The 115,343-nt window shown below is 33.6% G+C and carries 94 protein-coding genes and 4 pseudogenes (2 of these 98 cut by a window edge); 63 read left to right on the forward strand and 35 right to left on the reverse strand.

Going from position 1 to position 115,343, the window contains the following annotated elements:
- The 3 genes from fucP to A9D35_RS04670 form a co-directional block, all read right to left on the reverse strand.
- On the reverse strand, positions 1-795 hold the 5' portion of the coding sequence (gene fucP, locus A9D35_RS04660; protein ID WP_066219678.1) for an L-fucose:H+ symporter permease. The gene continues 507 nt to the left of window position 1, outside the view; only the first 795 of its 1,302 coding nucleotides appear in the window; the start codon lies at positions 793-795; its stop codon lies beyond the left edge, outside the window.
- Positions 796-915: 120 nt separating this feature from the next.
- On the reverse strand, positions 916-2,358 hold the full coding sequence (gene aldA / locus A9D35_RS04665) for an aldehyde dehydrogenase (protein ID WP_066219681.1): 1,443 nt from the start codon (positions 2,356-2,358) through the stop codon (positions 916-918).
- Positions 2,359-2,595: 237 nt separating this feature from the next.
- Positions 2,596-3,501, reverse strand: coding sequence for an AraC family transcriptional regulator (locus A9D35_RS04670; protein ID WP_066219683.1), 906 nt, complete (start codon positions 3,499-3,501; stop codon positions 2,596-2,598).
- Between the two features lie 174 nt (positions 3,502-3,675).
- Here A9D35_RS04670 and rhaD point away from each other — a divergent pair, with 174 nt between their 5' ends.
- The 3 genes from rhaD to A9D35_RS04685 all read left to right on the forward strand — a co-directional run bounded on the left by rhaD (position 3,676) and on the right by A9D35_RS04685 (position 7,668).
- Positions 3,676-4,407, forward strand: coding sequence for a rhamnulose-1-phosphate aldolase (rhaD, locus tag A9D35_RS04675; protein ID WP_083191609.1), 732 nt, complete (start codon positions 3,676-3,678; stop codon positions 4,405-4,407).
- Between the two features lie 18 nt (positions 4,408-4,425).
- Positions 4,426-6,213 (forward strand): L-fucose isomerase, encoded by a 1,788-nt coding sequence (locus A9D35_RS04680; RefSeq protein ID WP_066219686.1) that lies wholly within the window; start codon positions 4,426-4,428, stop codon positions 6,211-6,213.
- A gap of 135 nt (positions 6,214-6,348) precedes the next feature.
- Positions 6,349-7,668 carry an FGGY family carbohydrate kinase gene (locus A9D35_RS04685; protein ID WP_066219688.1) on the forward strand — a complete coding sequence of 440 codons (1,320 nt, stop codon included), beginning with the start codon at positions 6,349-6,351 and terminating at the stop codon, positions 7,666-7,668.
- Between the two features lie 245 nt (positions 7,669-7,913).
- Here A9D35_RS04685 and A9D35_RS04690 read toward each other — a convergent pair whose 3' ends face one another.
- From A9D35_RS04690 to A9D35_RS19815, 4 genes are all read right to left on the reverse strand, one after another.
- Positions 7,914-9,149 carry a DUF6786 family protein gene (locus tag A9D35_RS04690; protein WP_218017722.1) on the reverse strand — a complete coding sequence of 412 codons (1,236 nt, stop codon included), beginning with the start codon at positions 9,147-9,149 and terminating at the stop codon, positions 7,914-7,916.
- A gap of 235 nt (positions 9,150-9,384) precedes the next feature.
- Entirely contained in the window at positions 9,385-10,989 is a 1,605-nt protein-coding gene (locus tag A9D35_RS04695; protein WP_066219690.1) for a sulfatase, read from the reverse strand.
- A 54-nt stretch (positions 10,990-11,043) separates the two neighbouring features.
- Positions 11,044-11,994 (reverse strand): glycoside hydrolase family 97 C-terminal domain-containing protein, encoded by a 951-nt coding sequence (locus A9D35_RS19810; RefSeq protein WP_218017723.1) that lies wholly within the window; start codon positions 11,992-11,994, stop codon positions 11,044-11,046.
- Positions 11,991-12,929 (reverse strand): glycoside hydrolase family 97 N-terminal domain-containing protein, encoded by a 939-nt coding sequence (locus tag A9D35_RS19815; RefSeq protein ID WP_218017724.1) that lies wholly within the window; start codon positions 12,927-12,929, stop codon positions 11,991-11,993. Before A9D35_RS19815 ends, A9D35_RS19810 begins: the two co-directional genes overlap by 4 nt.
- 355 nt (positions 12,930-13,284) lie before the next feature.
- Here A9D35_RS19815 and xerA point away from each other — a divergent pair, with 355 nt between their 5' ends.
- The 32 genes and pseudogenes from xerA to A9D35_RS04875 all read left to right on the forward strand — a co-directional run bounded on the left by xerA (position 13,285) and on the right by A9D35_RS04875 (position 47,403).
- Complete coding sequence (gene xerA, locus A9D35_RS04705) at positions 13,285-14,490, forward strand: site-specific tyrosine recombinase/integron integrase (RefSeq protein WP_066219693.1); 1,206 nt, start codon at positions 13,285-13,287, stop codon at positions 14,488-14,490.
- Between the two features lie 55 nt (positions 14,491-14,545).
- A complete protein-coding gene (locus A9D35_RS04710; RefSeq protein WP_066219696.1) occupies positions 14,546-16,189 on the forward strand; it encodes a hypothetical protein in 1,644 nt (547 codons plus the stop codon).
- A 9-nt stretch (positions 16,190-16,198) separates the two neighbouring features.
- Complete coding sequence (locus A9D35_RS04715) at positions 16,199-16,972, forward strand: hypothetical protein (RefSeq protein WP_066219698.1); 774 nt, start codon at positions 16,199-16,201, stop codon at positions 16,970-16,972.
- A gap of 805 nt (positions 16,973-17,777) precedes the next feature.
- Positions 17,778-18,437, forward strand: coding sequence for an AbiU2 domain-containing protein (locus A9D35_RS04720; RefSeq protein WP_066219701.1), 660 nt, complete (start codon positions 17,778-17,780; stop codon positions 18,435-18,437).
- A gap of 132 nt (positions 18,438-18,569) precedes the next feature.
- A complete protein-coding gene (locus A9D35_RS04725) occupies positions 18,570-19,220 on the forward strand; it encodes an LA_2272 family surface repeat-containing protein (protein WP_066219704.1) in 651 nt (216 codons plus the stop codon).
- A 171-nt stretch (positions 19,221-19,391) separates the two neighbouring features.
- The gene (locus tag A9D35_RS04730; protein WP_066219701.1) at positions 19,392-20,051 is read left to right on the forward strand and encodes an AbiU2 domain-containing protein; all 660 of its coding nucleotides are present in this window, start codon (positions 19,392-19,394) and stop codon (positions 20,049-20,051) included.
- Between the two features lie 790 nt (positions 20,052-20,841).
- Entirely contained in the window at positions 20,842-22,173 is a 1,332-nt protein-coding gene (locus A9D35_RS04735) for a hypothetical protein (RefSeq protein WP_066219709.1), read from the forward strand.
- A 291-nt stretch (positions 22,174-22,464) separates the two neighbouring features.
- Positions 22,465-23,976 (forward strand): 3'-5' exonuclease, encoded by a 1,512-nt coding sequence (locus tag A9D35_RS04740; protein WP_066219711.1) that lies wholly within the window; start codon positions 22,465-22,467, stop codon positions 23,974-23,976.
- A gap of 9 nt (positions 23,977-23,985) precedes the next feature.
- Entirely contained in the window at positions 23,986-24,669 is a 684-nt protein-coding gene (locus tag A9D35_RS04745; RefSeq protein WP_066219713.1) for a DarT ssDNA thymidine ADP-ribosyltransferase family protein, read from the forward strand.
- On the forward strand, positions 24,666-26,201 hold the full coding sequence (locus A9D35_RS04750) for an ADP-ribosylglycohydrolase family protein (RefSeq protein WP_066219715.1): 1,536 nt from the start codon (positions 24,666-24,668) through the stop codon (positions 26,199-26,201). Before A9D35_RS04745 ends, A9D35_RS04750 begins: the two co-directional genes overlap by 4 nt.
- 351 nt (positions 26,202-26,552) lie before the next feature.
- Positions 26,553-27,203, forward strand: coding sequence for a hypothetical protein (locus A9D35_RS04755; protein ID WP_141675473.1), 651 nt, complete (start codon positions 26,553-26,555; stop codon positions 27,201-27,203).
- 132 nt (positions 27,204-27,335) lie between these two features.
- Complete coding sequence (locus A9D35_RS18665) at positions 27,336-28,178, forward strand: Abi-alpha family protein (protein ID WP_066219719.1); 843 nt, start codon at positions 27,336-27,338, stop codon at positions 28,176-28,178.
- Positions 28,179-28,338: 160 nt separating this feature from the next.
- Complete coding sequence (locus A9D35_RS04765) at positions 28,339-28,767, forward strand: hypothetical protein (protein WP_066219722.1); 429 nt, start codon at positions 28,339-28,341, stop codon at positions 28,765-28,767.
- An 871-nt stretch (positions 28,768-29,638) separates the two neighbouring features.
- Positions 29,639-30,094: a TPM domain-containing protein gene (locus A9D35_RS04770; protein ID WP_159427040.1), complete on the forward strand. Its 456-nt coding sequence runs from the start codon at positions 29,639-29,641 to the stop codon at positions 30,092-30,094.
- A gap of 172 nt (positions 30,095-30,266) precedes the next feature.
- Positions 30,267-30,518: a hypothetical protein gene (locus A9D35_RS04775; RefSeq protein ID WP_066219727.1), complete on the forward strand. Its 252-nt coding sequence runs from the start codon at positions 30,267-30,269 to the stop codon at positions 30,516-30,518.
- 627 nt (positions 30,519-31,145) lie between these two features.
- Positions 31,146-32,658: pseudogene (locus A9D35_RS19770) on the forward strand (IS1182 family transposase).
- A gap of 222 nt (positions 32,659-32,880) precedes the next feature.
- The gene (locus A9D35_RS04800) at positions 32,881-33,279 is read left to right on the forward strand and encodes a cbb3-type cytochrome c oxidase subunit I (protein ID WP_066219740.1); all 399 of its coding nucleotides are present in this window, start codon (positions 32,881-32,883) and stop codon (positions 33,277-33,279) included.
- 512 nt (positions 33,280-33,791) lie between these two features.
- On the forward strand, positions 33,792-34,430 hold the full coding sequence (locus A9D35_RS04805; protein ID WP_066219743.1) for a hypothetical protein: 639 nt from the start codon (positions 33,792-33,794) through the stop codon (positions 34,428-34,430).
- A gap of 311 nt (positions 34,431-34,741) precedes the next feature.
- The gene (locus tag A9D35_RS04810) at positions 34,742-35,380 is read left to right on the forward strand and encodes a suppressor of fused domain protein (protein WP_159427041.1); all 639 of its coding nucleotides are present in this window, start codon (positions 34,742-34,744) and stop codon (positions 35,378-35,380) included.
- 221 nt (positions 35,381-35,601) lie between these two features.
- A pseudogene (locus tag A9D35_RS04820) lies at positions 35,602-37,115 on the forward strand (IS1182 family transposase).
- 111 nt (positions 37,116-37,226) lie between these two features.
- The gene (locus A9D35_RS04825) at positions 37,227-37,604 is read left to right on the forward strand and encodes a nuclear transport factor 2 family protein (RefSeq protein ID WP_066219753.1); all 378 of its coding nucleotides are present in this window, start codon (positions 37,227-37,229) and stop codon (positions 37,602-37,604) included.
- Between the two features lie 27 nt (positions 37,605-37,631).
- Positions 37,632-38,024 (forward strand): DUF1801 domain-containing protein, encoded by a 393-nt coding sequence (locus A9D35_RS04830; protein ID WP_066219756.1) that lies wholly within the window; start codon positions 37,632-37,634, stop codon positions 38,022-38,024.
- Between the two features lie 147 nt (positions 38,025-38,171).
- Positions 38,172-38,741, forward strand: coding sequence for a hypothetical protein (locus A9D35_RS04835; RefSeq protein WP_066219759.1), 570 nt, complete (start codon positions 38,172-38,174; stop codon positions 38,739-38,741).
- Between the two features lie 139 nt (positions 38,742-38,880).
- The gene (locus A9D35_RS04840) at positions 38,881-39,837 is read left to right on the forward strand and encodes an APC family permease (protein ID WP_066219762.1); all 957 of its coding nucleotides are present in this window, start codon (positions 38,881-38,883) and stop codon (positions 39,835-39,837) included.
- 173 nt (positions 39,838-40,010) lie between these two features.
- Positions 40,011-40,376, forward strand: a complete 366-nt coding sequence (locus tag A9D35_RS04845) for a hypothetical protein (RefSeq protein ID WP_066219765.1) — start codon at positions 40,011-40,013, stop codon at positions 40,374-40,376.
- Complete coding sequence (locus tag A9D35_RS04850) at positions 40,369-41,013, forward strand: hypothetical protein (RefSeq protein WP_066219768.1); 645 nt, start codon at positions 40,369-40,371, stop codon at positions 41,011-41,013. Before A9D35_RS04845 ends, A9D35_RS04850 begins: the two co-directional genes overlap by 8 nt.
- 153 nt (positions 41,014-41,166) lie before the next feature.
- The gene (locus A9D35_RS04855) at positions 41,167-42,132 is read left to right on the forward strand and encodes a hypothetical protein (RefSeq protein ID WP_066219771.1); all 966 of its coding nucleotides are present in this window, start codon (positions 41,167-41,169) and stop codon (positions 42,130-42,132) included.
- A 937-nt stretch (positions 42,133-43,069) separates the two neighbouring features.
- Positions 43,070-43,750: an Abi family protein gene (locus tag A9D35_RS04860; protein WP_066219774.1), complete on the forward strand. Its 681-nt coding sequence runs from the start codon at positions 43,070-43,072 to the stop codon at positions 43,748-43,750.
- Between the two features lie 162 nt (positions 43,751-43,912).
- Complete coding sequence (locus A9D35_RS18325) at positions 43,913-44,131, forward strand: hypothetical protein (protein ID WP_083191612.1); 219 nt, start codon at positions 43,913-43,915, stop codon at positions 44,129-44,131.
- Positions 44,132-44,135: 4 nt separating this feature from the next.
- On the forward strand, positions 44,136-45,116 hold the full coding sequence (locus tag A9D35_RS04865; RefSeq protein ID WP_083191613.1) for a hypothetical protein: 981 nt from the start codon (positions 44,136-44,138) through the stop codon (positions 45,114-45,116).
- The gene (locus A9D35_RS04870) at positions 45,113-45,556 is read left to right on the forward strand and encodes a three component ABC system middle component (protein ID WP_066219777.1); all 444 of its coding nucleotides are present in this window, start codon (positions 45,113-45,115) and stop codon (positions 45,554-45,556) included. The genes A9D35_RS04865 and A9D35_RS04870 overlap by 4 nt, the downstream gene beginning before the upstream one ends.
- Complete coding sequence (locus A9D35_RS04875; protein ID WP_066219780.1) at positions 45,553-47,403, forward strand: DUF3732 domain-containing protein; 1,851 nt, start codon at positions 45,553-45,555, stop codon at positions 47,401-47,403. The genes A9D35_RS04870 and A9D35_RS04875 overlap by 4 nt, the downstream gene beginning before the upstream one ends.
- 1,130 nt (positions 47,404-48,533) lie before the next feature.
- Here A9D35_RS04875 and ltrA read toward each other — a convergent pair.
- Positions 48,534-49,814, reverse strand: coding sequence for a group II intron reverse transcriptase/maturase (gene ltrA, locus A9D35_RS04885; RefSeq protein ID WP_066219785.1), 1,281 nt, complete (start codon positions 49,812-49,814; stop codon positions 48,534-48,536).
- Positions 49,815-50,473: 659 nt separating this feature from the next.
- Here ltrA and A9D35_RS04890 point away from each other — a divergent pair.
- The 21 genes from A9D35_RS04890 to A9D35_RS04995 all read left to right on the forward strand — a co-directional run bounded on the left by A9D35_RS04890 (position 50,474) and on the right by A9D35_RS04995 (position 72,078).
- A complete protein-coding gene (locus tag A9D35_RS04890; RefSeq protein WP_141675475.1) occupies positions 50,474-51,883 on the forward strand; it encodes a hypothetical protein in 1,410 nt (469 codons plus the stop codon).
- Positions 51,884-52,066: 183 nt separating this feature from the next.
- On the forward strand, positions 52,067-52,582 hold the full coding sequence (locus A9D35_RS04895) for a hypothetical protein (RefSeq protein WP_066219793.1): 516 nt from the start codon (positions 52,067-52,069) through the stop codon (positions 52,580-52,582).
- Between the two features lie 183 nt (positions 52,583-52,765).
- Positions 52,766-53,143 (forward strand): nuclear transport factor 2 family protein, encoded by a 378-nt coding sequence (locus tag A9D35_RS04900; protein WP_066219753.1) that lies wholly within the window; start codon positions 52,766-52,768, stop codon positions 53,141-53,143.
- Between the two features lie 27 nt (positions 53,144-53,170).
- Positions 53,171-53,563 carry a DUF1801 domain-containing protein gene (locus tag A9D35_RS04905; protein WP_066219756.1) on the forward strand — a complete coding sequence of 131 codons (393 nt, stop codon included), beginning with the start codon at positions 53,171-53,173 and terminating at the stop codon, positions 53,561-53,563.
- A gap of 152 nt (positions 53,564-53,715) precedes the next feature.
- Positions 53,716-54,198, forward strand: a complete 483-nt coding sequence (locus A9D35_RS04910; RefSeq protein ID WP_066219795.1) for a DUF4265 domain-containing protein — start codon at positions 53,716-53,718, stop codon at positions 54,196-54,198.
- 305 nt (positions 54,199-54,503) lie between these two features.
- Positions 54,504-56,711, forward strand: coding sequence for a DNA cytosine methyltransferase (locus A9D35_RS04915; protein ID WP_066219800.1), 2,208 nt, complete (start codon positions 54,504-54,506; stop codon positions 56,709-56,711).
- Positions 56,708-57,889 (forward strand): MvaI/BcnI restriction endonuclease family protein, encoded by a 1,182-nt coding sequence (locus A9D35_RS04920; RefSeq protein ID WP_066219802.1) that lies wholly within the window; start codon positions 56,708-56,710, stop codon positions 57,887-57,889. The genes A9D35_RS04915 and A9D35_RS04920 overlap by 4 nt, the downstream gene beginning before the upstream one ends.
- Positions 57,890-58,219: 330 nt before the next feature.
- The gene (locus A9D35_RS04925) at positions 58,220-59,734 is read left to right on the forward strand and encodes an IS1182 family transposase (RefSeq protein ID WP_066219804.1); all 1,515 of its coding nucleotides are present in this window, start codon (positions 58,220-58,222) and stop codon (positions 59,732-59,734) included.
- Between the two features lie 1,314 nt (positions 59,735-61,048).
- The gene (locus A9D35_RS04935) at positions 61,049-62,350 is read left to right on the forward strand and encodes a tetratricopeptide repeat protein (protein ID WP_066219807.1); all 1,302 of its coding nucleotides are present in this window, start codon (positions 61,049-61,051) and stop codon (positions 62,348-62,350) included.
- 805 nt (positions 62,351-63,155) lie between these two features.
- On the forward strand, positions 63,156-63,680 hold the full coding sequence (locus A9D35_RS04940) for a hypothetical protein (RefSeq protein ID WP_141675476.1): 525 nt from the start codon (positions 63,156-63,158) through the stop codon (positions 63,678-63,680).
- A gap of 80 nt (positions 63,681-63,760) precedes the next feature.
- Positions 63,761-64,120: a hypothetical protein gene (locus A9D35_RS04945; RefSeq protein ID WP_066219813.1), complete on the forward strand. Its 360-nt coding sequence runs from the start codon at positions 63,761-63,763 to the stop codon at positions 64,118-64,120.
- Between the two features lie 169 nt (positions 64,121-64,289).
- Positions 64,290-64,883 carry a DNA-binding transcriptional response regulator gene (locus A9D35_RS04950; RefSeq protein WP_066219816.1) on the forward strand — a complete coding sequence of 198 codons (594 nt, stop codon included), beginning with the start codon at positions 64,290-64,292 and terminating at the stop codon, positions 64,881-64,883.
- Positions 64,880-65,923, forward strand: coding sequence for an ATP-binding protein (locus A9D35_RS04955; RefSeq protein WP_066219819.1), 1,044 nt, complete (start codon positions 64,880-64,882; stop codon positions 65,921-65,923). Before A9D35_RS04950 ends, A9D35_RS04955 begins: the two co-directional genes overlap by 4 nt.
- A 133-nt stretch (positions 65,924-66,056) precedes the next feature.
- The gene (locus A9D35_RS04960; protein ID WP_066219823.1) at positions 66,057-66,722 is read left to right on the forward strand and encodes a hypothetical protein; all 666 of its coding nucleotides are present in this window, start codon (positions 66,057-66,059) and stop codon (positions 66,720-66,722) included.
- Positions 66,723-66,901: 179 nt separating this feature from the next.
- A complete protein-coding gene (locus tag A9D35_RS04965) occupies positions 66,902-67,312 on the forward strand; it encodes an SRPBCC family protein (RefSeq protein WP_066225779.1) in 411 nt (136 codons plus the stop codon).
- Between the two features lie 10 nt (positions 67,313-67,322).
- Positions 67,323-67,694, forward strand: coding sequence for an iron chaperone (locus tag A9D35_RS04970; protein WP_066219826.1), 372 nt, complete (start codon positions 67,323-67,325; stop codon positions 67,692-67,694).
- A 146-nt stretch (positions 67,695-67,840) separates the two neighbouring features.
- Positions 67,841-68,374, forward strand: a complete 534-nt coding sequence (locus tag A9D35_RS04975) for a hypothetical protein (protein WP_141675477.1) — start codon at positions 67,841-67,843, stop codon at positions 68,372-68,374.
- A gap of 144 nt (positions 68,375-68,518) precedes the next feature.
- The gene (locus A9D35_RS04980; RefSeq protein ID WP_066219833.1) at positions 68,519-69,211 is read left to right on the forward strand and encodes a hypothetical protein; all 693 of its coding nucleotides are present in this window, start codon (positions 68,519-68,521) and stop codon (positions 69,209-69,211) included.
- An 816-nt stretch (positions 69,212-70,027) separates the two neighbouring features.
- Entirely contained in the window at positions 70,028-70,414 is a 387-nt protein-coding gene (locus A9D35_RS04985; RefSeq protein WP_066219835.1) for a hypothetical protein, read from the forward strand.
- A gap of 77 nt (positions 70,415-70,491) precedes the next feature.
- Entirely contained in the window at positions 70,492-71,043 is a 552-nt protein-coding gene (locus tag A9D35_RS04990) for an STM3941 family protein (protein WP_066219837.1), read from the forward strand.
- A 138-nt stretch (positions 71,044-71,181) separates the two neighbouring features.
- Positions 71,182-72,078: a hypothetical protein gene (locus A9D35_RS04995; protein WP_066219840.1), complete on the forward strand. Its 897-nt coding sequence runs from the start codon at positions 71,182-71,184 to the stop codon at positions 72,076-72,078.
- Positions 72,079-72,243: 165 nt separating this feature from the next.
- On the opposite strand, the gene A9D35_RS19415 is transcribed toward A9D35_RS04995, so the two are convergent.
- The 3 genes and pseudogenes from A9D35_RS19415 to A9D35_RS19130 all read right to left on the reverse strand — a co-directional run bounded on the left by A9D35_RS19415 (position 72,244) and on the right by A9D35_RS19130 (position 73,236).
- A complete protein-coding gene (locus A9D35_RS19415) occupies positions 72,244-72,780 on the reverse strand; it encodes a transposase (protein WP_369692199.1) in 537 nt (178 codons plus the stop codon).
- A 15-nt stretch (positions 72,781-72,795) separates the two neighbouring features.
- Positions 72,796-73,053: pseudogene (locus tag A9D35_RS19420) on the reverse strand (IS110 family transposase); the annotation flags it as partial.
- A 15-nt stretch (positions 73,054-73,068) separates the two neighbouring features.
- Positions 73,069-73,236, reverse strand: a complete 168-nt coding sequence (locus A9D35_RS19130) for a hypothetical protein (protein ID WP_235817853.1) — start codon at positions 73,234-73,236, stop codon at positions 73,069-73,071.
- 240 nt (positions 73,237-73,476) lie between these two features.
- On the opposite strand from A9D35_RS19130, the gene A9D35_RS05005 reads away from it, so the two are divergent.
- Positions 73,477-73,674, forward strand: coding sequence for a hypothetical protein (locus A9D35_RS05005; protein ID WP_066219842.1), 198 nt, complete (start codon positions 73,477-73,479; stop codon positions 73,672-73,674).
- Positions 73,675-73,945: 271 nt separating this feature from the next.
- The gene (locus A9D35_RS05010) at positions 73,946-74,725 is read left to right on the forward strand and encodes a hypothetical protein (protein WP_066219844.1); all 780 of its coding nucleotides are present in this window, start codon (positions 73,946-73,948) and stop codon (positions 74,723-74,725) included.
- A gap of 53 nt (positions 74,726-74,778) precedes the next feature.
- Here the strand turns inward: A9D35_RS05010 and A9D35_RS05015 are convergent, their stop codons facing one another.
- Entirely contained in the window at positions 74,779-75,975 is a 1,197-nt protein-coding gene (locus A9D35_RS05015) for an IS256 family transposase (RefSeq protein WP_038527458.1), read from the reverse strand.
- Positions 75,976-76,480: 505 nt separating this feature from the next.
- On the opposite strand from A9D35_RS05015, the gene A9D35_RS05020 reads away from it, so the two are divergent.
- Complete coding sequence (locus A9D35_RS05020) at positions 76,481-77,236, forward strand: YqjF family protein (protein WP_066219847.1); 756 nt, start codon at positions 76,481-76,483, stop codon at positions 77,234-77,236.
- Positions 77,233-77,876 (forward strand): annotated as a pseudogene (locus A9D35_RS05025) (alpha/beta hydrolase). Before A9D35_RS05020 ends, A9D35_RS05025 begins: the two are co-directional and overlap by 4 nt.
- 264 nt (positions 77,877-78,140) lie before the next feature.
- Here A9D35_RS05025 and A9D35_RS05030 read toward each other — a convergent pair.
- From A9D35_RS05030 to A9D35_RS05100, 16 genes are all read right to left on the reverse strand, one after another.
- Positions 78,141-78,620, reverse strand: a complete 480-nt coding sequence (locus A9D35_RS05030) for a DUF4625 domain-containing protein (RefSeq protein ID WP_066219850.1) — start codon at positions 78,618-78,620, stop codon at positions 78,141-78,143.
- Positions 78,621-78,673: 53 nt separating this feature from the next.
- Positions 78,674-79,444: a DUF4625 domain-containing protein gene (locus A9D35_RS05035; protein WP_066225781.1), complete on the reverse strand. Its 771-nt coding sequence runs from the start codon at positions 79,442-79,444 to the stop codon at positions 78,674-78,676.
- Between the two features lie 34 nt (positions 79,445-79,478).
- On the reverse strand, positions 79,479-81,494 hold the full coding sequence (locus A9D35_RS05040; RefSeq protein WP_235817854.1) for a TonB-dependent receptor: 2,016 nt from the start codon (positions 81,492-81,494) through the stop codon (positions 79,479-79,481).
- A complete protein-coding gene (locus tag A9D35_RS19135) occupies positions 81,449-81,850 on the reverse strand; it encodes a carboxypeptidase-like regulatory domain-containing protein (protein ID WP_235817855.1) in 402 nt (133 codons plus the stop codon). The genes A9D35_RS05040 and A9D35_RS19135 overlap by 46 nt, the downstream gene beginning before the upstream one ends.
- Positions 81,851-82,080: 230 nt before the next feature.
- Entirely contained in the window at positions 82,081-82,398 is a 318-nt protein-coding gene (locus A9D35_RS05045; protein ID WP_066219853.1) for a hypothetical protein, read from the reverse strand.
- Between the two features lie 186 nt (positions 82,399-82,584).
- Positions 82,585-83,556: a type I phosphomannose isomerase catalytic subunit gene (locus A9D35_RS05050; RefSeq protein ID WP_066219856.1), complete on the reverse strand. Its 972-nt coding sequence runs from the start codon at positions 83,554-83,556 to the stop codon at positions 82,585-82,587.
- A 75-nt stretch (positions 83,557-83,631) separates the two neighbouring features.
- Positions 83,632-84,822 (reverse strand): BT3233 family polysaccharide utilization protein, encoded by a 1,191-nt coding sequence (locus tag A9D35_RS05055; RefSeq protein WP_066219859.1) that lies wholly within the window; start codon positions 84,820-84,822, stop codon positions 83,632-83,634.
- A 1-nt stretch (position 84,823) separates the two neighbouring features.
- Positions 84,824-85,618 carry a gluconate 5-dehydrogenase gene (locus tag A9D35_RS05060; RefSeq protein ID WP_066219863.1) on the reverse strand — a complete coding sequence of 265 codons (795 nt, stop codon included), beginning with the start codon at positions 85,616-85,618 and terminating at the stop codon, positions 84,824-84,826.
- 4 nt (positions 85,619-85,622) lie between these two features.
- The gene (gene kduI, locus A9D35_RS05065) at positions 85,623-86,465 is read right to left on the reverse strand and encodes a 5-dehydro-4-deoxy-D-glucuronate isomerase (protein ID WP_066219866.1); all 843 of its coding nucleotides are present in this window, start codon (positions 86,463-86,465) and stop codon (positions 85,623-85,625) included.
- Between the two features lie 81 nt (positions 86,466-86,546).
- Positions 86,547-87,326 carry a DUF6250 domain-containing protein gene (locus A9D35_RS05070; protein WP_066219868.1) on the reverse strand — a complete coding sequence of 260 codons (780 nt, stop codon included), beginning with the start codon at positions 87,324-87,326 and terminating at the stop codon, positions 86,547-86,549.
- A gap of 2 nt (positions 87,327-87,328) precedes the next feature.
- A complete protein-coding gene (locus tag A9D35_RS05075) occupies positions 87,329-88,963 on the reverse strand; it encodes a GH39 family glycosyl hydrolase (RefSeq protein ID WP_083191615.1) in 1,635 nt (544 codons plus the stop codon).
- A gap of 270 nt (positions 88,964-89,233) precedes the next feature.
- On the reverse strand, positions 89,234-90,685 hold the full coding sequence (locus A9D35_RS05080; protein WP_066219871.1) for a glycoside hydrolase family 30 protein: 1,452 nt from the start codon (positions 90,683-90,685) through the stop codon (positions 89,234-89,236).
- Between the two features lie 19 nt (positions 90,686-90,704).
- On the reverse strand, positions 90,705-92,309 hold the full coding sequence (locus A9D35_RS05085) for a sialate O-acetylesterase (protein ID WP_066219874.1): 1,605 nt from the start codon (positions 92,307-92,309) through the stop codon (positions 90,705-90,707).
- A 206-nt stretch (positions 92,310-92,515) separates the two neighbouring features.
- Positions 92,516-93,511 (reverse strand): Kelch repeat-containing protein, encoded by a 996-nt coding sequence (locus A9D35_RS05090; RefSeq protein ID WP_066219877.1) that lies wholly within the window; start codon positions 93,509-93,511, stop codon positions 92,516-92,518.
- 42 nt (positions 93,512-93,553) lie between these two features.
- Entirely contained in the window at positions 93,554-94,159 is a 606-nt protein-coding gene (locus A9D35_RS05095; protein ID WP_066219879.1) for a helix-turn-helix domain-containing protein, read from the reverse strand.
- Positions 94,160-94,369: 210 nt separating this feature from the next.
- Complete coding sequence (locus tag A9D35_RS05100) at positions 94,370-95,080, reverse strand: DUF4488 domain-containing protein (RefSeq protein WP_066219882.1); 711 nt, start codon at positions 95,078-95,080, stop codon at positions 94,370-94,372.
- A 239-nt stretch (positions 95,081-95,319) separates the two neighbouring features.
- On the opposite strand from A9D35_RS05100, the gene A9D35_RS05105 reads away from it, so the two are divergent.
- Positions 95,320-95,772 carry a ferritin-like domain-containing protein gene (locus tag A9D35_RS05105; protein ID WP_066219885.1) on the forward strand — a complete coding sequence of 151 codons (453 nt, stop codon included), beginning with the start codon at positions 95,320-95,322 and terminating at the stop codon, positions 95,770-95,772.
- Positions 95,773-95,890: 118 nt separating this feature from the next.
- On the opposite strand, the gene A9D35_RS05110 is transcribed toward A9D35_RS05105, so the two are convergent.
- The 4 genes from A9D35_RS05110 to A9D35_RS19430 form a co-directional block, all read right to left on the reverse strand.
- Positions 95,891-98,743 carry a CBM96 family carbohydrate-binding protein gene (locus tag A9D35_RS05110; protein WP_066219888.1) on the reverse strand — a complete coding sequence of 951 codons (2,853 nt, stop codon included), beginning with the start codon at positions 98,741-98,743 and terminating at the stop codon, positions 95,891-95,893.
- Positions 98,744-99,104: 361 nt separating this feature from the next.
- Positions 99,105-101,405: a T9SS type A sorting domain-containing protein gene (locus tag A9D35_RS05115; protein ID WP_066219891.1), complete on the reverse strand. Its 2,301-nt coding sequence runs from the start codon at positions 101,403-101,405 to the stop codon at positions 99,105-99,107.
- 356 nt (positions 101,406-101,761) lie between these two features.
- Positions 101,762-102,481 (reverse strand): sulfatase-like hydrolase/transferase, encoded by a 720-nt coding sequence (locus A9D35_RS19425; RefSeq protein ID WP_218017725.1) that lies wholly within the window; start codon positions 102,479-102,481, stop codon positions 101,762-101,764.
- A complete protein-coding gene (locus A9D35_RS19430; RefSeq protein WP_218017726.1) occupies positions 102,433-103,224 on the reverse strand; it encodes a sulfatase-like hydrolase/transferase in 792 nt (263 codons plus the stop codon). Before A9D35_RS19430 ends, A9D35_RS19425 begins: the two co-directional genes overlap by 49 nt.
- 645 nt (positions 103,225-103,869) lie before the next feature.
- Between A9D35_RS19430 and A9D35_RS05125 the strand changes: the two genes are divergently transcribed.
- Together A9D35_RS05125 and A9D35_RS05130 are read left to right on the forward strand one after the other, a co-directional pair.
- The gene (locus A9D35_RS05125) at positions 103,870-109,782 is read left to right on the forward strand and encodes a carbohydrate-binding protein (RefSeq protein WP_083191617.1); all 5,913 of its coding nucleotides are present in this window, start codon (positions 103,870-103,872) and stop codon (positions 109,780-109,782) included.
- 240 nt (positions 109,783-110,022) lie between these two features.
- Positions 110,023-110,961 (forward strand): family 43 glycosylhydrolase, encoded by a 939-nt coding sequence (locus tag A9D35_RS05130; RefSeq protein WP_066219897.1) that lies wholly within the window; start codon positions 110,023-110,025, stop codon positions 110,959-110,961.
- 313 nt (positions 110,962-111,274) lie between these two features.
- On the opposite strand, the gene A9D35_RS05135 is transcribed toward A9D35_RS05130, so the two are convergent.
- From A9D35_RS05135 to A9D35_RS05145, 3 genes are all read right to left on the reverse strand, one after another.
- Complete coding sequence (locus A9D35_RS05135; protein ID WP_066219900.1) at positions 111,275-112,834, reverse strand: sulfatase family protein; 1,560 nt, start codon at positions 112,832-112,834, stop codon at positions 111,275-111,277.
- 1 nt (position 112,835) lies between these two features.
- Positions 112,836-114,566, reverse strand: a complete 1,731-nt coding sequence (locus A9D35_RS05140; RefSeq protein WP_066219903.1) for an arylsulfatase — start codon at positions 114,564-114,566, stop codon at positions 112,836-112,838.
- A gap of 254 nt (positions 114,567-114,820) precedes the next feature.
- Positions 114,821-115,343: the 3' end of a sulfatase family protein gene (locus A9D35_RS05145; RefSeq protein ID WP_083191619.1), read on the reverse strand. The gene runs 848 nt beyond the window's last position; 523 of the gene's 1,371 nt are visible here — the last part of the coding sequence; its start codon lies beyond the right edge, outside the window; it ends in the stop codon at positions 114,821-114,823.

Genomic DNA, 115,343 nt, shown 5'->3' on the forward strand with positions numbered 1-115,343 from the left:
TTGTGCGGCCACATAAAATAATTGGGCGATAACACCTTCTCTGTATTTTCCGTTTTTAAACAATCTTTTAAACGATTCTTTCGCCGGACCATGAGCCTCCTGGTTACCGATGTTAGGCATTTTTGCTAGCGAGATAATGATCAACATAATAATAACCACCACGCCCAAAATAACATAAGGATTTCTAATGATTGCGAGATCGTGCGTTCGAATGACAGCTTTTTGAGCTTCATCTAAAGTGGTGAAAATTAATTCCCCCATTTCGTTACGTTTATCAGAATCTAAAACAGTTAAAATAAATTTTGAAGCGACAAACATACCAAACAACGACCCGATTGGATTGAAGGCTTGTGCCAAGTTTAAACGTTGGGTAGACGTACGCTCATCGCCCATCGCTAAAATATAGGGATTGGCCGTAGTTTCTAAAAAAGCTAATCCGAAGGTTAGTATATAAAGTGATCCTAAGAAAAACCCAAACACCTCGTATTTGGCGGCCGGAAAAAACAATAATGCTCCAAAAGCATAAAGCGAGAGCCCCAATAAAATACCCTTTTTATAACTATATTTTCTAACAAATAAAGCTGCAGGAATGGCCATGGTAGCATAACCACCATAAAATGCAAATTGCACTAAAGCGGCTTTGGCCGTAGATATTTCCATAACGGTTCCAAATGCTGCCACCATAGGGTTTGTAATGTCGTTCGCAAATCCCCACAACGCAAACAATGAGGTAATTAAAATAAAGGGTATTAAAACCTCTTTTGATACCACTGGAACTTTTTCTGTATTTTTCATTTTGATATGTTAGTTAGTACTCGAACCCGCTTCTAGCGTTGTACAAAAAAAGCATACTATAATAGTCTAAGAACCTCTTATTTTATAGTACGCTTTTTAATAGTAATGGATTTGATTTTATTACGATCTATACTGTGCGTAAATCACTTTTGTTTGTAAATATTCTTCCATTCCGTGTTTTCCATCTGCTCCACCTATACCCGATTTTTTCCAACCGGCATGGAAACCTTGAATGGCTTCAAAATGTTCTCTATTAATATAGGTTTCACCATACTGTAATTCTTCTGCAGCATGCATTACTTTATTGAAATTTTCTGAGAATATAGAAGATGTTAATCCAAATTCACAATCATTTGCTAAAGCGATAGCCTCGTCTAAAGTACTAAATTTCATCACAGGTAAAACAGGCCCGAAGACTTCTTCTTGAATAATTTGCATGTTTTGAGTTACATTTGTTAGTAAGGTTGGCTGATAGAAATAACCTTTATCAAATCCTGGTGTTCTATTACCTCCAACAATAACTTCGGCTCCTTCTTTTTTAGCATACTCAACCATTTCGGTTACTTTATCTAATTGATCTTTAGACACTAAAGCACTCATATCTGGATTGTTCTTAGAAAATGCATCTTCTACTTTTAAAGATTTTAATTTCTTAGCGACCATATCTAAAAATTGATCGTGAATAGATTCTTCTACATAAAGACGCTCTGCACAGTTACATACTTGTCCGCTAAACGTTACTCGAGAGGTTACAACTGCATTAACGGCTAATTCTAAATTGGCATCAGCACAAACTATAGCTGGTGCTTTACCTCCTAATTCTAGAGATACTTTTGTAATGTTTTTTGCGGCTGCTTCCATAACCATTTGGCCAGCACCAACACTACCTGTTAAACTAATAATTCCTGTTATCGGACTAGAAGAAAGGGCATTACCAACAATACTACCTTTACCACAAACATAATTTAAAACTCCAGCAGGAAGACCTATTTCTGAAGCTAATTTAGCAAATTCCATAACCGTATTTGGTGCGATAGAACTTGGGTTTATCACACAGGTATTCCCTGTAATTAAAGATCCTGCAACTTTTCTAGCCATTACAAACAATGGGAAGTTCCAAGGTAAAATTCCAACCGCTACACCAATTGGTGCTTTGTGTAAAAAGATATGTTCTTTACTTCTATCACTCTGTATAATTTCGCCTTCAATACGTCTCGCAAATCCAGCATAATAATCAAAATATTCTGCAGTAACATCAATTTCAACCTGTGCTAAACCCATAACCTTCGCTTGTTCTGCTGCTAAAGTTTCAGCTAAAAACACACGATTTTCACGAATAACATCGGCCATTTTATTTAAATATCGACCTCGTTCTACTGCTGGAAGCGATTTCCAAGCGTGTTGCGATGCTTGTGCAGCGTCTAATGCAAGTTGTGCATCTTTAACACTACCAACAGGCATTAATGATAAAACTTCTTCGGTGCACGGGTTTAAAATTTCAATGACATCTGTAGACGTCGATTCTACAAACTTTCCATTTATGTACTGCTTAAATGTTTTCATAATACGGTATAATTTAATTAATTAGTTTACTGAATTTGTATACTCTCACTTCATAATATAATAGCTAGAAATCGAATTCAAATTTAAAATCGCATCTCTAAAATTTAATAAAGTTGAATAGTAGAGTTACAAATATGACAATTATCATTATAAAAATATTTATCTATAACAAACTACTTTATGTATAATTTAAACATTAACGTTTACCAACTGCAATTTTAAACCACAAACCAAAACCTAAGAGGTGTACCTTCCAGATTTATATAAAGCAGGAGAAAGTCCAGTTATAGCCTTAAAAACTCTAGAAAAATGATAGCGATCTGAGAAGCCTAATTTAAACGAAATTCCTTCAATCGTTTCGTTGGTATGTTCAAATATTTCGCAAGCTTTAGCAATTTTACGATTCTGAATAAAGCTATGCAGCGTTACATGCATTTCTTCTTTAAACAATCTAGAAAACGAATTAGGGGCCATATTTACTAGCTCTGCCAACTCAGAATTACTCAGCTTCTCCTCGATATTAGCTTCTATAAAACGCAACACAACCAAAACACGTTCGTCTATATTAATGGTCTTCCACAGCTCGACTCCTATATTAGATATAGCCTCTTTTATAAACGCTTGTAATTTCAAATTAAAGGTCAATTTAAAATCATGATTTTCAACCTTTAACCGCTCCGTTAAATAGATTAAACGCTCTTTTAAATGATCGGATAATTCCACTTTAAAAATCCCAGGAAACACATTATCGAAAGGCGTTCCCAAATTAAAATGCGTAAAAAAATGAATTAAATATTTACGCTCGTAATAGGCTTCATTATGGCGTTCGGACAAGTTTTTTCCAGACACATGAATCCCCGAATCAAATTCATGACGCTTTAAATAACGTGTAGAAAAAGAGGTAAATGGTGAAATAATATACAGGAAATCGGGCTCCATCTTATATACTTTGTCCTGTAGCGTAAGCTCGCCGCCTTCGTTTTTATTCCAATATATTCTCCAAAACGGATACACCATATCGTGACAGTCCCACAAATCGAGATACCAATACCTACAACACAGAAGCTTTAAATTAACATCTATAAAATTTTGCTTTTTAGTTGACGGGTCTCCTAACTCTACTTTATTTATCAATTTTGCCATAGCGATGTTTAAATTATACACAAATATAAGCGTTTTAAATATTTTAAAACTTTATAAGTTCTCCTAATTTTACAATTCAAGAAAATTTAAAAAATCATCTTTTATGAGCGATATAAAACTTCCAAAAAAAGTAAAGAAAGAGCTAAAAAAAATATCTAAGGTAGCAGGATATTTATGGCAACGCGAATGGGCAGAACGAAATGCAGGAAACATTTCTATGAACTTAACTTCTTTTTTGACAAAGAAGACATCCTAAAAAAAACCAAAGGTAAAACCTTTACTCCTTTCGATTTTCCTAAAGGCACTGCTGGTTATGTCTTGTTTATTACGGGTACAGGATGCTACTTAAGAAGCTTAATTGATGAGATTGAGGAAGCAGCATGTATCCTTTATATAAACGATGATGCTACAGGATACACCATTATTTGGGGTGGTAAACGCGAAGGTTTCGGCCCAACTTGCGAGCTGATCTCCCACTCTAGTATTCACCTGTTTAACACAGAGCACAACCCGACGCATTTAGCTATAGTACATACACATCCGTTAGAGTTAATAGTAATGAGTCACCACCCATTATTCGACAACGAAGAAGAATTAAACAGACAAATCTGGATGATGTGTCCGGAGGTTCGTGTATTTGTTCCAAAAGGTATTCACTGTACACCTTACGCACTTTCTAGTACAGCAGCTTTAGCTAAAGTAACTATAGAAGCCTTTAAAACTAGAAATGTATCGCTATGGGAAAAACACGGTGCCACTGCAACAGGAGAAGATGTTGAAAAAGCGTGGGACTATTTGGATGTAGCCAATAAAGGTGCCAAATTATTATTAATGAGTTGGGCTGCAGGTTTTGAACCAGCAGGTTTGTCTAATGACCAATTAACGGAATTAGAACAATTCACCTAAAATATAAAACCATATACAATGAGTAGATTAATAGGTAGATTACCAAAAATCGGAATTCGTCCTACCATTGACGGACGTGAACTTGGGGTTAGAGAATCTTTAGAAGATCAATGTATGGATATGGCAAAAGCTGCCGCCAAGTTAATTGAAGACAATTTAAGATTTCCTAGCGGAGAACAAGTAGAATGTGTTATTGCAGACACCACTATTGGAGGTGTTGCAGATGCCGCTGCTTGCGCCGATAAATTTAAAAGAGAAGGCGTAGAAGTCTCTATTACCGTTACACCGTGCTGGTGCTATGGTACCGAAGTTATGGATACCGATCCTTTAAGACCAAAAGCAGTTTGGGGGTTTAATGGTACAGAACGCCCTGGAGCGGTATATTTAGCTGCAGCATTAGCAGGTTATGCTCAAAAAGGATTTCCAGCCTTCGGAATTTACGGTCGTGAAGTTCAAGATGCTGGCGATTTAAGCATTCCTAAAGATGTAGAAGAAAAACTGTTGCGTTTTGCTAAAGCTGGTTTAGCTGTAGCACAAATGAACGGAAAATCATACCTATCTATAGGTTATAGTTCTATGGGGATTTCAGGGTCTATGGTCGATGTTAATTTCTTACAAGACTATTTTGGAGTTCGTGCCGAGTTCGTGGAATCTGTTGAATTATTACGCAGAATGGATGAGGGCATTTACGATAAAGAAGAATACGAAAAAGCATTAGCTTGGACCAAAGCGAATTGTAAAGAAGGCGCCGATAGGAATAATCCTGAAGCCCAAAAGTCTGCCGAAGTCAAAGCTAAAGAATGGGAAAAAGTCGTAAAAATGACCTTAATTTGTCGCGACATAATGAACGGAAACCCTAAACTAAAAGAATTAGGCTTTGGGGAAGAATCTAAAGGTCGAAACGCTATTATGGGTGGTTTCCAGGGGCAACGCCAATGGACCGATTACCAACCTAATGCCGATTTTACAGAGTCTATCTTAAACTCCTCTTTCGATTGGAACGGGATTCGTCAAGCCTACGTTTTCGCCACAGAAAACGACTGTTTAAACGCCGTTTCTATGTTATTTGGACATTTATTAACCAATACAGCGCAAATATTCTCGGATGTAAGAACCTATTGGAGTCCAGAATCTGTAGAACGTGTTACCGGAAAAAAACTAGAAGGTCTTGCCAAAGACGGTATTATTCACCTAATTAACTCGGGTTCTACCACACTAGATGCAACAGGGCAACAACGCGATGCCGATGGCAATCCTACAATGAAACCATTTTGGGAAATTACCGAAGATGAAGTTCAAAAATGCTTAGACAAAACACAATGGCCACCAGCCACTGTAGAATATTTTAGAGGCGGCGGATTCTCTTCTAACTTTAAAACCGAAGGTGTTATGCCTTTAACCATGTGCCGTATAAACCTTGTAAAAGGTATCGGTCCTGTTTTACAAATTGTAGAAGGTTGGAGCGTTGATTTACCAGATGATATTCACAATGTATTAAATAACAGAACAGACCCAACGTGGCCAACCACTTGGTTTGTACCTAGAGTTACCGGAGAAGGATTCTTTAAAGACACGTATACCGTTATGGCGAAATGGGGAGCAAACCATGGTGCTATTTCTTACGGACACATAGGTGCCGACTTAATTTCATTAGCTGCACTATTAAGAATACCTGTAAACATGCACAATGTTGCAGATGAAGATGTTTTCCGCCCAGCCTCTTGGAGTGCTTTTGGAGAAAATCTAGAATCTGCAGATTATAGAGCTTGTGCTACTTACGGCCCTTTATACGGATTTAAATCTTAAAACACACAATACTAAAAAGTACTTATAGGATGGGCCTAAATCCTTCTTATAAGTGCTTTTTTTAATTTTAAAAAACGTCCTTTTTGCAAGTTTTACAACAAAGCAGAACGTTTTTCCTTTCTAAATTTATTAAATATGACACAGGTTATAGCGGTTTTCGATATTGGTAAAACCAATAAAAAGATATTCTTATTCGACAAAGATTTTAATGTGGTTTACACCAATTCTATTCGTTTTGAAGAAAGTGTAGACGACGATCAATATCCGTGCGATGACATAGACGCTATTGAAACTTGGATCTGGAAAGAAATTAAAGCAATTCAAGATCAAAAAGACTTCGATATTAAAGCCATTAATTTCTCTACCCATGGTGCTACTTTAATGTATCTAGACCAAGACGGCAACCGAATTACACCGTTATATAATTATTTAAAACCTTTAGATTTCGACTTCACACCATTTTACAATACCTACGGTGGTGTAGCAGAGTTTTCCAGAAAAACAGCATCGCCGGCTTATGGTATGCTTAACTCTGGCTTACAAATGTATTGGTTGAAGCACTGTAAACCCAATTTTTACAAGCAAGCGCAAACCATTTTACATTATCCGCAATATTTAAGTTATTTGTTTTCTAACAAAATCACAGCCGACTTTACCTCTGTAGGTGCCCATACCGCTATTTGGGATTTCGACACCATGCAATATCACGATTGGTTAGCAAAAGAAAATATCTCGCTTCCCCAGCCAACACCTGGAAAGAAGGCAACACGAGCTTTAGTTAACGGGCAAGACATTGCTATTGGAAGTGGTTTACACGACAGCTCCTCTTCTATTATTCCCTTATTGGAAGAGCATGCAAATTCTAATCGCGAATTCATTTTATTATCTACCGGAACTTGGATTATTTGTATGAATCCGTTTAGTAAAGAAACTTTAACTGCCAAACAATTAAAGAACGATTGCTTGTGCTTTATGACGCCCGACAAAAAGCAAATTAAATCTTCCATGCAATTTTTAGGGCGCGTGCACGAAGTGAATGCCATGGCATTAAGCGACCATTTTGGCGTAGATAAAAGTCATTTTCTAAAATTAACACTGAACAAAGCCCTGTGTACCGACATCTTAGAAAAAGGGAAAGCCAAATTTTTCCCCGGCACGATCGCAGACGATTTTATAGGCGATTTAAATCAGTTGCACACTTTCGAAACTTACGAATTGGCCTACTATCAACTTATTTATGAAATAGCCCAACGGGTACACCAGGGCATTAACAACATTTTAGACGCGAAGCACAACCTTAAAGATGTTTATATTTCTGGCGGATTTAATAGAAATGATATATTTGTTGAATATTTACAACAAATGATGCCTGAACAACACATACAATTCCCGAACGGCAAAAATGCAAGTGCTTTAGGCGCGGCCATGCTTATGAAAGATTATATCACAGCATAAACATCCTTTATAAATCTATTTAAATAGTTGAAGCCATAAGCTGATGGTAGAGGCATATGCTTCGTCTTTTACTAAGCAATAATCCTGTCCTTTCTTAATATATTTCTGAAAGGTTTTTTGTTTGCTTATCAGTCTGTTTTAAGATAAACGCCACATATCACCAGTTAAAAACTGAATGAGTTATCAATCTCTCTTACTAATGATGAAACGTGGCGGATTTTTATAGATGAAATTTTTAAAAAGCTCTATTTAAAAGCATGTTTTATAGTTTCTATATCAACGCCAAAAAGTTGTTGAACCATAGGGTTTAAAGTCGATTCATCGCCTTCAATATGAAACGTTGACTGGATATGTGTGGCACGCTCACCCGCTTGTAATGCTAATGCTGGCGAAGACGTTTCCAACTCATAAAACGGCCCTAAAGGTTTAGCTCCCGGCTCTGGCGCACCATCATTATAAGCATTAATAACATCTCCACTAAAAGGTTCGTCTTGCATTTCCCACATCGAGTTTACATAAGCTGTTTCACGCTGCGGTTTGTTATATTTTACAATCGTAAGTATTCCTTCTTTAGAATCGTAAGACCCTGCAATATCTTTTGCTCTTAGAGGAGACAAACCTATTTTACTGCGGTATTCGCCATCACCCTTAAAAAATAAAGCATGGTCTTTTACTACCAAGCGGTCGGAAGGTACTTTACCAAAATAAGCATCATTAACCACTGGGCCAAGTTCGGTTTCATCGCCCTGAACATACGGAATCACAATGGTTGTATTTGGAGAATGATTATACATACCAAGCATCCAAATAGACAATAATCCTGTTTCCTTTTCCCAAGCAATTTCGCTCACATTCGTAATACTATTCGTTGTTTTATAGGCTACCATTTTCACATTTTCTGGAAGTACGGCCAATCCTAATTGCTCTTGAGTGTCTGCTTTTGAAAGCAATGCCACCTCCCGCTCTATGGCCATTTCAAATTCAAATCCGGAGTAATTTTTTAAAGCCGCTTTTTTTGTAAAAGTAGCAGAAGTTGACGTTATATTTTTTACTTCAAAAGGTTCTAAATCGATTAATTTTGGCGTGTACCAATCTTCTAAAGTAAATTCGGCACCCTTCTTAAAAAAGATCGAAAATTGTCCGCCCTCGGGCCCCAACCAAAATCGTTCTTCCCCACCAAAAACATTAATATGTTCTTGAATTATTTCAGATTTAAACAGGTCTTTATTAATCCACCCGTAGCTACGCCCATCATTACCAAAAGCACTACTCGTCATAACACGACCTTGCAATGACGCCGACACAGCTACTTTTGCCTGATTGGCATCATCTGTAAGTTCAATAATTTCGATGTAATGTTTCATAAAACGCACATCATCACCATAAGTAGCGCCATGTAGCTGTGTATTTTGTTCTGGAGTAGAATCTGAAGCCTTGTTTTCTTGTTCAGACTTTTTGTTGTTATTGCAGGATGTTGTCATAATCATTAAAAATGTTAGGGTTATAGCTATGGGAATTTTAAATATCATATTTAGATGGATTCATTTTAATTTAAAGGTGCCGTGTTTTGCTTTATTTACTAGTACACTATCTGGGTATTTATAATAAAATATATTTGTCTTTAAACAGGTCTCATGTTATTTGTTTTATAATTGCATTGAACATGTTTAAGGCATCGTTATTCCTTGAATTCAATACTTTCATACAACTAAAACTTTAATTTGTTTGGTTTGGGCTAACTGCACTACCCCACCAATCGTTATTAGGACGCCAATCTGGACGCAACATATCTTTTCTTTGTGCTTCTAATTTTGGCATCAGTTTCGTTCTATTTTGTTCCAATCGTTGTTGCCTTGCTTGCTCGTCCCAATCAGGATCTTCTACGGCATACTGTGTGTTCATTTTGTGTAACCAATCTAGTAATTCCGTTTGCATATCGTTTGCTCTCTTGCTATATTTTGAAGCGAGATCTTGGGTTTCACCTAAATCAGCATCAAGATTATAAAGTTCGGCATGGTTGTCTTCCCAATAATAAATCAGTTTCCAAGAATCCTGTCTTATAACCGAAACTGGCTCCCCGCCTTGATTGCCATAATGCGGATAATGCCAATACAAGGACCGATCTGCAATAATTCCTCCTTCAAATAAGGGTTTTAAACTTAGCCCATCTTTATGGTTTTGAGGCCTAAGCGGAATATTGGCTAAATCTAACAGCGTTGGATATAAATCGGCTCCAGTAACAGGAACCTCAATAACTTGGTGCGAATGCTTTTGCCAAGGCAGATAAATAAATAGGGGAACACGTGTACCGCCTTCCCACTGATAGCCTTTTCCCCCTCGAAGGTTTAGTTGGTTAGTTGAATAATTATCGCCCGAAGTCACGCCGCCATTGTCAGAGGTAAATACCACGATGGTATTTTGATCTAAACCATTATTTTTTAAAGTTTTTAAAACACTTCCCACCGCTTCATCTACTTGTTCTATTAACCCTGCATACACCGGATTATCTTGGTATTTTCTTGCGGGCAACACACGCTCCATCTCAAATCCCTTTTCTGCAATTCCCAAGCTATCCGCTTTATCTCTATATTTTTTCCATTTGCTTTGTGTGGTCTGAATTGGAGCATGAACGGCATAAAAAGATAGGTAGGCCAAGAAAGTAGTATCTTTATTTTTTTCGATAAATTTTGATGTTTCTTTTGCTAATTTCATGGAAAGCGACATTCCTTTTTCGTCTTCATAATCTGTCATGTAAGGATTATTAAATGGCGAAAAATAACCTCCTGAATATGGTCCGCCTTTTTCGTAACCTCCTTGATTGACATCGAACCCATGATTTGTTGGCAAGGACTGATTTTCTGCACTCCCTAAATGCCATTTGCCTGCAAAAAAAGTGGTATAACCATACGCCTTTAGCACTTCGGGTAACGTGATATCGTCTTGACTTAAATGATGCTTATATTCTGGTGGCAACAATTTAGTATATCGGTTTCTTTTTTTCCATTTTAAACCCGATGGGGCTCCCTCATATTGTGTAAGCCCATGCCTAGCCGTGAATTGTCCGTTTAACAAACTTGCCCGTGACGGGCTGCAAACGGCACTAGTAGCATACCCGTTAGTAAAGATATGTCCTGCTTTAGCCAAGGCATCTATATTGGGAGTTTCATAAAACTTACTTCCCATAATACTTAGGTCGGCATAACCTAAATCATCCACAACAATAAACAGAATATTAGGTTTAGTCTCTTCTGGTTCTACTGTTTTTGACTTACAAGAATGCAGTGTAATTAACACCGAAAGCAGGCAAAATATTTTATTCATACGTTAATTATATTGTTTCTCTGTATTGCATTCAAATCATTTTAAGAGTCTACCCTATTCCTTCCTAATCCACATGCAATGGCCGCTGCCTGCAACTATTTTAGCGTTTACCACATCGCCTTTTTTAACCGATTCTGTTCGTACGCGATACGCTTCCGGATTCGTTTTACTATCCGTCTCCTCGGTATCTTCGTAATAGGTGATCTTGTATGTTTCGTTCGCTTTCAGAAAATCTAAAGCGATATTTAAAGTCCCCCCTTCGGCATGCACAGAACCAATAAACCAATCGTCTCCATGACGACGGGCTGTAGAAATATAGCTATCCATTTTGGCGTGCAAAATTTTAGTCTCATCCCATTCTCCTACAGGCAATTCTTTAATAAACTCAAAGATATCTAATTTATCCAGATAGGCTTCTGGAGCGTCTGGAATACACACCAAGCCGCTAAAAATAATTAGCGTTCTAGCGGCCTCGGCGGTCACTGTTGTTTGTAACGAATTTAAGTTTCTCGGTCCCTTTTCCCGTTCTCCGGCATTTACTCCCGAAATATCGAAAATACCATTATTCATATCTAGAGGCCCTTGAATAGCATTTATAAGTGCCATTCTAATAAAGGTTTTAGGCGTGAAAGCACGTCTAGAATCTTGTTGTGCATGACAAAATTCTCTTGTAATGGCATTAGGATAAGTTCTAGACACACCTGTAAAAGGCACGGGACCGTCATGAAAATCGATGAGTAAATTACTTTCGGCACTTCTTTTAATTGCATCTCGGGTAAAAGGCACATTACTTCCCATAAAGCCATATTTTATCCCTTTCATGCCAAGCGACTTATAATATGGAAACAAAGCCTCATCGCCGTAATCTCCCTGTCTTCTATCGTAATAAAGCAGCAGTTTTACATCTTTTTCTTCGGCATAGCGAATTACTTTATCTAAATCTAATTTTTCAGACAAGGTCATTTTTCCGGGTTTTACATCGGTATACCAAGCATCATCTATCAAAAATATTCAATATCCTGTGCTGCTGCAAAATCTATAAAGCGGTAATAACTTTCGTTATCTATTCCGTATGTAAATCCATCGTTTGTTGTATAACCATGTACTCTCCAATCCCATAGTGTTTTCCCGGGTTTAATCCACGACGTATTTTTAATTTGATTTTCGGCAGCTACATTTAACGGCACGGTGTTAGTTAATAAATCACCTATGTGGTCTTCAATAAGAATAAGTCGCCACGGAGTAATAAGTGATTTTTCGTCTGAAATAAAATCATTTTTAGAGACTAAATTGTTGCGCTGGACATCGAATTGAAATTTAATAACATCGAAGCCAGGCGCACTTATTAAATCGGATTCCAGAAGAGACAAATAGCTGTCTGTCCCCTCCACTAATAAAGGCATCTTTAGCTTTTGCTTAGTGGCGTCTTTATTTTTTAATTCCTGAATAGAAATAGGACCAAATGGAGACCCTTCTCCTGCTGGGGAGTACAACTGGTTGGAATCGGCTAAATTATAAGCCATAAAAAATGAAGGTGTTTCAGATGACGTCCAAGTATCCATCTGGAATCGGAAAGCCACCCCAGCATCGTAAGCTCTTACAAAAAGGGTTGCAGGCGTACCTTTATAATCTAAACTAACTTCCAGCTCATTATAATGATTTTCAATCTCACTAAACTGGCCCCAAACGGGATTCCATGTATTTTGAACTTGATGTATTTTAGTTTCTACAACCTTAACCCCCGTCTGTTGGAATATAGAAATATCAGCATTTAAAATCAAGGGCTTTCCGGCGTTATACACACTATATTGTAATTGTTCTGCCTCGTTATTCAGCTCTAATTTTATAGTACCATTTGGAGATGACATATGCATCTCTTCCGGCGACTGACAATTATAAAACGTGAGGATTAAACTAATTATGAGTAATATTTTTTTCATTGTTATGGCGTTTTACTTCAGATTTTAAAATTTACTGAACTTTAGATTTATAACTCTTACAATACTAATTATTTCCTTACTTTTTATATTTACCTATTTCAACCCAAAACATGTAATATTTTAACATTCAGCTTGTTTTCTTTAGGATAAAACTATGCGATTCCAAATTTCTAATGAATCTAATCATATCATAAGTTATTTCTTCAAAATAAATCAACAAAACAACTGTTTACCAATTATTTACCATTCCCTTTGTTTGCAATTATTTTTAGGCATTCCTATCAAGTTTTTTCCCGAAACCCATTTTTAATTTATTTTTTTATTGTAAATTTAAGAACAACTTAATTCATTGATAATGAGCAAGGTCGTCATATTAACTCCACTTTTTCATCGTGATGAACGACAAATTGCTGTTGCCTTTAAATATAATGAAAGTTTAAAGACCTATATAAAGTCTTATCCTGGCATGTGCTGGTCTCAAACCCATAAAACCTATTACATTAAAGATGAAAACGGTGTGCTTCAATCCTTATTTAAGTATTTTCAGGCCAAGGGTTATTATGTGAATTATAGAGCCTTAAAAGATAAAAGACTGGAGCCTATTCCTAAAACTCAGAAAGAAAATACGTTTAGCAGTATTTTACTCTATAAAGAATTGCCACTAGAATTACGAGATTGTTTAAAACAGTTTATAGTATTTTTAAAAGGGAAACGGTATAGCAAATCTACAATTTCTACTTACGGCGCATTTGTTTTAAGGTACATACACTACAATAGATCTGGCGACATGCATGAGTGGAATTTTAATAATTTACAGCGTTTTATAGAAGATGTAATTGCAAAGGAAGGTTATAGTATTAGTAGCCACAGGCAGTGCGTAAGTGCATTAAAACTATTTTGTACGTTTTGTAATTTTGAAACTTTTGATGCGAGTCTGTTAGAACGACCAAAAAAGAGTAAATATCTGCCTACTGTATTATCTAAAGAACAAGTTATTAAACTAATTCAGGTGACAAAAAATCTTAAACACCGTACTATAATTTGTTTACTCTATTCTAGTGGATTAAGAATTAGCGAATTACTGCATTTACAAGTTAAAAACTTAGATTTTGACCGAAGTCAGATACTCGTTAAACAAGGAAAAGGCAGGAAAGACCGTGTGGTGGTTATGAGTGAAGTTATAAAGCCCTTATTATATAATTATATACAAACGTATGTTCCTAACTACTATTTTATTGAAGGACGAGATGGTGGCATATATAGTGACAGTGCTGTACGAAAACTTATAAATACCGCTGCCAAAACTGCAAAAATCACCAAACGCGTTAGTCCGCATACACTGCGCCACAGTTACGCTACCCATATGTTGGAAAATGGCGTAGACTTGCGTTATATTCAAGATTTATTAGGACATGCCAAGCCAGAAACCACAATGATTTACACCCATGTTGCCCAAAAAGATTTAATGAATGTTCGCAGTCCGTTAGACGTTGCGGTAGACCAACTAAAAGGTCTGGGATATACAAACAACAAAGTGCTGATATCCCGAAATATTGAATGATTATTGTTTATATTTGTTTTGATATAACCAGTTGGGCGTAATAAAAACAAAAAAAATGAACTACGAAAAAATAGAAATAGATTTAAAGAAAGAAGAACAGGATTTATTAGACGAAATAATTGAACTTCAAAAAAAAATGAAAGATGTAGATCCTTCAAAAATGAGTGGACAAATGATGTCTGCTATTCAATCCAAATCCATTGAAACAATTACAATGGCTCTTGGTGTTTCTGATATATTCGAGAATACAGCTCATAATACTAAAGCTATAGATCTAAAAAATGATTTTGAAGGATTTCAAAAATGGGAAAACACGCCGATAAAGGATAGAAGTTATAAGTATAAACCGAAATTCACTACTGGAAATGAGTTTCAAAAGATGCTTGATAAAACAAAAAATTTAAATTATAATAGAAATGATTTAACTGGAGACAGCTTTAAAAAGGCAACAAATGAATTAAGATCAGAAAACCCAGATGGGTTTACTGATGCATATACTGGAAAACACTTGAAACACGGTGAAAATTATCATTATGAACACGTGACATCTACAAACGAAATTAGCCAGGATAAAGTTTTAAACTATACCACAACATTAGAAGAGAGGAAAAAATTTGCAAATTCTAAAGAAAATTTGGTTGCTATCGATGGTGAATTGAATCAATCTCTCGGAAATACAAAAATTGAAGATCTCGAAAATTGGAAAAATGCAACATCTAAAAAAGATCCAACTAAAACAAATAAGGAGTATTTTGAAGTTGATGATCAAAAAATGAAAGAAACAATTGAGACTAGTTTAAAAGCTAAAAATCAGTTATTGAAAAACAAATCTATTACATATGGAATTAAATCTAAAACAAAAATAGCAGCTTCAAATGCATTAAAAAGTGGTGCAAAAGCAGCAATTGGTCAGTTACTTTCAATTACCGTCGTTGAAGTAATTAATGAGTATAAAAAAGAAGAAAATATTGAGATAACTCAAAGGGTTAAAAACATTTCGAATGGAATTAAGGAAAAATCTAAAAACCTATTATCTACATTTAAAGATCAGTCAATAAGTAGTTTTCTTTCAACATTTTTAGATGCAATTTTAAATAGCTTATTTAAAATTGCAAAAAACATATTTAAGTTTGTGAAATTAGCGATTGTATCCATCCTTAAAGCTATAAAAATCTTGTTTTCGAGTGAGTATTCTTGGGAAGTTAGATTAAAAGAAGCTATGAAAATTTTAGGAGTTGCCGTGGCTTCATTAATTGGTTTAGCACTTGATGAAATTATTGAAAAGGCATTAGTTGTCAATTTCCCATTTACAGCGCCATTTGCTGGTTTTGTATCACCTGTTTTATCAGGTTTAATTGTTGGTATTGGATCTGTTTTGATTCTTCAAGGGTTTCAGAAATATCAAAGCACAATTGTATTTAATAAACTTCAGGGAGAGGAAAATTCTAAACTTCAGAAATTATCTAATATCAATTTAGCACAAGCAGGAGTAAGTGATGTGAAAGCAACAGAATCTATAAGTTTATCATTATCCATTTTTCAAGGTGCATTGCCAATTATTGAGTCTTGTAAAAATCAAATAGATGAATCATTTGAAGAAATTAAGGAATATAATGAGGTCATCAAAGAAACATTAAAAAGAGCTAATTTGGTAAGGTCAAATACCCGTGTTTCATTAAACAAATTACGTTCTCTATAAATAAAAAATATGAAAGATATTATTATTTCAAAAAACCCTAACGGAATTATCAAATCCCAAGAAATATATAAAGCGTTAAAAAGTGTTGAAAGCAGATTATATGAATCAGAACAAAGAGCAACAAACTTACTGGAAAATTTAAATAATTCAAAAGGAGATATTCAGAAAGTAGTTAGTGGCGAAGAAGGTAAACCTTGGTGGTTATTAGGCACTATTGACAAAGAAAAATTACTAGATTTAATTCGGAAAGAAAACAATGCTGTATCAAAAACTATTTCGAATATAAGTAAACTACTTGTAAACTCAAATAGAAACACAAGGACTCAATCTGAAATGATTAGAGGGCTAACTATTTTATCTACAATGTCATATACACAATTAAATGAAAGTGTACGTGAAATAAAAGTGTTGAAAAAGCAGCAAAGTGAAAATGTAAACGCTGGTTATGAACGTGATAATAATATAGATGAGATAACAAATTTCTTATTAGAAAAGAAAAAAGATGAGTATGATTGGAAAAACTATGTTGAATCTAATTTGGACAGTCTAAATAATAGACCTGGAGGAAACATAAATAAAAGTGAAGAAAAACTAAATTTTAAAATTTCTGAAATTAACAGAAAAATCAATAAAATTGAAAATTCATTAAGTAGAAGATCAGAAAAAAAATCGGTTAATACTTTAAAGAATCAAAAGGAAAAAATTAATTTGATGACTATGATTTGTATCACGAACATAATTATTATATTAGGACTGATACTCTATATTATGAAATATCTATAAATACAAATTACTACGCCCAACAATTGGTATAAAAAATTGCTAAATTCAATAAAACAGTACGTTTCTAAAACATAAAAACTTAAATTTATACATCGGAAAATTACGTTTTCAAAAACGCAACTTTTCATACCATAACCCGTTGCGTTTAATATGAATGACTTTCGGTCATCCCCCAAACTTTGCGGCTTGCTTCGAGGTTTTTTTTTATTTATAAAAATCAGTTGATTTAAAAACGAGTTAAGGAGAATTTCAAAACGCAAACTGTGCGCTAGAAATCGTTGAGAGCGCGCTCTCAAAACGTTTGCAACGTTAAACAGTTTGTTTTAAGTTATTGAAAAAAAATGAGAAAGTCAAGTTTTTGGTGTTATTTAACACTGCCAACGATCTGATAACAAGATATTTATAGTCGACCATGTCAATAGCTTAAGATTTTTATAAATTTTTAAACTGCACCGGAATCGAAGCAAGTTTTATTTTAAGACAAGTCATATAAAGCTTTATATAACCAATCTTAAAAGAAAATCAAGTTTGGGTACTGGTCACCTTATGTAGCGTCCTCCATACACCGTATTTAGTGGAAGAGAGAAGATTAAAGATCCAGGTATAAAAAAAAGAATTTAAAAAGCTATAAAAGACTGGAAAATAAAAAATACTAAACACAACAGCGCATATAAAAAATAGCAGTTAAGAGCAAAAACGAAATATAATTTATAAATTTAAAACCTGTGACGATACGAAAAGTTAGTTTGTAGATCCTGCTACTTTTCATATTCGCCATCGTTCTACGCAAGCTGAAATCACTCATATGGAAACACAAATTCTCGAAAATAAATTGAACGAAACTCGGGACACTTTAATTGAGCTTGAAAGCCTGAAAACCGACATCAAATTTATATCAAATAAGGAAACCGAGTATTTTAGTGAAGTTGTGGAAAAATCAGTTTTTTTCTATCGAATTTATAGAAATTCAATTAAGTTATTTGTAATTGACATTTGTAAATTACTCAACCCAAATGAAGATTTTAGTTTAATAAAAACTTTAAATTACATTCAATCAAATCGAAAAAGAATAGAATGGAAAAGAGAATTAAAAGCTGATAGAATAAATGAACTCATTCTCGAAATTGAAAATCTGAACTCTGAACATTTAGAAAATTTTAAAAATTTGAGAGATAAACATTACGCTCATAATGACAAGAAAAAATTTGACTTGGAATATAATGTGACTCTGAAAAAATGCTGGGAAACACTTTTAATAGTTCAAGAAATTTTTATCGAATTAAGTCTTTCCTTATTAAACGAACAGTATGTATTTTCGATTTTGACTAAAGAACCTTATGAAATTATTTCATTACTAAAATATAAACGAATCAACGAAATACTTCTGACTGAATTAAAAAAAAGCCCAGATTTAGGAAATTTACAAATGGTCAGAGACATAACATTAGGAAAAAAGCCTGCGTAGAACAACGTGTATAATTAATGGCTAGTTCAAGCCTACTTACGAAAATCCTCGCGGATTTTCTATTCGGTTTTTATTTGCTAAATTAGGTGCTTAAACACGCCACTAATCATACACAAAACCGTTGCCATTAATATGAAGAACCTCACGATTCTTATAATATTTCTGATTTCAATTAAAGCCTTTAGTCAAGATTTTAATGAAAAAACGAGATATTTATTAGGAACTTTTCACACACAGAATACGACTATTAATGGAATTTCAGTTGGAGCATTTCCACAGTTTAATGACAAAAAGAGATTCGTAAGAACTAACGGAATAAGATTGGAAGTTCCAGGAATTGGACTTGTTGGTTTTATGGCTAATGGAAGTTTAATTAGGAATGAGGAAACTGATGAAATTGTAAACGGTTTAAATATTTCGACTGGAACAATGGGAAACGTTTCCTTTAATGGAATCACATTAGCTTTAGTTACTCAAAGTGGAACAGAAAATAATGGATTTGCAATTGCTGGTTTGTGGAATGGAATGGACAAATCGAACGGAATTCAAATTGCTGGATTACTTAACGAAGCAACTTATAGTAATGGGATTCAAATTGCATTATCGAATTCAACTGAATATATGACAGGATTGCAAATTGGAGGTGCAAATTACGCAAATGAAAAAATGGTTGGACTGCAAATTGGAATTTGGAATAAAAGTAAAAACACGAAAGGAATTCAATTAGGACTTTGGAATATTAACGAAAAACGTAAACTACCAATAATCAATTGGAATTTTTAAGAACGGAAATAAAATACTAATGGCAACAACGTGTATAATTAATGGCTAGTTCTCGCCTACTTACGAAAATCCTCGCGGATTTTCTATTCGGTTTTTATTTGCTAAATTATGTGCTTAAAACACGCCACTAATCATACACAACGACGTTCTACGCAAGCTGAAATCACTCATATGGAAACACAAATTCTCGAAAATAAATTGAACGAAACTCGGGACACTTTAATTGAGCTTGAAAGCCTGAAAACCGACATCAAATTTATATCAAATAAGGAAACCGAGTATTTTAGTGAAGTTGTGGAAAAATCAGTTTTTTTCTATCGAATTTATAGAAATTCAATTAAGTTATTTGTAATTGACATTTGTAAATTACTCAACCCAAATGAAGATTTTAGTTTAATAAAAACTTTAAATTACATTCAATCAAATCGAAAAAGAATAGAATGGAAAAGAGAATTAAAAGCTGATAGAATAAATGAACTCATTCTCGAAATTGAAAATCTGAACTCTGAACATTTAGAAAATTTTAAAAATTTGAGAGATAAACATTACGCTCATAATGACAAGAAAAAATTTGACTTGGAATATAATGTGACTCTGAAAAAATGCTGGGAAACACTTTTAATAGTTCAAGAAATTTTTATCGAATTAAGTCTTTCCTTATTAAACGAACAGTATGTATTTTCGATTTTGACTAAAGAACCTTATGAAATTATTTCATTACTAAAATATAAACGAATCAACGAAATACTTCTGACTGAATTAAAAAAAAGCCCAGATTTAGGAAATTTACAAATGGTCAGAGACATAACATTAGGAAAAAAGCCTGCGTAGAACAACGTGTATAATTAATGGCTAGTTCAAGCCTACTTACGAAAATCCTCGCGGATTTTCTATTCGGTTTTTATTTGCTAAATTAGGTGCTTAAACACGCCACTAATCATACACAAAACCGTTGCGTTTAATATGAATGACTTTCGGTCATCCCCCAAACTTTGCGGCTTGCTTCGAGGTTTTTTTTATTTATAAAAATCAGTTGATTTAAAAACGAGTTAAGGAGAATTTCAAAACGCAAACTGTGCGCTAGAAATCGTTGAGAGCGCGCTCTCAAAACGTTTGCAACGTTAAACAGTTTGTTTTAAGTTATTGAAAAAAAATGAGAAAGTCAAGTTTTTGGTGTTATTTAACACTGCCAACGATCTGATAACAAGATATTTATAGTCGACCATGTCAATAGCTTAAGATTTTTATAAATTTTTAAACTGCACCGGAATCGAAGCAAGTTTTATTTTAAGACAAGTCATATAAAGCTTTATATAACCAATCTTAAAAGAAAATCAAGTTTGGGTACTGGTCACCTTATGTAGCGTCCTCCATACACCGTATTTAGTGGAAGAGAGAAGATTAAAGATCCAGGTATAAAAAAAAGAATTTAAAAAGCTATAAAAGACTGGAAAATAAAAAATACTAAACACAACAGCGCATATAAAAAATAGCAGTTAAGAGCAAAAACGAAATATAATTTATAAATTTAAAACCTGTGACGATACGAAAAGTTAGTTTGTAGATCCTGCTACTTTTCATATTCGCCATCGTTGGCAACAAGCTAAAACCATAACTACATTTGAAAGAGTTTGAAAAAATAATAAGAGAGATTTTTCATTTAATTGCCGAATATGGAATTAAAAATAAACCGCTTGACTTTAGAAATCCAGAAAAAATAACTGAAAAAGATAAAACGGAATTTTTTATTCAGGTTTATAAAGGTTTTAGATTGGGACAAGATTTAATAATCAAAGAAATTGTTCCTCTACTCAAAGAACTGAAACAACTAAAAGAAAAAGAAAAACGAGCCAAGCGAGACAAAGACAAAGATTTATTACAGCAAATCAAAACGGAAATAGATTTAATTAACTACAAAGTCAAAATTTTAAGACATTTTGCGGATTTTATTGCTTGGCAAGTATTCAAAAAAGATTACTATAAAGCCCGTAGGTTCTATTCAGGCGACAGAAATAGACCTGATTTACTGAACACCAACTTAGAATCTGTTCTCACAGCTGTTGAACACTTTCACAAAGAAAATGATATAAATTTCGCCCTAATAACGGATTTGACTTCTTTTATTGATATTGGAGATATTTTATTAATCAAAGGTGGGCAAATCGGAATTGTAGAATGCAAAGAAGGAGAAGTACAAAAAAAAGTATTTGATTTTTTAGATTATGCTGGACAAGACGATTTTGACGTTACAAAAATTGACTATAGTGACAAAAATAACAAGTTCTTTGACCAAGTAGAAAGAACCTTAAAACAAATGGAAAAAGGTTTTAGGGTTACAGAGTTTCTAAAAAAAGAAGAAGGAACTGACCCTTTTTCTGAGCAAAAAATTAAAGTCCTAGAATCAACAAACCCACAAGTATATTACTTTGAATATCTTATAAATTTAATCGAGGAATCAAAAAAGAATAATTCAACATACGGAGAAGTAGAAAACATTGTTTATATCGGAATTTATAGAGAGAATAAAAGACCTGTTTCACCGCATTTATTTAAAGCAATTGTTGACCATATCTATGAAAAAAATATAATTATAGATTATGTTAACCTGATTGGAATTCCTTTAAAAGAACCTATGTTTTTCAAACCATTTGGAGTGGAAAGAATCTTTGACATATTGTTTGGAAGAGTAAAAATTTACCTCGCAATCAATTTAGAAAAACTAATAGAACTATTTAATGAAAAGGGAATTTCTGCAAAATGGTTAAGTAGAAAAGAAACTCATAAAATTCTTGACCTTGAAAAAAGGCACAGACCTTTTGTTTTTGAAAATAGAGCAATAGAAATCACTTTGAATGGACAAAGTATGACTTTAGGAGATTCATTTTTAATTTATCTTCTTTTAGATAATATTACACCTACTTCATACGTGGAAAGATATTTAAATTTAAAATAAAAGCCAGTTGCCAACACCGTATATAATTTATTGCTGGTTCTAGCCTACTTTCGAAAATCCTCGCGGATTTTCTATTCGGTTTTTATTTGCTAAATTTAGTGCTTAAACCACGCAACAAACCATATACAAACACGTTGTGCATAATGCGAAAATCGTGCAAAAATTGAACATTTTAAATAAAAAAGCCAGCCGCACAAACAGCACATTTGGTTTTTTGCCCACACATAAGCCAACGCTGAAAAAACCAAAAGAGCTGTTTCTTGCCAACGCTCAACACCAAATTGAATTGAAATGCTGAAAAAAATTACTTTAAAAGGAGAACAGAAGAAAGTACTATTCTTACCACCAACAAATCCAGTTCAGATTAAAGGAGTTGCAGGAAGTGGAAAAACCACAGTCGCACTTTATAGAGCAAAACATTTACTTGAAACACAAGCTAATCTTTTTAAGGAAACTAAAATTGTAATATTTACATACAATAAAACACTTGCTGCGTATATCAAAGCTATTAAACCATATATAAATGGTGGTTATCAAAAAGATAGTGATGAACTTAAACCTAAAACAGCAGATGGACTAAATGTCCAAATTATAAATTTTCACAGTTGGGCTTATCATTTTGCAGGAATACAGTACAACCAAACTGTTATGCAATGGACTCAAATTGAATATATAGAAGACATAATCAGCGGACTATCTTCAAGTACATCCAACATTTTAGATAAAAGTGCAGAATTTTTTCAAGAAGAAATTTCTTGGATGAAAGGTAAATTGTTCAATAACAAATCAGAATATCTTGAAGCTGCGAGAACTGGTAGAGGAACTTCTGACCGTGTTACAAAAGTAGATAAAGAAGTTATTTGGGTAGTTTACGAAAAATATAATCAGGGATTAAAAAACAGAGGTCAAGTAGATTTTGATGACTATGCAATTCTTGCATTAAAAAAGATACAAAATGATAGTAGTTTTATTCCGCCATACACCCACATAATAATTGATGAAGCACAAGATTTAAATAAAGCACAAATTTTAACTATTTCAAGTTTAGTAGATACAGAAACAAACAGTTTATCAATAATTGCTGATGCAGCACAACGTATTTTCAAAAGTGGTTTCGTTTGGAGTGAAGTTGGTATTAACGTAAGAGGTGGTAGAACAATTGAATTTAAGAAGAATTACAGAAATACTGTTCATATTGCTAAAGCTGCACTTTCTCTGCTTTCAAACGAGAAAGACCAATCTGAATTTACAACAGTAGAAACTGCATTAACAGGTGGAGAAAAACCTAAAATTGCTTATTATTCAGATTTTGACGAGCAATTAAATCATCTTGATGACCAACTAACAATACTAAAGAACAGTAGTAATCTTAAAAGTACGGTTGTTTTACATAGGTCAACAAGTGGAGTAAAACAAATAAAAGAGTTTTTAGATGCAAATGGTTTTTCTACAGAATTAGTAAAATCTAATCTTGCAGTAAATTATGGAAGTGATAGCATTAAAATATGCACAATGTCATCAGTAAAAGGACTTGAATTTAACAATGTAATTATCCTTGACCTCAATGATGACATTATACCTTATCCGCCAGGTTTTATTGAAGTAGACGATGAATTTCATATTTCAACAGAACGAAGATTACTTTATACTTGTATGACAAGAGCAAGAAACAAACTTTATCTATTTTCAAGTGACAAGGTAAATCCGTCAAGGTATTTGAAAGAAATAAACGCAAATTTATTAGAAGATATAAGTCCAAAAGGTTCTTCTAATAGAACTTATGATGATGACTTACCTTTTTAAAAAATAACTATGAGTTTAAAACCAAACCATATAGAATTTCAGAATGAAATAAAACATAGAGAAATCGAGTGTTTAATTCATTTTACGCCAACCATAAATTTATTCAGTATTTTAGAAAATAATGAATTAATGAGTAGAGCTAAATTGGAAAATTTAGACATTGAGCAATTTGACATTTTAGATTATGTTCAATTTACAGATGACGTAAGATATGATGATAAAAATTATATTAACCTTTCCCTTTCAGGTCCAAATACCTTTTTATTTTCAAAATTTAGACAAAAAACTAAAGAGGACTTTACTATAAATTGGTGTGTAATTAAAATAAACCCTAAACATATTTACGATAGTGAAACTCTATTCGCAATCACAAATGCAGCTTCAAATGCAGCTAAAAGACAATACGGGATTTCGGGAGATTTAGATAAATTCAAAATGCTTTTCACAGAACAATTAAATATAAATGCTTACAATGGTATTCGCACTATTTCCAGAAATTCAGCTCACTCAAAATATCCAACTGATGTCCAAGCAGAAATATTAGTGAAAGATAAAATTTCATCAGATAGTATTTTAGCTGTTTGTTTTGAATCAGAAGAAAAAATGGCAGAAGCTAAAGCTGCAATGTCTTCTTTTGACACGAGTAAATTTATAGTTGATAAAGAAATATTTTCACCAAATCGTTCAATATGAAAGCAGAAACAAAATATAAAGGTAGCTTAAAGCTCGCAGCTATTGGAGATGCTTTAGGCTGGATGACTGAATTTGAAAAAAGTCAAACCACTTTGAAGAAAAAATTTGGAACTGATTACATTAATTCGTTTCACGACTGGGAAAAAAATGTTGGTGGTCGATTTTACGGTTATGTAGATAAACTTAATTCAGGTTCGTATTCTGATGATACGCAACTCTTACTTTCAGTGGCTCGTTCAATCAACAAAAATGGTTTTGTCGACCAAGAATATTTTGCAAAAAAAGAATTGCCTGATTGGTTACTTTATTCAAGAGGTGCAGGAAGAACTATAAAAAATGCAGCTCGAAAAATAGAAAGAAAATCAGCTAAATGGAATAATAACTTTTTCACATTTAAAGCAGGTAAGACTACAATTGACTACAGAGAAAGTGGTGCAAATGGTGCTGCAATGAGAATCTTGCCAATTGCATTAGCAAATTTCGGAGAGCAAGATAAAATCAAAGAAGAAATTTTTGGTAATAGCATAATTACTCACGGACATCCACGAGCAATATTAGGAGCTATGCTTTATGGGTATTCCGTTGACACTATTTTGAGGTTTAATCCAGAAAATTTTAACTATAAGAACTTTCTTACTGAATTAGGGAAAGACATTCATAAAAAATTCTCAATCGACTTTTTAGATAGTCCAAAATTAAAAAGTTGGGAGATTGAATGGAATAAAAATTCTAAAGAACCTTTTAGAATTTTATTCAAATCTATTGTTGATGAAACACAAGAATATTTAAGAACAACTTATAAATTGATTACGAATAATTCATCTGATTTTGATGCATTATCTAAACTTGGTTGTTACAAAAACGAGACAAAAGGTTCAGGCACTTCTACTGTAATTGCAGGTATTTATTTAGCTTGTAAATACTCTAACGAACCCTTAAAAGGAATTGAGCAAGCAGTAAATTCAATTGGAACTGACACAGACAGTATTGCTGCATTTGCAGGTGGTTTAATTGGTGCTTTACACGGACAATCTATTATTCCTTCAAAATGGAAAAACGTTCAAGACCTTGATTATATTGATGCAATTTCAATTCGTTTACTTGAGATTTCCGAAAGTCGAGCAGAATTTAATAAGGCAATAAGCACAAAAAAAACAAAATCTATTTCAGAGATAGAAAATGACAGTTTTGAAATTAACGAAAGAGTCTTTCTTGAAACTTTAGGAGATGGAAGAATTGAAGCAATTGACAGACAAAAGACTTTAACAAAAGGAAAATACAATCTGATTTTAGATGTTCAATTTGATAATGGACAGTTTTGTCGATTTGCGAAATTATTAAGTATCGTAAAAGAAAATGAATCTGAATTATTTACCGAAAGTTTGGAAAAAAAAGTCAACTTATGGAATGGTCTTAATTTAGATTACAAATCAAAAGAACGAATTGAGAAGTTTATGGAATCTCTAAACCAAAAGGGTAAAAAGGAATTTAAGGAAATAATAAAGTTAATAGAAAAAAGAATCCAACGCTAAAAGCCATACACATTTGCAATTCGCTTCAGCCAAAACACAAGCCCAAAATTGCAAAAGAGTATGTCTTGCCAACGGCTCAATTCCGAACTAAATAAGAAACATCGGAAAAACAAGCTGAACGTAAAAAGCACTATGCACAACAACGTGTATAAAACATAGCTTTTATAGGCTTTACGAGAGGTTTTTGTATATTTACAAAGTACGCCAAGTTTTTTATTTGGTTATATTTATAAAAGAAAATAAAACATAAAAATAAAAAATTTGGCTCGTGCTAAATCCGAAGAGTTAGTGTTTATTTATACGCTACGTTTCATACACAAGACCGTTGTAAGTAATTTTAACACTTCACCTTTGAAAAATATTTATTGGATTTTAATACTGATTTCTTTTCAATCATTCGCTCAAAACGAACAATGGTTTGATTTTGAATTAGACAAAAACGTTAGGTTTAAACTGCCTGCTGAAAATACCAATCTTTTCGATTCTGAACAGGACGGAATAAAAATGTACGAACTATCAGCTAAAAAAAATGATATCGTTTACAGTGGAAATAAAATGCTGATTGAGGAACAAAGTCTACCTAATTCCAAAGAAGAATTAATTAGTCTTTATGATGAAGCAGTTCCCAACATTTCAAAAAGCTATCCGAATACAACGGTTTCGAAAAAAGAAATTAACAAAAATGGTATTATCGGACAAAAATTGACCTTGACTGACATCAGTGGAAATCGACTTTATGAATCGGAAGTTTATTTAATGAACAATCAATTGTTCTTGTTTAATTGTATTTCAAAAAATGATACGGGAATTACAGACTCTGACTATTTTTTTAATCAAATTTCATTACCAAAAAACTCTGTAATAAATCAAATAACTGGTAAATCTGACTTTTGGAAATTGTTTTCCGTTTTTAAAACTGAATTGCTGATTTTATTGGGAATTGTCGGATTGATAGTTGGAATAACACTAATAAGAAAAAAAACTACTTACAACAACGTGTAAGCGCAATAACGGCGGAATTTTCTACCGAAAATTCTCGCCTTTTTGCTATCTTGGTTGCGTCAGCGGAAAATACTCGCGTATTTTCCCGTTACTGACGCTTACACAAAACCGTTGTAAAACATTTGACAAAATATGAGCGAAAATAAAGGACTTGACCTATTTGGAATTAAACCAATTGCATCAGCAATCGATTCTACTGTTAAAAAAAGTTTAGAAGGAATAGAAGGATTTTTATTATTGACTTGCAAACCTGCTTTAGGTGAAATTGGACAAATGGCTCAAGATAAAGTTCGCTATTGGAGATTAAACAACACCATCAAAATGCTCGAGAAAGCTAAAGGAAAGTTGGACTTCCAAAATGATAGTTTTGAATTAAAATCTCATCCAAGAATTGGACTTTCGATTATCGAAAATAGCTCTTTAATTGACAATGATTTTGTCTTAGAATTATGGGCAGGGCTTTTCGCTTCCTCTTGTACCTTAGACGGACAAGATGACGAAAATTTGATTTTTGTTGATATTTTAAAAAGCTTAACTACAGCACAGGCGAAAATAATTCAATATGCTGTTGAAAACTCGAGAAAAGTACTTTATCCCAATGGTTTGGTCACGACAGATGGAGACTTAAAAGTTCACGCTGAAGATTTAAAAAGGATAACTGGAGTTCAAAATATACATAGAATTGACAGAGAGCTTGATAGTCTGAATTATATGGGGCTTATTCCGTCATTATCAGGTGGTTTTGATGCATCTGGTCCAGAATTGGTAGCAAATATTTGTCCTACGTATTTGGCATTAAGTTTATATATAAGGTGTCAGGGTTCTTCACTAGACCCAGACATTTATTGGAAAGACAACTTAATAACAGAAGCGGAAATCAAAAAGGAAAAAGAAGAGATTGCAAAAAAAGAGGCGGAGGAAAGAAGAAAAGAAGCCGAGAAGAAGAGAAATGAAAGAAATAACAACAAACAATAAAAACGTTTTACAACAATGCCTATAAGTAATTGCTTGTTCTCGTCTACTTCTGAAAATCCTTGCGGATTTTCAGTTTGGTGCGTACTTGCAAAGTTAAGTGCTAAACCACGCAACTACTCATAGCCGAGACCGTTGTGCACTATTTGAGAAAAACCGAAAAATGAATAAAAATTCGACTGACATTAAAAAAGTATTTGAAAGTTTCATTTTAGATTTTGTCAAAAAGGACAAACAAGACAGAGTTTTTCAATTTCTAAAAAAAGAAAAAAATTGGTGGAAAATAACGAATGAATTTCACTCTTCTACTTTATTTGACAAAAGCGTATTGAAAGATATTAAGCCGAATGAACAATACAGCGAACCGATTTACAATGAATTAATAAAATTAGGAGCAGAAACTGAATGTTACTCTCTACTCGACTATTTGGAGAATAATGAATATGAGTGCGACCTATCTGAAAAACTATCTGATTCTGTAGGATTTTTAGTTGAGACAATTATTTATTGTCCGAAATCTGGAATTGGATATTATGAAGGTGGACACGCAAAAGACAGATATATTTTAAAAAAAAATAACAAACGGAATTGACTAAATAAACGGAATAAAAACAGTGCACAACACCGTATATAATTTATTGCTAGTTCTAGCCTACTTACGAAAATCCTCGCGGATTTTCTATTCGGTTTTTATTTGCTAAATTACGTGCTAAACCACGCAACAAACCATATACAAACACGTTGCGTTTAATATGAATGACTTTCGGTCATCCCCCAAACTTTGCGGCTTGCTTCGAGGTTTTTTTTTATTTATAAAAATCAGTTGATTTAAAAACGAGTTAAGGAGAATTTCAAAACGCAAACTGTGCGCTAGAAATCGTTGAGAGCGCGCTCTCAAAACGTTTGCAACGTTAAACAGTTTGTTTTAAGTTATTGAAAAAAAATGAGAAAGTCAAGTTTTTGGTGTTATTTAACACTGCCAACGATCTGATAACAAGATATTTATAGTCGACCATGTCAATAGCTTAAGATTTTTATAAATTTTTAAACTGCACCGGAATCGAAGCAAGTTTTATTTTAAGACAAGTCATATAAAGCTTTATATAACCAATCTTAAAAGAAAATCAAGTTTGGGTACTGGTCACCTTATGTAGCGTCCTCCATACACCGTATTTAGTGGAAGAGAGAAGATTAAAGATCCAGGTATAAAAAAAAGAATTTAAAAAGCTATAAAAGACTGGAAAATAAAAAATACTAAACACAACAGCGCATATAAAAAATAGCAGTTAAGAGCAAAAACGAAATATAATTTATAAATTTAAAACCTGTGACGATACGAAAAGTTAGTTTGTAGATCCTGCTACTTTTCATATTCGCCATCGTTGTACACAATACGAAAAATGACATTCCGAAACATATTTGTAATTTTAATTTTGATTTTAGTTTCGTGCAAATCAGCCAAAGTGGAAACCCAAACTGAAAAGCCGAAATCTGAAATAATTGTGTCGGAATTCCCGAAACAAGTCGGTTTTGTAAACGATTTTGAAAATATTTTTACCGAGGAGGAAATTAAATTTTTGGACAATTTACTGATTTATTATAAAGAAAATTCTAATAGACAAGTTGCAGTAATTACAATAGATTCGATTCCAGAAAACACGGAATTTGAACAGTACGCAATCAAAATGTCTGACAATTGGAATGTTGGAAAAAATAATGACGGAAATGGACTTACTGTTGTGTTGAGCAAATCGTTGAGAAAAATAAGAATATCAACCACTGAGAAAACTCGCTACTATTTGACAGATGAATTTTGTCAAAAAGTAATCGACGAGAATATGATTCCTGAATTTAAGAACGGAAAATATTATGATGGACTTTTACTCGGACTGAATGAATTAATAAGAAAATGGATATAAAAGTACTGTGTACAACAACGTGTATAATTAATGGCTTATTCTCGCCTACTTACGAAAATCCTCGCGGATTTTCTATTCAGTTTTTATTTGCTAAATTAGGTGCTTAAACACGCCACTAATCATACACAAACACGTTGGCATTCATTGAGCGGAACCGTTAAAAAGAATAATAATGAGTAATTTAAAAGACATTAAATCAGCAATTGAAAAATATGTGAATGAATCAAATCTGACTGAATTACAAATTGTTGAGAAACTCGAAAAACACTACTTTGACAAAAAGATAAACGAGAATTTAAAGTTGTATAAAAAAGGAAAGAAAAAAGTGAGTGAAATAACAAAAGACCTAAAAATATCGCCACGAAAATTTTACGGAATTTTGGAAAAGAAAAATATTGAACATAAGAAATATAAAAAAGAGTAATTTAAAACAAAACGTTTGACTTTTAGTTCGTTTGCGTAATCAGAAACTGAACTAAAAACCAAAACCTGAATTGAATGCGGAACTGCTAACTCAATCGGAATTGAAAAAATATATAAAAATCAAAATATGAAAAATATCTTTATTTATTATCTGACAATTTTGACACCACTAGCTATTATAATTTGGTTAATCAAAACCGAATCAATAAGTTCGAAATATTTTGTAGGACTATTATTTTTCTATTTATTAATTTTTAGAACTTATATAGATGGAAAAAGATTATCTGACAAAAATGTAATTCCTAAAAAAGATATTTGGAAAATGATAATTCCGGGAAAACACATTGAGTATTTTAAGGAACTATATCTGAAATAAAATCAGAACTAAAAATATAGTGGAATAAAAACAACGAAATGCCAACAACGTATAAAATTAATTGCTAGTCCAAGCCTACTTACGAAAATCCTCTCGGATTTTCTATTCGGTTTGTATTTGCTAAATTAGTTGTTCAAACCACGCAACTAATCTTATACAAAACCGTCAGACTGTCTAATAACTATTGCTTTTTTAGTTACATTTTTTAGAAGTTCTCAAGTAATTTCCAGGTGATTTTTGTATCTTTTAGTTATGAAATTCATACCTGGAAAAGACCGAAAACAGACCTGCCTTTTTCCTGTTTCTCTTGATGATTCAATAGATTCCGAGAATAGCGTAAGGTCTATAGATCAATTTGTAGATTCACTTAACCTTGCAGAACTAGGATTCCGTTCAGACTTTACCGAAAACGGTCCTCCGGCCTATAACCCAGCTGTTCTTCTCAAACTTTACATCTACGGATACATGAACCGTATTCGTTCTTCAAGACAATTAGAAAAAGAATGCAGGCGTAACATTGAAGTCATGTGGCTGCTCGAATCGCTAGCTCCCGATCACAACACCATCAGCAATTTCAGAAAAGATAATGCAAAGGCTATTAAAAAGTGTTCTTTGCTACCGTGCAAATGGCACGTAATTTTGGGCTTATAGGGGCTACACTTATTGCTGGAGACAGTACTAAGTTTAGAGCTCAGAATAGTAAGAAAAACAATTTTAATAAGAAGAAAATACAGCGCCACATAGATTATATTGACAATAAATTAGAACAATACAACAAAGCTCTTGAACAAAGTGATAGTGAAAATGAAAAAGAGGTAATTAAGAAAGATATTGATAAGCATCAAGGTCGCAGAAAAGAATACGAAAAACTAAATGCACAGTTGAAGGCTTCGGGAGAACCACAAATTTCTACCTCTGATCCCGATAGCAAGCATTTAATTGTGCGTAACAATATTACTGAAGTTGCTTACTGTGTACAATCTACTGTAGACGCAGATCACAATATTCCGTTCGACTACTTGGTTACCAATAAAAACGACTCCAAGGCTATGGGACAGATGTTACAGAGAGCTAAAACTATTTTAGGAACGAACACCTTTACGGCGCTCTATGACAAAGGATATCATACGGGAAGTGAATTTAAAACTGCTAATAAACTAGGTATTAAAACCCTTGTTGCTATCCCTGGAATAGGAAGAGCATCGCAAGCTCCAGATCCTAACTATAACTCAGAACATTTTAAATATAATAAAGAACACGACACCTATACTTGCCCACAAGGAAACATACTTAAAAGTAATGGCAGTACTTATAAAGGGCGTAATTATCGTTTCAAACAATACAAAACAAACAAATGTAAAGCTTGCCCCGCAAGAGCATTATGCACAACGTCTAAAGCAAATGGAAAAGTAGTACAACGCAGTGAATTCCATAAATATATTGAAGCCAACGCAAAGAGCGTATTGCAAAATCCTGATGCTTATAAAAAACGCCAAGCCATTGTAGAGCATCCTTACGGAACCATAAAACGCCAGTGGAGTTTTGATCATATTATGACTAAAAAACGATGCAACGCGCTAGTGCAGATGTAGGGTTTATGTTTATTGCATATAACTTAAAAAGAATTTGGAATATCATTAGAAAAACGAATACACCTCGTGTTCAAGATCACTGGTCTTTAATTAGGCTTATAACAACTGTTCTAACAGGTTTTGAAGAAGCTTACAAACAAAATTCAAAATATAGAATCTTAGCTCCCATCTAATAGAAAAAACTGTATTTTAGTAGAAATATATAAAATTGCAGTCGGTTATTAGACGGACTGCCGTTAGCCACAAGTTAACTAAATCAACAAAATTTAGTGAATAATTGAACTTTTTAGATTTTTAACGAATGAAAATCTAATCCGAATGCAAAACTGAAATTGAGAAATGAAAATCCTAACTGATAAACCACATCTGATTTTTTAATCTCCATTCCGATTATAATGCTGATTGGAATTTTAAGTGGAGATGCAGCATTGGACATAAATATTCACGACACCTACTATGTTATTGCTCATTTTCATTTAGCAATACTGATTTCAATACTTTTTGGAATAATTGGAATTGGATATTGGATTATGCAAAAAGCGGATAGAAAACTATCAAAATGGCTGAATTGGATTCACATTGGACTGACTTTTGGCGGAATAATACTCATTCTAATTCTTTCCCAATTATATCGAGAACCAAAAACTGATACAATACTTTCAGATTTTGACTTTAACCAGAAATTGGACATTATAATATTTATAATATTATTGATTACGATATTTGGACAAGTTATCTATCCAATAAATTTAATAAGCGGAATAATAAAAAAGCGAAAAAAAACCAGTGGCTAACATCGTATATAATTTATTGCTAGTTCTAGCCTACTTACGAAAATCCTCGCGGATTTTCTATTCGGTTTTTATTTGCTAAATTACGTGCTAAACCAAGCAACAAACCATATACAAAACCGTTAGCTACAATTTCAAAACTCACTCAAACGCGGATTTAACGCCAAGTTTTACGATAAATTTATCACTCAAATTCAACAAAAAAATAATTCTTGATTTTAGAATTTTAAAGGTTTAATTAAAACAAAACCTCAAACCGATTTTTACTCAAACGGAATTAAAATCTTCAAAAAATTAAACATAAAATAAATCTTCTGGAATTTCTCACTCAGTCGGTTTTTGGAAATTTAATCAAAATTAATCCTGAAAAGAAAATATAAATTATCTAGAATTGATCACTCAAACTGATAAAAAAAGAAAAATTTAAATGGCTGAACTGAACGGAAAATAAAAACTGTAGCTAACACCGTTTATAAAAATGCTTACTTTAGTTCAAGCCTAAGTCTTGTGCCCTTTTGTTTGCTTCTGATTTTCCTTCGGAAAATCCTCGCTGCCAAAATCGCACATTTCATAAACAAACACGTTACCACACATTTGAGAAAAATAGTTTTCATATTGACAATTTTAGTTTTCCAACAAAATCTTTACTCACAAAAGAAATCGTTGGAAAAGTGGAATATTATATCTCAAATAATTACGACATTCCATCATTTGCTGCTTCATCAGAAAAAACAATAAAGTACCTAAATTCTCGTAGACAACAAATAGAATTAATTCAAGGAAATTCAATTACAGAAATTAAAACTGACACAACTGGAATTTTTAAAATCAATATAAAACTTGACGAAAATCTTAAGATAACAGTCAATAAAAAGTCTAAGCTATTGGCATCTGAATTTCAATTTAGTTCAAATCAATTAAATGACACTTTAAAATTAAGAATTACGGACGAAAAAATGGACATTTACAAAGACTCCATTGCTTCTCCTAAATTTTATAATATGTATAGCGAAAATCAAGCGTATTCGGACTTTGAGAATGGAAAAAAACGGATTCTAACTGGAGCTGGTTTTGTATCAAAAGAATCATCAATGCGGAGAAAAAAATTATCAAAGAATACGGGTTTGAATACGAACCTATTCACGGATGTATAATTTTAAGTTCTGAATCTCGAATTATCTATCGTTATAATAAAATAATGAAAAAATTAATAGGAATAAAAAACGTGTGGTAACACCGTGTAAAAAACATTGCTTATTTTAGTTAAGCCGTTTGGTCGTTGCTTTGCTTGCTTGCATCTGATTTTCCTTCGGAAAATCCTCGCACACAAACACGCAACGTTCCTTACACATAAACGTTGCCAGTAATATGAGGAAACCAAAATCAAATGAAAATAATGAACTATAAAACTATCTTTCTGATTTTTGTTTCAACAATTGTGTATTCCCAAAATGCCGAAAAAAATATGAGTAATAAAGTACCTAATAGTGTTGAAATTGTTGACAGTCATTTAGACCAATTCTTTGATGAAGATGCAGACATTGTTGTATTTGACGAAATAGAATCTGAAATAATTCACAGAGACATTTTTTTCATAAAAGCTACAGAAGATAGACCTTATCACATTTTGTTGAGCTGTGGAATGAGTGCTTTACCAATGAAAGTACCTGAAGATATTGAATCATCTGAATTTGCAGAAGTTATGATATTGTTGCCAAAGGAATGGAATTTAGAATATGAATCTTTTAGTGACGAACGAAATTATTGGCCAATTAGAATAATGAAGGAATTGATGATGTTACCACATCCGAATAAAACTTGGTTAGGTTTTGGACACACTTTCGGACACGAAGATGATGATGAACTTGCAGAAGGAATTGGATTTAATTCAGTAATGTTAGCCAGCTCAATGGAATTATCGGCTGATTTTACCGAAATCGAACTTGAAAATAATAAAGTGATTGACATTTATACTTTAATTCCACTTTACAAAGAAGAACTTGAATTTAAAAAACAAAATAGCGCAAGTGATTTACTTGAAAAATTTGACAAATTCGGAATTGAAGAAATTGTAAAAGTTGGAAGAAAAAATGTTTGCGAATAAAAAATACTACTGGCAACAACGTGTATAATTAATGGCTAGTTCTCGCCTACTTACGAAAATCCTCGCGGATTTTCTATTCGGTTTTTATTTGCTAAATTAGGTGCTTAAACACGCCACTAATCATACACAAAACCGTCAGACTGTCTAATAACTATTGCTTTTTAGTTACATTTTTTAGAAGTTCTCAAGTAATTTCCAGGTGATTTTTGTATCTTTTAGTTATGAAATTCATACCTGGAAAAGACCGAAAACAGACCTGCCTTTTTCCTGTTTCTCTTGATGATTCAATAGATTCCGAGAATAGCGTAAGGTCTATAGATCAATTTGTAGATTCACTTAACCTTGCAGAACTAGGATTCCGTTCAGACTTTACCGAAAACGGTCCTCCGGCCTATAACCCAGCTGTTCTTCTCAAACTTTACATCTACGGATACATGAACCGTATTCGTTCTTCAAGACAATTAGAAAAAGAATGCAGGCGTAACATTGAAGTCATGTGGCTGCTCGAATCGCTAGCTCCCGATCACAACACCATCAGCAATTTCAGAAAAGATAATGCAAAGGCTATTAAAAAGTGTTCTTTGCTACCGTGCAAATGGCACGTAATTTTGGGCTTATAGGGGCTACACTTATTGCTGGAGACAGTACTAAGTTTAGAGCTCAGAATAGTAAGAAAAACAATTTTAATAAGAAGAAAATACAGCGCCACATAGATTATATTGACAATAAATTAGAACAATACAACAAAGCTCTTGAACAAAGTGATAGTGAAAATGAAAAAGAGGTAATTAAGAAAGATATTGATAAGCATCAAGGTCGCAGAAAAGAATACGAAAAACTAAATGCACAGTTGAAGGCTTCGGGAGAACCACAAATTTCTACCTCTGATCCCGATAGCAAGCATTTAATTGTGCGTAACAATATTACTGAAGTTGCTTACTGTGTACAATCTACTGTAGACGCAGATCACAATATTCCGTTCGACTACTTGGTTACCAATAAAAACGACTCCAAGGCTATGGGACAGATGTTACAGAGAGCTAAAACTATTTTAGGAACGAACACCTTTACGGCGCTCTATGACAAAGGATATCATACGGGAAGTGAATTTAAAACTGCTAATAAACTAGGTATTAAAACCCTTGTTGCTATCCCTGGAATAGGAAGAGCATCGCAAGCTCCAGATCCTAACTATAACTCAGAACATTTTAAATATAATAAAGAACACGACACCTATACTTGCCCACAAGGAAACATACTTAAAAGTAATGGCAGTACTTATAAAGGGCGTAATTATCGTTTCAAACAATACAAAACAAACAAATGTAAAGCTTGCCCCGCAAGAGCATTATGCACAACGTCTAAAGCAAATGGAAAAGTAGTACAACGCAGTGAATTCCATAAATATATTGAAGCCAACGCAAAGAGCGTATTGCAAAATCCTGATGCTTATAAAAAACGCCAAGCCATTGTAGAGCATCCTTACGGAACCATAAAACGCCAGTGGAGTTTTGATCATATTATGACTAAAAAAACGATGCAACGCGCTAGTGCAGATGTAGGGTTTATGTTTATTGCATATAACTTAAAAAGAATTTGGAATATCATTAGAAAAACGAATACACCTCGTGTTCAAGATCACTGGTCTTTAATTAGGCTTATAACAACTGTTCTAACAGGTTTTGAAGAAGCTTACAAACAAAATTCAAAATATAGAATCTTAGCTCCCATCTAATAGAAAAAACTGTATTTTAGTAGAAATATATAAAATTGCAGTCGGTTATTAGACGGACTGCCGTTGGCAACAAGCTAAAGAAACATCGTGCTGAAATTAAAATTCTGTAAAATGACAAAAATTGTTTCAAGTCCAAATTGTGGAAACTCACCGAAAATGGAATTTCTAAAAGAATTCAATATTGCTTTTGCAAAAGGAAACGTGGAATTTATTGTCGAAAGCGTAACTGATGATATTGTTTGGAACATCATTGGCGACAAAAAAATCGAAGGAAAAGAAACGTTTGCGAAGGAATTGGAAAAAATGAAATCCAAAAAGGCGACCGAATTAATAATTGACCAAATTTTATCGCACGGAAAAGAAGGAGCTACAAACGGAATTATGAAAATGCAAAACGGAAAAAAATATGCGTTTTCGGACTTTTATAAATTTAAGGGAGCAAAAGGTGTTAAAATAAAATCAATAACATCATACGTAGTTGAAATTTGAAGCAATTGTATAACAATGTTGACAAATATGAACAGAGAAATAAAAGAATATAACGAAAAGCAAGAATTTGAGGACAAAGAAATTTGCAACCAACTTGCTCTGATTATAAACAGAGAACTAACTGATGCAGAAAGCAAAATTTGGCATCGACACCCAGTTTGGTTTTTAAATGGCAATCCAATAGTAGGTTACAGCAAACAAAAAAAAGGTTTAAGATTAATGTTTTGGAGTGGAGCCGACTTTGAAGAAGAAGACTTGAATATTCGAGGCACAAAATTTAAGGATGCTTCAGTTTTTTATAAATCCGTCACAGAAGTTGATGAAACTAAATTAAAACGATGGCTCAAAAAGTCCAAAGAAATTCAATGGGATTATAAAAACATCGTAAAAAGAAAAGGAAAACTCGAAATATTGAAATAAAAAGCCAGTTGCCAACAACGTATAAAATTAATTGCTTGGTACGAGCTTGCTTACGAAAATCCTCGCGGATTTTCTATGCGGTTTGTATTTGGTAAATTCGTTGCTTAACCACGCAACTAATCTTATACAAACACGTTACCTGTAATTATGAAAAACATCCTGCTTGCCATCATATTAATACCAATTTTGACTTATTCCCAGTCCTCCAAGACTTATTTAGAATTAGTTGATAACGCAAAAACAAAGAAAAGTGCGGAACAAATTGAAAAGTTGATTGTTGGTACGTGGGAGTTTCAAAAATTGACAGATAAGAACGGGAAAACAATTGCGGAAGTGAAACATATCGTGAATGACACAATTACAGCGACTGAATTTGTTTCTCGACCTAATATGCGAATTGAAAAAGACAAAACGTATGAGCTATTTGGTTGTGAAAATGCAGCAAACTGTGAAAGCGGAATTTGGGAATATGACTCAAAAGCAAAGATTTTTAAAATGACTTTTGACAAACCAAAATACAACGTGCCAATTGACAAACTTGCACCTGGCCTTTTGGAACAATTAAAAAAATCTGGTACTTTAATTGAGTTTACCAATAGTGAAATAGAAATAGCGAAAATCACTCAAACGGAATTGAAAATATTTGAATTTTTAGAAAGTGATGGAAAGGAATTAAAATATAATTTAAAAGTATATAAAAAAAATAACTACAGGTAACAATGGCTATAATTCATTGCGGTTGAATTCCTAATCGGAATTCAACGCATTTTTGCTATCTTCGAGCTGCGGCGGAAAGAATCCTGCGGATTTTTCCGCAACGAAATTATAGCCGAGACCGTTGCCACCAATTTCAAAAATGAACAGACAATTAAAGAACATACTTATTGCAATTGGAATTCCAACTCTTTATGCAATAGTTTTAAGATTAGCTTTCGGAGTTAAAGATTGGAATGAATTATTTTCTGTAATGTCTGTTACATTCCTTTTTCTTCTTCCAACAATAGTCGGTGCATTAACCGTTTATCTTTCAGATAAAAATAAAGTTGAAAAACTATGGTATCGAATTTTCACACCTTGGATTCCAATAATTTTATTTCTCATTATCACACTTGTTTTAGCAATTGAAGGTTGGGCGTGTTGGTTAATGATTCTTCCTGTTTTCTTAATAGCTGCATCAATTGGAGGATTAATTGGAGGTTATTTAAAATTAAAAAGAAGAAATGACAGACTAAACATTTCGTTACTAATTCTTATTCCATTCCTAATTTCACCAGTTGAACAATTAATTGAAAAGATTCCAGGAACATATAAAGCTTATACTTATATAGATATTAATTCAAATGCTGAGAAAATCTGGGAAAATGTAACAAGAGTTAAAACGATTGAAAAAAATGAAGATACTGGATATTTGACAGAATTTTTGGGATTCCCAAGACCTTTAAAAGCTGAATTAAATTATAATGGAGTTGGTGCTTATCGAGAAGCAATTTTCACAAACGGACTAATATTCAGAGAAACCGTTACAGAATATGAGGCGAATAAGAAAATGGTCTTTTCAATTAAGGCTAATACTTACGAAATACCATCTACGACTCTTGACGAACACATTCTAATCGGAGGAGAATATTTTGATGTACTAAATGGGACATATGAACTTGAAAAACTTACTGAAGGAAAATATCGTTTACATTTATATAGTAATTTCAAAATGAATACAACTTTTAATTTTTATGCTGGTTGGTGGGGAAAAATAATAATGAAAGATATTCAAAACAATATACTGAAAGTTGAAAAGAAACGAGCAGAAGAATAAAAAACTGGTGGCAACACCGTATATAATTTATTGCTGGCTTCTCGCCTACTTACGAAAGTCCTCACGGACTTTCTTGGTCGGTAATTATTTACTAAATTAGTTGCTTAAACCACGCAACAAACCATATACAAACACGTTGTGCAACATATAAAAACCGAAGAACTGCATATTAAATGAAAGAACAAATAATAACCAAAATTAGGAATAGGGAATCATTTCTTTTAGCAAATGACGGTCAATATTTGGGCAAACTTACATTTAGTCGATACGATTCTGATTCGATTTTAAATAAATACGGCTCATACGGAAGTCAGTATTCCTCAACTTCGATTTTTAACAAGTATAGCAATTATGGAAGTCAATATTCTTCATTAAGTCCTTTTAATAAATACACAAATACACCACCAACTGTTTATTACAAAGGAGAAAAAGTAGGCTATTTGACCAAGAATAGATATGTAGGTTATGGGAATTCTAATATTGACCCTGACCAACTTTTTGAATGGATGAAATCTAAAGGAATAACTCAATATGGTTGATTTTAATTTTAAAGATTATATAGAAATTTTAGGTGCAGTATTTGTGTCTTTAGGAGGCTCGACTGTTATCATTTTGGGACTTTCGAAATGGTTTGGAGATGTCTTTGCTCAAAAATTAATTCTTGGTTTCAAGAATAGACACGAAAAAGACCTTGAAGACTTAAAAAGCGGATATCAAAAAGAACTAGAATCTACAAAAGTTGAACTTGACAAAGCCAAATCACAATTTTTACGTTACACAGAAAAACAATTTGAACTGTACAATGACTTGTGGAAAGTATTGCTTTATACAAAAAATCAAGCCGATTCATTATGGGAAGTTGCTAATCCAGACCAAATACCTTCTTTTTCTGAACAAATCAAACTTTCAAAAGACGCAATAGATGACAATATGCTTTTGATAGAAGAGAGCCATTATGAAAAGTTAATGGTTTTAATTAAACAGTTTGAACAGTTTCAATTTGGGAAAATTAGGCTTGTCGATTTAAGAGGACAAACACCAGAGGAGATAATTGAATTAGGACTTACTAAAGAACAAATACAGCAAACGATAGGTTTGAATAAATCAATTAAGGACAATTATGACAACTTAATTATGGAGATTGGAAAAACCTTTAGAGAACAAATTAAAGGATAAAATACGTTGCACAACACCGTATATAATTTATTGCTAGTTCTAGCCTACTTACGAAAGTCCTCGCGGACTTTCTATCTGTGATTTATTTGCTAACTTTAGTGCTTAAACACGCAACAAACCATATACAAAACCGTTGGCATTAATTTGAGAATAATGGATAAATTGAAAGAAAAATTGTTTTATTTATATTCTGAATTAATAAGTTTGGATATCGCTTTTGAGCATAAAAAAGAAATAGACTTTTCACGTGAACTAAATACAGAAATAGATTATCGTTCTAAGATAATTAAGAAGACAAATAGTATGTTTTCCTCAAACTTTATTTCTGCAATTAAGAGTATTGAAGATGGAAAATATTTATATGGAATATTTCTTGACGAGTTGTTTGAAAGTATTCTAAATGTAGATTTTTTAAAACAGAAAATTCAAACAGTTGACTTATATGCAATTTATACTATATCTAAAAATACTACATCTGAATTTGAATTTATTGAAAAAGTAAAAAATCAAGTTGATTTAGTTTTTCTTGTAGATTTAATTGAAGCTACTCAATTATTAAATTCTTACGACTATTATTTAAATAATAAACCAAAGAAAAACAAAGTAAATATCTTTATAAATGATTTAATAAAAGGCATTTCACATCTTCAGGAAGAATTAGATTTAACAGTATTACAAAAAATATTTTCAAATAAAAAAAGTGAGTCCCTTTTTAGAGACAATCTTAGTTTTTATCTAAAAGGTGCTGGTTACAAAACAATTTCTGAATCAAAAAAAGGAGCTAATAGAATTGACTTAAAAATTTATAAAAATTTAGACGTTTATAAAGCTGAATTCAAAGGTTGGTGGAATAATGACAAAAAAGAAATAGTTAGTCAAATAAACCAATATTTAACTGATTTTGACGAATATGGTTTTATATTTATGATTAATGACAAACAGAAAAGAATTAAAGATGAATATTTTGAATTAATTAAACGTGATTCATCAGATTACATAAAAAACAGCTTAAAAACTATAACAATTGATAATTTCAAATTTTATCATTCTTCTCATTATTTCGGAGATAATGCGGAAAAAAAATTATTTCATTTTATATTTAATATTTATAAAAACTAATGCCAACAACGTGTATAATTCATTGCTAGTTGTAGCCAACTTACGAAAGTCCTCGCGGACTTTCTATCTGTGATTTATTTGCTAAATTTAGTGCTTAAACACACAACGAAATCATACACAAACACGTTGCGTTTAATATGAATGACTTTCGGTCATCCCCCAAACTTTGCGGCTTGCTACGAGGTTTTTTTTGATTTATAAAAATCAGTTGATTTAAAAACGAGTTAAGGAGAATTTCAAATCGCAAACTGTGCGCTAGAAATCGTTGAGAGCGCGCTCTCAAAACGTTTGCAACGTTAAACAGTTTGTTTTAAGTTATTGAAAAAAAATGAGAAAGTCAAGTTTTTGGTGTTATTTAACACCGCCAATGATCTGATAACAAGATGTTTGTAGTCGGCTATATCAATGGCTTAAGATTTTTATAAATTTTTAAACTGCAACGGAATCGAAGCAAGTTTTATTTTAAGACAAGTCATATAAAGCTTTATATAACCAATCTTAAAAGAAAATCAAGTTTGGGTGCTGGTCACCTTATGTAGCGTCCTCCATACACCGTATTTAGTGGATGAGAGAAGATTAAAGATCCAGGTGTAAAAAAAAGAATTTAGAAAGCTATAAAAGACTGGAAAATAAAAATACTAAACACAACAGCGCATATAAAAAATAGCAGTTAAGAGCAAAAACGAAATATAATTTATAAATTTAAACCTGTGCCGATACGAAAAGTTAGTTTGTAGATCCTGCTACTTTTCATATTCGCCATCGTTGGGCATAATTTGAGGAAAATGACACAAAATAAAAAACCTCTCAAAATAAATCGAGAGGTTCTGTATATCTTTCACTTAATTACGTTTCTATAAAGAAAGAGGCTTGATTAAGCATTACAGTACAAAATAAGTGAATATATTTGTAATAGACAAATAAAAGCAAGAAAATATTGGAATATCAAAAATTAGAATACTACCTGTCGCAACCAAGATTAGACCGATTTTTAATAGCGACTGGTAATTCAAAATCTAAAGCTCAAAAATTATACAGAATTAATTTAAGAACAGCGCAAGCTTTCTATCCTGTGCTAAACTTATTTGAAATATTCTTTAGAAACATTGTAAATTATCAAGTGTCGTCACATTTTGCTAATCCGAATTGGATAATCGCAGAAAGAAATGGTTTTATGAATCACCCTTCACTAACTTCATCCAGATTCTTTTTGAAAAACTCAATTACCAAAGCAGAAAGAACTATTCGCAGAAAAGGTGGAATTGTAACATCAGGAAAAGTAATAGCGGAACAGTCATTTGGATTTTGGACAAGTCTATTTGATACTCACCATTACAGATTAATTGGAGGAGTAGTTATTCATTGTTTTCCAAACAAACCAAATCACGTGAATCGAAATATTTTAAATCAGAAACTCAACAATATTAGAGAATTTAGAAACCGAGTTTATCACAACGAACCGATTTGCTTTAATGGAAATGTCATTGATTTTACAGAAGCGACAAATATAAAAAACGAGATTTACGAATTATTGGAATGGATAGATGCTGACTTAACCGATTATGTGGATTATTTCAACGGAATAGACACGAAAATAAATATGGTAAATAACCTATAAAAACTATGCCCAACAATGGCTATAAGTAATTGCTTGTTCTCGCCTACTTCTGAAAATCCTCGCGGATTTTCAGTTTGGTGTGTACTGGCAAAGTTAAGTGCTAAACCACGCAACTACTCATAGCCGAGACCGTTAGGGCTAATTTCCAAAACAAAATACTTTATGAGTAATAAAACACATATTGAGAAAACAGGAGCCGAAACAAAATCAATTGGATTCGATTTTCAATATTACTTTTTCTTGTGGAAATTATTAACCCTAAATAAAGGTGAATCTGTTGGTTTAGAGGTAAAAGATGATGTACACACTGAACTAAAAAATGATATTAATATTTTTTATCAAGTTAAGCACTCTGTACAAAAAATAAGCAGGGTGATATAAAAATATGACCGCATCTGATATTGATTTATGGAAAACGTTATATAATTGGGCGAAAGTAATAAGTGATGAAAATGACAACCGAAAAGAAATAAAATCACAATTGGAATTTATTCATAAATCTCATTTTGTGATGTGGAGTAATAAAAATAATAGCTCTAAAAATCAAATTATTGACAATATAGAAAAACTAAAGAACAAGACTATTTCTATTGATAATTTCATCAAAAACATCAAGAAATTTGAGGAAAACTCAGAGAATGATACAATAAAAAAATACATAACCGAATTTTTACTTTTAGATAAAAATGTTCTTAATCATTACATATCAAAAATCACTTTTGAACTAGGTGAAGATGAAATACTTCAAAATTGTAAAGACGCAATAGAAACAAAGTTAATTCCAAAAAATAAAGTTGATGATGTTTTTGCAAAAATTGATTCAAGGATAAGAGAAGATAATTTTATAGAAATTAAAACTGGTAATAAAATTCAAATCAGTTTTGAAGATTTTCAGAAAAAATACAGAAAGTATTTTAATAATACCCGAACAGAAAAGCTACAAATTGTACCTCTAACAATCGATTTACCCGATAAATTAGAAAGTCAAATATTCATTAAACAATTATTAGAGATTAATGATATTGAAATTGATGAAATAGATTTGATGGCTAAATTCACACGTTTTAAACTTAATCTAGAAAACAATATTGCTCATTGGTATAAAGAGGGAGAAATAACTATTGAAGAGATTAACAGTTACCGAGATGAAGCCAAATTGAAGTGGTTTAATAAATTTAGAGCTCTAACTAAAAAATCAGATTTTAATGATGAATTTAGTTTGGATATTTTAAATCATCTAAGAGAAGTAAAACTTAAAATTGATGGTCAAGAATTAAGTACTGAATTGAGTAATGGTGAATTTTATTATTTATCTGATTTACCAGAAATTGGATGGAAAAAAGATTGGGAAAAACATAAAAAATGAATTTAGAAAACTATAACAATATTGGAATCACCTCTATAGCCATAAGCTCTGTTTTGTCTTTATCTAAAGAGCTCTCTATATCTAAAGCTTTACTTATTATGCCTTTATTTACAAGCAAAGCCTTAACAGCACATTTATCAAGAAAAACAACTGAAATAAAAAGTATTGAAAAATTAATATCTGAAAAAACTCCTTTATTTTCAAATTTTAATAAAAGGTATTATGATACATTAGCTAATTCACTAAATGCAATACAACTTTTAATTGAGACTAATAGCATTTTAATTAAAGATGGTAATTTAATTAATAATCAGCACTTTAATTTTGAGAAAGCTATGGGTAAAAGAGCTGATAAAATAAATTTAGCATCTAAAAATGTATCAAAATTACTAAATGAAAATACTGAAAAACTTTACTTAAATCTTAGAATAGAATTATGAAATATAATATTGAAAAAATAATTCTTTGGCTTAAAAATGGAAAAAAAAGAGAATTAGAGTTTAAGCCTAACAAGGTTAATGTAATTACGGGAGATAGTAATACAGGAAAAACAGCTATTTTAGAAATAATAGATTATTGTTTTTTTTCTAGTAAATCAACAATTTCAGAAAGTATTATTAATGAGAATGTTTCTTGGTATGGTTTAAAAATAAACATAAACGATAAAAAATATACCATTGGAAGAAAGGCTTTATTTGAAGGAAATGTTTCAAGTGAGTATTATTTTTCATCTATAGGTGAAATTCCTTTAAAGATTCCAGAATCAAATAATACTGAGGAAAATATAAAATCAATAATCGAAACTGAATTTAGCATAGATAAAACAGTTTCATTTCCTATTGGTTATGGAAGTAATAATATTAAAGTAGGTTCTAAGATTTCAATACGATATTTTTTGATGTTTAATATTATTTCTCAAGACCTCATTACAAACTCACAAGGAATATTTTTTGATAAACAAAATGAATCGAGATACAGAGATGCGTTACCTAGAATTTTTGATATTGCTACTGGTATAGAAAAAATTGAAAACATACTCAAAAAAGAGAAAAAAGTAGAATTAGAAAAGAAACTAGCAAAACTAAAACGTAAAGAATCTGAAATATCTAAAAAAACAGAATATTTTCAACGAGAACAAAAAGCATTAGTAAAAAAAGCTAAAGAATTTTCCTTAATAAACCCTGACACAGTTGAAAAAGAAGCCGTAGGCGAATTAAATGAAGTTGTAAATGGTGCTATAATAGTAACTGGAACAGGTGTTGAAAGAGCAAAATTAGAAAAAGAAAGAAATATCATTAAACGAAAAATCAAGAATTTAAAAGATTTCACTAATGAATATTCTATTTTCAAAAAGAATCTAACGGATGTTGAAGACAGTTTAAAACCTATAACTTTTATTCAGAGAGAAACAGACAAAATAATTAAAACAGGTAATTTCAAAAGTCTTATTTCACAATTATCCACCGAGCTAAATGAAATAAAAGAAGCTAGAAAAACAAAAACTCCAATTGACAAACAGGTTTTAGACGAAATTTCTCAATTAACCACACAATTGTCTTCTTTAGAAGATAAATTAGAATCCTTACCTAAGGAGAATAAAATTTTCGAAAATGAGAAGGAAAAATATATGTTTATAGGAGAAGTAAAAGCCAAAATAAACTTATACTCAAAATCAGACTCATCTCCATCAGTTTCTGTAAAAACAGAAATACAAAAAATAGAAGAAGAGCTAGAATCAATAATAATTACTGACACAGAAACAAAAAGAGAATTAACAATAAAGTTGATAGAAGAAATTATACAAGAGTATATGATTACTGTTGATAATGCAATGGAAAATTATAAAGATTTTTTACCTGTGTTTGATTACAAAACCAAATCTTTATTATTAAGAAAACCTAAAACAACGTTTTATGAAAATGTTGGAAGTAGTTCTAATCATATGTTTTTACATTTATTTTTTTCATTAGCAATACACGAAATAATTTTTAAAAACGAATCTCCTTATGTAGCTCCATTTATAGTTATTGACCAACCAAGTAGACCTTATTACGGAGATGATGGAAAAACAAGATTGGATAAAGACCATAGTGATGATTACAAAATAACTCAGGCTTTTAAATTATTAGATAAATTCATTGAAGAAAGAAACGAAAATGGAGGTGAATTCCAAATGATTGTATTTGAACATATTTCAAAGAATTTATTTAAAGATATGAAAAATGTTTACCTAGTCGATTCTGAATTTAAGAATGGAAATGCATTAATTCCCAAAAAAATGATATAAAAAACTAGCCCTAACAACGTATATAAAAAATAGCGGTTTAATCGCTTAATCAAAAGTAAATGAATAAATAAAAGGTCAGTTATAAACCGAAAAATTAGCACTTAAAAATCCGCTACTTTTCATATACAAAACCGTTAGCTACAATTTCAAAACTCACTCAAACGCGGATTTAACGCCAAGTTTTGAGATAAATTTATCACTCAAATTCCACAAAAAAATAATTCCTGATTTTAGAATCTTAAAGGTTTAATTAAAACAAAAACTCAAACCGATTTTTACTCAAACGGAATTAAAATCTTCAAAAAAATAAACATAAAACAAATCTTCTGGAATTTCTCACTCAGTCGGTTTTAGGAAATTTAATCAAAATTAATTCCAAAAAGAAAAATACAAATTTTCAAGAATTGATCACTCACACTGATAAAAAAAAAAGAAAAATCTAAATGGCTGAACTGAACGGAAAATAAAAACTGTAGCTAACACCGTTTATAAAAAATGCTTACTTTAGTTCAAGCCTAAGTTTTGTGCCCTTTTGTTTGCTTCTGATTTTCCTTCGGAAAATCCTCGCTACCAAAATCGCACATTTCATAAACAAACACGTTCTACGCAATTTGCCAAATCAACATTATTTGATGCTTCATTTAGAGTTTTTCGATTTTTAAGATTAATAAAACTGAAATTTAATAAACTGATTTTCATAAATTTACGCGGAATTTATCACTCAAACGGATTTTCAAAACGTGCGGAAAATGTTGAATTTAAGGATTTGTCAAAATTCATTTTTTTACATCGAAAATTGAGCTTCACGAAAAGTTTTAGCTTAAAAACAGAACCGCTAAATGTTGCGGAAAGATTGCTTTAAAAAGTTTTCCAAAATTCAGTTTTTGACGATAACCATTTTTGAAATCCAAAGTTTTGGTTGAATGATTTTATGTAATAACGTTGCGAACAAATATTGCGGATTGAAAAGCAGCTATTATTGAAATTTTAAAATAAACAACAATATTATAACAACTGAAATTTAAACAAAACACAAAAAAACTGCGCACAATCGAGTAGACGGGTGACGACTTAAAAGTCGTCACTGCGCCTCTCACACCACCGTACGTACGGGTCTCGTATACGGCGGTTCACCAAATTGAAGATTGCGTATTATTAATGTAATCTAGCAAAGGTTTATACCCTTTTCGTTTAAGCCTAGAAACTGTAATAGTAGTCTTTAAAATAGGACTTTGAGCGACTGCCCAACCTCCCATTCTTGTTCTACTCCAAGCATAGGCTTGTCCGATTTCTATACCTAATTGAATTAGGTTTTTACGTTTCCGCTCTAGCTTTTTCCAATCGTGCCAAATGCAATAGCGCAACCGATTTCTTAACCACTCATCTAGCTTTTTAACTTTTGCATAGATATTGGTTAAGCGGTAGTTATTCATCCAGCCTCGACAGACTTGATTAAGCCGTTCTAGGCGTTCGAATAACGACATCGGTTTGGTTTTCTTGGTGATGCTTTTTAGGTCACGTTTTAACTTTGCCCAACTTTTATTAGCCACTACAAGTACGTATTGTCCTTTGACTCCCTTTTTATAAATGGGTACAAATCCATGACCAAGTAACTCAAAGTTTACAGGTCTGCAGATGCTACTTTTGGTTTTATTTATAGGTAATTTAAGTCTATCTCTTAAAAAGATAAACAGTTTATTTCCTATAGTTTTTGCCTCGCTTTTACTTTTAGCGTAAACGCTAAAGTCGTCTGCGTAGCGCACATAGCGCAAGATCATACTTTTCATTTCTTTATCCAAAACATCTAACATAATATTAGATAATAAAGGACTAATGGGACTGCCTTGCGGAATACCTTTTCTGCGCTTTTTCAGCTTCCCATTTATTAAAATGGGAGCTCTTAGCCATTTTCGGATTAATCGCAAGGTGGTTGGACATTTTACTTTGCGGTAGATAAGTTGAAGTAAAATACAGTGGTCTACTTCATCAAAAAATCCTTGTAAATCAATATCTACAATATCTTGGTAACCGGAATTGATATACCCTTGGGCTTGTAATACTGCTTTTTGGATGTTCTTTTGTGGACGAAAACCATAACTAACAGGTTCAAAATCATATTCAAAATGAACCATTAATTGTTGGCTTACTGCCTGTTGTAGCCACCTATCTACTACTGTTGGAATTCCTAATAGTCGGGTTTTACCCTGTCCTTTAGGAATGCTTACTCCTAAAATTGAATCTGGCACATAGCTATTTGTGCGAATAGCAGATAATATAAGCGAACGGTTTTCTAATATGTATGCTGAAAGTGCCGTTGTTTTCATACCATCTACGCCGCTCGCACCTTTATTGCGCTCCACTTGTCGTGTCGCTTTAAATAGGTTTGTTGCCGATAATACCTGTTCAATCATAGGTTTAATAATTCGTGTACTTCTGTTAGTTTAAAACTAGGCTAGCTAAGCATCCTAATCAAATTCCAACCTAATTTAATGTTCAGTCCTTCCTTACCCGTGAGACCTGTACAATTCTTGTTGTACCTCGTTTCCTGTAAGTACTATGACTTCTGCTGACTTCTCTACATAACCAACTCGTAGTTGTAGAGATCTCCCCAGGTAATGGCATCTTCTTTCCCTCAATTCCTGCCGTATCTACATACTTACCCTTTTAGTAATCTTGGGGCGTTACAATGATGTGGTTGCTTACCCAAGTAAATATGCCTCTGTATACGGTTTCTGTTCGTCAGTACCGAGTTTTGTAGTTCCGCTTCCTTCAGATAAAACCTCACGGTTTTCACCCTTGCGACTTACTAATGCTTCAAGACGTTACTCCTGCGCATAAGGGACTTGCACCCTATAGATTAATTATTTACCTTTCCGTAAATCAAAAGATACTCATGCTGGGCACACACAACGTGTATGTTTCATGGCTGGTTTTCGTTTACTTATGAAAAACCTTGTTGATTTTCAATTCAGTTTTTATTAACTAAATTTGGTGCTAAATCACGCCACAAATCATACACAAAACCGTTACCTGCAAGCTGACTCACTCATACGCTTTGAAATACTAAAAAATGATTAAAATATATTTTGACTGGAATGTTCTTTCACAAATGAAAAACGGTAAGCATTCCGAGTTAAAAGAAATAATTCAAGACAACGAAAAATTATTAATTCCGTTTTCAACATCACATATAAACGATTTATCTTCAAATTTCAATAATTCACCTAAACAAAAAGAATATATTAATTCTGATTTAGAATTTATTTCAAGCGTTACCAACGAATATTGTCTATTTAATAATGGTAAAGGAATTGTCTTAGATTTTTATCCACCAAAAGAATTATTCGAACAAAATATCTCTGACAAAGACACTTTTAATGACTTGAGTATTGATGGACTAATGAAAAATTTTGAAGATGATGAATTATCTAAAAGTCTAGTAAAACCAATATTTGACTTACTTAAATCCTTACCTATCGAGGAATCTTTTAAGCAGGCTTTCGATAATCCGGAAAGTTCTAAAGTTATGGATAAAATGTTTCCTGGTTTAAAAGAAAACCCAACTATGGATGGATTTTTTAAAAGTTTCAGTAAAATGAACTTTAATTTAAACGAATTAGAGGGTTACAAAGATTTAAGACAAACTGTCCAAAGTGGTACAGGAATCAATAGAGATAAAATTTTCGACACAGAAAATCCTTTTGATTTAATTCAAAAAAGTTATGACAAACTAGGTGTTTCACTTGACCAATTAAAACAGGAATCAAAATACAGTCCACAATGGTTTGATGACATTACAAATGAGTATCTTAAACTAGATATGCACGGTTATCAAGAAGATAAAGTAAATGTTAAAAAAGGAAGAAAGGAAACATTCAAAAATACAACTGATGATGGATTTCACGCCTCTTTTGCATCAACTTGTAATATTTATGTGATTAACGACAACAAGTCTTATAAAAAGACCAAAAAAGTCTATGAAAAACTGAACATTAATACGAGAGTATTTAAACCAGATGAGTTCATCGATTTTTACAAAAAATTTTTAGATTATAACAATCCGATAATAGATTTAAGAATCATACAAGACATTCTTAATTCAGATAACTTTTATGAATCAAAAACCGAAGATGGAATTTACAAGACATACTACTTTCCATTCTTTTTATTTGGTTTTTTTAATAAAATTATTTGCTTTTACCCAACAGATGAATCAGAAGAAAGTTCAACCTTTTTAAGTCAAGATAAGCCAACTAATTGGTTCATCATACCAAAAGAAGTAGAAATACTCGTCAAACGATTATTAATATATTTTGGTACAGACTTATATAACGAAGGCGAATTAAAACCAGATGAATTTAACAATGAGAAATGGGAAGGAAGAAAATGGAAATTTGAAAACCTGACATTAAGACTTCAATCTATAAACGGATTTGTACAATTATATTGGGACTATGAAAAAGAAAAAGCCAGCAGGTAACAACGTGTATAATTCATTGCTAGTTCTAGCCTACTTACGAAAGTCCTCGCGGACTTTCTATCTGTGATTTATTTGCTAACTTTAGTGCTTAATCCACGCAACGAAATCATACACAAGACCGTTGTGTGCAATATCGGCAGCCTTTAAAAAAATGATAATGATATTTTTTAAATCGAATTACAATTGAACAAAACATTAATAAAAATCATAATCCTTAGTTTCTTTTTTGGAGCATGTTCATCCAGCAAAAAGATTTACTCCTCTGCTAAAAAATTAGATTGTGACAAGAAAATATGTTTCGTTTTTGACAGAGATAGTAATTTTGCCCCATTAACTAAGAATGGGGATCATTTCGGGGATTCAAAATTTCCTGACTACGAATCCATTTTTATAAGTAGCGTTATGGATTTTGCTGAAAATTCTAAATTGGATATTGAAAATAGCGCTGCAGTTGGTATACCAACAAAATCCGTTGATTATGTAAAAATCAAAATTGAAAAAATTGATTGGACTTTCACTTTTTTTTCTGCAAAAATGGATGTGCATTTAATTTATGAAATTAATAACCAAATCATTCCGTTAGTTGGGGAAAATCATATAAATATATTCTTTTTTGGCACTAAAAAAGGGCAACTTTATAAATCATTATTAAATGGTCATTATTCATTTTTGCAAAGTTATTGTTATAATTTAAATTAAAATACTGCACACAACATTGTATAAAAATAATGCTTAAATTAGTGCTTAATCAAGAGTTAGTGCTCTTTTGTTAGCTGCTGATTTTCCTTCGGAAAATCCTCGCACACAAAACCGCACTATTCTTATACGAGACCGTTGGCAACAAGCTAAAGAAACATCGTGCTGAAATTAAAATTCTGTAAAATGACAAAAATTGTTTCAAGTCCAAATTGTGGAAACTCACCGAAAATGGAATTTCTAAAAGAATTCAATATTGCTTTTGCAAAAGGAAACGTGGAATTTATTGTCGAAAGCGTAACTGATGATATTGTTTGGAACATCATTGGCGACAAAAAAATCGAAGGAAAAGAAACGTTTGCGAAGGAATTGGAAAAAATGAAATCCAAAAAGGCGACCGAATTAATAATTGACCAAATTTTATCGCACGGAAAAGAAGGAGCTACAAACGGAATTATGAAAATGCAAAACGGAAAAAAATATGCGTTTTCGGACTTTTATAAATTTAAGGGAGCAAAAGGTGTTAAAATAAAATCAATAACATCATACGTAGTTGAAATTTGAAGCAATTGTATAACAATGTTGACAAATATGAACAGAGAAATAAAAGAATATAACGAAAAGCAAGAATTTGAGGACAAAGAAATTTGCAACCAACTTGCTCTGATTATAAACAGAGAACTAACTGATGCAGAAAGCAAAATTTGGCATCGACACCCAGTTTGGTTTTTAAATGGCAATCCAATAGTAGGTTACAGCAAACAAAAAAAAGGTTTAAGATTAATGTTTTGGAGTGGAGCCGACTTTGAAGAAGAAGACTTGAATATTCGAGGCACAAAATTTAAGGATGCTTCAGTTTTTTATAAATCCGTCACAGAAGTTGATGAAACTAAATTAAAACGATGGCTCAAAAAGTCCAAAGAAATTCAATGGGATTATAAAAACATCGTAAAAAGAAAAGGAAAACTCGAAATATTGAAATAAAAAGCCAGTTGCCAACAACGTATAAAATTAATTGCTTGGTACGAGCTTGCTTACGAAAATCCTCGCGGATTTTCTATGCGGTTTGTATTTGGTAAATTCGTTGCTTAACCACGCAACTAATCTTATACAAACACGTTGTGCCTAATTGCGGAATGACAGAAACTAAAGAAAAATACGAGAAAATTTTATTCAAATATCACAGCAATGTTCTGGACGAACTGACTGTAGAAACTATGTGGGCGGAAATAATTGACAAGGATAACGGAATTTATAAATTGGACAATATTCCATTTTACGGACCACAAATCGCAACCGATGACGAATTTTACGCGGAATTTGACGAGTCGGAAAAAATGCTGACTTACAAAAAGACAACCAAACATTCTGGAAACTCTATAATTTTAGTAATCATAACCAAAAAAGGATTTGACAAAGAAATTATTAGAAACCGATTTATAGAAAAGGATTGTGAAAGTGAAGGACTTAATGACACTTACTTTTCAATGGAAATTTTAGAAAAAATCAATTATTCGGGAATAAGAAAAATATTAGACGAATATGAAAATGACGGAATTATTGAATTTGCGGAACCTTGTCTATCGGACAAACATCGAACTGAATTAAAAAACAACTAGGCACAACAACGTGTATAATTCATGGCTAGTTCAAGCTTACTTATGAATATTCCTGCGGAATATTCTATTCGTTTTTATTTACTACATTTGGTGCTGAATCACGCCACAAATCATACACAAAACCGTTACCTGCAAGCGAAAACCAGCCGCACAGTCAAGCACATTTTATTTTGCTCGTGCCTCACAAAATAAAAAGAGCTTGCCTTTATCCAACGCATAATCCGAACAAAAAGTAGAATTAAATTAGAAATCACAAAAAATGTCCGTAAATTTGTCCGTGTACGTAAAAACGTCCGTGAATAATTATGGCAACAATTAATTTTTATTTAGACAAACCTGACAAAAAAGGGTTGGCACCAATACATCTGCGAATAAACTGTAACGGAAGTCAAGTTAAGGTTTCGACAGGTCAAAAAATAGAACCTAAAAAATTTGACAAATCCAAGCAAAAAGCGATTGGTTTAACTACAGAATCTCACGAAATAAATCATTATTTGGATTTTTTAAGAGAAAGAGCTGACGAACTTCTTCACCATTCCAACAAAAAGACTTTTATCCAAGACGAAGTTAAAAGCCTTTTAAATCAACACATAGAAAACTACAAAGAAAACAGTAATGTAAACATTGTAAAAGAACAAGTTTCACTTTACGGAAAACCGTTCACTTTTGTTGATTTATTTGCTGGAGCAGGTGGTTTTAGCGAAGGATTTTTACAAGCTGAACATAACAATAAATTCTTTGATTTTATTGTGGCTAATGATATAAACGAAAACTGTGAGTTAACTCACGTTGTTCGCTACAATCATCAATTAGGTTTAGATGCTGAATTTTTAAAACAAGATATTACTGAACCAGACTTTTTAGACAATTTATTAGAAAAAATTGACGGTCGTCAAATAGATGTTGTCTGTGGTGGACCACCTTGTCAAAGTTTTAGTCTTGCAGGAAAGAGAAAAAAATTCGACAAAAAAGACGACCTATTTTCTCATTATTTAGAAGTCATTAAGGTTTTACAACCTAAATACTTTGTGATGGAAAATGTAAAAGGCATTTTGACTAAAGAAGGTGGTAAAATAAAAGAGTTAATTCTTCAAGAAATCAACTCTATTGTTGACACTAAAGAAATTCCTCAATTAATTTCATTTATAAAAAAAGTCAGTAAAGTATCAAATTCATTTCTTTTCGATACAATAATTAAAAGAGTTGAAATCGAAAAGCTACTGGAGAAACACAAAGAAAATGGAAAAGCTGATTTCATCAACTTTGTAGAAAACAGATTTAAAAAGATAACACCAAAAATTGCAGACTACAAAACCAGTAAAACAGACGAAAACATAAACACAATCCGTCACGGTTTTAATCTTTTAGCACGAACCAAAGAATGGGATAAATTAAAGCGTGATATTATTAAAGAGAAAGACTTTTGTAATATTGATAGTGATAATTTCACAACTGCTTTTACTGACTTCCTTACAGAAATTGGCTCTGAAAATATTATTTCAAAAATCGAGAATTCATTTAAAAATTTAAAAGTTCCTGCCAACTATAAAAAAGATTGTGAAGATATTATTACTGCATTAAAAATTTACACCACTTCTTTTGACGAGTCAATTGAGATATTAAAAACTCATTGTAATAAAACACAAAAACAGGAATTAGAAACAATTCTTGAAAGTATTAGACTTTATAAAATAGAACAACCTTTTGTTGCTAACGCATCCAATTACGGTGTTCCACAAAACAGAGAAAGAGTACTTTTTATTGGTTGTCGTAAAGACCAAAAATATATTTCTGAAATCCCAGCAACAGTAACTGAAGCAGAAAAAGTAACCATATTTGAAGCTTTGTATGATTTAGATTTTATAGGTAATAATCAAGAAGCTCACAGATACGAATTAGTTGACATTTCAACTCAATACAATGGAACTGCAAAGAAAATGGCTAAACTTTTAAAGAAAAGAAAAATTGATGGGAAGCCAATTTCAAAAGGTGGAAAGTCCTTTGCAGAATGGTCAAAAAAAGGTAGATTAATTGACCGTTTTAAACCTCAAACAAAACCTTTTTACGTAAAGAACACAGAAGGTTTAGAAAACGGAGAAAAATACTTCGACATACTTAACAATCACAAAACAAGTAATCAGAACGAAACCGTTATTAAAAGGCTTGGTGTGATTTTAAAAAATGGTAATTATAAAAAAGCACAACCAGAACTTGAGAAATTAAATCTTTCTACGAACAAAAGAAACTATAATGTTTTAAAACCAGACGAACAAAGCTCTACAATAATGACTATTGCAGATGATTATATTCATTATAATTCGCCAAGGTCTTTAACAGTTAGAGAAATGGCACGATTACAATCTTTTGACGACTCTTTTGTATTTCAAGGAAAACGCTCAACAGGAGGAAATAATAGAAAAACAGAAGTGCCGCAATACACTTTAGTGGGAAATGCTGTACCACCTTTATTAGCACGAGCAGTAGCAAATGAAATTTTAAAACATATCAAGTGAGAAAACTTACTAACGCAGAACAAGAAAAAATAAAATTACTGACCAAAAACCAAGTTTCTCTTACTTTAATTGAGCCAACCGAAACCGGATTAAAAAAATCCATTATGGATGCGACTGGTTCTGTTCGTAGTTATTTGAAAAGTGAGAATATTCACGATTATGAGTTGCAGAATCAAGGTACAGAGAGCAAAGTAATGATTCCAGCAATTATTCATACTGGTTTTAAGATTATAAAATCAAAAGCATCTCTATATCGTCCTTCAACTAAAAAAGGAGACCCAAGAATTTGGTTTTATGGTTTAACAAAAGTTGCTGACCCAAATGATATTATTGGAATCACTTTTTACAACGATAGTTTTCAAGTTTTTAACTTGACAAAATTAGATATCAAACAATTAATTTATTCTTCTATTCTAAATCCATTTCAGGAACTAATTAATGCAATCAGTACGACAGAAAATGAAGTTGCTTTTGAGCTTTTAGCAATGTTGAGAAAAATTGCAAATGCTGGTCCAATTCCTTCAATGGTTGATGCTGACACTTCTGTAGGTCGAACACTTGAAACTGCACTCGGAATAGATATTAATTCTTCCAAACAACCAGATTATAAAGGAATTGAGCTTAAATCGTTCAGAAATAGTAGAACGAACCGAAAAAATTTGTTTGCACAAGTTCCAGATTGGAAATTGAGCAAGTTTAAAAGTTCAGCAGAAATTCTCGATAACTTTGGCTACGAACGTGATGAAGATTTTAAGCTTTATTGCACAGTTTCAGCCATTACAAGAAATTCACAAGGCTTGAATTTAAGAATTGATAGCGACATAAAGCAATTAATTGAAAACTCTGACAAACCAGAAGTTGGCGATTTTGTGGTTTGGACATTAGACAAACTTCACAACCGACTAAAATCTAAACATAAAGAAACGTTTTGGGTAGAAGCTGAAAGTACAAGAATAAATGAACGAGAACATTTTCAATATAAGTTGGTTGAGCATACAAAAAAGCCCATTACATCTCAATTTGATTTACTAATTGAACAAGGAATTATAACGCTTGACCATTTAATTAAGCGAAACTCGAAAGGGAAAGTTGTTGAAAAAGGTCCGCTTTTTAAAATCAAACCAAAAGGAATTGAATTGCTATTTCCACCAAGTGAAAGTTATGATTTAATGGTATAGTGGAATTGCCAACGCTGAAAGCCATACACATTTCCAGTCGCACCATCCACGCTACACCAAAACTGTAAAAGAGTATGTCTTTGCCAACGCTAGCAAGTTTGTGGAAAAACGCCAGCCAGGTAACAACGTATATAAAAAATAGCGGTTTTTGTGCTTAATCGAAAATGAATTTTATAAATTTAAGGTCAGTACCAAACCGAAAAGTTCGTGCTTAAAACCCGCTACTTTTCATATACAAGACCGTCAGACTGTCTAATAACTATTGCTTTTTTAGTTACATTTTTTAGAAGTTCTCAAGTAATTTCCAGGTGATTTTTGTATCTTTTAGTTATGAAATTCATACCTGGAAAAGACCGAAAACAGACCTGCCTTTTTCCTGTTTCTCTTGATGATTCAATAGATTCCGAGAATAGCGTAAGGTCTATAGATCAATTTGTAGATTCACTTAACCTTGCAGAACTAGGATTCCGTTCAGACTTTACCGAAAACGGTCCTCCGGCCTATAACCCAGCTGTTCTTCTCAAACTTTACATCTACGGATACATGAACCGTATTCGTTCTTCAAGACAATTAGAAAAAGAATGCAGGCGTAACATTGAAGTCATGTGGCTGCTCGAATCGCTAGCTCCCGATCACAACACCATCAGCAATTTCAGAAAAGATAATGCAAAGGCTATTAAAAAAGTGTTCTTTGCTACCGTGCAAATGGCACGTAATTTTGGGCTTATAGGGGCTACACTTATTGCTGGAGACAGTACTAAGTTTAGAGCTCAGAATAGTAAGAAAAACAATTTTAATAAGAAGAAAATACAGCGCCACATAGATTATATTGACAATAAATTAGAACAATACAACAAAGCTCTTGAACAAAGTGATAGTGAAAATGAAAAAGAGGTAATTAAGAAAGATATTGATAAGCATCAAGGTCGCAGAAAAGAATACGAAAAACTAAATGCACAGTTGAAGGCTTCGGGAGAACCACAAATTTCTACCTCTGATCCCGATAGCAAGCATTTAATTGTGCGTAACAATATTACTGAAGTTGCTTACTGTGTACAATCTACTGTAGACGCAGATCACAATATTCCGTTCGACTACTTGGTTACCAATAAAAACGACTCCAAGGCTATGGGACAGATGTTACAGAGAGCTAAAACTATTTTAGGAACGAACACCTTTACGGCGCTCTATGACAAAGGATATCATACGGGAAGTGAATTTAAAACTGCTAATAAACTAGGTATTAAAACCCTTGTTGCTATCCCTGGAATAGGAAGAGCATCGCAAGCTCCAGATCCTAACTATAACTCAGAACATTTTAAATATAATAAAGAACACGACACCTATACTTGCCCACAAGGAAACATACTTAAAAGTAATGGCAGTACTTATAAAGGGCGTAATTATCGTTTCAAACAATACAAAACAAACAAATGTAAAGCTTGCCCCGCAAGAGCATTATGCACAACGTCTAAAGCAAATGGAAAAGTAGTACAACGCAGTGAATTCCATAAATATATTGAAGCCAACGCAAAGAGCGTATTGCAAAATCCTGATGCTTATAAAAAACGCCAAGCCATTGTAGAGCATCCTTACGGAACCATAAAACGCCAGTGGAGTTTTGATCATATTATGACTAAAAAAACGATGCAACGCGCTAGTGCAGATGTAGGGTTTATGTTTATTGCATATAACTTAAAAAGAATTTGGAATATCATTAGAAAAACGAATACACCTCGTGTTCAAGATCACTGGTCTTTAATTAGGCTTATAACAACTGTTCTAACAGGTTTTGAAGAAGCTTACAAACAAAATTCAAAATATAGAATCTTAGCTCCCATCTAATAGAAAAAACTGTATTTTAGTAGAAATATATAAAATTGCAGTCGGTTATTAGACGGACTGCCGTTGGCTACAATTTGAACACACAGCACTAATTAAAGATTTGAACTATGAATAAAATTTGGATAATAATAATTGGAATCGCAATTTTCTTGATAATTAATCTTCTCTACTATAAAAGTATGAAAGGTTATGTGAAAGAATCTTTTGGAAAAAAATGGTTAAATATATGGGGAAACAAAGTTTGGTTCTGGCAAAGCTCAATTTTTGTTAGTACTGGAGGAACAGTTTTAATAATGTATCTTTTAAAATTGTCAAATGTTTTGACCTTTTAGAAATCTAAAAATAAAACGGATTATTTTATGCTTAAACTGACTTCAAAACAGTTACGGAATTGATAAAGTTTGAGAAAAAAACTGACCGATAAAAACCCGGAATCGGACTTCAATACTGATTTGCCAATGTTTATCTGTGAATTTAAATCAAAACGGAATTAAAAATAAAAACTGTAGCCAACACCGTATAAAAAAAATTGCTAGATTTAGCTAAACCAATGTCAGTTGCTCGTTTGCTAGCTTCTGATTTTCCTTCGGAAAATCCTCGCGCACAAACACGCAACTTTCCTTATACAAACACGTTGCGTTTAATATGAATGACTTTCGGTCATCCCCCAAACTTTGCGGCTTGCTACGAGGTTTTTTTTGATTTATAAAAATCAGTTGATTTAAAAACGAGTTAAGGAGAATTTCAAATCGCAAACTGTGCGCTAGAAATCGTTGAGAGCGCGCTCTCAAAACGTTTGCAACGTTAAACAGTTTGTTTTAAGTTATTGAAAAAAAATGAGAAAGTCAAGTTTTTGGTGTTATTTAACACCGCCAATGATCTGATAACAAGATGTTTGTAGTCGGCTATATCAATGGCTTAAGATTTTTATAAATTTTTAAACTGCAACGGAATCGAAGCAAGTTTTATTTTAAGACAAGTCATATAAAGCTTTATATAACCAATCTTAAAAGAAAATCAAGTTTGGGTGCTGGTCACCTTATGTAGCGTCCTCCATACACCGTATTTAGTGGATGAGAGAAGATTAAAGATCCAGGTGTAAAAAAAAGAATTTAGAAAGCTATAAAAGACTGGAAAATAAAAAATACTAAACACAACAGCGCATATAAAAAATAGCAGTTAAGAGCAAAAACGAAATATAATTTATAAATTTAAACCTGTGCCGATACGAAAAGTTAGTTTGTAGATCCTGCTACTTTTCATATTCGCCATCGTTGTGTGTAATACCGATAGAAACGAAAATCTAATATCTAAATGAACAACAATACAATTGAAATAATTAAAACTATCGGAAGTCAATGGAAATTTCTTCTCGTTGTTTTTTTCATTATTACTTTCCTAATCAAATGGAAAACTATTTGGACATTTGTTAGCAATTTCACTCAAGTTAGAGTAAAAAGAGGTGATACAGAATTTGAACTTCATAGAAAAGAAAACAAAGAAGAAAATGAAGTCATTAATCAAGAGAAAGAAAAACCTAAAGGAGAATCTGTAGAAGATGACAATGAAGAAATTCCAGAAATAAAAGAAGAGAACAATATTCATATTTTATACCACGAAGCATTAAGTGATAGAAAATTCAAAGAAGCCAAAGATTTTTTTGATAAAATATTAGAAAAGGAAAGTAATTCAAAAAAACGTAAAGAGGAAATTATTCGAAATTTCTACTGGAGACATTTTTATGGAGATACCTCTGCCTTTAATGAATTAGAAAATTATATATCAGAAATCGAAAATGACAATGAACAAAAATCCGTTGGTTTATATTATTTGAGTCTAATTTATAAAGAGGCAAACAATTATGACAAAGCTATTGATTTAGCCAGTAAAGCTTTAGAAATAACTACTGATAATGAACAAAAATCATATTGTATCTCAAAAATATCAGAGTATTATTTGGAAAATGACAATCAAAAAGATTCACTTGAAATAATATTAAAACACATAGATTCTATTAATGAAAAGCAACCGAAAACAACTTTATATAGAGCATTAGCTTATTATTATAAAAAAATTGGCGACAAATTATTAGAATCAGTAGCATATCAAAAAGCTTTAGAATTATCACCTAACAACACTTCCTTATTATTTGATTCTGCATATAATTACAGTGAAACTGAACAGGATTTAAAAGATTTAGGATTTCTATTATATAAAAAGCTATTAGGCTTTAATTCAAAAGACCAAAATGCATTAAACAATATTGGAGTTGCATACAAAAATCTTGGATTAGAAATTAAATCTATTGAGCAATATAAAAAGGCATTTGAATTAAAAAATAGTTTAGCCGCATCGAATATAGCATACCAATTAATTCATCTTGGATTTGTAAAGGAAGCAGAAGAATATTTGAATAAGGCAGAAGATTTTGATAATCCTCACGAGAATGTTTTTAAAGCTACTTCTTCTATCAAATCTAAAATAACAGAAGAAAAAGAGTTAGAGGAGAAAATATTAAAAAAAGCAAACAAAAAATATAGGTTTTTAATCATTTTGGAAATGCAGTCTTTACTTCGAGAATTATTAAAATTCAAAGTTCGAATAAATGGTATTTAAATGAAAAACCTGCAATAGTTTCCCAAGACAATGACAAAATAGAAATATCTTGGGAAATTGGCGAAGAGAAGCATTCTATAACTGGTGTTATAAAAAACAATTCAATTATTGCTACCTATAAAAAACCTAAAAAGAATATTTACAGTTATAATGAGCAAAACAAATATACTTTCAGAGATATAAAACTATTTGGATATTTGATTTCAAGTCAAGAAATAACATTCATATTTGAATATGAAAAAGAAATTACAGAACTAACATTTAATGAAAAATAAAGTACTACACACAACAATGGCTATAAGTAATTGCTTGTTCTCGCCTACTTCTGAAAATCCTCGCGGATTTTCAGCTTGGTGTGTACTTGCAAAGTTAAATGCTAAACCACGCAACTACTCATAGCCGAGACCGTTAGCTACAATTTCAAAACTCACTCAAACGCGGATTTAACGCCAAGTTTTGAGATAAATTTATCACTCAAATTCCACAAAAAAATAATTCCTGATTTTAGAATCTTAAAGGTTTAATTAAAACAAAAACTCAAACCGATTTTTACTCAAACGGAATTAAAATCTTCAAAAAAATAAACATAAAACAAATCTTCTGGAATTTCTCACTCAGTCGGTTTTAGGAAATTTAATCAAAATTAATTCCAAAAAGAAAAATACAAATTTTCAAGAATTGATCACTCACACTGATAAAAAAAAAGAAAAATCTAAATGGCTGAACTGAACGGAAAATAAAAACTGTAGCTAACACCGTTTATAAAAAATGCTTACTTTAGTTCAAGCCTAAGTTTTGTGCCCTTTTGTTTGCTTCTGATTTTCCTTCGGAAAATCCTCGCTACCAAAATCGCACATTTCATAAACAAACACGTTACCCAACATTTGACCAAAACCATAAAATCAAGAATATGACTGAAAATGAATTTGAGCAATCTTTTCAAAAAGCTATAAAACTGTCGTTCTTTAAATCGAGAGATTATAAAGTTGAACCACCTGTAGTTGCTATTATATTTTCCAACGATAAAGACGGAATTGAATCTTATCAATTTTTACAAAATGAATTGACAAAAGACGAAATTAGTATTGTTTTCCGACCGACAGAAACTGGAAAAATGAACTTATCAATCATAGATGATAAAAACTCAAAAGTATTTAATATTTATGATTTAAATTACTCAAAAACTGAATTGACTGATTTCAGACAAAATGGAGAATTTGGTAAATATTGTGTTTTTTGTATTTCACAAATAATCAACAATCATCTTATTTTATCGTCTTTAGTTAAAGAAAAACCTTTAATGGTTTCGGAACTTGTATTTTCCGAATAAGGAACAAATTTAACTTCAGTTTTCTCCTTATTTACCCAAACAAAACGACCAGCTACTGCGTCTGTCATATTTTTAAAATTATGGATTATACAATTATTTTAGGTTATTTGGTTTTGCTTCTAATTCAATATTTTGCGATTCAAGCAATACCGATTACATTAATTGGCGGACTGATTTCCAGATTCACCAACATTTACGTCGGAGTTCTAATAGCTGGAATCTTAACTTGGCTCGGAATAAATTTCATTTGGTTTAAAGTTTTTGATTATAATTTACCATTATTGGCATTTATTTTAAGTATTGGATTTCAATTTTGGCATCTTAAAAAAGCACAACTTGAATTAACTGAAACTTCCAAACAAATGGTTGTCGGAGAAATTTGGTCGATTATTTTAGTTGCGATATACATACTTATATTTAAAGATTTTAACTTATATTAAACGAATAAAAAACGTTGGGTAACACCGTATATAAGCTATGGCTTGGTCAGTGCTCACTTGGAAAATCCTGCGGATTTTCCAAAGCCAGTTTTTATTTGGAGAGGTCTGTGCCGAAACACGCCACAGCTCATATACATAAACGTTAGGGCAAATAAAAAAAACGAAATAAATGACAGAAAATTACGAATGGATTTTTAGTGGAGTTGGAGCCACAATTGTTGGATTAATTTTGACATATTTTTTATTGGATAAAAAGAAGAAAACGGACAAGAATAAGGACAAATCTTCTAATATTACAATAAATAACAATAACAACATTAACTCTTCAGTAGCAAAACAAGAAGAAAAAGAAACTTCAAAAGAGAAAGAAAACAGAATAAAAGAAAAAACTAAAATCCTTTTCGTTGACGATAATCATACAGATTTTAGGATTGTTTCAATTTTGAAAAAAAGTGGCTGGATTCATACAAAATCTATTAAAGATGTTATAAACTTGGACGACCAAAAAGTGAAAGATGCTGATATTATTTTTGTAGATATTAATGGTGTTGGCACTACTTTGTTTAACGATGAAGGCCTTGGACTTGCTTCTGCATTAAAGGAAAAATATAGATCCAAAAAAATAATAATATATTCAGCAGACACAAAAGGAGACAGATTTCATAAAGCTTTAAGAGAAGTTGATGGATGTTTATCAAAAGATGCTGAACCATTCCAATTTAGTAGTTTAATTGAGACTTTAGCAAATGATTTAAAAATATGAATCATTTTAAAATTTCAGATAAAGATGAAAATATAATCTCTCAAAACTTAGAAAATGATTGTGTGAATTGTTTTGCTAATTGTAATTCATCAGGAAAACTATTCTCCGAATGCCCTATTTACAATCAGAATAGAAGGCAAGGTAAAATAATCAATAATAAAGGAACTACATTTTTATGCTGTGGAACTACTAAAACTACAAAATTATTTAAAGAGAAATTAGAAGCTCTATCATATGCCTATTATGATTTAATTATACCAAGAGAACAAATTATTAGTGAAATTAAAAAAAGTGAGCAGAAAAAAGTAAATAGATTAGTCCATAATTTAACTTCTATTAATGCTCATAATATTCAAGAGATTTATGATTTAATACCTCAAGACGTACTCGCATCAAATTGGAGAACACAGGTTGAATTTATAGAAAAAGAATTAGTTTCAAAATCTAATAAAGCATCAATGATGTTTTTAAGGATTGCAAAACATAATATTCATATGAAATCTGAATTTTCTATATATAGAAAACTTGATAGAGATGACAATGCTAATTTAGAATTTAAAGGCTACCCTATAAGAATTGTGTTATTGAATGTTTTACATACATTTTTCGGAGATTTTACTTCTAAAAATGTTTATGTCAACGTTTCTGATTATTATGGAAAGGTTTTAATAGATTACGAAACAATTCAAGTTGCACTTTATCATTTAATAGAAAATTCATCAAAATACACGAAAACTGATTCTACAATTTATATAGACTTTAAAGAAGATAATGACAATGTAATTATATCAATGGAAATGATAAGTCTTTATATTCCAGAAAGTGAACGTAAAAAGATTTTTCAAGAAGGTTTTTCTGGTACATCAGCTAAAAAACTTGGAAAAAGTGGAGATGGTATTGGAATGTGGCGAATTAAGCAAATGGTTGAATTGAACAAAGGCGAAATTGAAATTAACTTTGGAAATACAATTGAGAATTATAGAGGGATCGATTTTTCTAAAAACATATTTAATTTTAAACTGAAAAAATACTTGCCCTAACACCGTATATAATTTATTGCTGGCTTCTCGCTTACTTACGAAAGTCCTCGCGGACTTTCTTGGTCAGTAATTATTTACTAAATTAGTCGCTTAAACCACGCAACAAACCATATACAAACACGTTGCCAACAATATGAAAAAACGAACATCTACATACATTTTAGTTATTCTTATTATGTCATTTTTGTCTTGTAAAAGTCAGGAAAAAAAACAAACTGAATTACCTAAAACACCAAAATCGTTTAAAATTCTTGACGAAACAGAAGGCGATTTAGACAAAGATGGAGTATCTGAAAAAGTTATTGTTTACGATACAGAAAAGGAGACTGATTTAGGAACTGAAAGACAAATATTTATTTACAAAAAAAAGTATGATAAATGGGAGTTGTGGAAAAAATCAGTCGGAGCAATATTACCAAGTCAACACGGAGGAATGATGGGTGACCCTTTTGAGGGAATATCAATTGAACGAAATTGTATTGTAATTAGCCATTTTGGAGGAAGTCGTCATAAATGGAATTATACTCATAGGTTTAGATTTCAAAGCGGAGAATTTCAATTAATCGGAGCAACTGTGAATTTTGGTTCACCTTGTGATTATTTTTTTACGTTTGACTACAATCTATCAAATGGAAAAATAAATTACGTAAAAGAAACCGAAGATTGTGAGAGTAAAAATTCAAATATAGAGAAAGAAGAAATGATTAGAAAATTGGAAAATTTACCGACAATGAATGGTTTTTATCCTGGAAATACGAAATTAAAATTCCCAAAATCTGAAACGACAATATATTATTAAATAAAAATACTGTTGGCAACACCGTGTATAATTAATTGCTTTTTATGTGCTTACTTGCGAAAATTCCTGCGGAATTTTCTCGGGCTCGTAAATCTTTGTTAACTTAGTTGCTTAACCACGCAACTAACCATACACAAACACGTTGGCGTGCATTTAAAAAAACCGTAAAAACAGAAGAAATGGAAAGAATAACAGTTCAAACTTCTATCAATTCGGACATTGACAAAGTTTGGGAATTTTGGACAAAACCGGAACACATTACAAATTGGAATTTTGCCACTAATGAGTGGTGTTGCCCAAACGCTGAAAACGACCTAAAACCGAATGGCAAATTCTCTTGGCGAATGGAAGCAAAAGACGGAGGTATGGGATTTGACTTTACGGGAACCTATGACAAAATAATTGACAAAGAATTGATTTCGTACAAAATGTCAGACGGACGTAAAGTAGATATTGAATTTTCGCAAAACGGAGATGAAGTAAGCGTGAGCGAAACTTTTGACGCAGAGGGAACAAATACGGACGAACAACAACGTGCGGGTTGGCAAGCGATTCTTGGGAATTTCAAGAAGTACGTGGAAACGGAGTAAAACATCAAAAATGAGTGAGACAAAACAATATAATTCTGTAGCAGAGTATATCAATGCTCAACCTGAACAAATCAAAAAAGCACTTTTGGAACTTAAAGAATGTATTTTAAAGACTGAACCTAATGCTACCGAACTTCTGAATTATAACATACCAGCATACGCTTTAGTCGAGAACGGAAAAAGAGAACAACAGATAATGATTGCAGGATATAAAAAACACGTTGGACTTTATCCACATCCAACGACTATGGAAAAGTTTGAACCTGAATTGACTGAATATAAACGTGGGAAAGGCTCGGTTCAATTTCCTTTAGACAAACCTTTACCCAAAGACTTGATAATCCGAATGATAAAATATCGGAAAGAATTATTGAACAAATAAAAAACGACACGCCAACAACGTGTATAATTAATGGCTAGTTCTCGCCTACTTACGAAAATCCTCGCGGATTTTCTATTCGGTTTTTATTTGCTAAATTAGGTGCTTAAACACGCCACTAATCATACACAAACACGTTGTGCTCCATTATGAAAAAACTCTCGATTACATTAATATTTATTCTGATTTCAACACTGACATTTGCTTGTAGTTGCTCTTGGACTAATTTTTTGAAAGCATCAAAAAACAGTGAGTTGATTATTAAGGCACGAGTTTTAAAACACAACTATTACCTCCCCAATGGAAAATTGACAAACTTAACACATATAGATAGTTTAGATTATTCTGGACATTCTATTACAATCGAGTTGATAGAAATTATAAAAGGAACTGAAAAACGAAAAACTTTTGAAATATATGGTGGAAATGGTTGGGATTGTCGACCTCCTCTCCAAAACTTTGAAATAAATAAAACATATATTTTCTCGATTTATAAAACCAACAGAACTAAATGGAGTCAAACTCAAGAGGATAATAAAGATTATTCTTTATATTCTTGTTCCGAATTTTTAATAGAATATTTTCCAGAAACTAATGAAGTTAAAGGACGTTTAAGAGGAAAGAAAAGTTCAATAAATGAAAGAATATGGACTTACGATAAGTTCCTAAAAAAAATAACGTAGCACAACAATGGCTATAATTCATTGCGGTTGATTTCCTTAACGGAAATCAACTCATTTTTGCTATCTTTCGGCTACGGCGGAAAGAATCCTGCGGATTTTTCCGCAACGAAATCATAGCCGAAACCGTTGGCTACAATTTGAAAAATGAAAAAAAACGAAAATATCATACTCAAATTTCTTTTAGCACTCGCAGTAATTTCTGTAATCTTAATCAAATTCGTTTTAGCTGACATACCCGAAATAATAGATAAGGGAAATGAGTTTGGCGAGATTATATATAATTTGAGTTTAGCTTATATTTCAAGTTACATTTTTTATAGAATTGTAGTTGTAATTCCTGAAAATAGAAATCGAAAAAATATTTACGAAAGCACAAGTTTCATAACATACGGAATAATTCATACTGGTAGTAGAATAATAAAACCCAAAAAAACACAAGAGGGTTACTTGGATATAACTGATTCAGCAAATGAAATTAGCGAAACTGAATTTGAAAATATTTGTAAATCAATAGGTTTACATGATTCGTTTGACTTTAAATGGACTAAAAGCGAAGTGAGCCAAATTACTTATTTAGAACACTTTAAAAAAACAAGAAGACAAATAATAGAAAGCAAAACTGAATTATTTGCTTTTATGCCCCATTTAGAAACAGAACATATTAAATTAATTAATGATATTGTTCAAAGCCCATTTATATCTATGGGACATCATTATTTAGAAAATGAAAACATATTAGATAAAGAAGAAAAATTGGACTTTATGTTTCCTATGCTTTTTGACTTTTATAAAAAAATTAGAAAATTAAATAAATATATGAACGGAATAAAACTGTAGCCAACACCGGCTATAGTTCATTGCTTCTGACTTTCCTCTCGGAAAGTCCTCGCAAATTTGCTATCTTCGGTTTACGGCGGAAAATCCTCGCGGATTTTCACGCAACGAAACCATAGCCAAACACGTTGCGTTTAATATGAATGACTTTCGGTCATCCCCCAAACTTTGCGGCTTGCTACGAGGTTTTTTTTGATTTATAAAAATCAGTTGATTTAAAAACGAGTTAAGGAGAATTTCAAATCGCAAACTGTGCGCTAGAAATCGTTGAGAGCGCGCTCTCAAAACGTTTGCAACGTTAAACAGTTTGTTTTAAGTTATTGAAAAAAAATGAGAAAGTCAAGTTTTTGGTGTTATTCAACACCGCCAATGATCTGATAACAAGATGTTTGTAGTCGGCTATATCAATGGCTTAAGATTTTTATAAATTTTTAAACTGCAACGGAATCGAAGCAAGTTTTATTTTAAGACAAGTCATATAAAGCTTTATATAACCAATCTTAAAAGAAAATCAAGTTTGGGTGCTGGTCACCTTATGTAGCGTCCTCCATACACCGTATTTAGTGGATGAGAGAAGATTAAAGATCCAGGTGTAAAAAAAAGAATTTAGAAAGCTATAAAAGACTGGAAAATAAAAAATACTAAACACAACAGCGCATATAAAAAATAGCAGTTAAGAGCAAAAACGAAATATAATTTATAAATTTAAACCTGTGCCGATACGAAAAGTTAGTTTGTAGATCCTGCTACTTTTCATATTCGCCATCGTTGTAGTGCATTTGAGCTCACTCAAAACTGAAAGAAATTTTAATATTAAATATGACCAAACGGAAAAAAGACCAACAAAAGGAAGAAACTAGTTCTCTTATGAAAATCGGATATATTTTACTGTTTGCTTTACCTCTTTTTGTTCTGATATATTTTAATGGACAAAACAGACAAGAAAAATTAAAAAATGAGTCATTTACAACATATGGAATAATTGAAAAGTTAAGACCTAATTCTCAAAAAGGAACAACTACTCGAAAAGATGTTGTTTATTTTTATTTCGTAAAAAATGACACTGTTTTCCATAAAATAACAGACTTAACAGAAAACGGAATTAAAAGGTTAGGAATTAAAATAAATGATTGTTACGAAGTTAAAGTTGTTAAATCTGATTTTGGGATTTTTGATATTGACTTTAAAAACGGAAAGATACATTAATTGACAAAAGAAAATTTAAAGTTCAAAAATACAATACGAGTATTCATCGGAATATAATTGAATAAAAATCACCCAAAATGAATAAAGAAATAAAAATACCTTTGAGTAAGAACAAAATTATATTATTGCTTTTAGGAACTGTAATTTTCGTGTTATTAGGATTTTGGTTGGCAATTGATCCAGAAAATTTTAAAGTTTCCGTGTTCCAATACAGAAGTGCTGAATTGATAAGAGTAGTCGGAATTATTGGAATAGCATTTTTTGGAGTTTGTTCGTATTTTATTTTTAACAAAGTATTTGACAAAAAGTATGGATTGATAATTGATAAAAACGGAATTACGGATAATTCAAATGCTTCGAGCGTTGGATTAGTAAAATGGGCAGATATTATTGGAATTAGAGTTTTAGAAGTAGTCAATCAAAAGTTCGTTATGATAGACGTTTCTAATCCCGAATATTATATTGAGCTTAAAAAAAACGGTATTGGAAAAATGGCGATGAAAGCGAATTATACTAAATATGGTTCACCAATTAGCATAACTGCCAATTCATTAAAAGTTGACTTTAACGAAATGAAGGAAATAATTGAAATACAACACAAAAAAAACGCACTACAACACCGTATATAATTTATTGCTAGTTCTAGCCTACTTACGAAAATCCTCGCGGATTTTCTATTCGGTTTTTATTTGCTAAATTACGTGCTAAACCACGCAACAAACCATATACAAACACGTTGCCCACAATACGAAAACGCATCTTAACTAATGAATAATTATACCACAATTGATGCTGAATATCCCGATTTAGAATCATATAAACATAATCTTAAGTTATTATCTCAAATTGATTTTTCAAAATCAACATATGATGAAATCTATAATACATTTCACGATTTCGCTCTGACAATTCCAATGATTGGAGCCAAACTAAAAACTGTGAATGGAATAAATGGACACAGATTATATAGAGCAAGATTATCAAAAACTATTGCGGAAGGAGAAGATTTATCGCTTATACAAACTTTTTCATTTCCACCACCTACAGTTTGTAAATCCAATCAAAGAGCGAATATAAAATTTAAATCAGTATTTTATTGTGCAGATGAGGCTTTTCCAGCAATAAAGGAATGTGGCGTCGAAGATGGAGACGAAGGATATTTAAGCGTTTGGGAAATTAATGGAAGTCGAGATTTACATTATGCCAATTGCTTTCCTGAAATTTTGCCCAAAAGCAATACTTGGGAAGAATTTGGAAGATTTCATTATAACTTTCTTATTGAAAGTCAATCCAAAAAAGACAAAAATTTGCTACAACATAAAATAGCATTAAGGAATTTGGTTACTCATAAGTTTATGAAAGAACAAAAACCATATTATTTAAGTTCTATGTTGGCAAATGAATATTTATACGAGAATAATGCGGATTTAATAATGTATCCAAGTGCACAAACATTTCAAGAATATACAAACTTTGCAATACATCCAAATGTAGTTTCGGAACATATAAAGTGTTATAAAATATTTAAATTTAAAGTTTTAAAACAAGGGGCAAAACAAGTCAAGTTTAATTTTAAATCAATTGGACATATAGAAAATGACAGAATTAATTGGAGAAAACCGACTGATGAAGACGGAATTGAATTAGGATTTAGAAAAGAATAAAGTACTGTGGGCAACACCGTGTATAATTAATGGCTTGGTTCTCGCCTATTTACGAAAATCCTTGCGGATTTTCTATCTGGTGTTTATTTGCTAAATTAGGTGCTTAAACACGCCACTAATCATACACGTATTCCAAGATAAAATCCTAATAAAGTTTAGTTTTTATTATGCAGCATGCTGCTGAAGAACTACATAAGGTGTACCTCGCTTAACTACCGCAAATGCTCGCGCTATAAGTTTATTTCTAACATTATTTACTGCTAACATTTTATCTTTTCCTTCTGCCAACTTTTTATTATAATATAGCCGTAATTCACTATCGTGTTGTATTGCCGATACACTAGCCATACTCAGCAAACTTTTCATCTTCCTATCTCCCAAATAATGGCATTGTTTTCGTTTATGAATACTAGTACCCGAACGATGCTCAAAAGGGGCGGTTCCGCAATAGCTAGAAAAGGCTCGCCAGCTATCAAAACGAGTAAAGTTTCCAGTATGATAAATTAACTGACTTGCTACTACTAAACCAAAACCTTTAAGACTTGTTAGTAATTCATAATTTTTATGCATTGAAGCATCTTCTGACAAAATCTCTTTTATTCGCTTTTCTATAGATATGACTTGCTTACTCAGGTATTCAATACTACGTTTTAGACTAATACACCCTGCATCTGTTGTTGGACTCGTTAATAGGGCTTTCATTTCTTTTAAAGTCCCTTTTAAACCTGCATTATTACGTACTATTTGATCTCTTAAGGCTAGTAATCTTCCTAGCTCTAAATGAGATTTACTTTTTACTGTACTTGGATTTAATTCTTCTCTATACAACCACGCATAACGAGCGATTAAACAGGCATCCAAAACATCTGTTTTCTCTTTTACTATTCCTGATGAACGTTTAATTTTTAAAGGGCTCTCTTCTACATAAACTATGTGTTGACTAGACAAATAAAGGGCTAACTTTAAAGAGTAATATCCTGTATTCTCAAATCAGTAAAAAACAGCATCTTCTTTACAGATCTTTAAAACCCATTTTACAAGGCTTTTATAGCCAACAATATCATTCGCAAACTCTTTGTGTGCTTGACCATGATAACAATAGGCATCTATTGTTTTTTTTGATACATCAATACCAACTACTTCTTTGTAATTTTTCATATTTTTACAATTAGAGTGATTAAATACGTTGCAAAAACTACTTCCTTTATCGGGATCTTATACGCCTGGTATTCCAAATGGTTCTTTGCAACTTTATAGAAAGAGAGGACTCGTACGTGTAATGGATCTACAATTCTTAAACACGTTATAGTTCTCCTCTTTTTCTTTCTAAAGTTATTTAATACAAACTAAAGAAATACGTTGCCATTCATTGCGGAACGCACTCTAAATCTAAAAAGTATGACAAAACAAAATATAAAAATCATAAAAAATAGTTTCCTACTTGGTATGGCTTATGCAATTGGTATGGCCGCATTTGATTATTTTAATAGTGCAAATTTTAGTACTTGGAAATTCCTTTTCCATTTTTCATTTTTTGGAATTGCAATGGGATTAGTTAATCGAAGTAATCTTAAAGAAAAATCTAACGAAAAATAAACTATCGGAATTGAACAAGTTTGTGGAATAAAAAACATCTGACTGACCTAAACAAAACGCAACGGACTTTTTGCTGACTCGAACTCTGAATGAAAAACAACGAAATGGCAACACCGTAAATAATTTATTGCTAGTGCAAGCCTATTTCCGAAAATTCTATTCGGCTTTTATTTGCTGACTTCCATGCCTAAAAACGCCACTAATCATAAACGATACCATTAGCCATAATATCAACGGAACGATATTTGAAGTCATTTAAGAAACTAACATTATGAAAAAAATTATACTTCTTTTAGTACTGACTTTCGGAATTAAAACAGCATTTGCGGATTGCTCAATGGGTGCAATGTATTTCTTTCCAGAAACAAAAGAAATTGGATTGAATTCAAAATTCATAATTCAAGGATATGCGTTTAGCCAAAAAACTATAAAAAGTTTTAAAAACAGAAAAGTATACCTTGAAAGTGAAATCGGAGAATTGATTGAGCTAAATCTTGAAGAATTCTATATTGGACAAATGCAGTTAACTCAAGCCATTTTTTGTCCAACATCAGAATTAAAACCTAATACAAAATACTTTCTTAAATACGCTAACCAAACCGAAGATGAAGAAAGAGACCTCACACAATACAACAAAGAGAAAAAAGAAAGAGAAAAAGTTTATTGGAAAACAACAGACAAAAAAGAACTTGAAACTCTGAATTCTAATCTAAAGGTTGAATTTGAAAATACTGAAGTTATTCATTACGGATGTGGACCTTCAGCGTATGCTATTTTTAAAGTGAAAAATAAATCAGAATCTGAAATTTGGTACAAAACAGAAGTTGTTGACTTGAGTACTAACCTGTTAAAATGTTTCTATATCAAAGAATGGAATGGTAAACTTAATGTTGGACACGGAATGTGTGCAGGAGCATTTACTTACAATAACAAAGGCAAATATAAAGTTAGGTTTACACCTATGAATACTGACGGAAAATTATTAACAACTACCAGTTGGACAACTTTTGAAAGTCCGTTTATGAACGACAAAATTCTATTCGGAAATTAAAAATGACACTATCCTAAAAAGTGTGTAAGTTCAAAATTTCAGGGTTAGGTTATTTATAACTTAATCCTGTTTTCAAATATAGCTAAAAATTGATTTAGTATCACTCCCCAATTTCTGATTGGCATGGTCCATTTTTTAGTGCTTTCTCTCAAAGCTAAAAACACGGATTTCATAACTGCTTCATCGGTTGGAAACGAGAGTTTGTTTTTTGTGTATTTCCGTATCTTTCCATTTAGGTTTTCTATAAGATTTGTGGTGTAGATTATGGTTCTTATTTCAATAGGAAAATCAAAGAATACTGTAAGCTCATCCCAATTATTTTCCCAACTTTTAATGGCGTAAGAATATTTAGAATCCCATTTAGTTTTGAAGTCATTTAAAGCAGCTTTTGCAGCTTCTTTTGTAGGAGCAGTATAGATTTGCTTCATGTCACGAGTAAATTCCTTTTTGTCCTTCCAGACCACGTAACGACACGAATTTCTTATTTGATGCACAACACAAATTTGAGTCGTTGATTTCGGAAAAATAGTTTTAATAGTATCCGTAAATCCATTTAAATTATCGGTAGCTGTGATAAGTATATCTTGAGTTCCTCGAGCTTTAATATCGGTTAAAACACTCATCCAAAAGGCTGAAGATTCATTTTTACCTAACCATAATCCTAGGACTTCCTTTTTGCCATCTGTTCTCAGGCCTACTGCAATATAAATAGTCTTGTTTATGACTTTAGAGTTTTCCCTAACTTTAAATACGATGCCATCCATCCAAACAATTAGGTAAGTGGCCTCCAAAGGCCTGTTCCGCCAAGCAATAACATCTTCTGTAATCTTATCTGTAATCCTTGAAATAGTGGATGTAGAAATATTAAAATCGTACAGCTCACGTATTTGTTCTTCAATATCACTGTTACTCATGCCTTTGGCATAAAGCGATATAATAATATTTTCGATGCCTTCTGTTGTACTTTCTCTTTTCTTTACAATTAAAGGATTAAACGAACTATCACGGTCTCGAGGAACTTGAATCTCTGTTTCTCCTAAAACGGATTTTAATTTCTTTTTAGTGTAACCATTTCGAAGGTTGGCTGCTTTGCTTTTTTTGTGCTTATCGTAGTCTAAATGGGCATCTAGTTCCCCTTCTAGTAACTTCTCAATACCACGTTTGTGCAACTGTTCTAAAAAGGATGTTAGCTCTGGTGCATTCTTGAATTGTTTTAAAAAGTCTTCGTTTAATAAATCTTCTGGTTTCATAAGTGTGTAAAAGTTAAAATTAATGAATAAAAAAATCTCAGATTAATATTTAACCTGAGATTTTAAAACTTACACAGTTTATGAGATACTACCTTAAAAATACAAACACAAGCTGTTTATAAAATAAACTTACTTTGGTTCTTATTTTAAATCTTATACCCTTTTGTTGTGCCCAATTAAAAAATTTCGTTACGTAACTTCATTCAAATTAAATGATTGTATTTTTGATAGTATCAAATGATAGTATCGAAAATGAAGCCACCTTACAAAAGTAAGCACAGTCTTTCTCGATACGGGAATTATTTATTAAATTTAAAGTTCAAAACACGCAACTCAATCACACAATGAACCTAGTATTCCCATTGGTTCTTTGCTACAATTAAGAAGAAAAGATGACTTGAACATGTAATAAGACGTTAACTTCAAGACCGTATTAGTTCTCCTCTTTTTCTATCTTAAGGTCTTTAATACAAACTAAAAAAACACGTTGTAAGTAATTAAAAAAATGAAAATCCGAGAAATATTAAACAGCACAAAACATAGACCTTGGTCAATTCCAACTGAAAATTGGAAATTTTACCAAGAGTGGAATAATGCCATATTTCTTCACTATCAGGTTGATTTGACCGACTTAAAAAAGTTTGTTCCAGACGCATTGGAAATTGACCTTTTTGAAGGTAAACCCTGGATTTCAGTGGTTGCTTTTACAATGGAAAGAATTAGACCAAAAAACTTACCTTCATTTTCGCCTATATCGGATTTTGATGAAATTAATATTCGGACTTATGTTAAGTCAAACAATAAAACTGGAGTGTACTTCTTGAGTATTGAAGGTGGAAAAAATTTATCTTGTAAAATCGCAAAAGGTATTTCGGAACTTCCGTATAGATTTTCAAATATCAAACGGACAGACAAGATATATCAATCCCAAAATTCGGAATTTAACGACAAATTAAATATTGAGTTTAAAATTGGAAAGGAATTGACCGAGAAAACGGAGTTTGACAAATGGTTAACGGAAAGATATGCTCTTTTTCAAGACACAGACAAGGCGATAAACGAATTTGAGATCCATCATTTAGAATGGCCAATTAATGAAATTGACATCCTAAAATTGGAATTAAATTATCCAAGGTTTGAAAAATTATTAAACGAACACCCCAGCAAAATACATTATTCGAAAGGAGTAAAAGTTTTGGCCTGGGGGAAAATTAAAAACAAAAAACCGGCCCCCAATTTGATAAAAACTTCAAATCAATGAAAGTAAGCCTAGTATTTGTAATTCTTTTTTACTCCACTTTGGTTACGTACGCTAACAAAAATGATGACCGATTTGTTTTCTTCCTTCACAACAGATTTTTAGAAGAACACAAATTGAATGAATCCCATCCCGAATTTGGGAGGACTGAATACAAAGAAATTATTGCTGAATTAAAAAAGAAGGATTAAAAGTAATAAGTGAAAAACGGATTGGAAATGTGAACGCAAGAGATTACGCCATCGGAATTGTAACACAAATTGACAGTTTAATTAAAAACGGAACAGAACCGAGTAAAATAACTGTGGTGGGAACATCAAAAGGCGGATATATAGCCCAATACGTGTCAACTTTAGCAAATAATCCAGATTTAAATTTTGTGTTTATTGCAAGTTTCAGAAATAACGACATTCAAGATATACCCGAAATCAATTATTGTGGGAATATTTTAACGATTTACGAAAAATCTGATCCATTTGGAGTTTCAGCATTGGAGAGAAAAAAAACTTCTACTTGTAAAATCAAACATTTTAAAGAAATCGAACTGAATACAGGAATGCGACACGGATTTTTATTTAAACCTTTAAAGGAATGGCTTGAACCAACAATAAAATGGGCGAAAGCAAATTACAACATGAATTAAAATTGATAAGTTACACCGTTATAAAACATGCTTAATTTAGTTCTTAACCCAAATTTTATGCCCCAAAACGACAAAATAATCCGACGATTTTTAAAACCTTTCAAACTAAACACAGCTTTAGCCAAATAACTAAAGCTGTGTTTAAAATTGTGTTATACGTATATAGTAAGTTACTTATTAGGGTTAACAATAATTCTAATGGCCCGTATCTTTATTATTTTTTAACGTGTAACGTGGGGTAAAATTAAAACGTAATTTATAGTTTTATTCTACAATTTTAATATCAACAGAGGTTCTAGATTGCCATCCCGTTGCATCGGTTACCGAATAAGAACAGTGGTAATCGCCTGTATCCGCATCGCTAGGAATAGTTACAGTAATCTGTATTTCATAGCTTGTTACGGCATCTGCTATAGGGTAATTCTCGATAAAGATTAACGGGTTTACCGGAGTTTTTTTGTCGTCTAGTGCGCAATTTTCCCCTTGATCGTCATGTGTATGATGATCAAAATTATTATGAATATCTAAACTGTACGCCGCCAAGGCCTGATTGTCTGTAACTCTAGCTTTAAAAATGTAGGTCTCACCTCTTTTAAGCTCTTCGCAAGATTGCGGAAATCCACCATCGTAATTAATGGTTATTGTAGGTTTTTCTTCATCTTTATCGATAGAATCGCTGTCGGAACAGGCGCCTAAAACTAAAAGTAGAACGAATATATAATTGTGTTTTAGTAAAAATTTCATAGTCTTAAAATATAAAACCGCATAGTAACTTACTATGCGGTATAATTAAAATATTAAGCTGTAATATCTAAATGTGTTTCGTGCTCTACGATGTTACCATCTTCATCTTCAACAGTAATCGTTACATGGTACTCGCCTGCTGGAGCCGTTGCAGGAATAGCGATATGTTTATGAAATTCGGCTTCTGTTAACTCGTGGAATTCAGAATATACTTCTTCGTAATCCCATTCTACTTCTCCATCGCCCAATTCAAGACCATGAGCATGAATATCGACACTAATGTTATGGATACCGTTTACCGCAGACACTAAAAATTCGGCATGAAAATCTTCTCCACGTTTTGCAGTTTCATCAATTTCGATATCACTTAATGTAATTACATCCATAATGTCTAAATGACCATCAGATACGGTACTGTTTCCTAAAGCATCTACTACAATTAATTCTATATGATATTCTCCCGCTAAAATATCTGAAGGAATATCTACATGCACATGAAACGTTGGGTTAATAACTTGGTAAGACGCATCGTCGTACACCTGCTCAAAATCCCATACCACTTCATCATCGGTATCTTCTAAATCGTGCGAATGTATTTCTAGTGTAATACTAGCTACTGTTGCTTCCGCATAAATATCGGCTTCCACATGAAGGTCCGATCCTTTATAAACTACAGGATCTGTACTATGTTCACTCCCCTCCCCATATTCGAAATTGGTAATTTCAGGCGCATTAATGTCCGACCCATCGTCGTCGCTGCTACAAGATTGAAAAAAGAATCCTACGGTAAGGATAATGGCTAAAAATTTTAAATTTGTTTTCATAATTTTTGTTTTCATAGGTGTTTATGTGTAATTATTATTTAAAAGGTAATGTTACTGATAGTGATATATTTCTACCTGCTTCGGGAACGTCTATTAAACGATAAAAACTGGTGTGGTCGAAATATTTTGTATTAAAGACATTGTTTAATTTTACTCGCATTTCTAAAGGTGAATTGTTTTTGAAGACATCCAGTGCTGTTAAAAATGACATGTTTAAAAGTTGATACCCCTCTGTAACTTCTTCTGGAGGCACAATCTCGTCTTGTTTTGCGGTAATTCTATATTCGGCAATAAGCTGGGGTTTCATGAAAAACAACGCATTTTTAAATTGATAACGCGCTGAAAATAGCGTAGACAATGGCGGAGAAAACGGTATTGAAAAGCCTTCTTTTGGGCCACTAGTCTGTCTCGAATACACGTATTCTGCAGAAGCATCCAGCTGTAGGTTTTCAAAAAGTGTTGTACTTGCTCTAAGTTCTCCTCCTATTCTAAACACTTTACTTTGAGTGTACTCGTAAATTTGTAAAGTTTCGTAATACCTAGAAGTTGGATTTAAATAAATAAAATTATTGAAGAGATTAACAAATGGGCTTATCCCTATACTAAACGTTTTGGTACTATGATCGATATCTAAATCTAACTGGTAAGAGGATTCTGGATCTAAATCTAAATTCCCTTTTTCGTAACGGTACATGTGATAATTTACACCATCGGAAGCCAATTCGTTAGCCAATGGCATTCTAAAACTCTTACCAATATTCAGTTTATAGGTCGTGTTTTTATGAATATAACTCACTCCCGCAGACGCACTAAAACTACCAAAGTCTAAAGTTTTGTCTAATGCTCGTTGTGTGTAAACTTCCGAAATGGTGCCATCTGTATTGGTTACAGGAGTCGTATACCAGTCGTAATAAGCTTTAGTTTTTACAGTACCATAATCGTAACGAGCCCCTGCCAAAACATGAAAATCTGGAGAAATTTCGTAAGTATCGAATGCAAATACACCGGCTGTAAAACGATTATATTCCGGAATTAAAAATCCCCAACCACCAATATTATTATCCTGATATTCTAGGTTTACCCCTAGTACAACATCATGGGTATCGTTTATATTAAAAGCATCTCTAGCATTTAAGGCGTAGGTATTTTTATTAAAATCACGCTCTAAAGTATTTGAAGGTTTTGGCATATAACCATGAGGAACAGGTTCTGAATGTTCTTCCCTATGATTATTTTGATACCCCAAATCGAACATAAGCGTATGATTGTCATGGGTTATGCTGGTATTATTAGTAATTTTAATATGATTTACCGTATGATATGGCAAATCGATATCCCGATTAGAACGATCGTAGTCAATATCCGAAACGATAACTTCTAAACCGTGGGCATTAGCGAAAAATCCGTTTTTAGCATTTACATTACTAAAAGTTGTTTCCGATTGTATGTTATCGTTAATATAACCTATGCTAACGCTAGCATTGGCTTCTTGTCCAGCCGTGTTTCTTAAGTTATTATCGTGTAATTCGAATATATAATTTTCGTAACTAATTTTATCTGTAGGCACTTTATAATCGGCATAATCCCGGTACGTTAATCGTGTGCGATAAAACCAATGATGTTTACGTCCGGCGATTCCTGCCGATACTCCAAACAAATCGTTATTACTTTCGGCTAACAAATTGACCTCTCCATTAAACGAATGCATTAATGGAATGGTGTTCGGCTTAATATCTACAACCCCTGCAATGGCATCAGAACCATAAACCAAAGAGGCGGGACCTTTTATAATTTGTATATTTTCTATACCGTATTGATCGATTTCTAAACCGTGGTCATTCCCCCATTGCTGTGCTTCATGTTTTACACCGTTTTGAACCACTGCTACACGGTTAAACCCTAAACCTCGAATTACAGGTTTAGATTGCCCAGACCCAATATTAATAGTACTTACTCCCGGAATTTTACTCAGGGTTTGCATAAGACTATTCTCTCGGTTTTGCTCTAAAAATTCTTCAGAAACATCAAAGGATACCACAGGGGTTTCCATGAGTTCCCTTTTTTAGATTTACCATGAAGCTCAACTTCGTCTAGATTTGTTGTCGATTCTTCTAAATAAATAACAAGTTCTTTTAGTTCTGGACAAACATCTATACTCACAACTTTAGGAGTATACCCCATACTCGATACGGTTAACGAGTATACGCCTTGTTTTACGTTTTTAAATGTAAAATGTCCAGAACTAGAGGTTATAGAAAATAAATCTGAACCACTAATTGATGCCCCGTCTATAGGAAGCAAAGTGTTGGCGTTAAACACAGCTCCTTTTACTAAAAAGGTATCCTGTGCATACGCTATAGTGCATAGGCTAAAACATAACCACACACTAAGTGTTTTTTGAAGCATATTGAAATACTATAAGATTTGAAAAATTGTTCTCTAGAACGAGAACTATTATTTAAACCTATACATAGTTTATTAGTGCAGAATCGGTAAGTTATATTATTATGGGAACTGTATGGTAAATTTGCTTTATTATCAATATACCAAGGTATATCAATACAAAAAGGCAATACATAACAGTTTATATTCCGAGACCATATAAACTAAAAAAATTCTAAAAATGTATAGGAAACTTATAGTAGTGCAGGCGGAGGTCTAGAAAAGAGCTCATCCGTATTAATAGTATTAGAATGAATATAATTGTAATACTTTCTTAAGTCTTGTGTAAACACATACTCCTTAACTTCGAACGAAAAATCTATGAAATCTGGAGTTATAGCAGGTGTAAGATTTATAGTTGTAGCATGATCGCAGATTACGCAATGTAAAGCGTGGTCGCTATCCTCAACATCATGAGCGTGAGAAAGGGCATGCAACCCAACCATTTTCATTGATAGAAAAAGGATTAGGAACACATACGTAATACTATTTTTAGCTCGACCTGTTCTCATTAAAGGGCAAAGGTAATAATATATTGAAAATTTCACTAGACTTTAGTGTTAAAACAATTAAGCTTTTGGAATACCGGAGCAGTTATTCAAATAAAGAAAATTGTTGAATCATTTTACACAAAGGCCTGGTAAATCGATTCAACAATTCTTATTTTTTTTACAGAACACGAAGTTCTCGCTTTAATTCTAATAATAGACTTCTAATATATTCGCATGGGTCGATTCTAATTTAACCGATGTAATAGAGGCTGGCAAAAACAGAGTTTCGCCCGTTTGCACAGTGTACCTTTCGTCTTGAATAATAAGGTCTACTTGCCCCTCCACACAAATATAAATAACAAAGGAATCTAAAGTTGAATAGTCTTTAGACACGCTACTGCTTACATTTAAAATATTCGTTTTAAAATACGGAGAATGCACTAAAACATTAGTATCATTATCTGGAATATGATATGCTGTTTTATATTGTTTTTCAACACTATAATCTATAACATCTACCGCTAAATCTGTATGTAATTCTCTTTTTTCTCCTGTGGTAGCGTCTACGCGATCGTAATCGTAAATGCGATAAGTGATATCCGAAGTTTGTTGAATTTCAGCCAACAATACGCCTGCTCCTATAGCATGAATACGACCTGTAGGAATATAATAAGTATCCCCTTTTGTTACCGTATCATGATTAAGAACATCTAAAATTTTACCCGATTCTAAAGCCTTCACATAAGACGCTTTATCAACTTCTTGATTAAAACCTACAATAAGTTCTGCGTCCTTTTCGGCTTCCATAACATACCACATTTCATTTTTTCCGAAAGAATTATGACGAATTTTGGCAATTTCGTTACTAGGATGCACTTGAATAGAAAGCGGTGTCTTAGCATCTATAAACTTAATTAATAGCGGAAACTCTGTTCCAAAACTATCATAAACAGATTGCCCAACAACATCGCCTTTAAACTCTTCTATAAGTTCTTTAATAGTTTTTCCTGCCAAGGGGCCTTCGCTTACTACGGTTTCATCGCCTTTAACATCAGAAATCTCCCAAGATTCTCCAATATGGTCTTGGTCGTAAGATTTTCCTAAAACCGTTTTTAATTTATCTCCTCCCCAAATTCTATATTTAAAAATGGGAGTAAATTTTAATGGATATAATGTCATGTTACTTAAATTTGAAATAAAAAGGTTTCAAAACATCATTTTGAAACCTTTTTAAAATACTGTAATATAAATGATTTATTGAATGCTAACTTCTAAAGGTGTATTTACTTTCTTGGAAAATGTGTTAAGATGTTTTTCCCAGGCTGCTTTTGTTGAATATTGCCCAGATTCTTTCCATGCAAATCCGGCGTAGTACACCGCTTTGTTGTTATGCACTTTAAGTTGTGTATATAAATTACTTCTGTCTGGCATACTAGTTAAATAATAGTCTGAAGCTACCATATCTGCTTTGTTTGCTGCAACAATTGCGGTACCCAACTCAGAATCGAAGTATTGAGATTCCCAGTATGAAATCCAACCATTTTGCACTTGCTCTGTGATTTCTCCTTTCTTATCGTGTAAGGTTAGTCCAACAGATAAAACATCGGTTCCTGTAACCTCTATTTCAAATTTTGAAAAATTACTACCGTAATCTAAAGATATGTGTTTGGTTTCGGTAATCTTGTTTCCATTAGCATCCCAATCGGCATATTCTAACACAAAACTTGTTCGTATTGGGCCTGTAGTGATGGTTTTATAATCGGTAAAGTTTTTAGAGATATAATAACTAGTATCTACTTTTACCGCAGTACCTCCCACACCACGACTAGAACCTACATGAAAATTATCTAAGCCTTCACCATGATCGATATGGTAAAATCCTGGATCCTTATCATTGGCAGCATACCATTTATTGATAATTGGGTATTCTACTTTCTTTAACCAAGCATCGATACCGCTAGATAAGGTTCCTCCTGCTACAGAATCTTCTACCATTTTTTGGGCAACCGGACCATAAGTTCTAAAGGCAACTTTGTTGTTTTCCCAAGCGTAATCATCGGTGCGTTCTGGCACGAAACGTGAATAGCAATACGCTGTATCTTCTTGCTTAGTTTGACCTTCTTCCACAACAAGTTCATACTGCTTTTCTGATTTTGAATCCACTTTTGGCTGAAACAACAAGACATCAGCTGTACCGTCTTGGTCTTCGTCTACAAATTGAGAAGGAACTATCGTTTGTGTTGCTTTATCTCGGATCACCAAATTTTCAAAGCGTTCGCCTTCATTTAAATGAATGGCCGATTTTGAAATCTCTACCGTTTCAAATTGTCTTGGCAGCTCTAAACTATTTTTTACCGTGATAAGCGTTGCTTCTTTCGTTTTTGATTCACAACTCATCATTAAAGAAATAGCAGCGACACAAGAGTATAATGCTATAGATTTCATATTAAGCTTCGTTTGATGGTTTCCCGATAGTTGCCAATATTCCACCATCTACATACACCACATGACCGTTTACAAAATCGCTAGCTTTAGAGCTTAAAAAGATCGCTGCTCCTGCTAAATCGTTAGGATCTCCCCATTTGGCAGCAGGTGTTCTGTTAATGATAAAATCGTTAAACGGATGGCCGTCTACACGGATAGGTGCTGTTTGCGATGTTGCAAAATACCCAGGTCCAATACCATTCACTTGAATGTTGTATTTCGCCCATTCGGTAGCCATATTTTGGGTTAACATTTTTAGTCCGCCTTTGGCTGCAGCATAAGCACCCACGCTATTTCTACCTAATTCACTCATCATTGAGCAAATATTAATTACTTTTCCGGCTTTTCGCTCCACCATGTTTTTTACCACATGTTTAGACACGATAAACGGACTCACCAAATCGATATCTACAACCTCTTTAAAATCGGCAACTTCCATTTCTAAAAGCGGTGTACGCTTAATGATTCCGGCGTTATTAATTAAAATATCGATAGGGCCAACTTCCTTTTCAATCTTGGCTACAGCAGCTATAACTTCTTCTTCGTTGGCTACATTAAATTTGTACCCCACGGCTTTAATGCCTTCTTTTTCATATTCTGCAATAGCGGTATCAATTTTGTCTTGCGAAGAGTTTCCATTAACCACAATGGTGGCTCCTGCTAAACCCAAACCTCTTGCCATAGCCATGCCTAGACCATGTGTACTACCTGTTACTAGGGCTATTTTTCCTTGTACATTAAATAAATCTGCACTCATAGTTTTATCTTAATTCGGTTATTTTTGCAACATCCATATCGTTATAATCTAAGTTTTCTCCAGCCATACCCCATACAAAGGTGTAGTTTGAAGTCCCAGAACCTGAGTGGATAGACCATGGTGGTGAAATAACAGCTTGATCGTTTTGCATCCAGATATGACGCGTTTCTTGTGGTTGCCCCATAAAATGACAAACAGCTTGATTTTCTGGAATATCGATATATAAATACACTTCCATTCTACGATCGTGAACGTGTGCTGGCATCGTGTTCCAAACACTTCCTGTTTTAAGTTCTGTCATTCCCATTTGTAATTGGCAAGTAGTTACTATACCTCCAATAATCATTTGGTTTACCGTGCGGTGATTTGCTGTTTCTAGCGCCCCTAATTCTATTTTATTCGCTTCGGCTTTGCTTACTTTTTTTGTTGGAAAATTGGTATGTGCTGGTGCTGAGTTTAAATAAAATTTAGCTGGATTACTAGCGTCTTCGCTTGCAAAAACAACCTCTTTAATTCCCATACCTATGTATAAAGCATCTTTTAAGCCTAATTCGTACACCTCACCATCTACAGTTACTGTACCATTACCTCCAACATTTATAATTCCTAATTCTCTGCGTTCTAAAAAATAGTCTGCTTTTAACGGATCTATAGTTTCTAGAGTTAAAGGTTTTGAAGTAGGTACCGCAGAACCTGCGATATAACGATCGTAATGCGTATAGGTTAAATTGATGGTATCTTGTTCCATCAAGTTATCGATTAAAAACTCGTCTCTTAATTCTTGGGTATCGTATGCTTTTACCGTGTTTGGGCTCGAGGCATATCGACTTTCATACTTTGTGCTCATTTTATTAAGTTTAATTTGTTTTATACTCTAAAAATAGAATTTAATTCTTGTTTATCTCTAAATGCTTATGATAAGGTCTTCTTAATTTTTTAGGCTATACACCTTAAAATTATCGACTGTCATGTGATTTTTAACGGTTCTAAATCCGAAATACCCCGACGTATAAGGCGCTGGATCGTTAAAATCTGAAAACAATTCGTTATCTCTATAATACTGAATAGTTTCTCCATTCGCTACAATTTTTATATGATAGCCTGTATTAGATTCTAACATATATTTTGCATCTTTTAAATCGTGTTCTGGTAATAAGGGACGCTCACCTGTTCCTGTATAGCGTCTAAATCTTGTGGTTCCGTTATCGTTACCGCCTACTCCCATATAATACAATCTTAGGCTATCGTAATTAGAAAACTTCCCACCGCGTTGCTCAGAATTGGCAAATAAATTATCTGGATGTTCTGGATCTTTAGCCATCCAAAAACAGTTTAAGTCTGAAACGCGATCGTACGGTCCGCCATCCTTAATTAAAAACACATCGTATTCAATTACAATCGGACCTTCAAATTTTTCTTTTAACCAAACAGTACAACCTCCGGCATCGGTAATTTCCAATTTTCCGTTATTAATTTCAACCATACCTCCTGGCATTTGTTCTACTTGCCACTTGCTTAAATCTGATTCAAAATTCTCTTCAAAAATTAGTGTTCTATCATTTACTTCTGAAGTTTTTTCGGCTGGTATAACATCTTGCTGGATAGTAGTTTCTTGCTTTTTATCTTTACATGAAAATAAGGCAAAAGCTATTAACACCACAGTTAAGGTTTTCGCCGAATCTCTTAATTTTAAACTTTTATATACCATTGTTATTCATTTACTTGTTTAATTAAAACTACACTCCAAGGTGTTAGTTCTTGCTTTAAGGTTAGTACCCCGTTTTTATCAGCTTTTAGCGTTTCCATTTTCATGGTATTTGCATAAGCTTTCATCGTTTTAATTTGTTCTCTTGTTGGTGGTTCTGGTTTTCCCATGGCTTCCCAGTAATTATGGATATTACCATGATCTTTATCTAAAGTTTCAATTTCGAAAGTGCTTCCGGCTGGTAATCCTTTCACCGTAAACGCTAAAGCTTTAGAGCTCCCTTCCTCCCGTTTATTGGTCCCTGAAGGTACTGCATTTTCGTATTCCTTCGGGTAATTATAAGCTAAGGCTGTAATTTTTTTCGTCTTAGAATCTTTACTTACAAATAAATAATCATCTTTATACAATTGCTCATCACCTAATTCGTGTAACATTCTATACGCGTGATAGGATGGCTTTTTTAAACCCTGAAAATTGATCATCCCAAAACCGCCATGAAAAATACTAGATGCGCCTCCTTTTTCTTCAAAGATATCGGTGAAGGTCCAAAACGCTAAGGAATTTGTTAAGCCAATACAATCTAAATTAGAACGTACAATGTATGCAGCCGCAGGTAAACGGTCGTGCATAGCATCTCGACTACTCGGACTCGTATTCCATTCGGTTAAATGAATTTCGGCATCGGGAAAATGACTCGCTTCTATGGTTTTCTTTAACCACTCTAAATCTATTTTAAGCGACTTTGCAAAACGTGTTAAACCCCGCCCTTTTCCGGTCTCCGGATTAAAGGCATAATCTGTAGGATATGGATGTGTAGACACAAAATCTACTGGTAATTTTTCCTTATAGCAATAATCTAAAAAGTCTTCTATCCATACACCATGCCAGTCTAAAGCATTAATATCCTCGGCTTTAAATACCGCTTCAGAAACTTCATTATTAGTAAGCTCGCCATCAAATCGGGTATCGGGCACAAAATTACTGGTAGATGGCCCTCCCACTTTAAGGCGATTATCTACCGACTTCACCGCTAGAGCAGATTGTTTATACAATTCAAAATATTGCGATTTGGTAGCATCCCAGAAAAACGGATATAAATTTGGCTCGTTCCAAACTTCGAAATACCAGGTTAGCACCTCCTCTATACCATAGCGATCTACACAATGTTGCGTAAAGGCTTGAACCAAGTCGTGCCACTTGGAGAAGGTATCTTCTTTAGGCGTAATATTGGCTTTCCACCAAAATACGGTTTTAGAATTTTCTGCTGCCATACTGCTCGGAAAGAAAGCTAACTCCACAAAAGGTTTTACATTTAAATCTAACATTCTATCGAACAAATCGTCGATATATTGCCAGTTGTAACTTAGTTTCCCACGCTCTTCGACTATAGGAAACATATCGTCGTGAAACAAACCATGAAAACGTACATATTCAAATCCACAATGTTCTTGAACCTCTTGTAATTGTTCTAACCAACCGGCACGTAACCCTTCGTTAGCTCGTCCAGCGCCAACCATTTTACTCCAATAATGATCAAATTTTTCTCCAGATTTTGAAGCGTCAATAGTAATATTTTGAGCTTGACAAACAAGCGCAAAATTTAAAACAAAAACAAAAAGGATATGTTTAAATGATAGCATAGTCAGGTATGGTCGTTTTTAGGTTTTGGTTGTAATTGTTTAACTCATGGCAATTTCAAAAAAAAAATCTTTTTTGAATATAAACCATCATTCATAAGTCATAAATTATCGCCCATTTCAGCAAAAACAAGGGTTACAGCGGTATTCCTGGCTTCGATTAAACCGTTTTACACGAGTACTAACAAGCCTTTATAACAAAAAGAAAGCGCTAATAGTAAGGTTACTTTTAACGCTTTCATGCTAAAAAACTACAACTATGCAACAATTAAATTAACTTTTAACCAGTACTGAATTGATTGAGGTAGGTTGAACTTCTACCCCTATTTTTTGATTTCCAATAGCAATAGTAATCGTTTTTTTTGTGGCTTCAGGATTATTTATTAACACCATAATGCGTCCGTCTTTTAACTGATACGCTAAATGATTTTTTCCTTCGGAAGATTTTAATAAATGATCTCCGGGCTGTACAAAATGCGACACATGTTTAAACAGGTAAAACTCGTCTGTATAGGTTACTGCTTTAGTGTTTTTATCGATCACCACCATAGAGTTTTGTGGCCATCCCCATGCACTCGCACCCGTTTCATCTAAAATCATATTCCAATACATATAAGACCCTGCGCCATTATTGGTATAGTGAACCAAGTCGCTCCAAGAACGCGCAACAGAGGTCCAATCATTTTCATGCTCGCCACATTTATTTTCGGTTTGCATTAATTTTAACTCAGGGAATTCTTTATGAATCGTTGGAATGGATTTTGCTCCACCCCACTGAAATCCGACACCATCAATAAATTTTGCCGTGTCTTTATAATTTAAAACCGTTTTTACATAATTAGGATCTCCAGAGTTTACGGTTCCTAACCAAATTTTAGTATTAAGATTGTCGGCTTGAAATTGCGGCCCTAGAAAATCGTTTATAAAATACGCCATATCTTCTGGACGCCAAGTACACGACGGCCAGTTAGGCTGATAAGCGATTTCATTTTGTGGCTGAATGGCTGCTAATGCAATCCCTTCCTTTTTATACGCCTGAACAAATTTTGAAAAATACAAGGCATAGGCTTTTAAGTAACGCTCCTGCATTTTAAACCCTGTAGCATTATTTAAAATCTCACCGCCTTCAACTAATTTATTTCCTTTTTTAGCATTTTCGAAATCCCCTTCCCTCATGGCATAATGCTCGTTAACTTTCATCCAAGCTGGTGGCGACCACGGCGAGGCCCAAACTTGTAAATCTGGACGAACGGCTAAAGCAGCCTTGATATATGGCATTAAAATATAGCGGTCGCGATCGATATTAAAATCACGCATTTCAAAATCTTCTGCCACATCGTTATGGCTGTAATAACTTAAGGCGTAATCTGAAGCACCGATTGGCATACGGCACATCGAAAAATTACAACCTTCTTTAGAAAATATCGCATTAATTACAGCGTCCTGTTGTTGCTCATCTAGACTCTGAAGTGCCTCCCAACCCATTTCGTTAAAAGAACCGCCTATTCCATCAATTACTTGTAACTTTTGGTCGGTGTAAACGGTTATGTCTGCTGTAGACGCCGGTGTTTTCTTTAAAAAGCGCTTGGCTTCCACCCAACGTTCGGATGCCGTGGTATAAATTAAATCTACATTTTGAGCACTAATTACATTACACGTAAATATTACCGCTCCTACAAGTAAAGGTTTTATTGGTAAATTTAAAAAGCGATGTTTGTTTGTCATTTTATTTTATCGTTAGTTATTATTGTTCTGTTGAAAACACGGCTGCTGGTAAGCCTGCCGAATTATACAAATTAGCTTTATCTGGAAAACCTGTCCAAGCATATCGCACGGCCTTTGGCTGACTAATGCTATCATTCCAAACTTCGATTTTAGCTTTAGCACTAATTTTAGCCTGTGCAGGTAGCCAAATACCATCGGGACCTAAAATTTCGAAACCAGATAAAGGTTCGTCTGAAATAACGGGTTTTGCCAAACCTTGCTTTTTTGCCACCTGTAAACCAGAAGCAACATCAGTAAAGGTGATTTGAATTTTATTTTGTTTCACTTTAAAGGTTTTATAAAGAGGTCCGCTCACTGCTTCCACCGTTATTCCATACTCATTTTTTAAAGCCCAAAGGGACAAACGTTCTCCGGCATCCATTTTATTATGCGGATGTATATCGCTAGCTTCACCTATATCGTGCAAGACAGCCATTCCTGTATTTGGTAAGTCTAAAGATTTTCGCAATTCATTATTAACCATGGCCCAACCATCGTTAGCGGCTTTATCTCCACGTTCGCAGCCAGCTAATTGCACCCAATAAAACGGGAAATCGCCTTGCCCCCAAGCCGATCTCCATCCTTTAATCATAGCCGTAAAATACATTTTATAGCTTTCTGGCAGATATTTCGCATTGCTTTCACCTTGATACCAAATAGCACCTTTAATGGCATAAGGAATTATGGCATTCAACATCCCGTTATATAAAGTTGCTGGTTCTTGCATATTTTTTGTAGGATGTGTCGTTGGTTTTGGAGCTCTTCCCTTAGAACCTTTAGCCTGCCATGTAGCTAAATTTTGTTGGTATAAGGTATCTACATACCCGGGAGCATCCATAATTTCGATGGTACGGCTAACCGTTTTTCTGTTCGCTTCAAAATAGGCCTTCAAATGCGGATCGGAATTATACGTTTCTTCCGAAATCCACGGTTGCACACGTGTACCTCCCCAAGAGCATTCCACCAAGCCAACAGGTACATTTAAGGCTTTTCGTAATGCCTTAGCGAAGAAATATCCAGTAGCTGTAATTTTTTTAACGTCCTCTCCGGTCGCACTTACCCACGCTCCTTTAAAAGTCGTTTGCTTTTCAAAAAGTGAGGTATTTCGACGGACTTCTATATGTCGTAATTGATTGTCGTTGGCTTGAGCAACCTCAGCTCTAATATAGTCCACCAAAGGTTGATATTGTGGTTCTTTGGCATCGTTTAAAAATTTTTCTAAAGCAAAATCCATATTAGATTGCCCGGTACACAACCACACTTCGCCCGACAACACATCGTTGATTTCAATTTTATTATTCCCACTAATGCTAATGCTAAAAGGGCCACCCGCTTTAGGTGTTTGTAAATCCACGCGCCATGTACCATCGGCACCTGTTACGGTTTTTGCTATTTTACCCCAACTCCCGGTTACAACAACAGCTTCATTAGGATCTGCCCAACCCCAAATAGGAATTTTAGTTTCACGCTGAATTACCATATGGTCGGAAAACAACGGATTCACCGAAACATCTGCCCATATATATTGTGGCCATAAGGCGCAAACCAGTAAAAAAGAAACGTATTTAAATAAAGTCTTAAGCATATTTTAAAGGCATTACTGTCAACATAGAAATGCTTAAGCAAATTGCTAAATTTTAAGGAAGAATTATATAAGTCATGTTTCTAATGCTATAAATTATGATGTATTTAATGTAATATGAGCCAAAATTCCAGCATCCCGCGCTAGAGTTGCTATTTATTTATCATTTCGATAAAACACTTTTAAATTTTATATTAAGGAAATCATCACTATTCTGACAACACTGATAGCGTTTTTAATTCGGTACTTCCGCCGCGTTCTGCACAACCCGAAGCGATGTATAATCGTCCTTTATACTGAATTAACTGTGTGCCATGGCGCCCCTGATCTAAATCTGGCCAGCTCCGCCAAGTTCCTGTCTTTGTATCTAAACAATCTACGGTACTGTAAGCTGCTTTTTGTGTCGCACTTTCACCTCCCGTTACTATAATTTCATCCCCTAAAGTTAAGGCCGTTAAACCCGCACGTTCTGTAGGAAGCTTGGTCTTTAAAGTAGACCAAGTTTCTGTTTTTAAATCGAACACATCGATTTCTGAAACTGTAAGATCCATAACTTTTTTAATTTTACCTGAAGATCGTCTTCCGCCAATAACATACAATTTATCATTACAAACAACCGAAGTAGCATGATCTCTAGCGCGAGGAGCATCGGCCAATGTGCGCCATGTTTTGGTTTTAAAATCGTAACAATCTGTCCAAGCCACATGACCATCCCAATGTCCATCTAAAATTCCACCTACTATATATAATTTATCTTTATATATGGTAGCCGTACTAGAACCTCTAGCTCGATTCTTTGGCATTTTAAATGGTGAAGACCAGGTATCTGTTTTTGGCGAATAGGCATACACAGCCTCTAATGGTGTTTCATGGATGTATTTCCCCGTATGTGCGCCCACAGCTAAAATATCACCTTTATAAGCGACACCCTCAAAATGATGAATTTCTACCGGAGGTTTTGCTCCGCTGGTCCAAGTATTCGTTTCGGGATTGAAGATGGAAACTTCTTGAATTCGCCTGCCTCCCGCCAAATAGAATTTACCATCGGCTTCCACAAATGCCGCTTCGTGTCGTTTAACAGGTTCTCCCGTACAGCTTAATTCTTGCCAAACAGCATGTTCTAAATCTTGGCCATAACTAGCTCCGGTAAATAGTATCCCTAGAAGCGCTAATATAAAATAGAAAAGGACATTCTTTTGTTTCATAAGCTCGAGATTAAAAGATTTATTTCAATACTAATTAAGACGTTAATTTCTGATAAAATGAATTCTAGGTTTATATGTCAAGGGTTTATTATTTTGAATTCTGAAGGTATTCCAAATAATTAAAATAATATTTATAGCATACATAAAGATTAGGAATCCTAAAATTCGAAATTGTCCACTCATAATTATATTCACATTGACTTTACCCTGAGTATTAAAATCGATTAGGATTAATAATATATTTATAATCCAGCCTAAAAAGAGGACGAGTACCCAGGTGATTTCGAAGTTAATTATATGCTTGCCTACCTGGTTTACATCTTTAATTTTATCCTTTTTAGAAACATACATTATTAATGGAACAATAATCCCCAATAAAGGAAACAATAAAAAAGTTAAGGCCGATAAATTCATAGCCTTTACATACCCCGAATCTTCAACCGCAGTCCAATCTAACAACTCATCGGCTGTACTATCCAAGGCTTGGGCTATTTTTTTTAGCGAATCGCCTGTGGGTTGGGTTTCTCCGTTTTCTACACGCTGAATGGTTCGTAAACTTAAACCTGAATGTTCACTTAATGCCTCTTGAGAATACCCTTTTCGTTTTCTTAAATCTTTTACTTTTACTGCTAAATTCTTGTTCTTCATTTTATTTTGTATGTTCAATTAATTCAATACAAAACTAATTTGAACCGCTTGTGTTTGATAGCGTCAGCTTTATGTCATCTTTACGTCATCGCTGTCTAATGGCCGAATTTACTGATTTCTAGAAGTTGATTCCTATAATTTCTAAACCATGAAACACAAGTTACAAAATATGACGAGTATTCTCATAAAATTTCAATTTACAAGAAAGAGCTACTTTCTTTTGGACCAAATTTCGTGAATAGGATCACCTTTGCTAGATAAGCCTGTATGGTGCCAATGCCCATCTATAAGCTCATAATTGAATTTTAAACTTTGCCCTACACGAGAATCATCTTTAGAAAAGAATTGAATATTTTCGGTGTATTCATTATTTATGGTAGTATACGTACCACCTCCTGTGCCTTTAAATTCTTTAGTTTCTGTGTTATAAGCAATCCATTGAAACCGGGTTCCAGACAATATTTTCATGGTTTTCCGTGGTACATCGGTTGGTCGACTTTGTGTTTTTCCGTCTCTTACGCGGCCAGACATAAGCCAAGCACCTTGTAATTGTCCTGGCATACCAGCATCGATTCTTTTAAATGTTATGCCTTGATCTACTATATGCAAACTGTCATCGGTGAGCGTAATTTTAAATGCAACTTCCGTTCCCACTTGTTCTGGGTTGGCAGAGTTAAATTCAATATGCTCCGTCAACATATCTCCTTTTAAGGTCCAAGCCCCTCCGCTGGTGCTCATAAAGGCTCCAGTTGTTTCGTTGTAAGTACTTGTAGCTTGAAAGCCATCGGAAACAATTAAAACCTGTTTTACAGATTCTCCAGCTTTTGATGTACTACTATACTCCCATGCCCCCACCAAACTTTGAGCATTTATAGTATAAGATAACATGAGTCCGAAAATAACCAAAATATTTGTTTTCATGATTTCAAATTTTAGAGTTAAATAGTGATATAATTCTTAAAGTGAAAAAGTTACAAAATATTTAAATCAACTTCATCATTAAAAATCGCCTATTTATTAAGATCCTTCATCTTAAACCTTTTACAGCTAAATTTTAATTGGATTGCAACAATCCTCTCCAAGCACATCTTGTAATTTTGGTAGCAGAAGAACGAGTAATACGTTGTTCTTCATTTTTATAAATGAAAAAATTTAAAATTATGAAAACGTACACAGATATTGTTGGAAACAAATTAAATGCCTTGTTAGAGAAAACTTATGATGCAGAAAAAGGATTCGCTAAGGCTGCAGAACATGTAGATGAAACACCCTTAAAAAATTATTTTAAACGGAAATCGCAAGAACGATTAACATTTGGACATGAGTTAAAACGAGAATTAAGCGCTTACGGACAAGAGATTGACAAAGGCGGAAGCTTTACAGGACAAGCGCACAGAACTTGGATGGATATTAAATCGGCATTTACTACAAATAACGAAGATGCCATGCTTGAAGAAGCGATTCGTGGCGAAAAAGCTGCTGTAGAAGAGTATCAAGATGTTTTAAGTGAAACCGATTTACCCTTAAGCACCAAAACTATTTTAGAATCACAAAAATATACTATTGAAAGTGGTTTAAATAAAATTAAAAGCTTAGAGGATATTCGATCTTAATAGAACGAAATAAGTATTCTACATATAAATAATAATCGCCCTTAGTATTAATTATACTAAGGGCGATTTTGTATTCAAATACATTTAAACCTAGCGTAACACGCTACATAAAAAGGGGCTATTTCTTAATCAACTTTTTGGTTGTTTTTACACCTTTTTTATTAAGACGAACAAAATAAATTCCACTATTAAGTTTACTGATATTTATAGGTTGTTGATCGGTTTCTATTTGATTTTGAAGCACCAATTTACCTAACACATTGTAGATAGACATACTAGAACCAGCTGCCCTAGAAATTGTAAATTCATCTGTAACAGGATTTGGATACAGAGAAACCATTCTGTCTGTAGTTTGAATCCCTAAAGATTCGTCATAATACTCGATTACTAATTGTGGAGGTAAATTCAATTCATTTTCCTTACTATACCAATCGATTCCAATACCACTATCTGCCGGATCTTTTACTGCCATAGATACAATTTTATCGTTATTATACTCTTGCGCAACGTAAGAGGACGCATCCCATTCGCTCCACGTAGACGGAATAGTCGTAACTCGAGAACGTTCATTCTCAAAAGCTGGTTTGTTATTCCATGTTACTGTAGATTCTTCCCAAGAATCATCTGCAATATCATAAATCACTCTAAAATCTTCATAACGCGTACGTTGGTACATACGTAATTTGGCAGAAATAATTGGACCAGGAATATTACTTAAATCAAATTTTAAAAGCACATACCTAGCAGATTCCTTAGTCACTATATTTACGGCATCACCATAATTATTATTAGCCTGTCCTTCATGCACATAAGTATCGGCAGCAACAATTAGATTCTCTGTACCGCTTACAGCATCTACAACTTGTAATTCTTGAGTTACTGTTTCTGCAGCATTATAATAATCGTTTCCGCCTTGCATAGCCGAAATGGTAGTCAATCCAGATCCAACAATATGAATCTTCCCATCTACGATAGTCGCTACAGCTTCATTAGAGCTAGCATAACTTACTGGTAACTCTGAACTTGAGGTTGCCATAGGATCGAAATCTTCGGTATCTACAACAGTATGTGGTATAGTATAAAATTGAATAGTTTGATCTTCTTTTACTATTCCTGTTTGAGAAAATTGAAAATTGTCTAATTTAAAGGCTTCAGATGTTCCTCCAAACATAATTTTGAAACTTTGCACGCCTTTATTCAGCACAATATCATCTGCAATTGTAATTGTTTTCCAATCGGAATCACCTGAAGAATTTGGCGCTCCAAAAGGCACGATTATACTTTCTGTGACATCTTGCCCAGCCACATTTAATTTAATGGTACCATCTGCCACACTTGCTGCATAGGTAATACTAAAACTATAAGATGCCGTTTCTGGTACAGAAATCGTATAAGTTAACCATTCTCCAGACTCTATACCTGTAATATTATAATTACTGTCGCTTAATGCTTCTATATCTACACCATCGAATGTTCTATATGCACCTCCTGTATTGGTTGTACTTTTGTCGTGGTATACTCTACCCTCTCCATTTTGTAATGGATCGTAGTCGAAATTTTCAGCTTCAACTGGATTCAAAATATCGTGCATACCATAAATTGGTAAACTTGAAGCATCAAAGCCCATTATAGGATCTCCATAACAAAACATTGGTCGACGTGCTGTTAAAGCTCCCCATCCTAAAGCATCATTCGTCCAACCTGCAGCTTCATAACTTGATAATTCGATAGCTTTATCGCGGGCGCGTGTAATCCACTTTACCTCATCTTCCATTTTAAAACCACGACCATAATAATGCGCTACTGGCATTTCAAAAACAGGACGCACTCCTGGAAAGTCGGCCCTTCCTTCTGGACTTATAGCTTTAGAATACCAACGTCCGGTTCTATCGAACCCTTCTTTAAATTCCCCTGAACTTACTGTAGGTTCCCATGGTGTAGATTGGTCGTCGTAACTTTCTATGGCAGACACATTATATTTCATATTATATTCAAGCCCTAACAACAGTCTGTCATTTGCAAAACTATAAAGATCGTCACCTTGATTCCAAGCCATTTCGGCCATCGAGGTTAACAAACCTATACCAAACATAGTGTGTTGTTGGTCACGAGAACTTTCTTGACATTGACCATTATCCCAAATATAATTAGTCATGACTTCATTATAGCCATAATCCTCAATATCGTAACCTCTAATAATGCTATAAGTATCTGCGTAATCGTTACTGGATGTAATAGCATCGCTAGTATTTGGTCCGGCTGGATAAGGTAAATCATCTGCACGATGCGGTAAACCTTGAACATATCTTAAAGCACGATCGTACATAATTTCGTTATCTAAGAAGATACCCATGGCTAAAACGGTTCGCCACCCAGACAAACCTTGGTTTCCATGTCTTACAGGATCACCTTGATAGGCACTCCAATAAAATGTGGTGTTTGTTCTAATATCATCAGGCACTGTGGTAGTAGAATACCCTGGATACACTAACATGTCTTTAAACGCCTGAACATCACTTTCATTCCATCCCGTATAGGTGCTGTTAATAATTTCGGCTGCTTCAATCATAATATAAGCGACACCTCCACTTAGCGCCTCTGTTCCTCCACTTGTTACTGAGGTTAAGTTAGACCAAGCTTTAAAAATTTCTATAGCTTTCTCAGCGTGTTTGCTATCGCCCTCTATATACCATCTTAAAGCATTATAGTAAGCGGCCCGAATATCGCTATTCCATGCTCCATAATTCACTTTACTATCTCTTCCTAATTCGGTAAATGAAGGATCTCCTTGTACAACGTAATCGTAACTTGACTTTTGATCGGTAACCATTTCTTGATAAGAGGTGTACCATGGATCTATTTGGGCTTCAACCATGGCTTTCATCCTATCTAAATCGGATTTTTTATGTGTTAAACCAGGATGCACAAATTGTGCCTGTGCGACATACATTCCTATAAAGAATAAGAACATAGTACTAAAGCTTTTCTTAAAATTTGAGGCATAGAATAGCCTCTTTGGGGTAAAGTTTTGTTTCATAATTCAATTAATTAGTTATTAAAATTATTGGTTACAACAATGAGCTGTTTTAATTTGGTTACACCACTCATTATCTGTGTAGTAAAACTATTCAAACAAGATAAAAACGACTATAAATTATGATTTTAAAACTGTAAATTATCATTCATTTTCATTCAAAAGCAGGATAACACCTAACATGTGAGTCTTATGAAAAATTTTGATAAACTATTAAAAATGAAAAAGCCAGCTTACAAGAAAACTGGCATTTTTTAGAATCTAAAATTAGTACATTGAAATGTAATTGAATCTTCTTTTAGTTTTTAATAAATTTTACGGTTTTATTTTGCTTTCCTTGTAATTCTATTAAGTACATGCCTTTAGACAATGCAGATACATCTAGTTCTACGGACTGTATTCCGTTAGGAAACACCCCATTCTTAGTTACTCGACCACTAACATCTAAAATTTTATATGTTCCAAATTGTGAAGCAGACATTTTAATAGTTAACCTATCGGAAGTTGGGTTAGGATAAAACTTAAATCCGTCTTTAAAATTAGTATCTACGGATAGTGTTTCGCTTGGCAAAGCATAAATAGCTTCTGTATTTAAATCTGTTCCTGTAACATCGGTTACTTTTAGCCAATACCAATATTCCGTATCATTTTCTACACTGTTATCTGTAAATGTGGTACTTGTTACACCATTTGAAATTAATTTTCGACCACTAGCATTATCGTCTGTATCTCTAAACACACCAACATTCTGGACATTTATATCTTGTATATCCCAATGTAATGTAACAAACCCGTCACCTGGTTGCGTTGATAAATTTATTTGAGGATTCAATTCTTTAGCTATAGCACTTGCTGCTTCCGAATTAGTACTTACTCCAGAAACGTCGGTTGCTTTGATCCAATACCAGTATTCTACTCCAATTTCAGCTGAGGAATCGGTATAAGCATTACCATCCACATTCGAAGCTATAAGTTTTCTTCCACTAGGATCTGAATCGGTATCTCTAAACACATCTTGATCACCAAGTTCGATATCCTTTAATTCCCATTGCAACAATACTGAATTATCTCCTGAATAAGCTTGTAAAGTAATACTCGGATCCGGAACAGCCGGTGTAGCACTTACCACATTAGAATCTGTGCTTTCTCCAGAAATATCTGTAGCCTTTATCCAATAAAAATACTCTGTACCATTTTCGACTGTTGTATCGGTATAGGAATTACCTTCAACGTTCGGGGCTATTAACTGTCTTCCACTAGGGTCTGCATCGGTATCTCTAAAAACGTCCTGATCTCCTAAGGTAACACCCTCCAATTCCCAAGTTAAAACCACTTCTCCATTTCCTTTTGATGCAGAAAGTGTTATTACAGGATCTACATTTACTGCTGTTGCACTTGCCGAGTTAGAATTAAATGTATTAGAAGCGTCGTCTGTAACTTTTACCCAATACCAATAAGTAACACCATTTTCGGCTGTAGTATCTGTATAATTTTCACCTGTTACTTTACTGGCAATTAGGGTTCGTCCACTAGGATCTGAATCGGTATCTCTGAAAACATCTTGTCTAGTAGAGATAAGATTCTTTAATCCCCAATCTAAATATATCATATCGTCCCCTGGTACTGCAGATAACCCCACACTTGGTGAGTCATCATAAACACAATTCAAAGTATCATCAGAAATGTTACCCGATTGAATAACAGATTTAGGCAAACTATAATCTGTTTCATTCCCATAAGAATTATTATCGTAAACATTTCCTGTTACTCCGTTTACTCCCGAAATTCCTGCCTTAGCATTATTAGATACGCAATTTCTTTTAATATCGATATTGGTCGTTGGCACGCCTTCCGAATTTGCTAATATCCCAACATCACCATTATCTTTAACAATGCAATCGTGCACTAAATAGCCGATGGTATTGGCCGCTCTTACTCCTCTAAAATAATTACCAGACATTTCGCAATTGTAAACTTTTATATCTTCACTATACGAAATATTAATACCATTGGCTGAAGTGGAATTTAAAAACTGACTATCTCTAACTTCTGCACCATATACTCGACGTAAATACATATTATGAGCATAGCCCTCCTTACCAGCGGTTCCATTTCTTTCAAATAAGCAATCTTGAACCAATAAGTTTTTTGTTCCTTTTATATGAACCCCCCAACCAGTTTCGAAACAATGAACATTAATAATCTTAATATTTTCATGGTCCACACCTTGTGAAGTGATTTGAATACCTCCGCCATTAATTGCATTTGTTCCTTGAATAGCTAGGTTTTGAATGGTTAAATTTTTCAAACCTTCAGCATCTGCAATGATCATGTTCATATTAACTGTAGTTTGTAATAAACTTTCCCAATTTCCTTCTCCTTGAAGGGTAACGTTACTTTTTATTCTTACAGGGGTTGTTATAACATGGGTTCCTTTAACTAGAGTTACAATTCCTCCCCCACTTGCAGCGACATTATCAATCGCCTCCTGAATACTTTCACCTGGTAAGACCGTTTCATCTGTTGCCCATAATGTAGTTGATAATAATATTAAACAGACTGCAAAAAATAGCCGTTTAAATACGTAATAATTTTTCATAAATATTAGTTTAAAAATGGTTAAAAATTAGCCTTAAAACTTACTTAGTTTTAAAATAACAATGTCAATCAAAACAAGTAACTCACTAAAAATGAGCACTTATAATATTGTAATATTATTACATTATGAGTAGAATGATTATAAATTATAGGTCTTTAAATATAAATTATTAATCATTTCAATTAAAATAGACCAAATACAACGAATTGACATAAAACACTTTAAGCTAAACTTCAAGTACTTACAATTTCTAAAAACGTAAAATTATTTTTATATAATCAAGTAGTTAATTACTAAACTAAAAAATCAACTAATTCAGTCATAAAAAAAGGTGTTTACTTTAGTAAACTTTATATTTAATTAGTTTGATCCCACAATCTATACGGATCATTACTCGCTATCATTTCTTCTAATAATAAAGCTTCCATTTCAGCTAACTTTTGGGCATACTTTGGATGATTTGCTAAATTGGTTTCCATAGCACCATTTTTCTGGTGTTCGGGCAAATATTCGTGTGGATTTTCTGCTAGATTAAAAAGTTGTGTTTCTCTTACCGCGCCATCCATAACATCATACTTTATTAGTTTCCAGTCTCCCTTTTTCACGGTACGCATTCCTGGTTTGGTACCTCCGGCATATACGCCATACATAACATCTCTTACATTTTCTCGCTCACCCTTTAACACCGGAACAAAACTTTTACCTTGAACAGTTTCGGGAATGTCAATATTTGCTAAATCTAATACAGAAGGCAGTACATCTGACAAATAAATGTTTCCGCTTTTGGTTTTATTTGCCTCTAATCCTGGGCCTTTTATTATAAAAGGGACACGCCAAGTATGTTCGTATAAATTTTGTTTTCCCATTAAGCCATGGCGACCAATAGCAATGCCATGATCGGAGGTATAAATAATATAGGTGTTTTCTAATTCGCCAATTTCTTCTAGCCTTTTAAGGACTTTTCCCAGCTGAATATCTATGTTTTCTGAACAGGCAAACTCGCGCCCAACTTCATTTCTTATGGTATTTACATCTCTATGTTTCCAAACGCCACTAACACGTTCCTCATCACGCAAATCTGGGTGACCATGAAAAAAGGATGAGCCTCTAAATAATTTTCTGGAAGTTGTGGTTGTTTGTCATTCAATTCTGGGACGCCATTTTTATCTTTAAAATTAACAGCGCCATATTTTTCAAGTAATTCTGGGGTTCCATTCCGGGTATCGTGTGGGTGCGAAAAACCTAAGTAAATAAAGAACGGATCCTTATCTTGCGACACTTCTCTTTCTCCTAAATAATTAAGCACTTGCTTAGCATGCCATGCGCTCCCACTTTCTTCAGTGCCGCCGCGTTTGGTTGCATCATGAACTACGGTAAATTGTTTATTGGCACCAGGGTAAGAATTTCCCTTTTTACAGGTTCGCATGGTTTTATATCCCGCTTTATTAAAAAGCGCACCTATAGTTTGCTCATCTAATGGATGCGGACCAATTTGTGTTTGAAACTCTGCACTTGGCGGTAAATTCCAAACTGTTCTCCCAGTCATAATCATATGTCTTGAAGGCGTACACACCGCGCCATTCATAGATCCCATATGTCGAGCACTTGCAAATACAATACCTTCACTTGCCAATTTGTCTATATTAGGTGTATCTAATATAGAATTGGGGTTATATACTTTTAAATCGAAAGGAGATTGATCGTCGGCTAAAACAAATAGAAAATTTGGTCGTTTCTTTTCTTCTTGTTTTTTATCAGCCTCTTTACAACTCACAAAAAATGCGATGCAAAGAATAGTCGTTATTTTTAAAATATTCATTCTGTTATTTATTTTAATTCTACAGTATTCTTTTCAGAATTCTTTTTACCTCTTAACTCTTTATGTAATGATATTTTAATTTTTTAACAGCTTTTTTGCCATTACATAAAACATCAAAAACACTCATACAAGATTATAATTATCTATCAACTTTATTATAAATTATAACTCATACATTATAACTTATTAACCTTTAATCCCGAAAAAAGCACGAAATCGAGGGTACACAACACGATTTTATCTAAACAAAACGAAACCAAGCTTAACTTAAAAAACGGGAAATAGAAAAAGGAAATCTTCCTTGCAGAGCAGCAACTAATTGTCAGAAATTATGTCCTTAAAACTGAAAACACGCTGCAGAAACATTTTTCCCTATCAGTATGAACTCAAAATAGAAATATTTCATATTCATAAAATCACTAACACAAAATTTAATAATTAGTAAAATTTATACGCTTTATATACATTATTAACACTTCGTCGATCAATTTACTTCGAATTGGGTCATAATTTATAGAGTTTGAATAATGACTTATAGTGAATCCATTTCATTCTAAATAATTTTAAAAACGTTCATTTTCATGTATTTAAAACCACATAAAAATGAACATTAACCAATAATATTTTAACCAAAATTCATTATTTATGAAAACAAACCTAACTATGAAACCCATGAAACGACATGGTAAACTGGCATTTAAGCCAAAATTATTGCTCGTATTACTCGGTCTGCTGGCCAGTAGTATATCCTTTGCCCAAGTCACCGTAAATTCTTTACAAGAACTACTGCCGTATTTAAAGCAGGACAACGTAAATGTAACCTTAACTCCAGGCACTTACACGGTTACGGCAGAAGACATTCAAAACGGTCTATTTCCTGATTATACCGAATTTTTAGGTCGTAAAAATTATGTCTTATTTTTAGTCTCCGGAAATAATAGCGTTTACGATTTTACAGGCGTGACCGTGAATGTTGAAACTGCGGTTTTCAATGCCTATTCTGGATCTTATGACAATTTCTACGAAGTACAAACCACAGGTAATAATAATGTACTTAAAAACTTAACCTTGGTAGACCTTGGTAGTGTAGACGATTATCCAAAAAACGGTGCTTGTAATATTACTATGGACGGTGCCAATAACCGCATAGAAGGCTTCCATATTACAGCAAAAGGATCTTACCCGTACGGATATGGAGATGCATTTGGTAAAGGAGGAACCTATACTATTAAACATTACAAACACAGTGCATTTTTAATTCGAGGGGAATCTAACCACGCTAAAGGCGTAACTATAATTCACAGAACCTACGGACATTGTATGTTTATGCAAGCCGCTAACAATCCTATTATAGAAGATTGTTATTTAGAAGGTGAAATGCGATCTACAGACGATATGCTGGCCGAAGAAGGCACAGGATCTGCTGCAGATTTAATCGACTTTTACACGGTTTGGGGCTACCGCTTACCTCCCGGCTATATGAAAAGTACAGGTGAAGCAGGTATCCGTGCCTATAATGCTGGAGAAACTATTATTGATGGTGTAGAATATAGCCGTGGAACCTCAAATGTAACGGTAAAAAACTGTACGATTAAACACTTAAGAACTGGAGTTACTGTTGCTCATGCTACCGGTACAAAATATGTAGAAGGCACTACTGCCATTGGTTGTGAAAACGGCTTTTCTTTAGGAACAGGTACGGTGGTAGACTGTTATGCCGATGTCGCTTTTGGGCCTGTGTATGCTACTACATATAATACAGACATTACTATTATTCCTGCAGAAGATCCATACTATAATGGTTCTGGAAACGTCGCATATATAGGTGGAAGTAATCACAACATTACTTTAAAAAGCGCGCCTGGATTGGTTATCGACCAAGATTTGAAAATTAAATTTGGAGGCGAAAGAAACCATATTAGTACGCAAGGCGAAAGTTTAAACAACCAAGATAATTTTACTGCGAATAATATTACCATAAACAACCACACCAACTTCCCTATTGTTTTAGATACAGAAACATCTAACGTAACAGGAGTTTCTGGTGGAATGGTTACCGATTTAGGAACTGATAATAACATTGTCCACGAAGCAGTTTCTGTTAATAAAATTGAAGCTGAAGCCTATACCAATATGAATGGTGTTACAAAAGCAGCTACCACAGACGACGGTAACGGCGAACACATCACATCTATCGATGCTAACGATTGGTTAGAATACGATATAGATGTAGCCTTAGCAGGAACCTATACCATGAGCTACCGCGTTTCTGGTACAACAGATGGTGACTTCACTTTAAGTCAAGGCGATACAGATTTAGAGCAAGTTACATTTGCTGCAACAGGCTCCGATGATACTTGGACTACCGTAACATCGGCTGCACCGTTTTATTTAGAAGCAGGAACACAAACTTTAAAAATCACAGCTCACGCTGCACAATGGCAATTAAATTGGTTAGATTTAAAGTTAGAATGTGCCGCTGTGGCAATCGTACCTTATGTAGAAGAATTGAATCCTTTGGGGCTTTCCATTCAAAATCAGCAAACAGCCGATGTTGATATTTTCCCTGGAAATACAGCACGTTTACACCCGCAACCTTTAGTTGGAGGTAGCTGGGCTTGGACTGGTCCAAACAATTTTAGTAGTTCAGATCGTGAAGTGGTGTTAGAAGCTATTACTTCAGACCTAGCTGGAGTGTACCAAGCTACTTACACTAATGACTGCGGGGTTACTAGCACGCTTACATTTAACATAAACCTAGCCGGTTCTCAGCAAATTGAAGCTGAAGCTTATACCTCTATGAATGGTGTAGAGACAGAAACCACCACCGATACCAGTGGTAATGAGCATGTAACAGCTATAGACGAAAACGATTGGATGGAATACACCATAGACATTCCTGTGTCTGCCACCTACCGTTTTAATTACCGAATGGCTAGTGCCCAAGATAACAATCAGTTTTCTGTGACTCTTAATGGTGAAGATTTAGATTCTATGTCCTTTGCTTCTACAGGAAGTGCCAATACATGGGCCACAGTAAAATCGGATCAGACAACATATTTACCTGCCGGATCTCACACCTTAAGAATAACCTCTAACTCATCCGACTGGAAATTAAACTGGATACTTCTAGATGGAGAAAATTTTGTAAATCCGTGCGACTTGCCTTTTATACCAGAAGGTTTCACCATAAAATCTGAACCTGTGACTTGGTCTTCTGGTCTTATCGATATTAGTTGCGTGAGTAGTGTAAATGCCTATATTGAATTAGCAGAAACAGGAACTTTAGCAGCTACAGATCAGGTTAAATTAATGTATAAACTAGACGGTGGCGAAGCGATTAGTATTGCAGATTTTCAAGGCATGCTTACAGAACATACAGGCATAGTGCGAAACCTTTCCGGAAGCACATTAGAATTAATTATTGAAGGACAAACCGCTACAGACGAGAATTATTATACAGTTTCTAAAATTAATATCGTTGAAACTACCGATCCGTTTGCGAGAATTGAAGCCGAAGATTTCACCGAAGCCGATGGACCTAAAATAGGAAACACAGGCGATGTTGATGGCGTTCAGAATTTAGGTTCTGTAAAACCTGGTCACTGGAGTATGTATGCTGGGTTAGATTTAACCGATGTAAAAAGTATAAATGCACGAGTTGCTAGTACGTATGATGATGCCTTTATTGAAGTTCGTTTAAATAGTGTTGATGGTGAACTTATTGGGACTGTAGATGTGGTTAACACCGGAGCGTGGCAAGTGTACGAAACCGTAAGCGCATATATAAAAGATGTAACTGGTATTTACGATGTGTACTTGGTGTATCAAACTAAAACCAGTGCCAATGTATGTAATATCAATTGGTTTCAGTTTTCCGATGCTTATGTAAAAGCTCCAACCGATCCGTTTTCAATCTTTCAGGCGGAAGATTTCGATTCAGAAAATGGTACCGAAACCATTGCAACCACAGATAGTGATGGAGTTAGCCAAGTGAGCAGTATTGGCAATGACGATTGGATTATGTTTGAGGCTTTAGATCTTACAAACGCTTCTAGCTTAGATTTAAGATTAGCAAGTGCTTCAGGAAATGGTACATTAGAAGTGCGTTTAGATGCTACAGATGGCCCTATTATTTCCCTAATAGATTTACCAAGTACCGGATCTAATACCGACTGGGCAACGCTTAATGCAGCTATCGATCCTATAAATACAGAACATGATATCTACTTTGTTTTTAAAGGTGAAGACGAGGATATGGTTCAATTAAATTGGATGCAATTTAAGGTGTATACGAATCCATACGACAGAATTGAAGCAGAAGATTTTGACGAACAATTTGGAGATCCAACCGTAGCAGACTCTACATCAGACATTGATGGAAACGGAGATTTACGTGGTATTTTCCCAGGCGACTGGATAAAATTTAACGCCGTAGACCTTAGCAATGCTCAGAGTATCAGTGCGCGTTTCGGCTCTTTATACGATGATGCCTTTATAGAAGTACGTACCGATGCTGCTGATGGAAATCTTATCGGAACGATAGAATTGCACAATACAGGAGGTTGGCACACTTGGGAAACTACAAGTAACAATCTTACACCTACTACAGGTGTTCACGATGTGTATTTCATTTTTAGTGCCGTTACCAGCCCAAATGTTTGTAACATCAACTGGTTCCAGTTATCTGAAGAGAAAATTAGCTATCCACGAGATCCTTTAGCAAAAATAGAAGCTGAAGATTATGACTTAGCCCAAGGTACAACTACCATTACAACGTCTGACGAAGATGGTGTAGAAGAAGTTAGCAACATTCAAAATGGCAACTGGACCTTGTATAAAAATATCGATTTATCAGATTTAGGAGCTATCGATGTCCGTGTGGCAAGTGCTTATGATTCTTCTAGTATTGAAGTACGTTTAGGCGCTTACGACGGTCAATTAATTTCAACCATTAACATCCCTAATACCGGTAGTAATACTACCTGGCAAACGGTAAGCGCAGAGCTTTCAGAACAAATTGAAGGCGAACAAAATGTATATTTAGTATATAAAGGTTCTGAAAATGAGCTATTACATATTAACTGGTTACAATTTAAAGAACTTGTAAGTGATCCTGGTTTTTACGAGGCCGAAGATTACGATGATATGGCTGGTATCGACACCCAAGAGACTTCCGACGATCATGGAGACATGAATGTGGGTTGGATTCAAAACGACGACTGGATAATGTTTAACGATGTAGATCTAACTAACATGGTAACCTTAGATTTACGTTATAGCACCACAAATTCTAATACACGCGTAGAAGTTAGATTAGGCGCTCCTACTGGCGAATTAATTGGTAATGCACAATTAAGCAGTACCGGTAATTGGAATTCTTGGGAAACGACGACAACGAATTTAATTCCAACGAATGGCCTTCAAAATGTGTACCTTGTTTTTAAAGGTGGTACTGGCTATTTATTCAATTTAAACTGGTTACATTTCAAGGCTTCTGATAGTAATTTTGCAAGAATTGAAGCTGAAGCATACGACAATCAGCAAGGAAACCCGAATGTTAGAACCACTTCCGACATCGATGGTGGTGAAGATTTAAGAGGAATTGTACCTGGAGATTGGGTTATGTTTAACGCCGTTGACTTAACTGGAGCTAAAAGTGTAAGTTCAAGAATTGGTTCGCTATTCGACGATGCCAAAATCGAAGTTCGCTTAGATGCCGCAGATGGTGCATTAATTGGTACAATCCAATTACACAATACTGGTGGTTGGCACACTTGGGAAACAGTAGAAAACAATATAGAACCAACAGATGGTACGCACGATGTTTACTTTGTATTCCAAACCGAAACCAGTCCGAATGTATGTAATGTAAACTGGTTCTTATTTAGTAATTCAACCGTATCGGCACCTATTGTTCCATTTGAACGTATAGAGGCTGAAAACTATCAATTAGTAAATGGTACCCAAACTGAAAGTACTACGGATGAAGATGGTGTATCAGACCTTGTTAACATCCAAAACAACGACTGGATTATGTTTAACGATTTAGATATTACTGGAGCCATGTCTATGTCTGTTCGTGTTGCATCACAACAGGCAGGAAACACCATAGAGGTACGTTTAGATGATTATGCAGGTGAATTAATCTCGACTATAGAGGTTCCAGAAACTGGCGGTTTAACCACCTGGTCTACCCTTACAGAAGACCTCTCTACAGTTGATGGTATTCACGATGTATATCTTGTATTTAAGGGCAACACCGAAGGTTTATTTAATGTAAACTGGTTACAGTTCCATAGCGAATCGCTGTCTGTAGATCAAGAAGCATTAAACACCTTGGTATTATACCCTAATCCAGTATCTCAAAACTTAAATATTAGGAACGCTGCTGGAGCTAGACTTCAATTTTATGATGTAACCGGAAAACAAATTTTAAATACGACGGTTAAATTTAATGAAGCATCTATCAATTTAAATCATGTTCCAAGTGGTTTATATTTAGTTAAAATTGAAAAGGATGGCTACCAAATAACCAAAAAGATTATTAAAAAATAATAATCCTCTAGTATCTTATTGCAAAGAGGCTGCCTGAAAAGGCGGCCTCTTTTTTTTTCACCCCATTCTATTCAGTTTCATCAGTTACAATTAATTTCTATGTATATAATTAATGCAACATCAAAAAGACATAATTCAATAACATTTATGTAGACAAACACTTAAAGAGACCTACTTACGACTCCAAAAATTAGTATATTTAATAAGAATACCGAGTTGTATTCCTTAACAATGAAATCAATGAAACATTTCAACCTTATTCTTATATTTATGATTATTGGAACCCCTTGCTTCGCTCAAAATCCGTTTGTTACACATATGTATACGGCAGATCCTTCGGCGCGGGTTTTTAACGATACGCTTTATGTATATCCATCTCACGATCCAGATGATGCCGAGTGGTTCGATATGGTAGATTGGCATGTATTTTCTACCACCGATATGGTAACCTGGACCGATCACGGTGTTGCTTTAGACATTAAAGATGTAAAATGGGCTACAAAATATGCTTGGGCACCAGACTGCATTCAAGCCAATGGGAAATACTATTTTTATTTTCCTACAGACCAATTTCATATAGGTGTTGCAGTAAGCGATTCCCCTACTGGGCCTTTTGTTGACCCGCTAGGTAAGCCTTTAATTTCTATGGATACCAAAGGCGTAGTTTGTAACAGAGATTTTATAGATCCTGGCGTGTTTATAGACGACGACGGACAAGCCTATTTATATATGGGCCAGTTGGTCGTTAATGCCATAAAACTGAATCCCGATATGGTTTCTTACGATGGTGAAGTGCACTTATTGGAAGGTACCGACGATTTTTTTGAAGCCTCTTGGATGCATAAATACAAAGGAAAATACTATTTATCGTATGTAGGAACTAGTGGTGAAATAAAATATTGTACGGCAGACAACCCTTTAGGCCCTTTTGAATATAAAGGGGTGATTTTAGAAAAAATGAATAGTGGCACAAACCATCACTCCATAGTTGAATATAAGGGACAATGGTATCTATTTTATCATAATTCCGATTTGTATTATAAAAATCACCCCGAAGTAGAACGAAAGTTTGGTTGGGGTCATGAAGGTAGTCCACATCCCTTTCGTAGATCGATTTGTTTTGACAAATTATTTTATAACGAAGATGGCACCATACAACAAGTTATTCCAACAAAATAGTCTAATTCAATTTTACGACCGTTTCTTGTAAAGACATAATAAGCATACCTTAAAACCGAATCCCTGTTAAACAAAAAACTAGCACTACCTGAAGTCCTGCTAGTTTTGTTTTATCTAATTAGATTTTATAACAATTCCTGATTGAAATTACTGTGAAATAAAAAGATGATTTTTTTCTTTATAGGAAGAAGAAAAATAAAGCATAGCCTTAGCTACAGTTTCTTTTTATTCTGAATTAGAAAATAAACCAGCCTGCCGGCTGGCAGGAAAGGGCGTTTTATTACGGTTATTTTAATGGACATTGCTATTATTTTTACAATTTCATCCATGTTAATTGCGGCCAATTTTCTTTTACAAAAGGCTGTGGTGCTCCTTCCGTCGATCTGCCTGTTTCGATGATTGTTGTTATTTTAGATTTTAATCGATTGACTATTTCGGGATGTTGAAAATATAGATTTTTAGTTTCTCCAGGATCGTTTTCCATATCATATAATTCATAAAGTGCTTCCCCTGGTTTTGGTTCGATTAAAATTGGTTTTAAGGATCCGCCCGAACCACGAAGCATATTCAATTTCCATTTTCCTTCGCGAATGGCAAAATGTCCTGTAAATGCATGATGAATAACGGGACGCTCTGCATCGATATCGGTACTTGGATTTTTAAGATAGTGGTACAAACTAAAACTGTCTTCGGCAGCAGTATCCGGAAGCTTAGCGCCAACAATATCGGCAATAGTTGCTAAATAATCCGTCTGGCAAACTGGCGTATTCACTACACTTCCAGCTTTTATAGTTTCTGGCCAACGCATTAAAAATGGCACCCGATGTCCGCCTTCGTAAATATCGCGTTTTCCGCCTTTAAAATTCATACAACTATAATGCTGATAGGTTTTTTTTTGATATTCATAATTACTTTCTGCACCATTATCCGAAGAAAAAATAACCAAGGTATTCTCCTCTAACCCGTTAGCTTTTAAGGCGTCTAAAATTTGCCCCACTCGAAAATCGGTTTCTTGCATAAAATCTCCATAATTGCCACAATTACTCGTGCCCTGAAAATCGGGATGTGTACAATGTGGTAAGTGCGGACTTGTTAATGGAAAATACAAAAAGAACGGTTTGTCTTTTTTTGTGGCTGCATCAATATAGGCCACAGCTTTGTTGGTTAAAGTTTCTAGAACTAATTCGTCGTTAAACGACGGCGCTACTTCTAAATACCCTTTTTGTTGTTGGTCTTGATATGGCGGTGTCATCCTGTATGTTCGTGGTGTAACATCCATTTTCTTTTTGGTCCACATCGTTGGCGGATCTAGCACGCGATCGTTCTCCAAATAGGTTAGAATACCATAATTCATCGACGCTGGAATTCCAAAAAAGTAATCGAAACCATGTTCTATTGGCCCTTCTTTAAAAGGTTGAGACCAATCGCGATTTTTACCCCGCTCACCTTCAAATTCCATTTGCAAATGCCATTTTCCAATCATGGCTGTATCATATCCATTAGCCTGAAGCAGAGAACCAATAGTCATTCTTTTAGATTCAATTAAACACGGGCCATCGGCACGCAATACATTTGCTTTTAAACTGGTTCGCCAACTATATCTCCCGGTAAGTAAACTATAACGAGAGGGCGTACACACCGCATCACTACTATGACCATCGGTAAATACAACACCTTCATTGGCAATTTTATCCATATTAGGCGTCTTAAATTTTGCCTCCGGATTTAAAGCTCCAACATCGCCATAGCCCTGATCGTCTGTGTAAATAATTACTATATTTGGTTTTTTAACCTCTTTGCCCTGTTGTGCCACCAAAATGTTGATGCCAATTAACACAACAAGGCAAGTAAAAATGGGTTTATGCTGTAGCATATTATAACTTTTCAACGGTGACATAATACGCTCCTAATTCTTCATTATTGTCTAAAGTAAACCACGTTTGAAGTTGGGTTTCTCCCGCTTTTAAATCGACTGTAAACTCTACATATTCCTGAGTGTCATCCACGGCTTTCTCGTCTTCAGCATCTTGAATTTTAATTCGCGCATTTTTAATACGCAAAGCTTTTCCTTTTTTCGATGCACTAACGCTGGTACCCGAAAGTTCTGGACGAATATCCGCTTCGGCACCTAAGGCTAACTTCGTTTCTTTAGGCCAACGACGTAATTTTAAATTATAAGTTCCGGTTTCGGCAACTTTTACCAACCAATAACCATTATCCATATATCCGGAACGAATATGGCGCTGATGCCAGGGACTTGCCGCTTTTTCGGTATGCCAATCGTGACAAAATAAGGTTGTTGGGTTTTCTGCTTTGTGGCCTATATAAATACGTGGAAGATCGTTATAACCCGGTAATAAATCTGCCCACCAGGCATCGTAAGCCGCTTTAAATTCAGCCATTTTTTCTGGATGTTGTTCGGCAATATTGGTACGTTGCTCAGGATCGCTAGTTAAATCGTATAATTCGGTACCGTCAATTAAACGCCATTTTCCTTGCATTAGCGATGTTCTTCGCCAAGGTTCTGGCACATCGACACGTTGTGAATTGGTGATTACAATACGCTCTTTAAAATTAGAATCGTCGCCAGCTATTAATGGTTTTAAACTTTGTCCGTCGAAGGCAATAGAATCGTTTACTTCTAAATCACATAAATCAACTAAGGTTGGTAATACGTCGTAATGCGCAGTTAGCGCATCGATATCTTTTCCTACGGTAATCCCGCCATCTTTCCAATGAATAAATAAAGGGACACGGTGGCCGCCTTCGTATTTACTTGCTTTAATTCCACGCATTCCGGCATTAAATCCATTGGTTACAAAACCGTCTAAACGGTCATCTGTCTTCGGGATTTTGGCCCCAGCCGAAGTCCCATTATCGGTCATAAACACTAAAATGGTATTATCCATTAATCCACTAGTCTTTAAATACTCGGTAAGCTTCCCAATATTTTCATCGACATTAGCAATCAAACCATAAAATGCTGCACTCGGGATATTCTCGTTATCCTTATACGGATCTGAATATTTATTGGCTACAAAATACGGGGTGTGTGCGGCATTAGTTGGCAAATAACAAAAGAAGGGTTTGTTCTTCGCTTTATTTTCTGCCATAAATTTCATGGCCTCATCAAACCAAATATCGGTACAAAAGCCTTCAAACTTTTCCAGCTTTCCGTTATGGTGATAGGTATCGTTAAAATAATCGTTATCCCAATAATCCATGGTTTGCTCGATACCACCACCACCGTGAATAAGTACTTCTTCAAAACCTTTGTCTTGTGGTCGCGATGGGTAATTATCGCCCAAATGCCATTTTCCGAAAATTCCGGTTGCATAGCCGTTGGCTTTCATAATTTGTGCCGCCGTGGTTTCACGTTCTAAAAGTATGGAGCGACCATTTACGGTATGCCAAACCCCAGCTCTATTAGCATTATGTCCAGTTAATAAAGCGGCTCTAGTTGGTGCACAGGTAGGATTAACATGATAATCTGTAAAACGAGCACTGCTAGCATGAAGCGCATCAATATGGGGCGTTTTTATATACGGATTACCTAAAGCGGCAATATCTCCATACCCCTGGTCGTCGACCAAAATTAGGATCACATTCGGTTTGTTCGAAGCTTGCTCTTGCGCTACTTCATTCTTTTTTCTTTCGTATTACAAGAACTAATAAGTGCTAAACTTAAAAATGCTATGATATATTTAGCTTGGTGTTTTAATAAAATAGTCATAAAATGCAACTAGGTTGTTTGTTATGGATTTCCTTTAAGGCTAAGGTATCTTTTATTCGGTTTTTATAGTATAAGTTATAGCTCATAACCTATAACTTATAATCTATTTCTGTATTAACAGGGCGTTTACGGCATGGTTTTAATTGTAAAACTATGCTTTATACTATCTAAATTGCGTTTTAACACCTGTGCTTTTTCTGGATTAGAACTGATGACATTTTTAGATTCTGCTACATCTTCATTTAAATTATATAGAGCCTGCTTATCATCATCCAAAACATATTTCCACGGCCCCATTCTAATAGCATTGCCTCGGTATAGGAAATAATCTTGCTTTAAGGTTTGCGTTTCACCACTTAAAATTGAAGTAATATCCTTCCCGTCTAATATCCGGTCTTTAGGAAGTGCCGATTCGGTTAAATGAACCATAGTTGGCAGCATATCTAAAGTAGATACCTGTGCATGAGAAACTACACCACTCGGCACAAAACCGGGTTGCCAAGCTATAGCAGGCACGCGACTACCACCCTCGTAAGGCGAAAATTTACCATCTCTAAGATTACCAGCCGAACCAGCATCTAATTTCTTACTTAACCAAGGCCCGTTATCCGAGGTAAAAATTACCAAGGTATTTTTGTCTAAACCTGTC

The sequence above is a fragment of the Formosa haliotis genome, assembly GCF_001685485.1.
Classification (GTDB): domain Bacteria; phylum Bacteroidota; class Bacteroidia; order Flavobacteriales; family Flavobacteriaceae; genus Formosa; species Formosa haliotis.

Excerpts from the sequence above, each read along its gene's own strand:
- aldA (WP_066219681.1), bottom strand. The coding sequence starts at position 2,358 with ATGAAAACATTTAAGCAGTACATAAATGGAAAGTTTGTAGAATCGACG.
- A9D35_RS04670 (WP_066219683.1), bottom strand. The coding sequence starts at position 3,501 with ATGGCAAAATTGATAAATAAAGTAGAGTTAGGAGACCCGTCAACTAAA.
- rhaD (WP_083191609.1), top strand. The coding sequence starts at position 3,676 with ATGGCAACGCGAATGGGCAGAACGAAATGCAGGAAACATTTCTATGAA.
- A9D35_RS04680 (WP_066219686.1), top strand. The coding sequence starts at position 4,426 with ATGAGTAGATTAATAGGTAGATTACCAAAAATCGGAATTCGTCCTACC.
- A9D35_RS04685 (WP_066219688.1), top strand. The coding sequence starts at position 6,349 with ATGACACAGGTTATAGCGGTTTTCGATATTGGTAAAACCAATAAAAAG.
- A9D35_RS04690 (WP_218017722.1), bottom strand. The coding sequence starts at position 9,149 with ATGACAACATCCTGCAATAACAACAAAAAGTCTGAACAAGAAAACAAG.
- A9D35_RS04695 (WP_066219690.1), bottom strand. The coding sequence starts at position 10,989 with ATGAATAAAATATTTTGCCTGCTTTCGGTGTTAATTACACTGCATTCT.
- A9D35_RS19815 (WP_218017724.1), bottom strand. The coding sequence starts at position 12,929 with ATGAAAAAAATATTACTCATAATTAGTTTAATCCTCACGTTTTATAAT.
- xerA (WP_066219693.1), top strand. The coding sequence starts at position 13,285 with ATGAGCAAGGTCGTCATATTAACTCCACTTTTTCATCGTGATGAACGA.
- A9D35_RS04710 (WP_066219696.1), top strand. The coding sequence starts at position 14,546 with ATGAACTACGAAAAAATAGAAATAGATTTAAAGAAAGAAGAACAGGAT.
- A9D35_RS04715 (WP_066219698.1), top strand. The coding sequence starts at position 16,199 with ATGAAAGATATTATTATTTCAAAAAACCCTAACGGAATTATCAAATCC.
- A9D35_RS04720 (WP_066219701.1), top strand. The coding sequence starts at position 17,778 with ATGGAAACACAAATTCTCGAAAATAAATTGAACGAAACTCGGGACACT.
- A9D35_RS04725 (WP_066219704.1), top strand. The coding sequence starts at position 18,570 with ATGAAGAACCTCACGATTCTTATAATATTTCTGATTTCAATTAAAGCC.
- A9D35_RS04730 (WP_066219701.1), top strand. The coding sequence starts at position 19,392 with ATGGAAACACAAATTCTCGAAAATAAATTGAACGAAACTCGGGACACT.
- A9D35_RS04740 (WP_066219711.1), top strand. The coding sequence starts at position 22,465 with ATGCTGAAAAAAATTACTTTAAAAGGAGAACAGAAGAAAGTACTATTC.
- A9D35_RS04745 (WP_066219713.1), top strand. The coding sequence starts at position 23,986 with ATGAGTTTAAAACCAAACCATATAGAATTTCAGAATGAAATAAAACAT.
- A9D35_RS04750 (WP_066219715.1), top strand. The coding sequence starts at position 24,666 with ATGAAAGCAGAAACAAAATATAAAGGTAGCTTAAAGCTCGCAGCTATT.
- A9D35_RS18665 (WP_066219719.1), top strand. The coding sequence starts at position 27,336 with ATGAGCGAAAATAAAGGACTTGACCTATTTGGAATTAAACCAATTGCA.
- A9D35_RS04765 (WP_066219722.1), top strand. The coding sequence starts at position 28,339 with ATGAATAAAAATTCGACTGACATTAAAAAAGTATTTGAAAGTTTCATT.
- A9D35_RS04775 (WP_066219727.1), top strand. The coding sequence starts at position 30,267 with ATGAGTAATTTAAAAGACATTAAATCAGCAATTGAAAAATATGTGAAT.
- A9D35_RS04800 (WP_066219740.1), top strand. The coding sequence starts at position 32,881 with ATGCTGATTGGAATTTTAAGTGGAGATGCAGCATTGGACATAAATATT.
- A9D35_RS04810 (WP_159427041.1), top strand. The coding sequence starts at position 34,742 with ATGAGTAATAAAGTACCTAATAGTGTTGAAATTGTTGACAGTCATTTA.
- A9D35_RS04825 (WP_066219753.1), top strand. The coding sequence starts at position 37,227 with ATGACAAAAATTGTTTCAAGTCCAAATTGTGGAAACTCACCGAAAATG.
- A9D35_RS04830 (WP_066219756.1), top strand. The coding sequence starts at position 37,632 with ATGAACAGAGAAATAAAAGAATATAACGAAAAGCAAGAATTTGAGGAC.
- A9D35_RS04835 (WP_066219759.1), top strand. The coding sequence starts at position 38,172 with ATGAAAAACATCCTGCTTGCCATCATATTAATACCAATTTTGACTTAT.
- A9D35_RS04840 (WP_066219762.1), top strand. The coding sequence starts at position 38,881 with ATGAACAGACAATTAAAGAACATACTTATTGCAATTGGAATTCCAACT.
- A9D35_RS04845 (WP_066219765.1), top strand. The coding sequence starts at position 40,011 with ATGAAAGAACAAATAATAACCAAAATTAGGAATAGGGAATCATTTCTT.
- A9D35_RS04850 (WP_066219768.1), top strand. The coding sequence starts at position 40,369 with ATGGTTGATTTTAATTTTAAAGATTATATAGAAATTTTAGGTGCAGTA.
- A9D35_RS04855 (WP_066219771.1), top strand. The coding sequence starts at position 41,167 with ATGGATAAATTGAAAGAAAAATTGTTTTATTTATATTCTGAATTAATA.
- A9D35_RS18325 (WP_083191612.1), top strand. The coding sequence starts at position 43,913 with ATGAGTAATAAAACACATATTGAGAAAACAGGAGCCGAAACAAAATCA.
- A9D35_RS04865 (WP_083191613.1), top strand. The coding sequence starts at position 44,136 with ATGACCGCATCTGATATTGATTTATGGAAAACGTTATATAATTGGGCG.
- A9D35_RS04870 (WP_066219777.1), top strand. The coding sequence starts at position 45,113 with ATGAATTTAGAAAACTATAACAATATTGGAATCACCTCTATAGCCATA.
- A9D35_RS04875 (WP_066219780.1), top strand. The coding sequence starts at position 45,553 with ATGAAATATAATATTGAAAAAATAATTCTTTGGCTTAAAAATGGAAAA.
- ltrA (WP_066219785.1), bottom strand. The coding sequence starts at position 49,814 with ATGATTGAACAGGTATTATCGGCAACAAACCTATTTAAAGCGACACGA.
- A9D35_RS04890 (WP_141675475.1), top strand. The coding sequence starts at position 50,474 with ATGATTAAAATATATTTTGACTGGAATGTTCTTTCACAAATGAAAAAC.
- A9D35_RS04900 (WP_066219753.1), top strand. The coding sequence starts at position 52,766 with ATGACAAAAATTGTTTCAAGTCCAAATTGTGGAAACTCACCGAAAATG.
- A9D35_RS04905 (WP_066219756.1), top strand. The coding sequence starts at position 53,171 with ATGAACAGAGAAATAAAAGAATATAACGAAAAGCAAGAATTTGAGGAC.
- A9D35_RS04910 (WP_066219795.1), top strand. The coding sequence starts at position 53,716 with ATGACAGAAACTAAAGAAAAATACGAGAAAATTTTATTCAAATATCAC.
- A9D35_RS04915 (WP_066219800.1), top strand. The coding sequence starts at position 54,504 with ATGGCAACAATTAATTTTTATTTAGACAAACCTGACAAAAAAGGGTTG.
- A9D35_RS04925 (WP_066219804.1), top strand. The coding sequence starts at position 58,220 with ATGAAATTCATACCTGGAAAAGACCGAAAACAGACCTGCCTTTTTCCT.
- A9D35_RS04935 (WP_066219807.1), top strand. The coding sequence starts at position 61,049 with ATGAACAACAATACAATTGAAATAATTAAAACTATCGGAAGTCAATGG.
- A9D35_RS04945 (WP_066219813.1), top strand. The coding sequence starts at position 63,761 with ATGGATTATACAATTATTTTAGGTTATTTGGTTTTGCTTCTAATTCAA.
- A9D35_RS04950 (WP_066219816.1), top strand. The coding sequence starts at position 64,290 with ATGACAGAAAATTACGAATGGATTTTTAGTGGAGTTGGAGCCACAATT.
- A9D35_RS04955 (WP_066219819.1), top strand. The coding sequence starts at position 64,880 with ATGAATCATTTTAAAATTTCAGATAAAGATGAAAATATAATCTCTCAA.
- A9D35_RS04960 (WP_066219823.1), top strand. The coding sequence starts at position 66,057 with ATGAAAAAACGAACATCTACATACATTTTAGTTATTCTTATTATGTCA.
- A9D35_RS04965 (WP_066225779.1), top strand. The coding sequence starts at position 66,902 with ATGGAAAGAATAACAGTTCAAACTTCTATCAATTCGGACATTGACAAA.
- A9D35_RS04970 (WP_066219826.1), top strand. The coding sequence starts at position 67,323 with ATGAGTGAGACAAAACAATATAATTCTGTAGCAGAGTATATCAATGCT.
- A9D35_RS04975 (WP_141675477.1), top strand. The coding sequence starts at position 67,841 with ATGAAAAAACTCTCGATTACATTAATATTTATTCTGATTTCAACACTG.
- A9D35_RS04980 (WP_066219833.1), top strand. The coding sequence starts at position 68,519 with ATGAAAAAAAACGAAAATATCATACTCAAATTTCTTTTAGCACTCGCA.
- A9D35_RS04985 (WP_066219835.1), top strand. The coding sequence starts at position 70,028 with ATGACCAAACGGAAAAAAGACCAACAAAAGGAAGAAACTAGTTCTCTT.
- A9D35_RS04990 (WP_066219837.1), top strand. The coding sequence starts at position 70,492 with ATGAATAAAGAAATAAAAATACCTTTGAGTAAGAACAAAATTATATTA.
- A9D35_RS04995 (WP_066219840.1), top strand. The coding sequence starts at position 71,182 with ATGAATAATTATACCACAATTGATGCTGAATATCCCGATTTAGAATCA.
- A9D35_RS19415 (WP_369692199.1), bottom strand. The coding sequence starts at position 72,780 with ATGAAAGCCCTATTAACGAGTCCAACAACAGATGCAGGGTGTATTAGT.
- A9D35_RS19130 (WP_235817853.1), bottom strand. The coding sequence starts at position 73,236 with ATGAAAAATTACAAAGAAGTAGTTGGTATTGATGTATCAAAAAAAACA.
- A9D35_RS05005 (WP_066219842.1), top strand. The coding sequence starts at position 73,477 with ATGACAAAACAAAATATAAAAATCATAAAAAATAGTTTCCTACTTGGT.
- A9D35_RS05010 (WP_066219844.1), top strand. The coding sequence starts at position 73,946 with ATGAAAAAAATTATACTTCTTTTAGTACTGACTTTCGGAATTAAAACA.
- A9D35_RS05015 (WP_038527458.1), bottom strand. The coding sequence starts at position 75,975 with ATGAAACCAGAAGATTTATTAAACGAAGACTTTTTAAAACAATTCAAG.
- A9D35_RS05020 (WP_066219847.1), top strand. The coding sequence starts at position 76,481 with ATGAAAATCCGAGAAATATTAAACAGCACAAAACATAGACCTTGGTCA.
- A9D35_RS05030 (WP_066219850.1), bottom strand. The coding sequence starts at position 78,620 with ATGAAATTTTTACTAAAACACAATTATATATTCGTTCTACTTTTAGTT.
- A9D35_RS05035 (WP_066225781.1), bottom strand. The coding sequence starts at position 79,444 with ATGAAAACAAATTTAAAATTTTTAGCCATTATCCTTACCGTAGGATTC.
- A9D35_RS05040 (WP_235817854.1), bottom strand. The coding sequence starts at position 81,494 with ATGGAAACCCCTGTGGTATCCTTTGATGTTTCTGAAGAATTTTTAGAG.
- A9D35_RS19135 (WP_235817855.1), bottom strand. The coding sequence starts at position 81,850 with ATGCTTCAAAAAACACTTAGTGTGTGGTTATGTTTTAGCCTATGCACT.
- A9D35_RS05045 (WP_066219853.1), bottom strand. The coding sequence starts at position 82,398 with ATGAGAACAGGTCGAGCTAAAAATAGTATTACGTATGTGTTCCTAATC.
- A9D35_RS05050 (WP_066219856.1), bottom strand. The coding sequence starts at position 83,556 with ATGACATTATATCCATTAAAATTTACTCCCATTTTTAAATATAGAATT.
- A9D35_RS05055 (WP_066219859.1), bottom strand. The coding sequence starts at position 84,822 with ATGAAATCTATAGCATTATACTCTTGTGTCGCTGCTATTTCTTTAATG.
- A9D35_RS05060 (WP_066219863.1), bottom strand. The coding sequence starts at position 85,618 with ATGAGTGCAGATTTATTTAATGTACAAGGAAAAATAGCCCTAGTAACA.
- kduI (WP_066219866.1), bottom strand. The coding sequence starts at position 86,465 with ATGAGCACAAAGTATGAAAGTCGATATGCCTCGAGCCCAAACACGGTA.
- A9D35_RS05070 (WP_066219868.1), bottom strand. The coding sequence starts at position 87,326 with ATGGTATATAAAAGTTTAAAATTAAGAGATTCGGCGAAAACCTTAACT.
- A9D35_RS05075 (WP_083191615.1), bottom strand. The coding sequence starts at position 88,963 with ATGCTATCATTTAAACATATCCTTTTTGTTTTTGTTTTAAATTTTGCG.
- A9D35_RS05080 (WP_066219871.1), bottom strand. The coding sequence starts at position 90,685 with ATGACAAACAAACATCGCTTTTTAAATTTACCAATAAAACCTTTACTT.
- A9D35_RS05085 (WP_066219874.1), bottom strand. The coding sequence starts at position 92,309 with ATGCTTAAGACTTTATTTAAATACGTTTCTTTTTTACTGGTTTGCGCC.
- A9D35_RS05090 (WP_066219877.1), bottom strand. The coding sequence starts at position 93,511 with ATGAAACAAAAGAATGTCCTTTTCTATTTTATATTAGCGCTTCTAGGG.
- A9D35_RS05095 (WP_066219879.1), bottom strand. The coding sequence starts at position 94,159 with ATGAAGAACAAGAATTTAGCAGTAAAAGTAAAAGATTTAAGAAAACGA.
- A9D35_RS05100 (WP_066219882.1), bottom strand. The coding sequence starts at position 95,080 with ATGAAAACAAATATTTTGGTTATTTTCGGACTCATGTTATCTTATACT.
- A9D35_RS05105 (WP_066219885.1), top strand. The coding sequence starts at position 95,320 with ATGAAAACGTACACAGATATTGTTGGAAACAAATTAAATGCCTTGTTA.
- A9D35_RS05110 (WP_066219888.1), bottom strand. The coding sequence starts at position 98,743 with ATGTTCTTATTCTTTATAGGAATGTATGTCGCACAGGCACAATTTGTG.
- A9D35_RS05115 (WP_066219891.1), bottom strand. The coding sequence starts at position 101,405 with ATGAAAAATTATTACGTATTTAAACGGCTATTTTTTGCAGTCTGTTTA.
- A9D35_RS19430 (WP_218017726.1), bottom strand. The coding sequence starts at position 103,224 with ATGAATATTTTAAAAATAACGACTATTCTTTGCATCGCATTTTTTGTG.
- A9D35_RS05125 (WP_083191617.1), top strand. The coding sequence starts at position 103,870 with ATGAAAACAAACCTAACTATGAAACCCATGAAACGACATGGTAAACTG.
- A9D35_RS05130 (WP_066219897.1), top strand. The coding sequence starts at position 110,023 with ATGAAACATTTCAACCTTATTCTTATATTTATGATTATTGGAACCCCT.
- A9D35_RS05135 (WP_066219900.1), bottom strand. The coding sequence starts at position 112,834 with ATGCTACAGCATAAACCCATTTTTACTTGCCTTGTTGTGTTAATTGGC.